Annotated in this window: 94 protein-coding genes, 4 tRNA genes and 11 pseudogenes (2 of these 109 only partly in view); 49 read left to right on the forward strand and 60 right to left on the reverse strand. The window is 68.6% G+C overall.

Going from position 1 to position 115,343, the window contains the following annotated elements; all coding sequences use genetic code 11:
* From L2X99_RS13765 to L2X99_RS13775, 3 genes are all read left to right on the forward strand, one after another.
* Positions 1-1,291: the 3' portion of a YhgE/Pip domain-containing protein gene (locus tag L2X99_RS13765; RefSeq protein ID WP_236135259.1), read on the forward strand. The gene continues 893 nt to the left of window position 1, outside the view; the window shows 1,291 of its 2,184 coding nt (coding positions 894-2,184); its start codon lies off the left edge, out of view; the stop codon is at positions 1,289-1,291.
* Between the two features lie 152 nt (positions 1,292-1,443).
* The gene (locus L2X99_RS13770) at positions 1,444-4,086 is read left to right on the forward strand and encodes a penicillin acylase family protein (protein WP_236135260.1); all 2,643 of its coding nucleotides are present in this window, start codon (positions 1,444-1,446) and stop codon (positions 4,084-4,086) included.
* 9 nt (positions 4,087-4,095) lie between these two features.
* Positions 4,096-4,860 (forward strand): alpha/beta fold hydrolase, encoded by a 765-nt coding sequence (locus tag L2X99_RS13775; RefSeq protein ID WP_236126232.1) that lies wholly within the window; start codon positions 4,096-4,098, stop codon positions 4,858-4,860.
* A gap of 44 nt (positions 4,861-4,904) precedes the next feature.
* Here the strand turns inward: L2X99_RS13775 and L2X99_RS13780 are convergent, their stop codons facing one another.
* The 8 genes and pseudogenes from L2X99_RS13780 to L2X99_RS13815 form a co-directional block, all read right to left on the reverse strand.
* Positions 4,905-5,411: a GxxExxY protein gene (locus L2X99_RS13780; RefSeq protein ID WP_236135261.1), complete on the reverse strand. Its 507-nt coding sequence runs from the start codon at positions 5,409-5,411 to the stop codon at positions 4,905-4,907.
* Positions 5,405-5,875 carry a type IV toxin-antitoxin system AbiEi family antitoxin domain-containing protein gene (locus L2X99_RS13785; protein ID WP_236135262.1) on the reverse strand — a complete coding sequence of 157 codons (471 nt, stop codon included), beginning with the start codon at positions 5,873-5,875 and terminating at the stop codon, positions 5,405-5,407. Before L2X99_RS13785 ends, L2X99_RS13780 begins: the two co-directional genes overlap by 7 nt.
* A 372-nt stretch (positions 5,876-6,247) precedes the next feature.
* Positions 6,248-6,637 carry a monovalent cation/H(+) antiporter subunit G gene (gene mnhG, locus L2X99_RS13790; RefSeq protein ID WP_236126826.1) on the reverse strand — a complete coding sequence of 130 codons (390 nt, stop codon included), beginning with the start codon at positions 6,635-6,637 and terminating at the stop codon, positions 6,248-6,250.
* A complete protein-coding gene (locus L2X99_RS13795) occupies positions 6,634-6,903 on the reverse strand; it encodes a monovalent cation/H+ antiporter complex subunit F (RefSeq protein WP_236135263.1) in 270 nt (89 codons plus the stop codon). The genes mnhG and L2X99_RS13795 overlap by 4 nt, the downstream gene beginning before the upstream one ends.
* Positions 6,900-7,529, reverse strand: coding sequence for a Na+/H+ antiporter subunit E (locus L2X99_RS13800; RefSeq protein ID WP_236126230.1), 630 nt, complete (start codon positions 7,527-7,529; stop codon positions 6,900-6,902). The genes L2X99_RS13795 and L2X99_RS13800 overlap by 4 nt, the downstream gene beginning before the upstream one ends.
* Complete coding sequence (locus L2X99_RS13805; RefSeq protein ID WP_236126229.1) at positions 7,526-9,085, reverse strand: Na+/H+ antiporter subunit D; 1,560 nt, start codon at positions 9,083-9,085, stop codon at positions 7,526-7,528. Before L2X99_RS13805 ends, L2X99_RS13800 begins: the two co-directional genes overlap by 4 nt.
* Positions 9,082-9,713 (reverse strand): annotated as a pseudogene (locus tag L2X99_RS13810) (Na(+)/H(+) antiporter subunit C). Before L2X99_RS13810 ends, L2X99_RS13805 begins: the two are co-directional and overlap by 4 nt.
* Positions 9,713-12,679, reverse strand: coding sequence for a Na+/H+ antiporter subunit A (locus L2X99_RS13815; RefSeq protein WP_236126228.1), 2,967 nt, complete (start codon positions 12,677-12,679; stop codon positions 9,713-9,715). Before L2X99_RS13815 ends, L2X99_RS13810 begins: the two are co-directional and overlap by 1 nt.
* 163 nt (positions 12,680-12,842) lie before the next feature.
* Here L2X99_RS13815 and L2X99_RS13820 point away from each other — a divergent pair, with 163 nt between their 5' ends.
* Positions 12,843-14,330, forward strand: coding sequence for a hypothetical protein (locus L2X99_RS13820; RefSeq protein ID WP_236135264.1), 1,488 nt, complete (start codon positions 12,843-12,845; stop codon positions 14,328-14,330).
* Positions 14,331-14,388: 58 nt separating this feature from the next.
* Here L2X99_RS13820 and L2X99_RS13825 read toward each other — a convergent pair whose 3' ends face one another.
* The gene (locus L2X99_RS13825) at positions 14,389-15,438 is read right to left on the reverse strand and encodes a LacI family DNA-binding transcriptional regulator (protein ID WP_236135265.1); all 1,050 of its coding nucleotides are present in this window, start codon (positions 15,436-15,438) and stop codon (positions 14,389-14,391) included.
* A 58-nt stretch (positions 15,439-15,496) separates the two neighbouring features.
* On the opposite strand from L2X99_RS13825, the gene L2X99_RS13830 reads away from it, so the two are divergent.
* Positions 15,497-16,723 (forward strand): MFS transporter, encoded by a 1,227-nt coding sequence (locus L2X99_RS13830; protein ID WP_236126224.1) that lies wholly within the window; start codon positions 15,497-15,499, stop codon positions 16,721-16,723.
* Between the two features lie 9 nt (positions 16,724-16,732).
* Positions 16,733-17,428 carry an endonuclease NucS gene (gene nucS, locus L2X99_RS13835; protein ID WP_236126223.1) on the forward strand — a complete coding sequence of 232 codons (696 nt, stop codon included), beginning with the start codon at positions 16,733-16,735 and terminating at the stop codon, positions 17,426-17,428.
* Here nucS and L2X99_RS13840 read toward each other — a convergent pair.
* Positions 17,425-18,588, reverse strand: a complete 1,164-nt coding sequence (locus tag L2X99_RS13840) for an AI-2E family transporter (protein WP_236126222.1) — start codon at positions 18,586-18,588, stop codon at positions 17,425-17,427. The two genes, nucS and L2X99_RS13840, sit on opposite strands and share 4 nt — an antisense overlap.
* A 104-nt stretch (positions 18,589-18,692) precedes the next feature.
* On the opposite strand from L2X99_RS13840, the gene L2X99_RS13845 reads away from it, so the two are divergent.
* From L2X99_RS13845 to L2X99_RS13855, 3 genes are all read left to right on the forward strand, one after another.
* Entirely contained in the window at positions 18,693-19,463 is a 771-nt protein-coding gene (locus tag L2X99_RS13845) for an HAD hydrolase-like protein (protein WP_236126221.1), read from the forward strand.
* A gap of 69 nt (positions 19,464-19,532) precedes the next feature.
* The gene (locus L2X99_RS13850) at positions 19,533-19,943 is read left to right on the forward strand and encodes a hypothetical protein (RefSeq protein WP_236126220.1); all 411 of its coding nucleotides are present in this window, start codon (positions 19,533-19,535) and stop codon (positions 19,941-19,943) included.
* Between the two features lie 44 nt (positions 19,944-19,987).
* On the forward strand, positions 19,988-21,310 hold the full coding sequence (locus tag L2X99_RS13855) for a hypothetical protein (RefSeq protein WP_236126219.1): 1,323 nt from the start codon (positions 19,988-19,990) through the stop codon (positions 21,308-21,310).
* Between the two features lie 70 nt (positions 21,311-21,380).
* Here L2X99_RS13855 and L2X99_RS13860 read toward each other — a convergent pair whose 3' ends face one another.
* A complete protein-coding gene (locus L2X99_RS13860) occupies positions 21,381-21,587 on the reverse strand; it encodes a cold-shock protein (RefSeq protein WP_236126218.1) in 207 nt (68 codons plus the stop codon).
* Positions 21,588-22,247: 660 nt separating this feature from the next.
* On the opposite strand from L2X99_RS13860, the gene L2X99_RS13865 reads away from it, so the two are divergent.
* Complete coding sequence (locus tag L2X99_RS13865) at positions 22,248-23,804, forward strand: SLC13 family permease (RefSeq protein WP_236126217.1); 1,557 nt, start codon at positions 22,248-22,250, stop codon at positions 23,802-23,804.
* A 21-nt stretch (positions 23,805-23,825) separates the two neighbouring features.
* Here L2X99_RS13865 and L2X99_RS13870 read toward each other — a convergent pair.
* Both L2X99_RS13870 and L2X99_RS13880 read right to left on the reverse strand, forming a co-directional pair.
* Positions 23,826-25,636: pseudogene (locus L2X99_RS13870) on the reverse strand (SLC13 family permease).
* Between the two features lie 79 nt (positions 25,637-25,715).
* Entirely contained in the window at positions 25,716-26,090 is a 375-nt protein-coding gene (locus tag L2X99_RS13880) for an SHOCT domain-containing protein (protein ID WP_236126216.1), read from the reverse strand.
* Between the two features lie 120 nt (positions 26,091-26,210).
* Here L2X99_RS13880 and L2X99_RS13885 point away from each other — a divergent pair, with 120 nt between their 5' ends.
* Positions 26,211-27,353: a S1C family serine protease gene (locus L2X99_RS13885; protein ID WP_236126215.1), complete on the forward strand. Its 1,143-nt coding sequence runs from the start codon at positions 26,211-26,213 to the stop codon at positions 27,351-27,353.
* Between the two features lie 6 nt (positions 27,354-27,359).
* Here L2X99_RS13885 and L2X99_RS13890 read toward each other — a convergent pair whose 3' ends face one another.
* Positions 27,360-27,830: a VanZ family protein gene (locus L2X99_RS13890; RefSeq protein ID WP_236126214.1), complete on the reverse strand. Its 471-nt coding sequence runs from the start codon at positions 27,828-27,830 to the stop codon at positions 27,360-27,362.
* A gap of 163 nt (positions 27,831-27,993) precedes the next feature.
* On the opposite strand from L2X99_RS13890, the gene L2X99_RS13895 reads away from it, so the two are divergent.
* Positions 27,994-28,173 (forward strand): hypothetical protein, encoded by a 180-nt coding sequence (locus L2X99_RS13895; RefSeq protein WP_236126213.1) that lies wholly within the window; start codon positions 27,994-27,996, stop codon positions 28,171-28,173.
* Positions 28,174-28,277: 104 nt separating this feature from the next.
* On the opposite strand, the gene L2X99_RS13900 is transcribed toward L2X99_RS13895, so the two are convergent.
* Positions 28,278-28,362, reverse strand: a tRNA-Leu gene (locus L2X99_RS13900).
* Positions 28,363-28,607: 245 nt separating this feature from the next.
* Here L2X99_RS13900 and L2X99_RS13905 point away from each other — a divergent pair.
* The 7 genes and pseudogenes from L2X99_RS13905 (at position 28,608) to pknB (ending at position 37,592) form a co-directional block, all read left to right on the forward strand.
* The gene (locus L2X99_RS13905; protein ID WP_236135268.1) at positions 28,608-29,312 is read left to right on the forward strand and encodes an FhaA domain-containing protein; all 705 of its coding nucleotides are present in this window, start codon (positions 28,608-28,610) and stop codon (positions 29,310-29,312) included.
* A gap of 191 nt (positions 29,313-29,503) precedes the next feature.
* A complete protein-coding gene (locus L2X99_RS13910) occupies positions 29,504-29,875 on the forward strand; it encodes an FHA domain-containing protein FhaB/FipA (RefSeq protein ID WP_442923450.1) in 372 nt (123 codons plus the stop codon).
* Between the two features lie 8 nt (positions 29,876-29,883).
* Positions 29,884-31,176 (forward strand): PP2C family protein-serine/threonine phosphatase, encoded by a 1,293-nt coding sequence (locus L2X99_RS13915; protein WP_236135269.1) that lies wholly within the window; start codon positions 29,884-29,886, stop codon positions 31,174-31,176.
* Positions 31,173-32,555, forward strand: a complete 1,383-nt coding sequence (locus L2X99_RS13920) for an FtsW/RodA/SpoVE family cell cycle protein (protein WP_236135270.1) — start codon at positions 31,173-31,175, stop codon at positions 32,553-32,555. The genes L2X99_RS13915 and L2X99_RS13920 overlap by 4 nt, the downstream gene beginning before the upstream one ends.
* The gene (locus L2X99_RS13925; protein WP_236126211.1) at positions 32,552-34,009 is read left to right on the forward strand and encodes a penicillin-binding transpeptidase domain-containing protein; all 1,458 of its coding nucleotides are present in this window, start codon (positions 32,552-32,554) and stop codon (positions 34,007-34,009) included. Before L2X99_RS13920 ends, L2X99_RS13925 begins: the two co-directional genes overlap by 4 nt.
* Entirely contained in the window at positions 34,006-35,739 is a 1,734-nt protein-coding gene (locus L2X99_RS13930) for a serine/threonine-protein kinase (RefSeq protein ID WP_236126210.1), read from the forward strand. The genes L2X99_RS13925 and L2X99_RS13930 overlap by 4 nt, the downstream gene beginning before the upstream one ends.
* A gap of 168 nt (positions 35,740-35,907) precedes the next feature.
* Positions 35,908-37,592 (forward strand): annotated as a pseudogene (gene pknB, locus L2X99_RS13935) (Stk1 family PASTA domain-containing Ser/Thr kinase).
* Positions 37,593-37,681: 89 nt separating this feature from the next.
* Here the strand turns inward: pknB and L2X99_RS13940 are convergent.
* From L2X99_RS13940 to L2X99_RS13950, 3 genes are read right to left on the reverse strand one after another with little or no spacing between them, the layout of a single operon-like run.
* Entirely contained in the window at positions 37,682-38,293 is a 612-nt protein-coding gene (locus tag L2X99_RS13940) for an anthranilate synthase component II (protein WP_236135271.1), read from the reverse strand.
* The gene (locus tag L2X99_RS13945) at positions 38,290-38,445 is read right to left on the reverse strand and encodes a hypothetical protein (protein WP_236126209.1); all 156 of its coding nucleotides are present in this window, start codon (positions 38,443-38,445) and stop codon (positions 38,290-38,292) included. Before L2X99_RS13945 ends, L2X99_RS13940 begins: the two co-directional genes overlap by 4 nt.
* The gene (locus L2X99_RS13950) at positions 38,445-39,218 is read right to left on the reverse strand and encodes a class E sortase (protein WP_236126208.1); all 774 of its coding nucleotides are present in this window, start codon (positions 39,216-39,218) and stop codon (positions 38,445-38,447) included. The genes L2X99_RS13945 and L2X99_RS13950 overlap by 1 nt, the downstream gene beginning before the upstream one ends.
* A gap of 146 nt (positions 39,219-39,364) precedes the next feature.
* On the opposite strand from L2X99_RS13950, the gene L2X99_RS13955 reads away from it, so the two are divergent.
* Positions 39,365-39,604 (forward strand): cell division protein CrgA, encoded by a 240-nt coding sequence (locus L2X99_RS13955; RefSeq protein WP_236126207.1) that lies wholly within the window; start codon positions 39,365-39,367, stop codon positions 39,602-39,604.
* Positions 39,605-39,730: 126 nt separating this feature from the next.
* Here the strand turns inward: L2X99_RS13955 and L2X99_RS13960 are convergent, their stop codons facing one another.
* Positions 39,731-40,618, reverse strand: a complete 888-nt coding sequence (locus L2X99_RS13960) for a rhomboid family intramembrane serine protease (protein WP_236126206.1) — start codon at positions 40,616-40,618, stop codon at positions 39,731-39,733.
* Between the two features lie 18 nt (positions 40,619-40,636).
* Complete coding sequence (locus tag L2X99_RS13965; protein ID WP_236126205.1) at positions 40,637-41,194, reverse strand: peptidylprolyl isomerase; 558 nt, start codon at positions 41,192-41,194, stop codon at positions 40,637-40,639.
* A 106-nt stretch (positions 41,195-41,300) separates the two neighbouring features.
* Between L2X99_RS13965 and L2X99_RS13970 the strand changes: the two genes are divergently transcribed.
* Both L2X99_RS13970 and L2X99_RS13975 read left to right on the forward strand, forming a co-directional pair.
* Positions 41,301-41,795 carry a DNA helicase gene (locus L2X99_RS13970; protein WP_236126204.1) on the forward strand — a complete coding sequence of 165 codons (495 nt, stop codon included), beginning with the start codon at positions 41,301-41,303 and terminating at the stop codon, positions 41,793-41,795.
* A 41-nt stretch (positions 41,796-41,836) separates the two neighbouring features.
* Positions 41,837-42,315, forward strand: a pseudogene (locus L2X99_RS13975) (aminoacyl-tRNA deacylase).
* Positions 42,316-42,443: 128 nt separating this feature from the next.
* Here the strand turns inward: L2X99_RS13975 and L2X99_RS13980 are convergent.
* Positions 42,444-42,866, reverse strand: a complete 423-nt coding sequence (locus tag L2X99_RS13980; RefSeq protein ID WP_236135272.1) for an NUDIX hydrolase — start codon at positions 42,864-42,866, stop codon at positions 42,444-42,446.
* 4 nt (positions 42,867-42,870) lie between these two features.
* Entirely contained in the window at positions 42,871-43,578 is a 708-nt protein-coding gene (locus L2X99_RS13985; RefSeq protein WP_236135273.1) for a 4'-phosphopantetheinyl transferase family protein, read from the reverse strand.
* A 2-nt stretch (positions 43,579-43,580) separates the two neighbouring features.
* On the opposite strand from L2X99_RS13985, the gene L2X99_RS13990 reads away from it, so the two are divergent.
* Both L2X99_RS13990 and L2X99_RS13995 read left to right on the forward strand, forming a co-directional pair.
* Positions 43,581-48,146 (forward strand): non-ribosomal peptide synthetase, encoded by a 4,566-nt coding sequence (locus L2X99_RS13990; RefSeq protein WP_236135274.1) that lies wholly within the window; start codon positions 43,581-43,583, stop codon positions 48,144-48,146.
* 31 nt (positions 48,147-48,177) lie between these two features.
* Positions 48,178-48,636 (forward strand): DUF1801 domain-containing protein, encoded by a 459-nt coding sequence (locus L2X99_RS13995; protein WP_236126201.1) that lies wholly within the window; start codon positions 48,178-48,180, stop codon positions 48,634-48,636.
* A 7-nt stretch (positions 48,637-48,643) separates the two neighbouring features.
* Here the strand turns inward: L2X99_RS13995 and L2X99_RS14000 are convergent, their stop codons facing one another.
* Both L2X99_RS14000 and L2X99_RS14005 read right to left on the reverse strand, forming a co-directional pair.
* Positions 48,644-49,378, reverse strand: coding sequence for an aminotransferase class V-fold PLP-dependent enzyme (locus L2X99_RS14000; protein ID WP_236135275.1), 735 nt, complete (start codon positions 49,376-49,378; stop codon positions 48,644-48,646).
* Between the two features lie 473 nt (positions 49,379-49,851).
* Positions 49,852-50,610 (reverse strand): IclR family transcriptional regulator, encoded by a 759-nt coding sequence (locus L2X99_RS14005; protein ID WP_236126199.1) that lies wholly within the window; start codon positions 50,608-50,610, stop codon positions 49,852-49,854.
* 89 nt (positions 50,611-50,699) lie between these two features.
* On the opposite strand from L2X99_RS14005, the gene L2X99_RS14010 reads away from it, so the two are divergent.
* Genes L2X99_RS14010 through L2X99_RS14020 form a run of 3 tightly spaced genes read left to right on the forward strand, consistent with a single transcriptional unit; the run spans position 50,700 to position 54,300 of the window.
* Entirely contained in the window at positions 50,700-52,154 is a 1,455-nt protein-coding gene (locus tag L2X99_RS14010; protein WP_236135276.1) for a GntP family permease, read from the forward strand.
* 14 nt (positions 52,155-52,168) lie between these two features.
* A complete protein-coding gene (locus L2X99_RS14015) occupies positions 52,169-53,389 on the forward strand; it encodes a CaiB/BaiF CoA transferase family protein (RefSeq protein ID WP_236126196.1) in 1,221 nt (406 codons plus the stop codon).
* Complete coding sequence (locus L2X99_RS14020) at positions 53,386-54,300, forward strand: hydroxymethylglutaryl-CoA lyase (protein ID WP_236126195.1); 915 nt, start codon at positions 53,386-53,388, stop codon at positions 54,298-54,300. Before L2X99_RS14015 ends, L2X99_RS14020 begins: the two co-directional genes overlap by 4 nt.
* Positions 54,301-54,407: 107 nt before the next feature.
* Here L2X99_RS14020 and L2X99_RS14025 read toward each other — a convergent pair whose 3' ends face one another.
* Positions 54,408-54,944, reverse strand: coding sequence for an RBBP9/YdeN family alpha/beta hydrolase (locus L2X99_RS14025; RefSeq protein WP_236126194.1), 537 nt, complete (start codon positions 54,942-54,944; stop codon positions 54,408-54,410).
* A gap of 116 nt (positions 54,945-55,060) precedes the next feature.
* On the opposite strand from L2X99_RS14025, the gene L2X99_RS14030 reads away from it, so the two are divergent.
* The gene (locus tag L2X99_RS14030; protein ID WP_236126193.1) at positions 55,061-56,182 is read left to right on the forward strand and encodes a M24 family metallopeptidase; all 1,122 of its coding nucleotides are present in this window, start codon (positions 55,061-55,063) and stop codon (positions 56,180-56,182) included.
* A 24-nt stretch (positions 56,183-56,206) separates the two neighbouring features.
* Here L2X99_RS14030 and L2X99_RS14035 read toward each other — a convergent pair whose 3' ends face one another.
* The 3 genes from L2X99_RS14035 to L2X99_RS14045 form a co-directional block, all read right to left on the reverse strand.
* A complete protein-coding gene (locus L2X99_RS14035; protein WP_268928518.1) occupies positions 56,207-56,752 on the reverse strand; it encodes a TetR/AcrR family transcriptional regulator in 546 nt (181 codons plus the stop codon).
* A gap of 5 nt (positions 56,753-56,757) precedes the next feature.
* Entirely contained in the window at positions 56,758-57,225 is a 468-nt protein-coding gene (locus L2X99_RS14040; protein WP_236126191.1) for a nuclear transport factor 2 family protein, read from the reverse strand.
* Between the two features lie 186 nt (positions 57,226-57,411).
* Positions 57,412-57,473 (reverse strand) — tRNA-Ala (locus tag L2X99_RS14045).
* Positions 57,474-57,679: 206 nt separating this feature from the next.
* On the opposite strand from L2X99_RS14045, the gene L2X99_RS14050 reads away from it, so the two are divergent.
* Both L2X99_RS14050 and L2X99_RS14055 read left to right on the forward strand, forming a co-directional pair.
* Positions 57,680-58,891, forward strand: coding sequence for a DNA cytosine methyltransferase (locus tag L2X99_RS14050; RefSeq protein WP_236126190.1), 1,212 nt, complete (start codon positions 57,680-57,682; stop codon positions 58,889-58,891).
* The gene (locus L2X99_RS14055) at positions 58,888-59,490 is read left to right on the forward strand and encodes an Eco29kI family restriction endonuclease (protein ID WP_236126189.1); all 603 of its coding nucleotides are present in this window, start codon (positions 58,888-58,890) and stop codon (positions 59,488-59,490) included. Before L2X99_RS14050 ends, L2X99_RS14055 begins: the two co-directional genes overlap by 4 nt.
* 78 nt (positions 59,491-59,568) lie before the next feature.
* Here L2X99_RS14055 and L2X99_RS14060 read toward each other — a convergent pair whose 3' ends face one another.
* The 5 genes from L2X99_RS14060 to L2X99_RS14080 form a co-directional block, all read right to left on the reverse strand.
* The gene (locus L2X99_RS14060) at positions 59,569-60,261 is read right to left on the reverse strand and encodes a hypothetical protein (RefSeq protein ID WP_236126188.1); all 693 of its coding nucleotides are present in this window, start codon (positions 60,259-60,261) and stop codon (positions 59,569-59,571) included.
* Between the two features lie 93 nt (positions 60,262-60,354).
* Positions 60,355-60,708 (reverse strand): hypothetical protein, encoded by a 354-nt coding sequence (locus L2X99_RS14065; RefSeq protein WP_236135277.1) that lies wholly within the window; start codon positions 60,706-60,708, stop codon positions 60,355-60,357.
* A 149-nt stretch (positions 60,709-60,857) separates the two neighbouring features.
* Positions 60,858-61,250: a hypothetical protein gene (locus L2X99_RS14070; RefSeq protein WP_236126186.1), complete on the reverse strand. Its 393-nt coding sequence runs from the start codon at positions 61,248-61,250 to the stop codon at positions 60,858-60,860.
* Positions 61,247-62,149, reverse strand: coding sequence for a hypothetical protein (locus L2X99_RS14075; protein WP_236126185.1), 903 nt, complete (start codon positions 62,147-62,149; stop codon positions 61,247-61,249). Before L2X99_RS14075 ends, L2X99_RS14070 begins: the two co-directional genes overlap by 4 nt.
* Before the next feature lie 45 nt (positions 62,150-62,194).
* Positions 62,195-62,416, reverse strand: a complete 222-nt coding sequence (locus tag L2X99_RS14080; protein ID WP_236135278.1) for a helix-turn-helix domain-containing protein — start codon at positions 62,414-62,416, stop codon at positions 62,195-62,197.
* A gap of 304 nt (positions 62,417-62,720) precedes the next feature.
* Between L2X99_RS14080 and L2X99_RS14085 the strand changes: the two genes are divergently transcribed.
* Positions 62,721-63,836: a site-specific integrase gene (locus L2X99_RS14085; protein ID WP_236135279.1), complete on the forward strand. Its 1,116-nt coding sequence runs from the start codon at positions 62,721-62,723 to the stop codon at positions 63,834-63,836.
* 19 nt (positions 63,837-63,855) lie between these two features.
* Here L2X99_RS14085 and L2X99_RS14090 read toward each other — a convergent pair.
* The 15 genes and pseudogenes from L2X99_RS14090 to dnaA form a co-directional block, all read right to left on the reverse strand.
* Positions 63,856-63,928: transfer RNA gene (locus L2X99_RS14090), tRNA-Ala, on the reverse strand.
* Positions 63,929-63,967: 39 nt separating this feature from the next.
* Positions 63,968-64,041: transfer RNA gene (locus tag L2X99_RS14095), tRNA-Ile, on the reverse strand.
* Between the two features lie 62 nt (positions 64,042-64,103).
* On the reverse strand, positions 64,104-64,901 hold the full coding sequence (locus L2X99_RS14100; protein ID WP_236126182.1) for a DUF4097 family beta strand repeat-containing protein: 798 nt from the start codon (positions 64,899-64,901) through the stop codon (positions 64,104-64,106).
* Entirely contained in the window at positions 64,898-65,602 is a 705-nt protein-coding gene (locus L2X99_RS14105) for a response regulator transcription factor (protein ID WP_236135280.1), read from the reverse strand. The genes L2X99_RS14100 and L2X99_RS14105 overlap by 4 nt, the downstream gene beginning before the upstream one ends.
* A complete protein-coding gene (locus L2X99_RS14110; protein WP_236135281.1) occupies positions 65,590-66,951 on the reverse strand; it encodes a sensor histidine kinase in 1,362 nt (453 codons plus the stop codon). Before L2X99_RS14110 ends, L2X99_RS14105 begins: the two co-directional genes overlap by 13 nt.
* Positions 66,952-67,021: 70 nt before the next feature.
* Entirely contained in the window at positions 67,022-67,636 is a 615-nt protein-coding gene (locus tag L2X99_RS14115; RefSeq protein ID WP_236126181.1) for a TetR/AcrR family transcriptional regulator, read from the reverse strand.
* Positions 67,629-69,194, reverse strand: a complete 1,566-nt coding sequence (locus tag L2X99_RS18410; protein ID WP_329608186.1) for a PEP-utilizing enzyme — start codon at positions 69,192-69,194, stop codon at positions 67,629-67,631. The genes L2X99_RS14115 and L2X99_RS18410 overlap by 8 nt, the downstream gene beginning before the upstream one ends.
* Positions 69,189-70,007, reverse strand: a pseudogene (locus tag L2X99_RS17960) (PEP/pyruvate-binding domain-containing protein); the annotation flags it as partial. The gene L2X99_RS18410 and the pseudogene L2X99_RS17960, both read right to left, overlap by 6 nt.
* A gap of 321 nt (positions 70,008-70,328) precedes the next feature.
* Complete coding sequence (locus tag L2X99_RS14125) at positions 70,329-70,634, reverse strand: DUF3566 domain-containing protein (RefSeq protein ID WP_236126178.1); 306 nt, start codon at positions 70,632-70,634, stop codon at positions 70,329-70,331.
* A complete protein-coding gene (gyrA, locus tag L2X99_RS14130) occupies positions 70,525-73,281 on the reverse strand; it encodes a DNA gyrase subunit A (RefSeq protein WP_236126177.1) in 2,757 nt (918 codons plus the stop codon). The genes L2X99_RS14125 and gyrA overlap by 110 nt, the downstream gene beginning before the upstream one ends.
* A gap of 74 nt (positions 73,282-73,355) precedes the next feature.
* Positions 73,356-75,421: pseudogene (gyrB, locus tag L2X99_RS14135) on the reverse strand (DNA topoisomerase (ATP-hydrolyzing) subunit B).
* A 118-nt stretch (positions 75,422-75,539) separates the two neighbouring features.
* Positions 75,540-76,034 (reverse strand): DUF721 domain-containing protein, encoded by a 495-nt coding sequence (locus L2X99_RS14140; RefSeq protein WP_236135283.1) that lies wholly within the window; start codon positions 76,032-76,034, stop codon positions 75,540-75,542.
* Positions 76,027-77,226 carry a DNA replication/repair protein RecF gene (recF, locus tag L2X99_RS14145; protein ID WP_236126176.1) on the reverse strand — a complete coding sequence of 400 codons (1,200 nt, stop codon included), beginning with the start codon at positions 77,224-77,226 and terminating at the stop codon, positions 76,027-76,029. The genes L2X99_RS14140 and recF overlap by 8 nt, the downstream gene beginning before the upstream one ends.
* A 214-nt stretch (positions 77,227-77,440) precedes the next feature.
* Positions 77,441-78,583, reverse strand: coding sequence for a DNA polymerase III subunit beta (dnaN, locus tag L2X99_RS14150; protein WP_236135284.1), 1,143 nt, complete (start codon positions 78,581-78,583; stop codon positions 77,441-77,443).
* A 456-nt stretch (positions 78,584-79,039) separates the two neighbouring features.
* The gene (dnaA, locus tag L2X99_RS14155) at positions 79,040-80,431 is read right to left on the reverse strand and encodes a chromosomal replication initiator protein DnaA (RefSeq protein WP_236126175.1); all 1,392 of its coding nucleotides are present in this window, start codon (positions 80,429-80,431) and stop codon (positions 79,040-79,042) included.
* Positions 80,432-80,765: 334 nt separating this feature from the next.
* On the opposite strand from dnaA, the gene rpmH reads away from it, so the two are divergent.
* From rpmH to L2X99_RS14205, 10 genes and pseudogenes are all read left to right on the forward strand, one after another.
* Entirely contained in the window at positions 80,766-80,903 is a 138-nt protein-coding gene (rpmH, locus tag L2X99_RS14160) for a 50S ribosomal protein L34 (RefSeq protein ID WP_116241601.1), read from the forward strand.
* 37 nt (positions 80,904-80,940) lie between these two features.
* A complete protein-coding gene (rnpA, locus tag L2X99_RS14165; RefSeq protein WP_268928519.1) occupies positions 80,941-81,285 on the forward strand; it encodes a ribonuclease P protein component in 345 nt (114 codons plus the stop codon).
* Positions 81,282-81,646 (forward strand): annotated as a pseudogene (gene yidD, locus L2X99_RS14170) (membrane protein insertion efficiency factor YidD). Before rnpA ends, yidD begins: the two are co-directional and overlap by 4 nt.
* Positions 81,636-82,714, forward strand: a pseudogene (gene yidC / locus L2X99_RS14175) (membrane protein insertase YidC). Before yidD ends, yidC begins: the two co-directional pseudogenes overlap by 11 nt.
* Positions 82,711-83,202: a Jag family protein gene (locus L2X99_RS14180; RefSeq protein WP_236126173.1), complete on the forward strand. Its 492-nt coding sequence runs from the start codon at positions 82,711-82,713 to the stop codon at positions 83,200-83,202. The pseudogene yidC and the gene L2X99_RS14180 overlap by 4 nt, the downstream one beginning before the upstream one ends.
* A 75-nt stretch (positions 83,203-83,277) precedes the next feature.
* Positions 83,278-83,916 (forward strand): 16S rRNA (guanine(527)-N(7))-methyltransferase RsmG, encoded by a 639-nt coding sequence (gene rsmG / locus L2X99_RS14185; protein WP_236135285.1) that lies wholly within the window; start codon positions 83,278-83,280, stop codon positions 83,914-83,916.
* A 1,028-nt stretch (positions 83,917-84,944) separates the two neighbouring features.
* Entirely contained in the window at positions 84,945-85,142 is a 198-nt protein-coding gene (locus L2X99_RS14190) for a hypothetical protein (RefSeq protein WP_236135286.1), read from the forward strand.
* 2,549 nt (positions 85,143-87,691) lie between these two features.
* Entirely contained in the window at positions 87,692-88,561 is an 870-nt protein-coding gene (locus L2X99_RS14195) for a ParA family protein (RefSeq protein WP_236126172.1), read from the forward strand.
* Positions 88,561-89,577 (forward strand): ParB/RepB/Spo0J family partition protein, encoded by a 1,017-nt coding sequence (locus L2X99_RS14200; protein WP_236126171.1) that lies wholly within the window; start codon positions 88,561-88,563, stop codon positions 89,575-89,577. Before L2X99_RS14195 ends, L2X99_RS14200 begins: the two co-directional genes overlap by 1 nt.
* Positions 89,578-89,812: 235 nt before the next feature.
* Positions 89,813-90,121: a tryptophan synthase subunit alpha gene (locus L2X99_RS14205; RefSeq protein WP_236126170.1), complete on the forward strand. Its 309-nt coding sequence runs from the start codon at positions 89,813-89,815 to the stop codon at positions 90,119-90,121.
* Positions 90,122-90,219: 98 nt separating this feature from the next.
* Here the strand turns inward: L2X99_RS14205 and trxA are convergent, their stop codons facing one another.
* The 4 genes and pseudogenes from trxA to L2X99_RS14225 all read right to left on the reverse strand — a co-directional run.
* The gene (trxA, locus tag L2X99_RS14210) at positions 90,220-90,543 is read right to left on the reverse strand and encodes a thioredoxin (RefSeq protein WP_116241612.1); all 324 of its coding nucleotides are present in this window, start codon (positions 90,541-90,543) and stop codon (positions 90,220-90,222) included.
* Positions 90,544-90,636: 93 nt separating this feature from the next.
* Positions 90,637-91,593, reverse strand: a complete 957-nt coding sequence (gene trxB, locus L2X99_RS14215; RefSeq protein WP_236126169.1) for a thioredoxin-disulfide reductase — start codon at positions 91,591-91,593, stop codon at positions 90,637-90,639.
* A 90-nt stretch (positions 91,594-91,683) separates the two neighbouring features.
* Positions 91,684-93,300, reverse strand: coding sequence for a murein biosynthesis integral membrane protein MurJ (murJ, locus tag L2X99_RS14220; RefSeq protein ID WP_236126168.1), 1,617 nt, complete (start codon positions 93,298-93,300; stop codon positions 91,684-91,686).
* A pseudogene (locus tag L2X99_RS14225) lies at positions 93,297-93,818 on the reverse strand (DUF6049 family protein); the annotation flags it as partial. The gene murJ and the pseudogene L2X99_RS14225, both read right to left, overlap by 4 nt.
* A gap of 1,689 nt (positions 93,819-95,507) precedes the next feature.
* Between L2X99_RS14225 and L2X99_RS14230 the strand changes: the two are divergent.
* Both L2X99_RS14230 and L2X99_RS14235 read left to right on the forward strand, forming a co-directional pair.
* The gene (locus tag L2X99_RS14230) at positions 95,508-97,028 is read left to right on the forward strand and encodes a DUF7059 domain-containing protein (RefSeq protein ID WP_236135287.1); all 1,521 of its coding nucleotides are present in this window, start codon (positions 95,508-95,510) and stop codon (positions 97,026-97,028) included.
* Between the two features lie 123 nt (positions 97,029-97,151).
* Positions 97,152-98,216: an LLM class flavin-dependent oxidoreductase gene (locus tag L2X99_RS14235; RefSeq protein WP_236126167.1), complete on the forward strand. Its 1,065-nt coding sequence runs from the start codon at positions 97,152-97,154 to the stop codon at positions 98,214-98,216.
* A gap of 161 nt (positions 98,217-98,377) precedes the next feature.
* Here L2X99_RS14235 and L2X99_RS14240 read toward each other — a convergent pair whose 3' ends face one another.
* Positions 98,378-100,948 (reverse strand): purple acid phosphatase family protein, encoded by a 2,571-nt coding sequence (locus tag L2X99_RS14240; protein ID WP_236126166.1) that lies wholly within the window; start codon positions 100,946-100,948, stop codon positions 98,378-98,380.
* Positions 100,949-101,111: 163 nt separating this feature from the next.
* On the opposite strand from L2X99_RS14240, the gene L2X99_RS14245 reads away from it, so the two are divergent.
* The 5 genes and pseudogenes from L2X99_RS14245 to L2X99_RS14265 all read left to right on the forward strand — a co-directional run bounded on the left by L2X99_RS14245 (position 101,112) and on the right by L2X99_RS14265 (position 108,227).
* Complete coding sequence (locus tag L2X99_RS14245) at positions 101,112-102,539, forward strand: CCA tRNA nucleotidyltransferase (RefSeq protein ID WP_236126165.1); 1,428 nt, start codon at positions 101,112-101,114, stop codon at positions 102,537-102,539.
* Between the two features lie 130 nt (positions 102,540-102,669).
* Positions 102,670-104,301, forward strand: a complete 1,632-nt coding sequence (locus tag L2X99_RS14250; protein ID WP_442923451.1) for an ABC transporter substrate-binding protein — start codon at positions 102,670-102,672, stop codon at positions 104,299-104,301.
* 79 nt (positions 104,302-104,380) lie between these two features.
* Positions 104,381-105,459: pseudogene (locus L2X99_RS14255) on the forward strand (ABC transporter permease).
* Between the two features lies 1 nt (position 105,460).
* Positions 105,461-106,465 carry an ABC transporter permease gene (locus L2X99_RS14260; protein ID WP_236135288.1) on the forward strand — a complete coding sequence of 335 codons (1,005 nt, stop codon included), beginning with the start codon at positions 105,461-105,463 and terminating at the stop codon, positions 106,463-106,465.
* Positions 106,462-108,227 (forward strand): annotated as a pseudogene (locus L2X99_RS14265) (dipeptide ABC transporter ATP-binding protein). Before L2X99_RS14260 ends, L2X99_RS14265 begins: the two are co-directional and overlap by 4 nt.
* Before the next feature lie 70 nt (positions 108,228-108,297).
* On the opposite strand, the gene L2X99_RS14270 reads toward L2X99_RS14265, so the two are convergent.
* Both L2X99_RS14270 and L2X99_RS14275 read right to left on the reverse strand, forming a co-directional pair.
* On the reverse strand, positions 108,298-108,693 hold the full coding sequence (locus tag L2X99_RS14270) for a PIN domain-containing protein (protein WP_236135289.1): 396 nt from the start codon (positions 108,691-108,693) through the stop codon (positions 108,298-108,300).
* A complete protein-coding gene (locus L2X99_RS14275; protein WP_236126162.1) occupies positions 108,690-109,058 on the reverse strand; it encodes a FitA-like ribbon-helix-helix domain-containing protein in 369 nt (122 codons plus the stop codon). The genes L2X99_RS14270 and L2X99_RS14275 overlap by 4 nt, the downstream gene beginning before the upstream one ends.
* A gap of 88 nt (positions 109,059-109,146) precedes the next feature.
* On the opposite strand from L2X99_RS14275, the gene L2X99_RS14280 reads away from it, so the two are divergent.
* A complete protein-coding gene (locus L2X99_RS14280) occupies positions 109,147-111,177 on the forward strand; it encodes an ATP-dependent helicase (RefSeq protein ID WP_236126161.1) in 2,031 nt (676 codons plus the stop codon).
* Between the two features lie 308 nt (positions 111,178-111,485).
* On the opposite strand, the gene L2X99_RS14285 is transcribed toward L2X99_RS14280, so the two are convergent.
* From L2X99_RS14285 to L2X99_RS14305, 5 genes are all read right to left on the reverse strand, one after another.
* A complete protein-coding gene (locus L2X99_RS14285) occupies positions 111,486-112,508 on the reverse strand; it encodes a hypothetical protein (RefSeq protein WP_236126160.1) in 1,023 nt (340 codons plus the stop codon).
* The gene (locus L2X99_RS14290; RefSeq protein WP_236126159.1) at positions 112,505-112,882 is read right to left on the reverse strand and encodes a PadR family transcriptional regulator; all 378 of its coding nucleotides are present in this window, start codon (positions 112,880-112,882) and stop codon (positions 112,505-112,507) included. Before L2X99_RS14290 ends, L2X99_RS14285 begins: the two co-directional genes overlap by 4 nt.
* A gap of 214 nt (positions 112,883-113,096) precedes the next feature.
* Positions 113,097-114,275, reverse strand: coding sequence for a hypothetical protein (locus L2X99_RS14295; RefSeq protein ID WP_236135290.1), 1,179 nt, complete (start codon positions 114,273-114,275; stop codon positions 113,097-113,099).
* Positions 114,272-115,204 (reverse strand): hypothetical protein, encoded by a 933-nt coding sequence (locus L2X99_RS14300; protein ID WP_236126157.1) that lies wholly within the window; start codon positions 115,202-115,204, stop codon positions 114,272-114,274. Before L2X99_RS14300 ends, L2X99_RS14295 begins: the two co-directional genes overlap by 4 nt.
* 21 nt (positions 115,205-115,225) lie before the next feature.
* Positions 115,226-115,343: the final stretch of an LLM class F420-dependent oxidoreductase gene (locus tag L2X99_RS14305; protein WP_236135291.1), read on the reverse strand. It continues 812 nt past the right edge of the window; only the last 118 of its 930 coding nucleotides appear in the window; its start codon lies off the right edge, out of view — the gene reads right to left on this strand; it ends in the stop codon at positions 115,226-115,228.

A 115,343-nucleotide genomic window follows, 5' to 3' on the forward strand; every position in this document is an offset into this window, starting at 1 on the left:
GCAGTCGGCGAGTTCCGCCGACGCGCTGCGCGCCATCGGCGCGCGCGTGCAGACGCAGATCGACCAGCAGCAGCAAGTGCGTGATGATCTGGTGGAAAGCGTGCGGCCGCTGCTGCCGGAGAGTGCGCTGGATGCCTTCGACTCAGCCGTCTCGCGGATCGATGCCGCGATCGCGCGCGAACAGGCGCTGCAGGTGCGACTGGGCGACGCGGCCACCGGGATCGTCGACGGCAACGCCGACCGGCAGGCCACGCACGCCGAGATCACGAAGCTCATCGCGCAGGCGAAGGCGGCGGTGCAGGATGCCGGCACCGAGTTCAAGACCAGCCTGCAGCCCAAGCTCGACGCACTTGCCGACACACTCGCGTCGATCGGCCGCGACGTCGACTCGATCGGCGACGACCTGTCGGCCGCGGCACGGTCTCTCTCCGGATCGGACTCCCTGGGCAGCTTCCTCACGAAAGGCGAGGGGCTGACCTCGGGCATCTCGACGTCGCTCGCGGAGACCGCCGACCGATTCGACGAGCTCGGCGCCGCGCTGGCGAAGGCGGTCGACAGCGGTGACCTGAGCGACCTTCGGGAGCTGATCGGCTCGAACCCCGAAGCCCTCGCCACGTTCGTGGCCGAGCCGGTCGCACTCGAGCGGGTGCCGGTGTACTCGGTGGTGAGCTTCGGCGCCGCGATGACCCCGCTCTACACGGTGCTGGCGCTGTGGGTCGGCGCGCTGCTGACTGCGGTGGCCATCCGCGTGGATCCGCCTCAGGGCGAGGCATCCGGTCTTCCGCCGCTCTCCCCCGCGCAGACGTATCTCGGCCGGTTCGGGATCTTCGCCATCGTCGGCCTCCTGCAGAGCTCGCTGGTGTGCCTGGGCAGCATCCTGTTCACGCAGGTGCAGCCGCAGCATCCGTTCCTGCTGATCCTCGCGGGCTGGGTGAGCTCTCTGGTCTTCATGCTCATCATCTACACGTTCGTCGTGACGTTCGGAAACGCCGGCAAGGCCCTGGGGGTGCTGCTGCTGGTCATCCAGATCTCCAGTTCGGGCGGCGCCTACCCGCTGCAGGTGCTGCCGCAGTGGTTCCAGAGCATCAGCCCGTGGCTGCCCGCGACGCACGCGGTGAACGCGATGCGCGCGGCGATCGCCGGCATCTACCGGAACGACTTCTGGGTGCAGCTGGGCTGGCTGGCCCTGTTCGCCGTGCCGGCGCTGCTGCTCGGGCTGGTGCTGCGCCTGCCGCTGATCCATGGGAACCAGAAGATGCTGCGCGCGCTGGAGTCGACCAAGCTGATGTGAGCTGCGACAGGCTCAGGGGCCCGTCTGCCTGGGTCGCTGAGCCTGTCGAAGCGATGGTCGGGGATAGGATGCCAGGGCGTGCGTCTTACCCGGGACGTGCACCCTGATCGCGTGAGACTGCGTCTCACGACCCCTCGACCGAGAGACCCCCGATGACGACTGCGAACCCGGCACCCGAACCCCGACTCTCCGTCGGAGCACGCATCGGGCGCATCGCCTTCATCGTCGTGGCCGCGATCCTGGTGATCGCCACCGCGGCCGCGTTCTTCCTGGCGTGGACGGTGCAGCGGTCGTTCCCGCAGACCGACGGCCAGACCTCGCTGCAGGGCCTGCAGTCGAAGGTGCTCGTGCAGCGCGACGACCGCGGCATCCCGACGATCACGGCGAACTCGACCGACGACCTCTTCTTCGCCGAGGGCTACACCCACGCGCAGGACCGCTTCTTCGAGATGGACTTCCGCCGGCACACCACCGCAGGGCGCCTGTCCGAGATGTTCGGCGAGTCCCAGGCCGGCACCGACGCGTTCCTGCGCACCCTGGGCTGGCGCGAGGTGGCCGAGCAGGAGGTCGCGAACCTCGACGAGACCACCCTCGGCTATTACGAGGCGTATGCGAAGGGCGTGAACGCCTACCTGTCCTCGCGCAGCGGCACCGACCTCTCACTCGAGTATGCCGTGCTCGGCATACAGAACCCCGGCTACAAGCCCGAGCCCTGGGAGCCCGCCGATTCGGTGGCCTGGCTGAAGGCGATGGCCTGGGACCTTCGCACGAACATCGAGGACGAGACCGAGCGTGCGCAACTCGCGGCGACCCTCGACCCGGCTGCGGCTGCGCAGACGCTCCAGCAGCTGTACCCGTCGTATCCGTTCGATCGGAACCCGGTGATCGTGCCGACGATCTCGAAGGTGCCGGCCGTCGCCACCACCGCGGACACCGCGGCCTTCACCGGCAGCGAGGGGAAGGATGCCGCGCAGGCGCTGAACTCGGTCGAGTGGCAGCAGGCCGACAGCGTGATCGAGGCTGCGAGCATGCTGCTCGGCGGCGTCGGCGAGGGCATCGGCTCGAACTCCTGGGTCGTCTCGGGCCAGCTCACCGAGACCGGCAAGCCGCTGCTCGCGAACGATCCGCACCTCGGGGCCGCGCTGCCCTCGGTCTGGTACCAGGTGCAGCTGAAGTGTGCGAAGGTCTCGGACGCCTGCCCGTTCGACGTCGGCGGCTACTCGTTCTCGGGACTGCCCGGCATCGTGATCGGGCACAACGCGAAGATCGCGTGGGGCTTCACCAACCTCACCACCGACGTCACCGACCTGTACATCGAGAAGGTCGACGGCGACCAGTACTGGCGTGACGGCAAGCTCGTGCCGATGGAGGTGCGCGAGGAGACCATCAAGGTCGCCGGTGGCAAGGACATCCCGCTCACGATCCGCTCGACGGTGCACGGGCCGATCGTCTCGGGTCTGACGCCCGACTTCACCGGCATCGCCGAGAAGCCCGCGCTGGAGCAGGGCAGGGCGACGGATGCCGGGGCCGTGATCCCCGGTGATGCCGCGGGTGCACCCGCAGAAGGTGACTACGCGGTGAGTCTGCGCTGGACGGCACTGGACGCCGGCACCACCGCGAGCGCGATCTTCGCCCTGTCGAAGGCCCAGGACTTCGACCAGTTCCGCTACGCGGCATCCCTCTTCGACGTGCCGGCGCAGAACCTGATCTACGCCGACCGCGAGGGCAACATCGGCTACCAGGCGCCGGGCCGGCTGCCGATCCGCGGCGCCGGCGACGGCTGGCTGCCGCAGCCGGGCTGGGACAGCGCCTACGACTGGACCGGGTACATCCCGTTCGAGAAGCTGCCGGTGTCGTACAACCCGTCATCCGGGTACATCGTCACCGCGAACAACGCGATCGTGACCGACGACTACGAGTACTTCCTCACCAAGGACTGGGACTACGGCTACCGTGCCGGCCGCATCGCGCACCTGATCGAGCGCAAGGCGGCGGCCGGTCCGCTCACGGCGCAGGACCTGCGCGACATCCAGATGGATGATGAGATGTGGATCGGCAAGCAGCTGGCCATCGCGATGGACGGGGTCGGCGTCGAGGGCAAGGGCCCCAAGGCCGCGGTGCAGCTGCTGCGCACCTGGGACGCGCAGAACACCGCCGACTCGGCCGCCGCCGCGTACGCCAACGTGCTGTGGTCGAACCTCGTGCAGGACATCTTCGCCGAGCGCGAGAAGCCGTTGCCGATCACCGGTCAGGGCCGGCTGTTCACCGTGGTCGGCGCGATGCTCGAGAACCCCGACGACCCGCTCTGGACGAACGGGAAGCTCGGCGTGGACGGCATGGACGAGATGCTCGCCCATGCCGCCGAGCAGGCGTACACCGAACTCGCCGGTCTGCAGGGTGAGTCGATCACGCGCTGGAACTGGGGGAGCCTGCACGCCCTGACACTGCGCAGCGCCACCCTCGGCAAGTCGGGGATCGCCCCGATCGAGATGCTCTTCAACCGCGGCCCGTACACCGTCAGCGGCGGCGCGTCGGTGGTGAACGCGACCGGCTGGATGCTCGGAGAGTCGTATGCGACCACCACCGTGCCGTCGATGCGCATGGTCGTCGACCTGGAGGAGTTCGACCGCTCCAGCTGGATCCACCTCACCGGCGCCAGCGGTCACGCCTTCAACGAGCACTACACCGACCAGACCGAGGACTGGGCGGCGGGTCGTCAGGACCACTGGGTGTTCTCGAGGAAGGCGGTCGCGAAGGCGGCCGTCGACACGCTGGTGCTGACGCCGAAGGGTTAGATTCGCGGTATGCCGGAACGTCTGCTCGCCCCCGAGGGAACGACTGCGACCGTCGCGGAGTTCTCATACGGCGGGGCGGTCCTGGTCGCGGAGGACTTCGGCTCCGGCCGCCGTCCGTTCGTGCTGCTGCACGGGATCGGCATGGGCCGCAGCGTCTACGTCGACCTGGTGGCGCGCCTGCGCGGCCGGGTGATCGGGCTCGACCTGCCGGGGTTCGGAGAGGCGCCGGAGCCCGAGCGCACCCTCACGATGGAACGCCATGCAGACCTCGTCGCCGCGTTCCTGCGCGATCGGGGCATCTCGGATGCTGTGGTGATCGGGCACTCCATGGGCAGTCAGATCGCCGCGGAGGTCGCCGCCCGGCATCCGCCGCTGGTCGCCGGCCTCGTGCTCGCAGGCCCGACCGTCGACAGCGCGGCGCGCAATGTGCTCTCCCAGGCCAGGTACCTGTTCGTCGACCTGTTCGGCGAGAGGCCCGAGGTGCTCTGGCGCGGCGGACGCGAATACCTGCGCGGCGGACCGAACCTGGTGCGCAAGATGCGCGCCACCATCGTGCACGAGCCCGAGAGGGCCTACGCCCGGGTGACCTGCCCGACGCTCGTCATCCGCGGCGAGCGCGATCCTCTCGCACCGGTCTCCTGGTGCCGCCAGATCCTCGACGCGATTCCGGATGCCCGCCTCGTCGAGATCCCGGATCACGGTCACGGCACCCTGATCAGTGATTCGGAGCTCGCCGCGGCCGCGATCACCGCCTTCGCCGGCAGCATCCGCTGAGCAGGTCCGTCGAGCACGAGGTCACACCGGTCGGCGTGCCCGGCTCAGGCGGGACGGCCCGCCACAACTCCGGAGATCACGGCCGCATGGCGCTCGCCACGCGTCCGGCCGGTCAGCCGGCTGCCACTTCTCCGGAGCTGTGGCGCGCGACGGTCACCGAGCAGCGGCCCGAGCACTTCCACGACCTGTTCAACGGCCGCCCGCACATCGCTCGGACTGTCGAAGATGTCGGCAGCAAGCGGTCGGATCGTGACATATCCCATCCGGGCGGCGGCTATGTCGCGAGCACGGTCGGCGATCTGGCGGTCCCACCCTTCATGGAACTCCCTGCTGTCGCACTCGATGATCAGCCAGCCCGCCACGACGAAGTCGACGCGTCCGACGCCTGGCAGCACTACTTGCGTCTCGAATGGCAGTCCCAGCGAGCGCAGGAGAAGTCTCATGAAGGTCTCGGGGCCGGACTCCGCCGACGCGTCGACGAGCGCCATCAGGGCTCGGAATCGCTGCGGAAGACTCCGAAAGATCGCCTCGACCTGCTCGTAGGTCAGCACACGATGGTGCAGCACGCTGTCCAGCGTCGCGATCGCGGCGCGCGGCGTCTGGCAGCGGATCGATTGACGCACTGCGTCCTGCACCGAGACGGCGTGCGCGGTCCCTGCATGCGAGCATTCCCCCAGTGCACCGTCGCTGCGGAGGGGCGACGATGCCGGCTGCGCGACAACTGCGGCGGCACGTGCACATGGAGCTGTGGTTTCTCCAGCACGAAGATGCCGATCATGTGGAGCATGCTGAGACAGGTGATCCGGCCGCCGAGTCGCACAGCCGAGACGATCTCCTCCGCGATCTCCTCGGTGGCATACCATCCACGGCGCAGGCGGATGAGGCTTCCATTGCGCACACCCGCCGTGATCGCGTGGGTGTCGAGACCGGCCTCGCACAGGTCTGCCCGACTGAGCACCCTGATGCGATTCAAGGCGTTCAGGCGCTGAGCGACAGTCTGTTTCGGCGCAGGCATGCAGGCGATCCTCCCAGCCCGCACGGGTCGCGGTCGCCCGGATCCGCCAGTCTGTGGACAGCGGCGCACATTCGGGCGCCTGTGCAAGGCGAGTCTCCCTGCCGCAACTCCGGAGGCACCCCGAGAAATCGGCCGGCCTGCGGCGGGCGCAGATTTCAGCAACAGATCTCCGGAGTTGCGAAGGGCCGGGGGCGCCGGTCGGCAGCACCCGACCGCCGCCGAACCCGGCTTCAACTCCGGTGAACCGTCAGCAGAACCGGCTGGACCCCGCGGACACTGGCCCCCCACTGGAGATCTCCGGAGTTGCGGCGCGGGGAGGCCGCATCCGTCCGGGCCGCACCTGTCCGGGCGGTCCAGGCCGCGCCGGCCCGCTCAGCCGGCGCCGGGCGGGGTGGTCTTCGACTCGGCGTACTCGTCGACCACCAACTCGCGCTCGTCGACCGAGCCGTTGCGATAGGCCTGTCGGCCCACGATGTGCGCCGACAGCGGGGCGGTCGCGAACTGCATGAGCACCACTGGCGCGACGATCACCAGCCCGATCAGGATGCCTCCGACGCTGCGCTGCGACAGCGCGATCGCCAGGCAGATCATCAGCAGCCCCAGCACCTGGGGCTTGGTCGCGGCGTGCAGGCGCGAGGGAACGTTGCGGAAGTGCAGCAGGCCGACCGCCGCCGACAGGCACAGGATCGCGCCGATCAGGATCAGCACCAGCACCACGACGTCGAGCACGGCGTCGGGGATCTCGAGTCCGAACACGTTCATGAGGGGGTGTTGTCCCTTCGCGCCACGAATCGTGCGACCGCGATCGAGCCGAACACGCCGATCATCGCGATCACCAGCAGCACCGGGATGTTGCGGGTGTGCCCGTGGATGGCCATCTCGGCGCCCAGCACGCACATCACCTCGGTCAGCAGCACGTCGCTCGCGACGGCACGGTCGAGGATCGACGGCCCGCGCACGATGCGGACGAGCGTGAGGATGGCGGCGATCCCGAAGATCACCAGGATGACGCCCAGCAGGATGTTCATGAACCGGGCCCTTCGTGACGGTGACGCTTCGACAGGCTCAGCGGCCCGGAATCGTCGGGTCCCTGAGCTCGAAGGGCGTCCGCGCGCAGCGCGCGGTACTGCGCGGGGGTGCCGAGCGCCCGCACGATCCGGCGCTCCCAGCGGAGCACCTCGGCGCGGAACCTCTCGACATCCGCCTTCGTGTGCACGCCGATCACGTGCAGATAGAGGATGCCCCGGTCGCGATCGGCCTCGATCACGAGCGATCCGGGGATCAGCGACGAGGTGACCGACACGTGCGTCATGATCAGGTCGTCTGCATAGCGCAGCGGCACGGCGATGATCGCGGCGCCCGGCTGACGGCGCAGGTCGAACACCTGGATGGTCACGCTCAGCGCGCCCAGGAAGACGGCCCAGAGGAACTGCACGACGAACAGGAAGGCGTACCAGACGTTGATCCGTCCGGAGAGCTCCACGGTCGGCAGCCGGAACACCCGGGTGACGAACACCGCGATCACGACGCCGGTGACGAACGCGAGCGGCGTGAACTGGTGCCACAGCAGCATCCAGAGCAGCACGAGCCAGGCGAGGAAGGGCAGCTGCACCCACACGTCGTGGGCGAGGCTGCGGCGCGTGTCAGGACTCATCCGCCCGCCTCCTCCTCGAGCTGCACCAGGGTCACCGGCTGCAGCAGGCCGGTGCCGATGCGGTCGCACAGAGCGTACAGCGGCCCGGCGAACACCGTCAGGACCAGGGTGACGCCGACCATCCCGCCGGTCGCGACCGTCATGATCGCGGGGATGCGACGGCGCTCCTGCTGCTCGTCGGCAGCCGGCGCCCCGGCCAGGTACTCGACCCGCCCGTCCACCTCTTCGGCCGCGTCGTCGTCCTCGCGCCAGAACGCCAGGTTCCAGGCTCGCATCAGCGCGTACAGCGTGAGCAGCGACGTGAGGATGCCGCCGCCGATCAGCACGTAGAGCAGCGGCGTGCCGACGTCCGCCGCTGCCTGGAACAGGGCGATCTTGCCCAGGAACCCCGAGAACGGCGGCAGGCCGCCGAGGTTGATCGCCGGCACGAAGTAGAGCACGGCGAGCACCGGCGCCGCCTTCATCAGTCCCTTCACGCGCAGGATACTGGTGCTGCCCGCTCTGCGCTCGATGAGGCCGACCGCGAGGAACAGCGTCGTCTGCACGACGATGTGGTGCACGATGTAGTACACCGTCGCGCCCACTCCGGCCTCGGTCGCGATCGCCAGACCGAAGATCATGTAGCCGACGTGACTGACCAGCGTGAACGACAGGATCCTCTTCAGCTCGGCCTGCGCGACGGCGCCGAGAATGCCGATGATCATCGTCGCGAGACCGACGATCAGCAGCAGCGTGTCGATGCTGTTGTGCGCGAACAGCTGCGTCTCGGTGCGGATCAGCGCGTACACGCCGACCTTCGTCAGCAGTCCTGCGAACACCGCGGTCACCGGTGCCGGCGCCGTCGGGTACGAGTCGGGCAGCCAGAACGACACCGGGAAGATGGCCGCCTTGATGCCGAAGGCGATCACCAGCATCAGGTGCAGCACCAGCTGGGTGTCTTGCGGCAGCTGCGCGACCCGCTCGGCGACCTGGGCCATGTTCACCGTGCCGACGGCCCCGTAGATCGCCGCGATCGCGGCGAGGAACAGGATCGACGACACCAGCGAGACGACGATGTACACCGAACCGGTGCGGATGCGGGACTCCGTGCTGCCCAGGGTGATCAGCACGTACGACGCGACCAGCAGGATCTCGAAGCCGACGTAGAGGTTGAACAGGTCGCCGGCGATGAACGCGTTGAAGATGCCGGCGGCGAGGATCAGGTACGACGGGTTGAAGATCGACGTCGGAGTGTCCTCCGCGCCGTCGGCGGCACCCTGACCGATCGAGAACAGCAGCACCGCGAGCAGCACGATCGCCGAGGTGAGCACCAGCAGCGCGGCGAACCGGTCGACGTACAGCACGATGCCGAACGGGATCGGCCAGCCGCCCACCGAGACGGCGACCGGCTTGCCGGTCTGATCGACGACGACCAGCAGGATCGCCGCGATCACCGAGACGGATGCCAGGGTGATGGCCGACACGAGCACCTGCAGGCGCGGGCTGCGGCCGAACACGAGCGTGACCGCCGCGCCGAGCAGCGGCAGGGCGACGAGCAGAGGGACGAGCGCGTTCACGAGCGGTCCCCCTCGTCCGATTTCGGGTCGTTGAGCGGAGGCGACGAAGGAGCCGGAGACGAAACGTCCCCAGCATCCGCGACGCGTTTCGTCTCGCTCGTCCCTCGCTCGCTCAACGACCGGGGTGCGACATCCGGAACGTCCACGGGCGCGTCGTCCTGGATCGCGGGGTTGTCGCGCATGTGCAGCACGGTGATCGGTGCGGTCTGCTCCCCACGAAGTCGGTCGTCGCGTCGTCGTCGGTGTCGGACTCGTCGTCGAAGACCTCCTCCTCCGAGATCGTGCGCTCGCGGATGGCGAGGTCCTCCTCGTCGTCCGGCACGATGTCGGCCTGGCCCAGCTGCCAGGAGCGGTAGATCAGCGCCAGCAGGAAGGCCGAGACGGCGAAGGTGATGACGATCGCGGTCAGGGTGAGCGCCTGCGGCAGCGGATCGCTGAGATCGCCCTCCTCGCCGAAGAACGGCGCCTTGCCCGGCACCCCCATCACGATGAGCAGCAGCAGGTTCACCGCGTTGCCGAGCAGCAGGAACCCGATCAGCACCCGGGTCAGGCTGCGCTCCATCATGGCGTAGACGCCGCAGGCAAACAGCACGGCCATGACGATGATGAGGGTGAGGGACACGTCCATCAGATGCGCGCTCCCCTCTGCTGATGGGTCCCTGTGCCTGTCGAAGGGCCCTGAGCCTGTCGAAGGGCGGCGGTCTGACGGTCCACCTCGGCGCCGAGACTGCGCAGCACGTCGAGCACCAGGCCGATGACCACCAGGTAGACGCCGATGTCGAAGATCGTCGAGCTGACGAACTCCAGGTGGCCCAGCACCGGGACATCCGCCTCCCACACCACGCTCTGCAGCGGCGCGAGGCCGAAGAACAGCGGGACCACGGCGTCGCCGGCGGCGAGGATGAGGCCGGCGCCGAGCAGGCGACCGGCATCCGTCGGGGCGGCGGCGCCCAGCTCCCAGCGTCCGCCGGCGATGTACCGCATGACCAGGGCCATGCCCGCGACCAGGCCGCCGGCGAAGCCGCCGCCGGGGCCGTTGTGCCCGGCGAACAGCAGGTAGATCGACACGACGATGATCGTGTGGAACAGGATGCGCACGATGACCTCGAGCAGGATCGAGCGGTTCTCGGGCTTCTGCTGCTGGCTGCCGATGAGCCACGCACGGTTGCCGCTGCGGTTCTCGGCGGTCTGGAAGCGCGGGCCGTCTGACGTCTCGATGAGCGGCCGGCGGTCACCGCGCCGACGGGACGTCGCCGGCAGCGCGCGGGTGCTGGAGAGCAGGTCGGCCCGGTGCGAGACGAAGACGAGGGATGCCACGCCCGTGGCCGCGAGCACGAGCACGCTGAGCTCGCCCATGGTGTCCCAGCCGCGCAGGTCGACGAGCGCCACGTTGACGACGTTCTTGCCGTGGCCGAGTTCATAGGCGAGGGCGGGGAACGCCGTGGAGATCGGTTCGGCGATCCGTGCCTGAGTGGCGACGATGGCCACCAGGGCCATCGTCGCTCCCGCGCCGACGGCGAGCAGGGCGCGCGGCAGCCGGCCGACCGAGGCGTTGTGCTCGCCCATCCGGGACGGCAGCCGGCGCAGCACCAGGGCGAAGGTCACCATCGTGACGGTCTCGACGAGGATCTGGGTGAGCGCGAGGTCGGGGGCGCCGCTCGTGGCGAACAGCGCGACCATGCCGAGCCCGGTCACCGACACCAGCACGACGCCGGTGTAGCGCTTCTGGGCGCGCACGGCGAACATCCCGGCCGCCGCCATGATCGGCGCGACCACGATCTGCGTGGGGGTGTGCCACGCAGACAGCTGCATCGCCTCGGGGGCGCCGGTCATCACCAGGGCCGTGGCTTCGGCAGCGATGAAGACCACGAAGATCGTGCCGACGTAGATCGGCAGCGAACCGCGCTGAGTGAGGGTGGTGGTCAGCACGGACAGGCGATCGACCCCGCGCATGACCACGTAGTAGACGTCGGCCGCCGTGAACGGCAGCAGTCGCGGCTTCGCGTCCCACCCGGTGCGGCGGGTCAGCAGGAAGGCGCCGATGCCGATCAGGATCGACAGGATCGAGATGCCCAGAGCCGGCTCGAAGCCGTGCCAGAGCGCGAGGTGTCCGGGACCGTGATCGTCGTCGGGCGCCGTGATCGCATATCCGTGCAGCATGATGTCGAGCGCGGGCGCGGCGATGCCGACGCCGATCGTGGCGCCCGCCAGCAGGATCGGTGCGGACAGGAAGCCGACCGGCGGGTCGGGCCACACCGTGTCGGGCATCCGGCCGCCGGTCGAGTCGCGCTTGGTCCAGAACGCGCCCCACAGGAAGCGCGTGCCATATGCCGCTGTCAGCATGGACCCGAGCGTGACTCCGATGAGCGCGACGAGGCCCCACGGCTCGCCCGCCTGCGCGGCATCCAGCAGTGCCGTGAGCGAGGACTCCTTGGCGACGAAGCCGATGGTCGGCGCGATGCCCATCATCGACGCGATCGAGATGAACGCCGCCGTCGCCATCACCGGCGCCTGCCGCCCGACACCGGACAGCTCGCGGATGTCTCGGGTGGAGAGCTGGCGGTCGATCACACCGACGATGAGGAACAGCGCCGACTTGAACAGCGCGTGCCCGATCACGAGAGCGAGGCCGCCGAGCGCGGCGGCCTGCGTGCCGAACCCGATCACGACCGCGAAGAACCCGAGCTGACTGACCGTGCCGAAGGCGAGGATGCGCTTCAGGTCGGTCTCGCGCAGCGCCTGGATGCCGCCGAGCAGCATCGTGAACACCCCGAGCGAGACGACGATCGGCCGCCACGGCACCGTCTGCGCGAAGACCGGGGCGAACAGCGCGATCAGGTAGATGCCCGCCTTGACCATCGCCGCGGCGTGCAGGTAGGCGCTGACCGGGGTCGGCGCCGCCATGGCACCGGGAAGCCAGAAGTGGAACGGGAAGATCGCCGACTTGCTGATCGCGCCGATCAGCAGCATCACGATCGCCGCGTTCACGAGGGCCCCGGAGGGCGGATCGGCCAGCAGCGCGGAGATGCTCGCCGTACCGGCATCCACGGTCAGGAGCACCGCGCCCACGAACATCACGAGGCCGCCCAGCGTCGTGACCAGCAGCGCCTGCAGTGCGGCACGACGGCTGGCCGCACGACGGCGGTAGTGGCCGATGAGCAGGTAGGACAGGATGCTGGTGATCTCCCAGAAGATCACGAGCATGATCAGGTCGTCGGTGAGGACGAGGCCGTACATGGCACCGGCGAAGCCCAACAGTACGCCGGCGAACTGGCCGACCTCTCGCCCCTCGTCGAAGAAGTACCAGCGGCAGTAGAAGAGCACGAGGGCACCGACGCCGGTGACGATCAGCGTCATGACCCAGCTCAGCGGATCCATGCGCAGCGAGAGGTTCAGGCCCAGCTGCGGGATCCAGGGGACGCTCTCGAACGGCGTGGCCGACGGATCGAGCACCTGAGGGGTGAGCACGAGCGCGTGGACGAAGGCGGCAGCGGGAATGAGGGCTCCGACGGCGAACGCCTGGGCTCCCAGCCATCGGATCAGTGCAGGCAGTAGAAGAGAGCCCGCAAGGAACACGGCGAGGAGCAACGTCATAAGCGGCTCCTCACGCTCGTCGGGCCTTCCGGCTCAGGCGGGCAGTACTTTCACAGTGTATCGGGTGGAGAGCCCGGTCGTTGAGCGAGCGAAGCGAGACGAAACGCTCGCAGATCAGCGAGGACGTCTCGCCTCCTCCGATCGCGCATGCCAGAGTGGGAACGTGCGCGGGGGATGGCGTGAGGCGGCGGGCTGGGCGGCCGCGACGGGACTGGCGGTGTTCGTCGCCGCCCAGATGGCGGCATCGGCGCGATCCGAGCTGCTCTTCCGCGACGGCGATTCTCTGGTCGTCGCGCTGTTCGTCCGATCGGTCCTGGAGGGGCAGCCGCAGGACTGGGCGTTCTCCAGCGTGCTCTTCATGCCCGAGGCCGCATGTTTCGCCCTGCTTCGCCTCGTGCTCCCCTGGTTGAGCGTCGATGCGCTGTTCGCCGTGAACGCGGTCGTGAATCTCGTGGCCCTGTACGGCGCGCTGCGCCTCACCGCCGGCCGTCGCAGTGAAGGACGATCGCCGGTGACGTGGTCACTCGCCGCGTTCGTGGCCTTCGGCCTGCTGGTCGTGCTCGAGACCTCCCCGTCGCGCGACGCGCTGGAGCCGGCGTCGCTGCTGCTGACGACGACGTACTACTCCGCCACGGTCGTGTCCGTGATCGCGGTCGTCGGTCTGGTCCGGCGACACGTAGAGGGCGGATGGGCCGGCATCCCGTACGTCCTCGCTCTGGTCGCCGTCGTGTCGACTCTGTCGAATCCGCTGTTCGCGGCGTGGGCCACCGTGCCGCTCGGTCTGCTCCTCGGGCTCGCCGTGCTGCGACGCCGGCCGCACGCGCCGGCGCCGCTGCTCGCGCTGCTGACCGGAACCGCGGTGGGACTCCTCGCTCGTATTCCCTTCTCGGCATGGATCGCCAACACCGGTGCGGGATACGCCCAGCCGTCGCAGTGGACCCAGTCCCTGCAGTACTACGCATCCCTCGCCGGTGAGCGGCTCACCGCACCCGGCGGCGTCGCCTCGGCTCTGATCACGGTCGCGCTGCTCGCCTTCTGTCTGCGACGCACGATGCGCTGCACCGGCGGAGCGCGTTTCGTGGGCACGGCCGGATGGGTGATCCCGGTGCTCGTCGTCATCGGGGCGGTCGCCCTCGGCACGCATGCGGCCCGCTATCTGCAGCCCGTCGCGTTCGCGCCGGTGCTCTCGCTCGTGGCCCTCCCCCGCAGCATCCGGATGCCGCGGGTCGCCGCGCGCATGGCGATCGCCGCATCCGCCGTCGTCGTGCTCGTGCTGAGTGTCGTCTCGGCGCCCCGCCTGGCGGCGTCGGCGTCCGCCGACGACCGCGACCTGCGCTGCGTGACCGCCTGGATCGATGCGTCGGATCGCACCGGTGCCGGGCAGTTCTGGACCGTTCGATTGCCGAAACTGCACCTGAACGATCCGGCGCAGCTGGTGCAGGTGGACCATACGCTGCGCGGATACGCGTGGCTGGTGAACCGCGCCGACTTCGCCGTCGGGCAGGTCACCTTCCTCGTCGAGGACGCCCAGAGTCAGACGTGGGAGCTGCCCGCGCCAGGCGCCGCACCGGATGCCGTGATCCCCTGCGGCCGCTACACGATCCTCGACTACGCCCGGCATCCGCTGCCGCTGGGTCCGCCGCGCTCCTGACTCCTCCCGTGGCGGGGCCAGGGACGGGACGGACGTGGTCAGGGAGGGCGGGTCGGACTCAGGCGTGCGGAGCCGCGGTGGTCGAACCGGGGCGGAACCGGCAGGTCAGATGCACCGTCTCCCCCGGCTCGCCGTCCAGCATCCGCACGATCTGCTCGCCGGCGGCGCGGCCCTTGCGCACCGCGGGCTGCACCGCCGTCGTCAGCCGGTAGTCGCCCAGCCCGTCCACCGCGATGCCGTCGAAGCCGGCCACGCTGACGTCCTCGGGCACGCGCAGCCCCAGCTCCTCGGCGGCGCGGATCACGCCGACCGCGAGCAGATCGCTCTGCGCGATGACCGCCGTCGGCCGGTTCTCCGGGTCGGAGAGCAGCTCGCGTCCGGCGATCATCCCCTCGTCGATCAGGCTTCCCGCCGCGCTGATCGCCGGCGCGCCGGGGTACACCTCACGCGCACCTGCCAGCCGGTCCACGGTGACGTCGACCGTCGCCGCGGCGATCTGCTCCGGCGTCACGAGGCCGCGCCGCCGCTCGGCGTCCAGTGCGAGCGTCACGAGCGCGACGCGCTCATGCCCCAGTTGGAGGACGTGCCGGGCGACCTCCGCGGTGGCCTCCCGGTTGTCGAGGGTGATCCGGGGACCCCTCCCCGCGTCGCCCTCGATGACGACGACCGGCAGCCCCCGTCCGCGCACGATCTCGAGCGCCTCGCGCGTGCGCGCCGAGCATCCGATCAGCACGACCGCATCGACCGGTGCCTCGGTGACGGGGTGCGCGCCCTCGCCGTCCGGGTCGTCGCGCAGCAGCAGCAGGCCCGCACTGGCCTCGGTCAGTGCGTCGGTCAGCCCGTCCATCATCGCGGTCGTGACGGGATCGAGGAACGCATGCCGCAGGTGCCCGCCCAGCACGACGGCGACGATCCCGCTCCGTCCCCGTCGCAGCGACGCCGCGCGCGGGTCGGGTCCGGCGTACCCGAGTTCGGATGCTGCGGCGAGCACCTTCTCGCGGGTGCCCTCGGCCACGTTCACCTTGCCGCTGAAGACGACCGACGCCGTCGACGTCGACACGCCGGCGGCGTGCGCCACGTCGGCGAGAGTCGGACGGCGGTCGTTCATACTCCCGAGCATAACCCGCGGGTTCACAACCTTCGAATCGATTCGATACGATGGCGGGATGGACCCCGCCCTGACCCGTTCGCAGTTCGTGCGCTGGCGCGCCGCGATCTTCGCCATCTTCCTCGCCAGCGGACTGTCGATCGCGACCTGGGCGTCCCGGGTGCCCGACATCAAGGTCGCGCTCGAGATCGACAAGGCGCAGGTCGGCGCCCTGCTGCTCGCCGCCGGGGTCGCCTCGATCATCGGCATCTCCACGAGTCCCGCGATGATGGCGCGCACCGGCGCGCGGCGGGGGATGCTGGTGATGATGCTGATCTTCGGCGTCGGCGTGGCCCTCATCGGCCTCGGCACGAACGTCTTCGGATCGGTCCCGATGGTCATCGCCGGTCTCGCCATGTTCGGCTACGGCAACGGCAACCTCGACGTGATGATGAACGTCGAAGCGACCGCGATCGAGCAGCAGATGGGCAAGACGATCCTGCCGGTGTTCCACGCCTTCTTCAGCCTCGGCACCGTGCTCGGCGCGGGTGCGGGCGCCCTGGCGGTGGCGATCGGCGCCGATGTCGCCGCGCACGCGACCACCATGGCCGTGATCATCGTCGTCGCCGCCGTGGTCTGCTATCTCAACGTCCCCGCCCGCGAGGCCGCCCTCGATCCGGAGCCGCAGGAGAGGCCGCACTGGCGCGAGCGGATGCATGTCGCCCTGTCGGCCTGGCGCGAGCCGCGCACCTACGCGCTCGGCGTCGTCATGCTGGGCATGTCCTTCGCCGAAGGAGGCGCGAACGACTGGCTCGCGCTGGGCACCGCCGAGGACCACGGCGCCGGTCCCGCCGCGGGTGCGGCCGCCCTCGCGGTGTTCTCGGTGGCGATGACCGTGGTGCGCCTGTTCGGCGGGCCGCTGGTCGACCGCTTCGGCAGGGTCGCCGTGCTGCGCATCCTCGCGGTCACGGCTGCCGGCGGCATCCTGCTGTTCATCCTCGCCCCGAACACCCCGCTGGTGTTCGTCGCGGCCGCACTGTGGGGGATCGGCGCCTCGCTCGGCTTCCCGCTGGGGATGTCGGCCGCGGCCGACGACCCGGCGAAGGCGGCCGCGCGGGTGAGCGCCTGCGCGACGATCGGCTACGTCGCGTTCCTCGGCGGGCCGCCGGTGCTCGGCGTCATCAGCGAGCACGTCGGCCTGCTCAACACGCTGTACATCCTCGTGGTGCTCGCCGCGCTGTCCGGCCTGTTCTCCGGAGCGGCGCGTCCGCTCCGCCAGGACGAGATGGCCACCGCGAAGAAGTAGGCTCGACGGGTGCGTCTCGTCATCGCCCGCTGCGCCGTGGACTACTCCGGCCGCCTCAACGCCCACCTGCCCCCGGCCACCCGCGTGCTGATGCACAAGGGCGACGGCAGCCTGCTCGTGCACTCCGACGGCGGCAGCTACAAGCCGTTGAACTGGATGAGCCCGCCGTGCTCGCTCACCACGGAGGCCCCCGGTGAGGACGAGGCCTCCGCCGGCGTCGTCGAGGTCTGGCGCGTCACGCACAAGAAGACCGGCGATGCGCTGCGCGTGCAGATCTACGAGGTCCTGCACGACTCGGCTCACGATCTGGGCATCGATCCCGGTCTGCGGAAGGACGGCGTCGAGGCCGACCTGCAGCGGCTGCTGGCCGAGCAGGTCGACCTGATCAGCGAGGGCGCCACGCTGGTGCGCCGCGAGTTCCCGACGGCGATCGGCCCCGTCGATCTCATGGTGCGGGATGCCGGGGGAGCGGCCATCGCGGTCGAGGTGAAGCGCCGCGGCGACATCGACGGCGTCGAACAGCTCACCCGCTACCTCGAGCTGCTCGGCCGCGATCCGCACCTCGCTCCGGTGCAGGGCGTGTTCGCCGCGCAGGAGATCAAGCCGCAGGCCCGCGTGCTCGCCGAGGACCGCGGCATCCGCTGCCTCGTCCTCGACTATGAAGGCATGAAGGGCACCGAGTCGGGCGCTCCGCGCCTGTTCTAGCCGACGTCCGGCGCGATCGTCTTCGCGTCCTGCGCGGGGATCGTCACCTGACGGATGATGATCAGCACCGATGCCGTGATCGGGATGGCGACCAGTGCGCCGAGCAGGCCCATCAGGGCCGCTCCGGTCATCGCGCCGATGATCACCAGCACGCCCGGCACTGCCACTGCCTTGCCCATCACGCGCGGCGTGACGAAGTACGCCTCGATCTGGATGTAGGCGAAGTAGCCGATCAGGAAGATCACCGCGGGCCAGGGTCCGATGAACAGCGCGGCCACGGTCCCCACCACCAGGAAGATCATCGAGCCGACCATCGGCACCAGCGTGATGAAGAACGCGCCGATCGCGAGCAGGACCGCGATGTTCGATCCGATCAGCAGCTGAAGAACGAACACGACGGCGGCATTGATCGACGACAGCGTCAGCCCGCCCGCGACGAATCCGCCCACGGATGCCGTGATCTGATCGGTGAGACTCGAGAAGGTCGCCCGTCGGTACTGCGGCACCAGCATCGCCAAGGACCTCTTCATGGTCTCGAGAGACGCGATGAAGTACAGCGTCAGCACCACCACGAGCACGGTGCTGGAGATGCTCGCGACGACGCCGCCGGCGGCCTTGAGCACGCCTCCCGAGATCGCGAGGAAGGACGACAGGTTGGCGATGGATGCCAGTCCGTCGGCGATGACGGACTCGAGATCCACCCCCAGGGCGTTCTCGATGCTCTGGTACCAGTCGGTCGTCTGCGCGTGCGCGAGCCATTCCGGCGCGGTCTCGACGATGTGCACGAACTGCCGCACCATGGCCGGCACGATGAGCAGCACGATCGCCACGACGACGGCGAGCACCGCGACGGCGACGGTCACGATCGCCCAGGGCCTCTTCATGCCGACGCGCTGCAGCTGCCGCACGGCGGGGTCGAGGCCCAGTGCCAGGAACAGCGCGAGGAACAGAGACATCAGCACGGACGACAGCGAGACGAACACGAGGGCGAGTGCGATCGCGAGCAGCACGCCGATCGCGACGAGGAAGCCCGAGCGCAGGGGAGCGGCGGGCAGGATGCGCCGGGGCCGGCTGCCCTCCACGCCCCGCGGCGCGCGCGCCGGGGCGACCTGTCCCGTCGCCGTTCCGGCCGCGTCCTCGCCGCCCTCGTCGCTGCTCACCCCTGCACCGTAGCGCCGCGCGGAACGCCGTGTCCGCGGGACTCGCCCTGCACGGATGAGATGAGCCCGACGGCTCGTCTCACGCGCCGCCATAGGCTGGACGCATGCCCGACGCTTCGACAGGCTCAGCGACCCATCCACCCGCAGCGACCCACACTTCGACAGGCTCAGCGACCCATCCACCCGCAGCGACACATGCCGGCTCCGCGCCCCACAGGCCCTTCACCTGCATCCTCTGGGACGTCGACGGCGTGATCGCCGACGCGTCCGCCGGCATCCTGCCCCGGCTGCGCGAGGTCTTCACCTCGTACGGGATGCAGCCCCCGGCCGCCGAGGAGCTGTCGCGCTGGATCGGGCCGCCGATGTACGAGTCGTTCCAGCGGTCCGGCATGGATCTGGAGCGGTCGCTCGAGGCCGTCGGCCGCTACCGCGAGCTCGCGGCGCGCGACGGGTATGCGGCCTCGGTCGCGATCTACCCCGGCATCCCCGAGGTGCTGCGCGCCGTGCGGGATGCCGGCATCCCGCAGTCCACGGCCAGCTCGAAGCCCGAGAACCAGGTGCTCGCGATCCTGGAGCACTACGAGCTGATGGATCCGTTCACGGTCGTCGCCGGCTCGCTGCCCGACCCGCGCACGGGTGGCAACGAGGACAAGGCGACCGTCATCGGTCGCGCCCTGGAGCTGCTCGGGGCCGCCGGTGCCGACGTCTCCCGGCCGGTGCTCGTCGGAGACCGCGTGCACGATCTCGAGGGCGCCGCGCAGTACGGCATTCCGGTGATCTTCGCGGAGTGGGGTTTCGGCGACGCCGCAGAGGGCCGGGAGGCGATCATGCAGGTCGAGAGCGCGTCCGACCTGAGACGGGCTCTGCTCGGCTGACAGCAGGGTACTGTACCGTGATCTAGGCGTGTCGCGGTTCGTCGTGCGATCAGAAGAGAAGGAGCAGCTGTGGCTGAGGTGCCATCCACCCGCAAGGTGCAGATCACTGTTCCCGTCGCCGACACCAGCGTGATCGAATGGCTCGATCTGCAGTACTCCTCGTCCGAGTCGGTACGGCGGCTGATCCGCGAGGCGATCGCCCGCGAGGGCTTCGTCGACGTGGCGAACCGTCCGGTGCGTCCGCCGGCCAGTCCTGCATACGTCGCGCAGGACTTCCCCGCCGACGACGCGGTGCCCGACACCGCCGATCCTGACGACGTCGTCCCCGCCACCGAGGCGGCACCCGCCGCTCCCGGAGCGGCATCCGCGCCCGAGGCGGCACCCGCCGAGACGCGCCGGTCCTCGGCGCAGACCCGGCGCTCGCGCTCGTCCAGCGACGCGGCGGCCTCGGCCACGATCGACGACCTGCTCGGCTTGTAACGACTTCCCCATTCACCCGACGACTCGGAACGAAAGGCCCCTCCATGAGTTCGGACATCATCAACCTGACCGGCGGCATCGACGTCGGCAACGGCTACGTCAAGGGCATGATCCTCAACACCGACACCGGTGTGCGGGACCGCATCGACCTGCCCAGCGCGATCGTGGCGACCCCACGGCAGTCGCCGAAGGTGCCCCTCGAGGACGCCGAGGCCGCGCAGACCATGAACGACTCCGAGGAGGACTTCTACAACCGTCTCGACGCGTCGTTCTCGTCGCCGCTGGTCTCGGACAGCGACCGGCGCATCTTCGGGCGCTCGGCCCTGAGCGTGCGCGGCTCGGTGTTCAGCGAGTTCGAGGTGCACGACGGTCACGCCAGCAAGGCCGACCAGCAGCTGAGCAAGATCCTCGTGCTGGGCGTGTACGCCGCCAAGGCGCTGCGCGACTACGTGCGCGAGCACGATGCGCTCCCCGACCACGAGCTGCGCGTCAAGGTGCGCACCGGTCTGGCCCTGCCGATCAGCGAGTTCGTCGCCCGGCGCTACGGCTACGCCGGCGAGTTCATCGGCTCGAAGGGATCGGCCGTGCACCTCGTCACGATCAAGAACTTCAACACGCCGGTCAGCATCCGCCTGGAGTTCGTCGACGTGCAGGTGGTCGCCGAGGGCGCCTCGGCGCAGTACGCGATCTCGGACAAGGGCGAGCCCCTGGCCGACGCCCTGCTCGCCGACCTGCGCTCGCGCGAGGCCGACATGCTCCCGGGCGTGACCGGCGCCGACCTGGTCGCCGCGCAGAACACCATCGGCATCGACGTCGGCGAGGGCACGGTGAACTTCCCCGTGTTCACGAACGGCCGGTTCAACGCCGAGGCCGCGTCCACGCTCGACATGGGCTACGGCACGATCCTCGAGAACGCACTCGACCGTCAGGACGAGGCCGACCTGCGCTTCACCAGCCGCAAGCAGCTCGCCGACTTCCTGCAGAGCACCCCCTCGGTGCTGCAGCGCAATCGTCACCAGCGCGCCGTGGTCCTGGTCGAGCCCGACGTGAAGCACCTCGTCGAGCAGATCCGCCGCTCGTTCAGCGAGACCCTCAGCCAGTCCGGTGAGTCCACCGAGGTCGTGTACGTCTACGGCGGCGGCTCCGGTCCCATCAAGGACGAGCTCTACCCCGAGCTGATCAACGCCGCCGGTGACGTGCCCGTGCTGTACCTCGACGCCCGGTACTCGCGTCACCTCAACCGTGAGGGTCTGTTCCTCGCCGCGCGCGCGGCCGAGGAGGCCGCCGAGGCGGCTGCGGCCGCGGTCAAGACCGCGTCCGAGAGCGGCCGCCGCGCCGGCCGGAGCACCGCGAAGGCCTCTGCCTGATCCGCATCCGAATGCGCGAGAACCCCGCCGGGCTGCCGATGGCTGCCCGGCGGGGTTCTCGGTTACCGCCTCAGAGGGGCCGGATGTTCTCCGCCTGCAGGCCCTTGGGACCCTGCGCGATGTCGAACTCGACCCGCTGGTTCTCTTCGAGAGTGCGGTAGCCGGAAGACTCGATTGCGGAGTAGTGCGCGAACACGTCGGCGCCACCCTCATCAGGGGAGATGAAGCCGAAGCCCTTCTCCGAGTTGAACCACTTGACCGTGCCCTGGGTGCTCATGTACTGCCGTTCTGCTTGTTGCGAAGCCGACGCGGGCTGCACCGACTGCTGCTAACGCTAGCCGAGACGGGGTACAGGTGGGGAGACCCGATTCGAAGGTGACGAAAATGTTGCATCCGCGCACTTGACGGATGCTGCTTCTTCGCACCGCTCGGGCAAAGTGATGGCCCTCACCGCGGGGGGAGCGATGAGGGCCGAAGACGACCGGAGGGTGCGTCAGATCCAGCGTACAGCCTCTGTCCCCCTTTCGGGGACATTTCGTCCCCGAAAGGGGGACAAAACGGGCGATCGGTGGCATCATAGTTGCACGACCTTCTCCGTCGATCCAGTGGGGACTGGGACGCAGAGCAGATCGTAGGGATTCCCGCACTCGTTTCTGGGGGAACGGGGCCATCTTCTGGGGAGATGGGAGGCACCTTCTGGGGAAGGTGACGAGGCACAGGAATCCGGGAGGCGGGAGCAGCCGGGGGAGGGCCCGACACAACCGCAGACACAACGAAGGCCGGGAGAGCACCTCCCGGCCTTCGATGTCTCTCGGGCGCGTCGTCTCCGGCGATACCCTGATCGGGTGGGCACAAGAACAGCAGCACAGCGAAGTCCGTTCGTGCCCGCAGGCCACCGGAGGCTGATCTCCAGAGACCAGCCGGAAGGATCCGTCCCGTGGACCCGCTGATCACCACCTTCGTCGTGCTGGGGGCGGCGATCGTCGTCTTCATCACGAACCGCCTGCCGGCGCCACTCGTGGCGCTGCTGGTCGCCCTCGCGCTTTACGTGACCGGGGCGGTGACCTTCGAGCAGACCATCGCCGGGTTCGGTGATCCGATCGTGGTGTACCTGGCCGGACTGTTCGTGGTGAGTGAGTCGCTCGAGGCCACCGGGGTCACGGCATGGGCAGGGCAGCAGCTGACGAGGCGGGTCGGCGATCGCAGGTCGGCGGTGCTGATCGCCCTCATGCTGCTCTCGGCGCTGCTGACCGCGCTGATCAGCGTGAACGGGGCGGTGGCCGCGCTGGTGCCGGTGGCCGTCGCGCTGGCCGCGCGTATCAAGCAGCCGCCGTCCCAGATGCTGATGACGGTGGCCTTCGCCGCGCACGCGGGCTCGCTGCTCACGATGCTGGGCACGCCGATCAACGTGCTGGTCTCCGAGCTGTCGATGAACGCCGGCGATCGGGCGTTCGGCTTCTTCGAGTTCGCCATCGTCGGTGTGCCGCTGCTGGTCGGCGTCGTCATCATCTGCTCGCTGCTCGGCCCGAAGCTGCTGCCGCACCGGACCCCCGCCAACGCCCCGTCGGATCTGAGCGACTACGCGGCGACGATCGCCGCGCAATACGGACTGGACCCGAAGGTGGCCCTCGCGGGCGCGGAGTACGGCCTCGCCGAGATCGTGATCCCGCCGCGTTCTCCGTTCATCGGCGACCACGTCTTCCCCGGCATGCGGATGGAATCGGCGAACCTGATGATCGAGGCGGTGCAGCGCGGCGGCTCGCACATCGAGGCCACCGATCTGCGGGCCGGTGACGTGCTGGTCGTGCGCGGCGCGTGGGACGAGCTCGGCCGCGGTGCGACGCAGCGCGGCGTCGTCAGCGTCGAGGACCCCGACCGGCTGCGCCGCAGCACGGTCGCGTGGAACCCGCGTGCGACGATCGCGGTGTCGGTCCTCGCCGCGATGTGCGTGCTGCTCGCCACCGGTCTGGTGCCGCCCGCCATCGTGGTGATGGGCGCCGGTGCACTGCTGATCGGCCTGCGAGTGATCACGGTCGGGCAGGCGCAGCGCTCGATCTCGCTGACCACGCTGGTGGTGGTCGCCGGGATGATCCCGCTGTCCACCGCGATCCAGACCAGCGGCGCCGCCGACCTGATCTCGGACACCCTGCTGTCGTGGTTCGGGCAGGGTTCGCCGACGGTGCTGCTGGCCGGCATCGTGGTGGTCGTGATGGTGCTCGGACAGTTCATCAGCAACCTCGCCACGGTTCTGATCGTCGCGCCGATCGCGATCGCCGTCGCGGAGTCGGCGCAGGTGTCGCCGCTGCCGATGATGATGGCGATCACGGTCGCGGGTGCGGCATCCTTCCTCACCCCCGTCGCGACGCCGGGCAACCTGATGGTGCAGGAGCCAGGCGGCTACCGTTTCGGGGACTACTGGAGGCTCGGCCTGCCGTGCCTGTTGCTGTTCGCCGTCGTCGCGATCTTCGTGGTGCCGCTGATCTGGCCGTTCTGAGCCGCCTCCGCAGGGGCTCCCTCAGAGCGGCAGCAGCAGCGGCACGAGCAGCATGCTCACCACCAGTGCGATGAGCGTGAACGGCGTGCCGATCCTGACGAAGTCCGCGAAACGGTAGCGGCCGGGCTCGACGACGAGGGTGTTCACCGGCGACGACACCGGCGTCATGAACGCCGACGATGCGGCGAGCGCCACCATCATCGCGAACGGATACGGCGAGGCGTCCAGGTGCACGGCTGTGGAGATCGCGATCGGCGCCATGAGCACGGCCGTCGCGGTGTTCGACACGAACAGGCCGATCACGGCGGTCAGCAGGAAGACGGCGCCGAGCAGCACCGTCGGCCCGGCACCGCCGAGGGCCGCGAGCAGACCGTCGACGACCAGGTCGACGCCGCCGGTGCGCTGCAGCGCGAGGGCGAACGGCAGCATGCCGACGATCAGCAGCAGGGTGGGCCAGTGGATGGCACGGTACGCGCTGACCATGTCGACGCAGCGGAAGATCCCCATCAGCAGGCAGGCGATCAGTGCCGCGATGACGTTCGGCACGATGCCGGTGACCATGAGCACGACCATCACGAGCACGCTGGCGATCGCGAAGATCGCCTGATTGGCTGCGGGGGCGACCTCGGCCGACTCGGCGGGGAGATCGAGCAGGATGTAGTCGCGACGGAAGCGGCCGAGCGCCTTCACCGCGTCCCATGAGCCGGTGACGAGCATGGTGTCTCCCGCCGCGAGCCGCACATCGGCGAAGTCGCTCTCGACGGTGCGGCCGCCGTGCCGCACGCCGACGACCCGCAGCCCGTGCGCGGCGTCGAACCGCAGCATCCGCACGCTCCTGCCGATGGCCGCGGAGTCCGGGGCGACGAGAGCCTCGGCCATACCGACCTGGCGGGAGTAGTCCTCGAAGAATCCCTCGGTCATCGGCTGCGGCTCCAGGCGCAGCCGGCGCAGGTCGGATGCCGGGAATCCGGCATCCGTGAACAGCATGTCGCCCTTGGCGACCACGACGTCCTCGGCGGTCAGGTGCACGGTCCGCCGGAACAGGCGGGAGCGCTCGATCATCATCACCCGCGCGCGACCGCCGTCCTGCAGGTCGAGGTCTGCCAGCCGGCTGCCGATCAGCGGTGAGCGGGCTGCGACGCGGAAGCGGTGGGTCCGGGCATCCACTCGGTAGTCGGCGATCAGGCTGCCGAAGGTGCGTCGCGAGTCCTCCGTCGCACCGGCCTCGCCGGCGAGGAAGCGGCGGGCGATGAGCATGTAGCCGATGCCGAGCGCCAGGATCACCAGCCCGAACGGCGTGATCGTGAAGAATCCGAAGCCCGTCAGGCCGGCGCGCTGCAGCTCGGCGTCGATCACCAGGTTCGGAGTGGTGGCGATGAGCGTCAGCATGCCGCTGATGAGGCCGGCGAAGCTCAGCGGCATCATCAGCATGCGGGTGGGGATGCCGGTGCGCGTGGCGATGCTCACCGCGACCGGGATGAAGATCGCCACGACGCCCGTCGAGCTCATCACCGCGCCGAGCAGAGCGACCGACAGCATGAGCAGCACGATCAGGCGGGCTGCGCTCGCCCCGCGGTGCGGGCGAGCCAGTCGCCGAGCCGGTACGTGACGCCGGTGCGCGAGAGCCCCTCGCCGACGACGAAGAGCGCCGCGATCAGCACGACGTTCGGATCGGCGAACCCGGCGAGCGTCTCGGGCACCGTGAGGATGCCGGTGAGCGGCAGCGCCACGATCATGATGACCGCGACGACATCCATGCGTGGCCGCCCGATCGCGAACATCGCCACGGCTGCGACGAGCAGCACCAGCACGATCGCGAGGTCGGTGGTCATCGGTGGTCTCTCACATCACTCGTCGTGCAGGGGTCGACCTGCCGGCGCCGGATGCCCGGACGACGGCAGATCGCGGGGGTCAGGCCAGGGCCTTGGCCTTCAGCTTCTCGTACTCCTCGGTGGTGATGGTGCCCGCGGCGAGCAGCTTCGCGGCGTCCGCGATCTCGTCGGAGGCGCTCTTGCCTGCGGCCTGGCGGATGTAGGCGTCGGTGGCCTGCTGCGCCTGTCGCGCCTGCGCGGCGCTGCGCTCGGCCATGCCCCTGCCTCGCGCGATCAGGTAGACCAGCGCGGTGAGCCACGGCACGAAGATCAGGAAGATGATCCATACCGCCTTCCATCCGCCGCCCAGCTCGCGGTCGCGGAACAGGTCGCCGAAGATCGAGAACAGCACCATCAGATAGGCGACGAAGATGAAGATCTCGAAGAAGAACCAGAGCAGCTGCCAGAAGTCCATGACGTGCCTTTCGTCGGTTGAAGTCGTCGATTCGAACGTTAGTGGTTTCCTGCCGCGATGTGGGGTGCGCGCGGGCGATCCGGTCCATAATCGAGCCAGAAGAGGCGGAACGGGGCCATCATGAGCGACGTCGAGTCGGGTTCGATCGAAGCGGATGCTGAGGGGCCGGATGCCGCGTCCGTCCAGACGCCGTGGTGGCGGCGCCCCTGGGCTCTGGCCACCGGTGCGGGCATCGCCGTGATCGCGCTCGGCATCGGCGGCGGGCTCATCGGCTCCGGCATCCTGAACGGGTCGCGAGGTGCAGGTGCCTGCGATGCGATCTCGGTCTCGGAGCGCGCACTTCCTTCGGTGGTCACGGTGTGGGCGACCGGGCAGCGCGGAAGCGGCAACGGCAGCGGCGCCGTCATCGACGCGGACGGATTGATCGTCACCAACGACCACGTGATCGCGCCCGCCGTCACCGGCACGCGTGTCACCGGATCGCTCGCCGTGACGCTCGCCGACGGCGAGCGCCTCGACGCCGAGCTGGTCGGGCGCGACCCGCAGACCGACCTCGCTGTACTGCGCGTCTCGCGCGACGGCGGCCTTCCCGAGATCGCGTTCGGCGACTCCGCGCAGGTGCGCACCGGACAGCCCGTGGTGGCGCTCGGCGCGCCCCTCGGCCAGTCGAACACCGTCACCTCGGGCATCATCAGCGCGCTGAACCGCTCGCTGACGCTGCCCACCGGCGACGGGGGAGTCACGGTGATCACGGGCGCGCTGCAGACGGATGCGGCGATCAACCCCGGCAACTCCGGCGGCGCGCTGGTCGACTGCGACGGCCGCCTGATCGGCGTGAACACCGCCATCTCGACCGTGCCCGACAGCGAAGGCGGCGGATCGGGCGGCAGCATCGGGATCGGCTTCGCGGTGCCGTCGGACACCGTGCAGGCGATCACGGACGAGCTGGTCGCCAGTGGTCGCGTCGACCATCCGTCGTTCGGCATCGAGGTCAGCACGCTGACGCCGTCGGCCGCCGCGCAGTTCGGCGTGCCGCCCGGGCTCGTGATCACCTCGGTGGTCGAGGGCGGCTCGGCCGACCAGGGCGGGCTGCAGGTGGGCGACCTGATCACACGGATCGGTTCGCAGTCCGCGCCGACGGCCGCGCACCTCGCCGCCGTGACCGTGCGCGCGGCGCCGGGTGACGAGGTCGAGGTGACGTTCCTGCGCAGGGAGAAGACCCGGACGGCGACGCTCACGCTGCAGCCGAATCCGGCATCCTGAGCGGGGTCACCGGGATCGCCGGACGCGCCGCGCGCGGGTGAGGCCGTCGCGCAGCAGGCGGACCAGGCCGGCGACGATCGCCCCGGCGAGGGCACCCGCCGTGTTCCACAGCACGTCGCCGAGGTCGGGGACGCGCCCCGGGATGCGGGCCTGGATCGTCTCGACGCCGAAGGAGAGCGCGAACGCGATCAGCGGGGCGAGGATCCACCACCGTCTGCTCAGCAGCAGTGCGAGCGCGGCGCCGAGCGGAACGAACAGCAGGGCGTTGAGCGTGCCCTCGATCTGCAGGAAGGTCATCGGTTCGACGACCGGACCGGCCCAGACGTGTGCCAGATGCATGAATGCTCCTCGTGCGGGCGCCACGATCCTGCGCGGCGCGACGGTGAGTGCGAGGACTCCGGCGAGCGCCAGCATCGTCACGAAGACGCGCGGCGCGACGGACGACGGCGGCGAGGGCGTCGGAATCGGAGAGGTCATGCCCCCACTCCACCCGATCGGATGTTGCGTGAGCGTATGCGTTCGCACCGCTGCGCCCGACCACGAGCAGCGAGCCGGCGGCTTGTACGCCTCTTGCGGTGCACGGGTCAACCCCTTGGGGAAGCGAAGAGCCTCGGCCGAGAGTGGTGGCGGAGGTAGAACCATGAGCGATCCCACGAACCCCACGCCGCCGTCACCCGGTCCGGACCCGATGTACCCGCCGACTCCGGAGGAGCCGACCGCGCCGCATCCCGACGAGCCCCTGCGTCCCGGCCCCGACGAGCCGCTGCGTCCCGGCCCCGACGAGCCGCCTCTTCCGGGGGCACCGGAGCCCATCATCTGAGGCTCGCGCGTACGCGCGGAGGTGCCACCGCTGCACACCGGAACGGCCTCGGGCGAATAAATGAGTAGGGCCCCGGGTCTTCGACCTGGGGCCCTACTCATTCGGTGCGCGAGGGGGACTTGAACCCCCACGCCCTTGCAGGCACTGGCACCTGAAGCCAGCGCGTCTACCTATTCCGCCACTCGCGCATGTCGGTCCGCGGACGAACCAACCTCCCAAGGCTATCACGCGATTCCAGCACGTCTGAACACGCAGCATCCGCCGCTCGAGAACAGGAGGAACGCCGGGAACAGGACGAGATCTCGGCAGGCATCCTGTTCTCGCTGAACGGCCTGTTCCCGCGCGCTCATCCGCGCCACGACCACGGGCAGAGGCGTTCACTCAGCCGGGCTGGCTACGATGTCCCTACCGGTCAGCCATGCCTAAGGAGCCCAGTGGGACTACTTGACAGCTTCGAGAAGGGTCTCGAGCGCGCCGTCAACGGTGCGTTCGCGAAGACCTTCCGCAGCGGCGTCCAGCCGGTCGAGATCGCCTCGGCCCTGCGCCGCGAGGCCGACACCAGGGCCGCGGTCGTCAGTCGCGACCGCATCATCGCGCCCAACGAGTACGTCGTGCGCCTCGCCGCCGACGACGCGCAGCGGATGCAGGCGCTCGGGGGCGCTCTCACCGACGAGCTGCTCGCGCTGATGACCTCGCACGCCTCCGCACAGGGCTACAGCTTCGCCGGCGTGCTCACCATCCGGCTCGAGGCCGACGAGAAGCTCGGCACCGGCACCGTGCACGTCGACTCCGGGTCGGTGCAGGGCAACCTCTCCTGGCAGGGCGTGGTCGAGGTCGGCGGACGCCGCCACCCGCTCACCAAGGCCCGCACCGTCATCGGCCGCGGCAGCGACGCCGACGTCACGATCTCGGATGCCGGTTCCAGTCGACGCCACGCGGAGATCCTGTGGGACGGCGAGCGCGCACTGCTGCGCGACCTCGGCTCCACGAACGGCACCAAGATCGACGGGCAGAAGATCCGCGAGGCGGCGCTGCCGCCCGAGACGACGTTCATGATCGGACGCACCGACCTCACGTTCCGCGTCATCCCCGTCTCCGGCCGCGACGACGCCACGCGCGCGATGGGCACGCTGTCGTGAGCGCCCTTCGACAGGCTCAGGGACCCACTGAGGCACAGGCCCAAGGATCCGGCGAGGCGATCCGATGAGCGAACTGGTCCTCCTGCTGCTGCGCATCGCGTTCCTGGTGCTGCTGTGGTTCTTCGTCTTCGGCGTCATCTACTCCCTGCGCGCCGACCTGTTCGGTGTGCGCGTGCGCAAGCTTCCGGCCGGTGAGGCCGCCGCATCCGCCACTCCCGCTCCCGTCGGCGCCCGCGAAGGGACGCTCCACGGGTCCCGCCACCACCTCCACGGCCACCAAGCTCGTCATCACCTCCGGCCCGAAGGCCGGTCTCGAGGTGCCCCTCGGCACCGAGCCGCTGAGCATCGGGCGCTCCAGCGAGTCGGGCCTGGTCATCCGAGACGACTACACGTCCAGCCATCACGCGCGCCTCGTGCCGCGCGGCGGCACCTGGACCATCCAGGACCTCGAGTCCACCAACGGCACCTTCCTGAACGGCCAGCGCCTCGCCGGACCGCCCGTCCCGATCTCGATCGGCACCCCCATCAAGGTGGGCGCCACGACCTTCGAGCTGCGAGCCTGACCCCGGACATGGTCTTCGAGGGCTCGAGCGCAGCGATCTCCCACACCGGGAAGGTCCGCTCAAACAACCAGGACTCCGGATACTCCGGAGCCAACCTGTTCGTCGTGGCCGACGGCATGGGCGGCCACGCCGGCGGAGACGTCGCCTCGAGCATCGCCATCCACCGCATCGAAGGCCTCGACCACGCGTACGAGAACACCGACGACGCGCAGGCCGAGCTGCAGGCCGCGGCGACCACGGCGGCCGCCGATCTGGTGCGCGCCTCCAAGGACCGCCCCGAGCTCGCCGGTCTCGGCACCACCCTCAGCGCGATCATCATGGTCGACGACTACGCCGTCATCGGCCACATCGGCGACTCGCGCATCTACCTGTTCCGCGACGACGAGCTCACCCAGATCTCCGCCGACCACACGTTCGTGCAGCGCCTGGTCGACTCCGGCCGAATCACGCCCGAAGAAGCGCGCTACCACCCCCGCCGCTCGGTGCTCATGCGCGTGCTCAGCGACATGGACATCGACCCCGAGCTGGACATGTTCGTCATGCCCACGCATCCGGGCGACCGCTGGCTGATCTGCTCGGACGGCCTCTCCGGCGTCGTCGACGAGCTGCACATCACGAAGGCCATGCGCCTGGGCCTGGCGCCCGGCCGCACCTCCGACATCCTGCTCAAGCAGGCGCTCGACGGCGGCGCCCCCGACAACGTGACCATCGTGATGGTCGACGTCGGCGGCGCGCATCCGCTGTCCTCCGGCACACCGACCGTCGTCGGTTCCGCCGCCAACCCGCAGGGCGTCATCGTGCCCGCGGCGCGGTCGTCGCTGACCGGATGGCTGCACCCGGTGCGCCAGGCAGCCAACGAGCCGAGCCACTTCGAGCCCGCCGCCGACTACCTCGAGGAGCTCATCGAAGAGGATCGCCGTCGCGCCCGCCGCCGCCGGTTCGGCTGGATCGCCGCGCTCATCGCCGCCCTGGCCCTGCTCGCCGGCGCCGCCGTGGTCTCGTACAACTGGACCCAGACGCGCTACTTCGTGGGAGCCGACGAGGACAGCGTCGTGATCTACCGCGGCGTGCAGCAGAGCATCGGTCCGATCACGCTCTCCACCGAGATCGAGGACACCCGGATCCTGCTCGCCGACCTGCCGCCGTACCAGCGCTCGGCCGTGGAGCGCACCATCAACGCCCGGTCGCTGTCGGATGCCGAGGCGATCGTGAACCGGCTGCGCGTCAGCGCCGAGGACGTCACCGGCGAGACCCCCTCGCCGACGCCGGCCCCGACTCCCAGTGGGGAGCCGACACCATGACCTCAGTCTCCGCCGACACCACCGTCGTCAAGGCGCTGAACAAGATCCGCCAGCCGCAGAAGCAGCGCAACCGCGAGTTCTGGCTGCTGCTGTTCGCCTGCGCGATCTCGGGCTTCGCGCTCACCCTGGTGCAGCTCGGCGCGCTGGACCGCATCGACCCGATGATCCTCGTGATCGGCGGCGGCCTCGCCGTGCTGGTGTTCGCCCTGCACATCGTGCTGCGGGTCGTGGCATCCGACGCCGACCCGTTCGTGCTGCCCATCGCGACCCTGCTCACCGGACTCGGCATCGCGATGATCTACCGTCTCGACATCGCCGAGAAGCTCATCGGCTGGGACGCGTACTCCAACAAGCAGCTGGTCTGGACGGCGATCTCGATCGCCCTCGCGATCGCCCTGGTGATCGCGCTGCGCAACTACCGCGTGCTCTACCGGTACACCTACATCTTCGGCCTGGCCGGCATCGTGCTGCTGATCCTGCCGTTCATCCCCGGCCTCCGCATCCCCGACGCCAACGCCCAGGTCTGGGTCTCGCTCGGCGGCCTGTTCTCGTTCCAGCCCGGTGAGCTCGCCAAGATCTGCCTGGCGATCTTCTTCGCCGGCTACCTGGTGCGCACCCGCGAGAGTCTCGCCTCGGTGGGCAAGAGGTTCCTCGGCATCACCTGGCCGCGCATGCGCGACCTCGGTCCCGTGATCGTGGTGTGGGCGGTGTCGCTCGGCATCATCGTCATCCAGCGCGACCTCGGCACCGGAATGCTGATCTTCGGCATGTTCATCGCCATGCTCTACGTCGCCACCGGCAAGACCAGCTGGGTGCTGATCGGCCTGGCCGGGGTCGCGATCGGCGTGTTCCTCGCCGCGCAGGTGCTGTCGTACGTGCAGGGGCGCTTCGCGGCCTGGCTGCACGCGTTCGACCCCGCGCTGATCGAGAGCCGGGGCGGCAGCTACCAGCTCGTGCAGGGCATCTTCGGCCTCGCGCACGGTGGCCTGATCGGCACCGGCTGGGGCCAGGGCCGCCCCGACATCACCCCGCTCGCGCACAGCGACTTCATCATCCCCAGCCTCGGCGAGGAGCTCGGCATCGTCGGCCTGTTCGCCATCCTCAGCCTGTACATGGTGTTCGTCAGCCGCGGCATCCGGATCGGACTCGCCGGGCAGGACGACTTCGGCAAGCTGCTCGCGATCGGACTGTCGTTCACGGTCGCCCTGCAGGTGTTCATCATGGTCGGCGGTGTCACCCGCGTCATCCCGCTGACCGGTCTCACGACGCCGTTCCTCGCCGCGGGCGGCTCGTCGCTGGTCGCGAACTGGCTCATCGTCGCACTGCTGCTGCGCATCAGCGACGGCGTGCGCCGCCAGCCCCGGGTGGTGATCGGATGACCAAGGAACTGCGCCGTCTCTCGATCGTGATGCTCGCGATGTTCCTCGCGCTGTTCGTGGCGACCAGCTGGATCCAGGTGGTCGAGGCCGACACCCTCGCTCAGAACCAGGAGAACACCCGCACCCGCCTGGACAGCTACGAGATCCAGCGCGGCTCGATCATCGCCGACGGCGCGGCCATCGCCTCGTCGACGCCGACCGACGACAAGTACCGCTATCAGCGCGTCTACACGGATGCTCCGATGTGGGCCCCGGTGACCGGCTTCTTCAATCCGGCCCTCGGCTCGGCGACCGCCATCGAGAAGGAGCTGAACACCGAGCTGTCCGGCACCGGATCGAGCGCGTTCTTCGCCGAGGTCGAGCGCATCTTCTCGGGCCAGCCGCAGCAGGGCTTCAGCGTCGAGCTGAGCCTGGACGCGAAGGCGCAGAAGGCCGCCTGGGACGCGATGCAGGGCCTGCAGGGCGCGGTCGTCGCGATCGAGCCCAAGACCGGCCGCATCCTCGCCATGGTCTCGACGCCCAGCTTCGACACGAACACGCTCGCGGTCCACGACGCGGACGCCGCGAACGCGGCCTACAAGGCACTCGACGACGACCCCTCGAATCCGCTGTACAACCGCGGGATCGGCGGCGACCTGAATCCGCCGGGATCCACGTTCAAGGTCGTGGTCGCCGCGGCCGCCGTGAACGGCGGCGACTACACGATGCAGTCCACGCTCCCCAACCCGGCCCGCTACACGCTCCCCGGCACCAAGATCGTGATCTCGAACGCCTGGGGCGGCACGTGCGGCGCCGGCAAGGAGGTCACGATCGCCGAGGCGATCCGGCTCAGCTGCAACATCCCGATGGCGGAGCTCGCCGTGGAGCTCGGCGACAAGCGCATCCGCGAGACGGCGGAGAGCTTCGGCTTCAACAGCAGCTTCGAGACACCCATGAAATCGACCCCGTCGAGCTATCCGAAGGGACTCAGCGACGATCTGACCGCGCAGAGCGGGTACGGTCAGGGCCCGGTCACCGCGACCCCGCTGCAGATGGCGATGGTGTCGGCGGGTCTGGGCAACAAGGGCGTGGTGATGAACCCGCGGATGGTGGATGCTGTGATCGGCGACGACTTCGCCGTGCACCGCGAGTATGAGAACACCGAGTACGGCAAGGCCGTCGACGAGGAGACGGCGGCGGCCGTGACGGCGGCGATGGTCGCCAGCGTCAAGGACGGCGCCGCGCAGAATGCAAGAATAGACGGAGTCGATGTGGCCGGTAAGACGGGCACGGCGCAGAACGGCGATTCCAAGCCGTACACACTGTGGTTCACGGGTTTCGCTCCTGCGGAGAATCCTGAGGTAGCGGTTGCAGTCGTCGTGGAAGACGGCGGTGGTAAGGGTCAGTCCGGATCCGGCGATGCGATCGCCGCTCCGATTGCGAAGAAGGTCATAGAGGCGGTGCTGGGCAGATGAGGCCGACGCAGGGTGTGTCGTTCGGTGGTCGCTACGAGCTGCAGTCGCGGATCGCGATCGGCGGCATGGGCGAAGTGTGGGAGGCGACGGATCACGTCATCGGACGCACCGTCGCCATCAAGATCCTCAAAGACGAGTACATGGGCGATCCGGGCTTCCTCGAGCGCTTCCGCGCCGAGGCCCGCCACGCCGCGCTCGTCAACCACGAGGGCATCGCGAGCGTGTTCGACTACGGCGAGGAGAACGGCTCGGCCTACCTCGTCATGGAGCTGGTGCCCGGCGAGGCGCTCTCGACCGTGCTCGAGCGCGACGGCGAACTGAGCGCCGACAAGACGCTCGACATCGTCGCGCAGACCGCGTCGGCGCTGCAGGCCGCGCACGCCGCGGGCCTGGTGCACCGCGACATCAAGCCCGGAAACCTGCTGATCACGCCCGACGGGCGAGTCAAGATCACCGACTTCGGCATCGCGCGCATCGCCGACCAGGTGCCGCTGACCGCCACCGGTCAGGTGATGGGCACGGTGCAGTACCTGTCGCCCGAGCAGGCCTCCGGGCACCCGGCGTCCCCGGCGACGGACATCTACTCGCTCGGCATCGTCGCGTACGAGTGCCTGGCGGGCAAGCGCCCGTTCACCGGCGAGTCGCAGGTGGCGATCGCGATGGCGCAGATCAACGAGCAGCCCCCGCCGCTGCCGGCGACCGTGCCGCAGCCGGTGCAGAACCTCGTGATGGCGATGATCGCCAAGAAGCCGGCCGACCGTCCCTCCTCCGCTGCCACGGTGGCCCGCGCTGCGCAGGCGCTCCGACGCGGCGACCTCAACTCCGCGGCGATCGCGGTGCCCGCCATCGCAGCCGGCGTGGCCGCAGCCGGCCTCGACGACGCGACGCGCATCCTCGGCGTGGACGACTCCACCAGCATCCTGCCGACCACCGCCCCGCTGCCCGCGGAAGAGGCGGCGGCGGAGGCCGAGAAGGAGAAGAAGAAGCGCAGTCCGTGGACGTGGCCGCTGATCGCGCTCATCGTGCTGCTGCTGCTGGTGCTGGGCGTGACCCTGTTCTCGCTGTTCAACAACGGCAACGGGACGCCGGCACCGACCGAGAGCACTCCGACCTCGGCGGCACCCTCGCCGGAGAAGACCACCGAGACGCCCACGCCGTCGGCGCCCACGCGCGCCGACGTGCCCGGCGGCCTGGTCGGCCTCAGCTGCGACGCCGCCACCGCGAAGGTGAAGGAAGCCGGACTCGAGGCCAACTGCACCACCGGAAACACCCCGGCCGCCTCGCAGGATCAGGTCGGCACCGTGCAGAGCGTGAACCCGACGGGAACCGTTCCGCTCGACACGATCATCACCCTCACGCTGTTCAAGGACATGGTCGCCATCGGCCAGCCGTCGGCGCCGACGTTCTCCGGCACGTTCACCGAGGGCCAGCCCGCCACCGTCAACTGGGCCTTCAGCTGCCCCTCCGGCACGGGCGGCAACACCGCTTTCGACGTCACCATCACGAACGCCACGTTCGACGACGGATCGACGAAGAGGACCTTCGGCGGCGATGTCCTGTCGGCTCAGATCACGCCGATCGCCGGCTCCGCCGACAAGACCGTCTCGGCCACGCTCATCGCCTATTGCGACAACCGTCCCTCTGACGCATCTCCGGCGGGCCAGTCCGACCCGATTCAGCCGGCTGCCGTCGACGGCAGCGGAGACAGTGGCGACGGCACCGACGGTTAGGGCAGCGTTCCCGGCCGCCCGCCCGTCGCGGGCTAACCTGGATCCGACGTCACCGAGGTCAACATCACGAATTCCGATATCGCCACAGAGGGGAAGCAGCCCGTGCCAGCAGAGCCGCGAATCCTCGCCGATCGCTACCGCGTCGATGAACTCATCGGACGCGGCGGCATGGCGAAGGTCTACCGCGGGTACGACCTGACTCTGGGCCGCCAGGTGGCCATCAAGATCCTCGATCCCGAGTTGGCCAGGGACGCCGCGTTCCGCACCCGGTTCCGGCTCGAGGCGCAGGCGGCATCGCGTATGTCGCACCCGTCGATCGTGCGCGTCTTCGATGCCGGCGACCCTTCGACAGGCTCAGGGCAGGCCCAGGCAGGCCCAGGGCAGGCCCAGGCAGGCTCAGGGCAGGCCGCCGCGTCGGATGCCGCGGGCGAACCGCCCTACATCGTCATGGAGCTGGTGCACGGCACCCTGCTGAAGGACATCATCGCGGCGGGCCCCGTGCCGCCCGAGGTCGCCGTGCGCTACACGGACGGCATCCTCGAGGCGCTGGACTACTCGCACCGCGCCGGCGTCGTGCACCGCGACATCAAGCCCGGCAACGTGATGATCACCGACAGCGGCGCCGTGAAGGTGATGGACTTCGGCATCGCACGCGCGGTGTCCGACTCGTCGTCGACGGTCGCCGAGACCACCCAGATCATCGGCACCGCCGCGTACTTCTCCCCGAGCAGGCGAAGGGCGAGCCGGTCGACGCCCGCACCGACCTGTACTCCACCGGGGTGGTCCTGTACGAGCTGCTCACGGGGCGTCAGCCGTTCCGCGGCGACTCCCCGGTCGCCGTCGCCTACCAGCACGTCAGCGAGACGCCGGTGCCGCCCACCGAGGTGAACGAGCAGGTGCCGGCCGGTCTCGATCCGATCGTGCTGCGCGCGATGGCGAAGGACCCCTACCAGCGGTACCCGGATGCCGCGAGCTTCCGCAAGGCGCTCGACAGCGCCGTCGCCGGTCGCGCGCCGAGCAAGAAGGAGATCGGCGCCCTCACCAGCGAGCTGTACGGCCCGAACCCGCGTCAGGCGCAGGAGACCGCCCGTTCGCTGCGGCAGCTGAGCACCGACACCACCATGACGCGCACCCAGTCCGGTCCGCCGGTGGCGTGGATCTGGGCCGGAGTGGCCCTGCTCGCGGTGCTGCTGATCTCGGTGCTGTTCTGGGTGATCAGCATGAGCATGCGGCCGGCCGAGGTGCCCAGCACCTCGCGCACCGTGCCGAACCTGATCGATCAGAGCGCGGAGTCCGCGCAGAGCCAGCTCGAGGGTCTCGACCTGTTCGCCGAGGTCGTCAAGGAGTCCAACTCGGAGTACGAGGAGGATCATGTCTTCCGCACCGACCCCGAGGCCGGGCAGACCCTGAACAAGGGCGAGACGGTGACGATCTACGTCTCCACCGGTGCCGAGCTGGTCACCGTCCCTGTGCTGGAGGGGCTCTCTCAGGATGCCGCTCAGGAGGCGATCGAGGGGGCGGGCCTCGTGTTCGGCGAGGTGCGGCAGCAGAACGATCCGACCGCGAAGGCCGGCACCGTGCTGCAGGCGAGCCAGGAGGCCGACGCCGAGGTGGCCCCGAAGACCGTGATCGACCTGGTCGTCGCGAGCGGCGTGATGACGGTCGACAACGTCAGCGGCTGGACCGTGGACGCTGCGACCGCGCGGCTCGAGGAGGTCGGGATGGTGCCGAAGCCCGTCGGGGACGGCGGCTGCGCGGCATCCGATCCGCCCACCGTCACGACGATGTCGGTGGCCCCTGGCGACGTGCCGATCGGCACGACGATCGAGCTGAAGTACTGCAGCGGCCAGTAACGCATTCCCCGCTCGTTGAGCGAGCGAAGCGGGACGAAACGCATCACGTGACCCGAGAGCGTTTCGTCTCAGTCGCTGCGCTCCCTCGCTCAACGAGCGGAAAGCGACTCCAGCCAGTTGCCCAGCAGCCGGTGACCGTTCTCGGTGAGGATGCTCTCGGGGTGGAACTGCACCCCGACGATCGGCAGGCTCTCGTGCGCGAGCGCCATCACGGTGCCGTTCTCCGTCCGCGCGGTGACCCTGATCTCGGGCGGCAGGTCCGCCTCGTCCAGCGCGAGCGAGTGGTAGCGCCCGGCGTCGAAGGGCGAGGGGATGCCGGTGAACAGCCCGGTCCCCTCGTGCTGCACGCGCGACACCATGCCGTGCATGAGCTCGGGGGCGGCGACGACCGGCGCGCCGTAGGCGGCGCCGATCGCCTGGTGCCCGAGGCACACGCCGAGCAGCGGCATCCGTGTCTCGGCGGCGAGCCGGACGACGTCGACGGATGCTCCGGCGTCGGCCGGCTCACCGGGTCCGGGCGATATGAGCACTCCGTCGTACGAGCGCAGATGCTTCGACAGGCTCAGCGACCCGGCTTCCGTCGACGCGTCGACGGCATCCGCCTCGGTCATCGTCACCTCGGCACCGAGCTCGCGCAGGTAGCCGATGAGCGTATGCACGAAACTGTCGTGGTTGTCCACGACGAGAACGCGCGCGGTCATCCGAGGTCGACCTCACCGGGTGTGATGAGCGGGCTGACCCAGGGGAACACGTAGAAGAACAGGCCGTAGAGCACCGCGGCGATGACCACGAGCAGGATGAGCAGCCGAACCCACCAGGGTCCGGGCAGCAGGCGCCACAGGGCGGCGTACATCAGCGGGCTCCTTCGGCGGACGGGGTGGCGACGTCGACGGGTGCTAGGGATGCCGGCGGTCCCTCCGCGCGGGGCTGGAAGCCCTCGAACACGCCGTAGGCCACGATCCGCTCGGCCAGGGAGTACAGCGGCGAACAGGCCGTCAGGGTGATGTACCGCTCGCCGGTCTGCAGCGCGGGCATCTGCGGCACATCGAGCAGCACATCGGTCTGCGTGGGCTTGACGTACTCGAGCGTGCGGAAGCGGTACGTGTACCAGCCGTCACGGGTCTCGACGACGATCGCATCGTTCAGCTTCAGCTTGTCGAGCTTGTTGAACGGCTTGCCCCAGGTGGTGCGGTGGCCGGCGAGGGCGAGGTTGCCCACCTCGCCGGGCATCTTCGAGTCGGTGTACAGCCCGATCCCGATCTTGTCGAGCGTGCGGGCGCGGCTGGTGCCACCGGCCATGTTCACGTCGTAGTCGTCGCCGAACCGAGGGATGTGCATGTTCGCGAAGATCTCGGCGTCGGCCGGATGCGGCTGCACGGGCGGCGGCACGATGTCCGTGCCGTCGGGACCCTCCGTGGGCTGCGGAGGGTCGGGGACCGGCATCCGATCCCACTGCTGTGAGAGTGCCGCGCCCTTGGCGTTGTTCTGCGCGCCGATGATGATGTCGCCCACCCACATCTGCCATACCACGAACAGCAGCACCAGCACACCGGCGGTGAGCAGCAGCTCGCCGAGCACGCTCGCGAACGTCGCGCGCGAGCGACGTCGGGAAGGTGCGGCGGCCATGATCGGATTCTATTCGCCGCTCCCTCACTCCAGACTGCACGCCCGCGCCGAGACGGGGGCGCAGCACCCGCGTCTCGGCGCGGGCGTGCAGTTTCGGGGTAGCAAGGCGCGTGAAAGCGCGGGGAACGCGCGGGTAGACTGTCTCCATGGCACGTTCCCGCAACCCCGAAGAGCCCGCCGTCGAGCGCGCCGAGGGCGATGACGCCCCCAACGCCGTCTGGTTCAAGCCCGTCATGGTCGGCTTCATGCTGCTCGGCCTGGCGTGGATCCTGGTCTACTACATCTCCGGGCAGGCCTGGCCGATCCCGGGGCTCGGTGCCTGGAACCTCGCCATCGGTCTGGGCATCGCCCTGATCGGCTTCCTCATGACCACGCGCTGGCGCTGACCGGCATCCGCTCCGCTGACGAAGAAACCCCCTCCTCGGAGGGGGTTTCTTCGTAGATGCGAGATGGGGAATCACAGGCGTGTAATTCTCCCCACAGTGTGGATAGACCTGTGGATAACTTCGCGATCAGCCGAAGACGCCGGCCGTGAGCAGTGCCGGCGGAACGAACGCGACGATCGCGAGCAGCCCGACGACCACGGCCGAGAGCAGGCCGATCTGCAGGCCACGCTGCTTCGCGCGCTTGGTGCGAGTGAATATGTAGGCGACCAGCGCGCCGACGATCGCTCCGCCGAGATGCGCCTGCCAGGAGATCCCTCCGGCGAAGAATCCGTACGCGAAGTTGATCACCAGGATCACGAGGATGCCGGTGACGTTCGCGCCGAGGTGCCGTCCGACGATCAGCAGCGCCGCCATCAGGCCGAAGATCGCACCGGATGCGCCGACCGTGGCCTGAAGCGGATCGAGGCATGCGACCATGACCGAGCCGCCGAGGCCGCTGATCAGGTAGAGCGTCAGGTAGCGCCAGCGCCCCAGCATCGGCTCGAGCGAGCGTCCGATCATCCACAGCGCCAGCATGTTCAGTGCCAGATGCACGAAGCCGCCGTGCACGAGCAGCACGGTCAGCAGCCGCCAGGGCTCGAAGGGTGCGTTGAAGAGGTTCGGGTAGAGGTACGGCGCGAAGAATGCCAGCGTGTTCGAGATCTGCGTCCCGACCCCGGGGATCATCGCCACCAGACTGACGAGGCTCGTCACCGCCATGATCGCGTAGGTGACGATCGGCTTGCCGTCGGCCGCCGACGACATGCCCCACTGCCGGCGCGCGCGGCGCTGGGCGGGTGACTCGGCCTTGCGCTGCTCCTTCAGGCACTCCGGGCAGATGACGCCGACGGGACCCTGGGTCTGGCACTCCGGGCAGATCGTGCGAAGGCAGCGCTGGCAGAGCACGAAGCTCTGCCGATCCGGATGCCGGTAGCAGAAGTTCTCACGGTTGGCCGTGAACTCGGGCGTCGACATCCGGATCGGAGGGCGCGATCAGGCGGCGACGATGTCGACGGACTGCAGCACGACCGGCTCGACCGGGCGGTCGCCGGCGGCGGTCGGCACGGCGGCGATGGCGTCGACGACGGCCTTGGAGGCGTCGTCGGCGACCTCACCGAAGATGGTGTGCTTGCCCTGCAGCCACGGCGTCGGGTCGGTGGTGATGAAGAACTGCGAGCCGTTGGTGCCCTCGGCCTGGCCGGTGATGGCGTTGCGGCGCAGGCCGGCGTTCGCCATGGCGAGGATGTAGGGAGCGTTGAAGTTCAGCTCCATGTTGATCTCGTCGTTGAAGGTGTAGCCGGGGCCGCCGACGCCCTGACCGAGCGGGTCGCCGCCCTGGATCATGAAGTTCGGGATGATGCGGTGGAAGATGACGTCCTTGTACAGCGGGCCCTCGCCGGGCTTGCCGGTGGCCGGGTCGGTCCACTCGCCGGTGCCGTCGGCGAGGCCGACGAAGTTCTTGACGGTGTTCGGGGCGTGGTCGCCGAACAGGTTGATGACGATGTCACCGTGGTTGGTGTGCAGGGTTGCGACGTGCGAAGCGTGAGGCATGCCCTCCATTCTCGCAGAGGATGCTTTGAATGCGGCCGGTTCTGTGCCGCCGCGGGAATGCATCTGGCAGGATGGGGACACCGAACTCCGATCGACGGGAGAGAACGTGAACGTCAGCCGCAAGCGCAAGAAGGAACTGCGCAAGCTTCAGGAAGACGCGGGCAGGCTCTGGGAGTCGCAGCAGGTGCTCGTCGGTCAGGCGGCCGATGTGGCCCGTGAGGCCGGCCGTCAGCTCGGCAACTTCAACCGCGAGCAGGTCGCGCCCGTGGTGCAGGACACCTACAACCGCAAGGTCGCTCCGGTGGTCGACCAGGGCGTGCGCTACGGCAGGCACGTGGTCGACGACAAGGTCGTGCCGATCGTGGGCGGCGTCGTGGGCACCGCGCTGTCGGCGTGGGATGTCGCCAACGCCAAGCGTCAGGGTGCCGCGCGCCGCGCCGTCGTCGTCCCGGAGAAGAGCGGGCCCGGCCTCGGCCGCGTCATCGCCATCATCCTCGGCGTCGCCGCTGCGGTCGGCGTGCTCGCCGCCGCCTGGCAGGCGCTGCGCGCCGACGACGAGCTCTGGGTCGCCGACGACCCGCTGTCGCCGCCGAACGCGTGACCACCCCTTCGGTCCCTGAGCCGGCCGAAGGGCACTCCCGGGTGCGTGACGCCGCAGCCGCCCGCGGACTCGAGATCGAGATCCGCGAGCGCCCCGCGGCGAACAGCCTGCACGAAGCGGCCGAGATCCTCGGCATCCCGGCATCCGGCATCGTGAAGACGCTGGTCGTCAAACGCCCTTCGACAAGCTCAGGGGCCCAAGGCGAGTACATGTTCGCGCTCATCCCCGGGGCCGCTCGATCTCGTGGCCGAAGCTTCGCGCGATCGTCGGCGTGAACAGGCTGCGCCTGCCCGAGGCCGAACTGGCTCTGGCCGCCACCGGATACGAGCGCGGCACGATCACCCCGGTCGGCAGCACCACCGACTGGCCGGTGTACGCCGACGAGACCATCGTCGGGCAGCGCGTGGCGATGGGCGCCGGTGCGCACGGCTACAGCCTGTTCGTCGACGCCGACGACCTCATCGCCGCGTACGGCGCGACCGTCGCCGACATCTCGGAGCCGGAGATGCCCCGGGGCTGACCTCACGCTCGGCCGCGAGCCGCCCGTCCGCGCGCGAGCCGCCCGTCCGCGCGCGAACCACCCGTTCTGCGCGTGGGTCTCACGCAGAAGTGGGTGGCTCACGCAGCGGGGCTCACCCGCCCGGATGCTCAGCGGATGCCGGCCATCCGCAGCGCGATGTCGACCAGCTTCACCCGGTGCAGCCCCTCCGCCTGTGCCGGAGTGAACCATCCCGCCCGGTCGGTGGAGCCGTTCTCCTCGAAGCGCAGCTTGCCGCGGACGACCTCTCCCCGGTAGACGATCCGCAGGGTGTGCAGCGGCTCCTCGGCCGGCGTGATGCGCCGAGTCGCGGGAATGACGCGGGAGTGGATGCCGAGCAGTTCGCGCACGGCGATCGTGTAGCCCGTCTCCTCACGGACCTCGCGGCGCACCGCGTCCTCCGGATCCTCGCCGTCCTCGAGGCCGCCGCCGGGCATGGTCCATGCGATGCGCCGGCCCTCGGTCCAGCGGGCGAGCAGGATCTGATCGCGGTCGTCGGTGACGACCGCATAGGCGGCAACGCGCAGATCCATCTGTTCACAGTATCGGGGCTGCCGGTGCGGCGGCCGCAACACAGGTGACCCAGCCGTGGCGATCCGTGAACCACTCCAGACGGTGCTGGGCCAGCGCTTCGGCGATCCGCCACTGCCCGGCGGTCAGTCCGTGCCCTGTCGTCTTCGCGATGGCCTCGAACGCCGTCCATTCCATGAGTGGAGTGGAATCGGACGGGCACGCGAGGGCCACCTCGTCCCAGCCGTCGAGCCGCCGCGCCGCCGCGACGAGTGCGGGGTCGGCGACTCGGTGCTCGGATTCGATGTCGATGCCGATCGATCTCGCACCGATGGCGATCACCACGGTGTCGCCGCTGCTGGAGGTGCTCATCGACAGTCTTCTGCCGGCGGTGTTCGTGATCCACGGCCTTCCGTGGTCGGCGATGCCGCAGCGCGGGCACCACGATGCGATCTCGACGACTTCGGGAGCGCAGCGCAGCACGACCGACGCGGCCAGCCGGCGCAGCACGCGTCGACTGCCGAACGCACCGCGCAGCATGTCGCTCGATCGGCGCTCAGCGACGAGACGCTCACTCCGCGTCAACCATCCGCGCCGCACCGCCTCGTCCATCTGCACTCCGGTCAGCGGAGCGACCGTGATATGCCAGAGGGCGACGGCCGGGAGATTCCCCCGGTCAGCTGCGTGCACCGTGTGCAGCAGCCTTCCGAGGCCGTCATCACCGGACCGCTGCATCGGTGTCCCCTCACGCCGCTACGCTCGAATCCTGTAAGGTTAGCCGCACTCGCCGGGGGCAGGGGCATGCCGGCGGGTTGCGGAAGAGTCCGGTGCTCGAGATTTCGCGACACCGGCACCTGTTGGGGGAGGGTGGATCAGATGTCCGATGCCGTTTCGCCGCGCATCGAGTCATGACCGGTGAGCAGGCGGTCGACGCCGAACCGGAGGTACTCGGCCACCCCGACGAGCGGTCGGGGATGACGCGGAACCAGTTCCTCATCTGGCTGGGGCAGCAGGCTGCGGCCGATCGGCCGGTGTTCAATGAGATGAGCGTCTTCCTCATCCCTGCCGAACTCGACGTGGATCGTTTCCATCGCGCGTTCGCACACATGCTCGAAGACGTCGATGCACTCCGCACGATCGTGACATCCACTCGCGGTCGTCCTCACGCCGAGATCGTCGACCAGTTGCGCTACGAATCACCCCTGCTCGATCTGTCCCATACGGACGACCCGGATGAAGCGCTGAATTCCTGGGCACTCGACGAAGTCGACTCGCCGATCGACCTCGCAGTCCGATCGTTCGAGTCCACTCTCATCAAGCTCGCCCCTGACCGATTCGCGTGGGCGTTGCTGTGCCACCAGATCCTCACCGATGCGACGTCGATGAGCATCGTGTTCCAGCGTGTCAGCGACTGGTATCTGCGCCTCTCCGGGGCGGCCGTACCGCCGAGCGAGGACGGTCCGGGATTCGCAGACTTCGTGGAACGGCTGGCCGAGGACGCCACGAGCCCACGGTTCCGCAGGCGTGAGGAGTACTGGACCGAGAAGCTCGCCATCTCCCCGGATCCGATCCAGTTCTACGGTGGGCGACGCTCATCGGCGCTCATCGGTACTCGACGGCGCCGCGTCGATCACCGTCTCGGTCCCCAAGCGACCGCCGCAGTCCGAGAGTTCGCCAATGACGAGGGCATCAGTTCGCTGTCGGAGCACCTTTCCACGTACAGCGTCTTCTGTGCGGCGCTCATTCTCTATCTGCACAAACTCAGTGGCCACCGTCGCATCGCGATCGGCACCCCCTGGCACAACCGTCCGCGAGCGTTCGCCGCGACGGTCGGACTCTTCATGGAGCAGAACCCCTTCGCCATCGACGTCGACCCGCACGACACTCTCCGAACGCTGATCAAGAAGGTGCAGTCCGAGGCGATCAGCGTGATGCGGCACATGCCGTACGCCGCAGGCAACCCCGGTGGACGTGCCTACGACGTGACGCTGAACTATGTGAAGGTCCTCCTGGGGCGGTTCGCGGGCACGCCCGTCGATCATCATTGGTACCGACCGAGCTTCGGCGACGGCAGCCTTCAGATGCAGGTGCACGACGAGGCTGGTCACGAGGATCTCATGCTCTCGTTCGACCTCAGCGTCGACGTGTTCGACTCAGCGGATCACCAAGCGGTCATCGACCATTACCTGATCTGCCTCGAAGCGCTGATCAGCGATCCGGACGACGAAGTGGGATCCGTGTCGCTCGTCACCTCCGCCGAGCGCGAACAGCTCGTGCTGTGGAACGGCGAGGGGCGAGAAGCTCCTCCCGCGGCGACCCTGCTCGATCTCATCGAATCCCAGGCCGCCAGGCGACCGGATGCCGTGGCCGTCTCGTGCGGAGCCGAGCGACTCACCTACCGTGAACTTCTGGAAAGCAGTCGCCGCGTCGCCGGGAGACTGAGCGCCGCCGGTGCCGGACCGGGCGATTTGGTCGGCGTCTTCCTGAACAGGTCCACCGATCTGCTGGTCGCCCTGCTCGCGGTCCTCGGCGCCGGTGCAGCCTACGTGCCGCTCGACCCCGCCTTCCCGCAGGATCGGCTCGACCACATGCTGGCCGATTCTCAAGCTCGGGTGCTGCTGACCGAGTCGGGTCTGGCGCGCGGCGTCGGCGACGACCGGCTCACGGTCGTGCACCTCGACGACGCAGAGGACGGTATCCCCATCAACGCCGGTGGAACCCGTCCAGGGCCGGATGACCGCGCCTACGTGCTGTACACCTCGGGTTCGACGGGGCGTCCGAAGGGAGTCGAGGTTCCCCATCGTGCGCTGCTGAATCTCCTCTGCGCGATGGCCGAGGTGCCGGGTTGCAGCGAGGACGACACACTGCTCGCCGTGACGACACTGTCCTTCGACATCGCCGGTCTGGAGCTGTTCCTGCCGCTCATCGTCGGTGCTCGCGTGGAGATCGCCAGTCGGGAGGTCGCGGCGGATGCCCGCAGACTGCGGGCGCTGCTGGAGAGCGGCGCGTTCACGATCCTGCAGGCGACGCCCACGACCTGGAGAATGCTGCTGGATGCAGGCTGGTCCGGCACACCCCGCTTGAAGGCGCTCGTCGGCGGCGAAGCGCTCCCCGGAGACATCGTCCGTCCGGTACTGGAGCGCACGTCGTCGCTGTGGAACATGTACGGTCCCACGGAGACCACGATCTGGTCATCCGTCGAGAGAATCACCTCCGAAGCGGACGAGATCACCGTGGGGCGGCCGATCGCCAACACCGGATTCCACATCGTCGACGATCAGTTGAAGCTGGTGCCGATCGGCGTCGCGGGGGAACTGCTCATCACCGGTGACGGGCTCGCGCTCGGTTATCTCGGCAATCCCGGGCTGACCGACCGCAGGTTCGTGGATCTCATCGTGCCCGGCTCAGCTCCGATTCGCGCGTATCGCACCGGGGATCTCGCGCGATTCCGACCGGACGGACGGGTCGTGCACCTCGGCAGGCTCGACCACCAGATGAAGGTTCGCGGGTTCCGCATCGAGCCCGGCGAGATCGAAAGCAACTTGTCCGCTCACCCGTCTGTCCGTCAGGCAACGGTGTCGGCGCATGACACTCAGACGGCGCACGCCCGGCTGGTCGCCTACTTCGTGCCCGCAGAAGGCGGCACACCGAGTGCAGCTGAGCTGCGCGCCCACCTGCGGGCCGCGGTGCCGGACTACATGGTTCCGCAGCAGTTCGTTCCGCTCGCGGAGTTCCCGCTCACACCGAACGGCAAGATCGACCGGGAGCGGCTTCCGACTCCGGAAGCGGAGAGCGGCAGGATGACGGATCCATGGCAGCCGCGAACGGCCATCGAGGCTCGCGTGGCTGCGGCATTCGCCGCGGTGCTCGGTCTGTCCGCCGTCAGCGGCGATGACGACTTCTTCGAACTCGGTGGGCAATCCGTGCTCGCATTGCGCCTCGTCTCGATCCTCGGCGAGGAGTTCGGTGTCGAGGTGCCGCTGCAGACACTCTTCGAGGCGTCCACAGTGGAGAGTCTGAGCGACCGGATCAGTGCTCTCACGTCCCTGACCCCGGAGCTTCAGACGGTGGCACTAGGAGGGATCGATGTCGAGCAGCAGCTCGCCACGATCTGGCTGTCGGTGCTGGGAACGGCACCGCTCGCCGAGGGTCGGAGGGGTGCCGATCTGACCGACGATCAGGTGAATATGCTGCTGCTTCGTGTGCGGGAGCGCTTCGGCGTCGCCGCCGAGGGTCTCTCCGCAGTGGCCTTCCGGGAGGACCCGACGGTGCAGGGTCTCGCGAGCGCACTGCGAAACGCTCTGAATCCACCGCAAGCGCTACTCGTGCCGCTCCAGCCGAAGGGCGATCGACCACCTCTGTTCCTCATCCATGCCGGTGGCGGGTACGTCTTCTTCTATCGCGCGCTGGCGGCGCGGCTGGGGCCCGACCAGCCGGTGCATGCCATCCGCGCTGCCACGCGCCGGGACAGCAGAGTCCACAGGTTCGATCGCACGACGAGCATCGAGGAGCTCGCAACGCGGTACATCGATGAGATCAAGACCGTCCAGCCCGTGGGTCCCTACCGCCTCGGCGGAGCCTGCTTCGGCGGAGTCGTGGCGTTCGAGATGGCACAGCAACTGGTCGCCCGTGGTGAGGAGGTCGAGGCTCCGGTCCTCCTCTTCGATGCCTACCTCGGCAAGGTGCCCGACGAGGACTGGCGGGACTATGCTTCGCGCACGTTCGCCACCGTGGCGGAACGGCTCGGGGCGGACCGGGATGCTGGCCCGGCGCAGATCATGCGCCTGGTGATGGCGCGGATCGTGAGTCGCCCAGGGGACGTGCTCAAGCTGGGTCCGCTCGCCGCGCGATCGCTCGTCCGCCGCACACGCGCACTCGGGCGTCATCGCAAGTCGGTGCAATGGCTCTTCGACGCATGGCCGAGCGATCTGAACCGGTCCGATGAGCAGAAGCAGCTGGACACGATGAGAGAGTTCCTCGACCGCTCCATCCGGCTGGTGTCCGACTACGACCCTTCCGAATACCCGGGCTCGGCTGTGCTGCTCCAGGCGGCCGACGGCCTCGACCTCGAGCCGATGTGGCGCCCGTGGATCGGCGACGAGCTGAGCATCCACACGACGCCGGGCGAGCATCTCGACATGATGGAGGAGCCGTGGGTCGAGAGGACTGCGGATCTTGTCCGCAGCGCACTCGGCATCAGCGAAACGCAGGCGGCGGTCAGCGCATCGCCTTCGCGATGGGGGAATCCCATCGCGAAGGAGAGATCAGGAATCGAGAAGCGGCGCGCCGAGGCGCAGCCGTAACGTGGGGGCACACCCCACGAGAGGAAACACCATGGACACCGCCACCGAGACCACCGCCAACTTCACCGACGCCGAGCGCGCCGCGATGAAGGCTCGCACCAAGGAGGCGCGCACGGCGCGCAGCCGGTCGAAGAAGTCGCCGGAAGAGGTGTACGCCGAGGGCCTCGCGGAGGTGCAGGAGAAGATCGCCGGGCTCCCCGAGGAAGACCGGATGCTGGGCGAGGACGTACTCCGGCTCGTCACCGAGCACGCGCCGCAGCTGGTGCCGCGCACCTACTACGGCATGCCGGCCTGGGCGAACGCCGCGGGCAAGGTGGTGTGCTTCTTCAAGCCGAAGTCGAAGTTCAAAGTGCGCTACGCGACCTTCGAGTTCGACACCGCCGCCGCTCTCGACGACGGCAACGTGTGGCCGGTCTCGTTCGCGGTCACCCGGCTCGAGGATGCCGACCGGGAGTTCCTCGCAGCGCTCATCCGCCGCGCGGCGTCCTGAGCCGGACTCAGTCCGCCTGGACGCCGATACTGTCCAGGGCGTCGGCGAGGCGGGCGACCGCCCCGTCGACGTCGCCGAGTTTGTCGAGACCGAACAGTCCGATGCGGAAGGTCGAGAAGTCCTCGGGCTCGCCGCAGTGCAGCGGTACGCCGGCCGCCACCTGCACACCGGCCTCGCGCAGGCGGGCACCCGTGCGCAGTCCCGGGTCATCGGCGTGCACGACGACGACACTGGGCGCCGCCCAGTCGGATGCCGCGACAGACGGCAGCCCGCGGGCGGCGAGCAGCTCGCGCACCCTGCTGCCCAGTTCGATCTGCGCATCGCGGACGGCCGCGAAGCCGCGATCGCGCGTCTCGATCATCTGCGTCAGGTTGTGCACGATCGAATCGGTCGGCATCGTCGCGTGGTACGCGGCACGGCCGTCGACGTAGGCGTCGGCGATCGCCAGCCAGGTGCGCAGGTCGAGGGCGAAGCTGCTCGACTCCGTCGCCTCCACCGCCTCGCGGGCCGCGGCGCTGAGCATGACGTAGCCGGTGCCCGGCGTACCGCTCCAGCCCTTCTGCGGGGCGCTGATCAGCACATCGACGCCGAGGTCCTGCATGTCGACCCACATCGCTCCGGAGGCGATGCAGTCGAGCACGAGCAGCCCGCCGACCTCGTGCACGGCCGCGGCGAGCGCCCGCACGTAGTCGTCCGTGAGCATGATGCCGGCCGCGGTCTCGACGTGCGGCGCGAAGACCACCTCGGGGCGCCGGGCGCGGATGACCTCGACGACCTCGTCGACAGGTGCCGGACTCCAGGCAGCTCGATGCTCGTCGGACTCGGGCCGCGCGAGGCAGACCGTGACATCGGTGGCGAACTCCCGGCATCCAGGATCTGCGACCAGCGGTACGAGAACAGGCCGTTGCGCACCACCAGGGCGCGGCGTCCCGCCGCGAGGTGCCGGGCCACCGACTCCATCGCATAGGTGCCGCCGCCGTTCACGATCGCGACGCTGTGCGCGTTGTACGCCTCGCGCAGGATGCCGAGGGTCTGCTGCATCGCGTCGATGAAGCGCTGCGACATGTGATTCAGGGAGCGGTCGGTGAAGACCACCGAGTACTCCAGCAGACCGTCCGGATCGATGTCAGCGCGGGGAAGACTCATGCCCCCAGCTTGGCACGCCGGTCCGTGCGTCGTCGGATCTCCTGCACGAGCAGCCGTCTCGCGCCCGATCTATGCGGGATGACGGCCGCCCAGCGCGGCCGTGAGCAGCTCGCCGGCCTCGACGACGGCATCCACCAGCCCCTCGCAGCGCTCCCAGGGCATCCGCAGCGTCGGGCCCATCAGCGTGACGGCGCCGACCAGCACGGAGTGCGAGTCGAACACGGGAGCGGCCAGGCCCGAGGTCGCCTCGAGCCGCTCGCCGACGGTGATCGCGTAGCCGGCGGCACGCGTCTCGGCGACGGCACGCCGCAGTTCGCGGGGGTCGGTGATCGTCGCGTCCGTGAGGGCGGGCAGCGGCTTCGACGTGATCTCGTCGAGCAGGTCGTCGCGCCAGGCGAGGATGACCCGGCCCGAGCTGCCCACGTGCAGCGGCTGGATGCGGCCGACGTACATCTCGCTGCGCAGGGCGTGACGCGTCTCGGCCAGGCCGGTGCACACCCGCGCCCCCTCCTCGGCGCGGAAGAAGCAGGCGGTCTCGCCGGTCTCGTCGCGCAGTGCGTTCAGGCGCGGTGCGAGCAGCTCGGTGAAGTCGCGGCTGCGGGCCGCCGGCCCGGCCCAGAACGCCATCCTCGCGCCGATGCGGAAGTCGTCGCCGGTGCGATCGAGGAATCCGTGCTGCACGAGGTTCCCCAGCAGACGGTGCGTCGTCGACGTCGGCAGCCCCGTGATCACGCGGATCTCGGCTGCGGTGCGCGTCGGTGCGGTGAGGGTGAAGGCGTCCAGGATCGCGGCGATCTTCCCCAGGACCAGGAGCGGCTGTTCTGCCATGCACTGATCCTATGGCGCCAACCGCTCTTCTCGAATTGTGAGAAACGACTTACTATGTGAGAACTGATTCCTCGAAGGGGAGGCTTCTCATGCCCGACTGGTACACCATGGGCGTCGTCGCGCTCGTCATCATCGCCGTCGTGCTCGCCATCGTCAGGTTCCGCATCAACCCCGTGATCGCTCTCGCCGTCGGCGCCGCCGGCATCGGGCTGCTCACCGGCCTCGGCCCGGTCGACACCGTGAAGACGATGACCACCGGCTTCGGCGAGGTCATGATGGATGCCGGACTCCTGATCGCCTGGGGCGTGCTGATCGGCGCGATGCTCAACGAGATGGGGGCGATCACCCGGCTGGTGGACACGCTGCTGCGCACCTTCGGCCCCAAGGGCATCCCGTACGCGCTCGGACTGTCCTTCGCCACTTATCTGCAGACGATCTTCATCGACGTCATGATCGTCATGGCCGCCCCGCTGGCCCGGCGCATCGCGCCGCGCCTCGGCAAGGCGGGCACCGGCATCATCGCGGCGACCTTTGCGATCAGCCTGGAGACGGGCATCGTGCTGATGGTTCCGGGTTTCGCCGCCGTCGCGCTCGCGGGCCTTCTGGGCGTGCCGCTCGGCATCATGATGCTCGGCGGATTCGCAATCGTCGTGCCCACCGTCATCCTCGCGATCATCGTGATGACCGTGCTGTTCCGGGCGGGCTTCTGGAACCCCGCACGCGACGAGGAGGAGACCATCCAGGACGAGCCCGCCGAGCAGGAGCCCGCCCTGGTGCGCGCCTCCGCGTCGGAGGACGGCGTCGAGCTGGACTCCACCCGCACCGGCACGCTGCGCACCGCTATCGGGGGAACGCCGAACCGGCATTCCTCCGGCGCGGCAGCCGTCGAGGCCCACGAGCCCCCGCTGCTGCTGCTTTTCGGCCCGATGCTCTCTGCACTCGCCCTCATCGCCGCCCAGGCGGTGCTCACCGTGATGGGAATCGAGAACCCCGTGATGCAGTTCCTCGGCGACCCGGTGATCGCCCTGCTGCTCGCCGTCATCGCGACCGGACTCGTCGGGCGCGCAGCCGTCGGCATCAAGCGGATCGAGAAGGCGCTGGTCAAGGGCTTCCAGGACGGCGGCCAGATCTTCGTGCTCACCGGCATCGGCGGGTCGCTCGCCGCGGTGATCGCGAAGGGCGACCTCGGTGAGGTGCTGAAGGGCTACTTCCAGGCGACCACTTGGGCACCGATCCTCGTGGTCTGGGTGATGGCCGCTCTGCTGCACATCGCGGTGGGGTCGGTCACGCTGTCGGCCATCACCGCCGCGGGCATCATCGCGCCGGCCGCGGCGAGCCTCGGGCTGAACCCGCTGATCATCGCCCTGGCCGCCGGCGCGGGTGCGCTGTTCTGCATCCACGTCACATCGAACACGTTCTGGCTGCTCAAGCTCTTCCTCGGCCAATCGGTGCGGGGTGCGCTGAAGACGGTGACGGTCGGCGTCTCGGTGGCGTCGGTCATCGCCCTCGGCATGACCCTGATCCTGTCCGTCTTCGTGCACTGAGAGGAGTGCTTCCCGTGACCACGTCACCCCTGCACGGCATCCGTGTGATCGAGCTCGGCAACTACATCGCCGCGCCGACCACCGGGCGCCTGCTCGCCGACTTCGGCGCCGACGTCATCAAGATCGAGCGTCCGCGCACCGGCGACGAGCTGCGTCGCTGGCGCCTCTACGCCGGCGACACATCGATGCTGTACCGCACCACGAACCGCGGCAAGCGCTCGCTCGTGGTGGATCTGCGCAGCGACGAGGGACGCGCGATCGTGCTGGACCTCATCCGCGGGGCCGACGTGCTGCTGGAGAACTTCCGCCCCGGCACGCTGGACCGATGGGGGCTGGACGCCGACACGCTCCAGCAGGCGAACCCGCGGCTGATCGTCGCCCGGATCTCGGCGTTCGGGCAGACCGGTCCCCTGTCCGCAAGGCCGGGGTTCGCGGCCGTCGCGGAGGCGTACGGCGGCTTCCGCGAACTGGTCGGCGAACCCGGGCGGCCGCCGAGCCGCACCGGAGTGTCGATCGGCGACACCATCGCAGGGATCTACGCCGCGTTCGGCGTGATGATGTCGCTCTTCGAACGGGAGCGAGGAGAAGAGGACGTCGCCCTGCCGCTGGATCGCCGCACGATCGACGTCGCCCTCAACGAGACGATGCTCTCGGTGACGGAATCGCTCATCCCGGAGTGGGAGGCGTACGGCATCCGGCGCGAACGCACCGGCGGGCGCATGCAGGGCATCGCACCCTCGAACGCGTACCTGTGCGGCGACGGGAAGAGCATCGTGGTCGCCGGCAACGGCGATGCGATCTTCCAGCGCTACATGACCCTGATCGGGCGGCCCGACCTGGCATCCGATCCCGCCCTGCAGTCGAACGAGGGACGCTGGGAGGCGCGCGACGTGCTCGACGACGCCATCGGCGCGTGGACCGCGCAGCGCACCAGCGCCGCGGCGCTGCAGACGCTGGACGAGGCCGGCGTGCCGGCCGGCCCGATCTACACCGCCGAGGACGTCAGCGCCGACGAGCAGTATGCCGCTCGCGGAATGATCCAGCGCTTCGACGTGCACGACGGCGAAGAGCTGCGCAAGGACGTGGGTTTTCCGGGAATCGTCCCGGTGATCGGCGGCGTGTCGCGGCCCATCACCGCGCTCGGCCCCGACCTGGGGCAGCACACCGCAGAGATCCTCGCCGAGCTCGGCTGGCACCACGGCCGGATCGACGACTACGAGATGAGGATGCGATGAGCGTGCAGTACCGGGATGTCACGCTGCGGGACGGCCTGCAGCTGGCGGGTAAGAACCTCCCGACCGAGCGGAAGATCGCGCTGGTGCGGGAGCTGTTCTCGCTCGGCGTCGAGCACCTCGAGGTCGGCTCCATGGCCCGGCCCGATCTCGTGCCCACCATGGCAGACACCCTCGACGTGGTCGCGGGGCTGGACGTCGCCGATCGCGAGCGGGTCTGGATCTGGACCGCGACCCCGCGTCACGTCGAGCGCGCCGCGGCCGCCGGCGTGCGCGGGTTCCAGTACTGCTTCTCGGCATCCGACAGTCACAACCGGGCGAACATCGGCCGCGACACCGAGGCCTCCCTCGCGGCGATGCCCGACGCGATCGCCGCAGCATCCGCAGTGGGCGGGCGCGTGCAGCTGTGCATCGCGACCTCGTTCACGTGCCCGTTCGAAGGGGTGGTGCCGATCGACCGGTTCCAGGCGATCCTCGACGACCCCCGCACGGAGGGGGCCGTCGACGTCGTGGTGTGCGACACCCTCGGACAGGCGGACCCCGGAGAGGTGCACCGTCGTGTCGCGCTCGCCAACGAGCGCCGCCCCGAGCTCGGCATCGTCTACCACGGCCACGACACCTGGGGGCTGGGCGTGGCCAACGCCGCCGCCGCGGTGGAGGCCGGAGCGGATGTCGTCGACGGCGCGCTGGGCGGGCTGGGCGGATGCCCGTTCGCTCCCGGCGCCTCCGGGAACACCGCGCTGGAGGATCTCGTGTTCGCGTTCCGTCCGGACTGGCTCGACGTCGGCGCCTTCGAGACCCTGGTGCGGCTCGGCGAGGAGATCACCGGGTCGGTCGGCGAGCCGAACCGGTCTCGCGCCCGCGCAGGGGCGCGCAGCGAGGCGCATGCGTTCCCCTGGGTGCTGCCGGCCTGACGCCCGGGTCGGCGGGGACTCGAGGTGCGCCTCATCCACAGCGGCGGCACGATCGACGCCTGAACCGCTCAGCGCTGCCACCCGTCCTGCGGGCGGCGGCTGGGCGTCTACGGGATCAGACGGTCGACCAGCTCGAAAGTGTCGTACTGCTGGTTCCAATCGCCGAAGTGGCCATCATCACGGACGATCTGCGTGCCGCCGAGACGATCGAACATCAGCCGCCCCTGATTCGCGTCGCATCCGTACGGGTCGACGACCGAGTTGATGAAGTACAGGTCACCGGCATTCGCGCGGATGCGCTCCCAGTCGTAGGAGTCCTGCAGCACCGGCTCCTCGGACTCGTTCACCTTCGTGGCGTACCCGGCGACCAGAATCGTCTGGGCCACCGGCGTCTCGAGATGCTCCGTCAGCGCGAGCAGCAGCGCGGCACCGCCGGAGTGCCCGATCAGCACGGTCTCGGCGTCGAAGTCGTGCGCGGCGAGCACGGTCGGCAGGAACTCCGCGATCGGATCGACGTTGATGCGGGGATACGACGGCCGTTCCACCCGGTAGCCGCGGTCCGTCAGCCGGCCGTCGAGCCAGGGGTACCAGGCCACATCCGGACGTCCCCCGGTGCCGTGGAAGATGATCGCGCTCCTGCTCATCGGATGATGATAGCGGCGCGATCGTGCGCGGGACCCCTCGGCCGCGTCAGGCTGCCCCGTCCAGGGCCTCCGGAATCGGCATCGACCACTCCGCCGGCGCAACGTAGCGTGGTGGCGTGAGCACTCCGTTCCCCGCCTCCGTGTACGCCGCCCGCCTCGACCGCGCCCGCGCTCTGACCGCCGAGGCCGGTCTCGACGCGATCGTCGTCGGTCCCGGTCCCGACCTGTCGTACCTGGCCGGCGTCGAGGGAGACACGATCGAACGGCTCACCGCACTGGTGATCCCGGCGACGGGGGAGCCGACCGTCGTCGTGCCGCGCATGGAGCTCGCGAAGGTGCGCGACACCGCCGTCGGCGCACTCGGGCTCGCCGTGGCCGACTGGGTCGACGGCGAGGATCCCTATGCACTCGTGACCGCCGCGATGGGCGGGACGGTCACCCGCTTCGGCGTCGCGGATGCGCTGCCTGCCCTGCACGTTGTCCCGCTGACCACGCGCTTGGACGCCAGGCCCGAGCTCGCGACCCCTGTGCTGCGGGAGAGCCGCATGATCAAGGACGCGGCGGAGGTGGCGGAGCTGCGTCGTGCCGGCGATGCGATCGACGCCGTGCACCGCCGGGTGCCCGGATGGCTGCGCGCCGGCCGCACGGAGCGCGAGGTCGCCGCGGACATCGCCGCAGCGATCGTCGAGGAGGGGCACCGCACCGTCGAGTTCGTGATCGTCGCGTCGGGTCCGAACGGCGCGGATCCGCACCACGAGGTGTCGGACCGGGTGATCGAGGACGGCGACATCGTGGTGGTGGACATCGGCGGCGCGGTACCCGCCGGGTACAACTCCGACAGCACCCGCACGTATGCGGTCGGCACACCGGATGCCGAGGCTGCGCGCCTGATCGCCGTGCTCGTGCGCGCCCAGCAGGCCGCCGTCGATGCGGTGCGGCCCGGCGTCACGGCCGAGCAGGTGGATGCCGCCGCGCGCGACGTGCTCGCCGCTGAAGGTCTCGGCGACGCGTTCCTGCACCGGACCGGACACGGGATCGGCGTCACGACGCACGAGGAGCCGTACATCGCGCCGGGCAACGCGCTGCCGCTGCGCGAGGGCATGGCTTTCAGCATCGAGCCCGGGATCTACTTCCCGGGCGAATGGGGTGCCCGCATCGAGGACATCGTCGTCGTCACCGCCGACGGCTGCGCGAACCTCAACAACACCCCGCACGTGCTGACGCCCGCCGTCTCGTGAGCCACCGGGGAGAACGAGTTCTTCTCAGCATCCTGCGTCTCGCCTGGCCCCCGCCAGTACGAGAGTGAACACATCCGGTGAATCGAGGGCACGTGCGATGACGAGGCCGCCCTGGACCGCGGCGACGACTCGGACTGCCCGGTCGCGCGAGTCGCTCAGTCCCGATTCCTGAAGCGCCGCCGTGAGCGACTCGATCCATTGACCGAAGTACCGTCTGATCGCCACGGCGAAACGGTCGCGCTCCCGCCCGATCGCGAACATGCCCTGAAGGCACACCCGCTGGCCCGAGTGGAAGTAGGAATCGACCTCATCGAACATCGACTCGACGCCCCCGGACGTCCCGTCGCGGAGTGGGGCGAAGATGCGCTCGTGGAACCAGCGGTCGACGTCATCGAGCACGGCCTCCGCCATCGCCTCCTTGCCCCCGGGGAAGAAGTTGTACAGGCTTCCACGGCCCAGCCCCGTCGCTGACTCGAGGACCGCCATGCTGGCCCCTTCGTACCCGTGATCCCGGAACGCTTCCGCAAGCAGCGGGATGGTGCCTTCGCGCGACGTGGCAGCCTTGCGCATGCCGGTCAGAGCCCCAGCTCGGTCAGCCCCGGGTGGCTGTCCGGGCGAGGACCCAGCGGCCAGTGGAACAGGCGGTCGGAGTCGAGGATCGGGACGTCATTGATCGAGGCCAGCCGTCTGCGCATCAGCCCGTTCTCGTCGAACTCCCAGTTCTCGTTCCCGAACGAGCGGAACCACTGCCCGTCCGCGTCATGGGACTCGTACACGAACCGCACAGCGATGCGGTCGCCTCCGAACGCCCAGACCTCTTTGATGAGCCGGTAGTCGAGTTCCCGCTCCCACTTCTCCGTCAAGAACGCGACGATCTCGTGCCTTCCGGTGACGAATCTGTCTCGATTGCGCCACGCACTGTCGTCCGTGTACGCCAGTGAGACCCGTTCGGGATCACGCGTGTTCCAGGCGTCCTCCGCCGCTCGCGCCTTGACCGCAGCGCCTTCCGACGTGAACGGGGGAAGCGGGGGTCGCTGGCGCATCGGAACTCCTGAGAAGACACGGCCCATTTTGACCGATCGTTACAAGCATCTTGATGTACTGATCGGTAAAACGCAACCGTGACGACGCGCGAGTCAACCGGATGCCGCCATGAAGGCCCGTCCGCACAGCGCTTCCACGAACAACGCCCGGCAGCTGCGCGAAGCAGCGACCGGGCGTGATCTCCGTGGAGCCTAGGAGATTCGAACTCCTGACATCCTGCTTGCAAAGCAGGCGCTACGGCTCATCCCGAGGCCCGGGATCCCGCTGAATCATGGGGATCCTGGGCCTCGGTCATCCGGCCCTGTTGGGTGTAGTTGTGGCACGAATGGCCCCTTAGTGGCACGAGTATGGCACGCCCGAATGACGATCTACAGCCTCAACTAAGGAGCGGCCAATCGAGTGCCCTGCTGTATGTCGGCGCTGGTAGGCTCCTCCGACTCGTAGTATCGGTGTATGCGTAGCGTCGAGTTGTTTGCCGGTGGAGGTGGCTTGGCTCTCGGAACCCACCTCGCCGGGTTCTCTACCGAGATCGTGGCGGAATGGGACCGCTGGAGTTGCGACACTCTCAGGGAGAATCAGTCAGCAGGGCATCCGCTCGCTCAAGGAATGGACGTTCGCGAAGGCGATGTCCGAGGTATCGACTGGAGCGGCGTGGAGGACGGCGTCGCGCTCGTGAGCGGAGGCCCGCCTTGCCAGCCGTTCAGCGGTGGCGGCAAAGGACGAGCGGCTGATGACCCCCGAGACATGTTCCCGGCAACGGCAGAGGTCATCCGAACGCTACGCCCGCGCGCCTTCATCATCGAGAACGTCAGAGGTCTGACGCGTAGCGCCTTCTCGGACTACTACTCCTACATCCAACTCCGTCTCGCGCATCCGGAACTCGCCCCACGCTCGGGTGAGTCCTGGTCCGAACATCTGGCACGCCTCCAAGCCGAGCACACATCGGTGCGGTCCGATCTCCAGTACAACGTGTTGCCCACGCTCGTCAACGCGGCGAACTACGGAGTCCCGCAGCAGCGCTGGCGAGTGTTCTTCGTCGGGTTCCGATCTGACGTCGATGCCGAATGGTCATTCCCTGAACCGACCCATTCGGCGAGCGCGCTGCGGTACGAGCAAGACGTCACCGGTGAGTACTGGGACCGGCACAAGGTCGCGCACAAGTACCGAGTCAGCCCCCTCGCGCGAGCGGGCTCCGCATCCCAGCCAGCGGAAGCCCCGACCGACCGACCGTGGCGAACCGTGCGAGATGCTATCGGGGACCTCCCGTCACCGACTGAGAACGGTAGCCGACGGTTTCTCAACCATGTTCTCCAGCCCGGTGCTCGGTCGTACCCTGGACACACGGGATCGAGTCTCGACGCCCCGTCCAAGGCTCTAAAGGCCGGTGTGCATGGTGTTCCGGGTGGGGAGAACATGTTGCGCCGCGCGGACGGAAGTGTCCGCTACTTCACGGTTCGCGAAGCGGCACGTCTGCAGACCTTCCCGGACAGGTATCGGCTTCACGGACCCTGGAGCGAAGCCATGCGTCAACTCGGCAATGCGGTGCCGGTCATGCTCGCTCAGACCGTTGCGGCGTCAGTACACGAGCACCTCGCCCTCGCAGATCTGCGTGCAACGCTGCGTGCTCGGAAGAGTCCCGCCGATCACCAGCGGGCGTGGGCATGACCGACCCGTACAATCCGCTCGCTATGGAAAGCCTCGCGCACAGCATCGTCACGCGCATGTTGGAAACGGATCCAACACCACTCGACAACGTGCCGCGCTTCACCGGTGCAGGTGTCTACGCGATTTACTACCGAGGTCAACACTCGGCCTATTCATTGCTCAGAGATGCCAACCAAGACAGGTTTTCCGTACCCATCTACGTCGGCAAGGCTGTCCCTAAGGGCGGCCGTCGAGGGATCGATGTCGCCGCCAGCACGGTGACCAGGGCGCTCGCTGATCGCATCAGAGAGCACGGAAATAGCATCCGCGCCGCATCGAACCTGGACATCGCGGATTTCACGGTCCGCTGGCTGGTGGTCGAGGACATTTGGATTCCTCTGGGCGAATCTGCTCTGATCCGCGAGCATCGCCCGGTGTGGAACGCGCTGGTTGACGGGTTCGGGAATCACGACCCCGGCAGGGGTCGCATCAACGGTGTTCGTTCGCGATGGGACACACTCCACTCTGGTCGTGCATGGGCCAGGAACTACCCGGCGCGGTCGGAGAGCATTAGCGGCATTGAGCAAGATGTCGCAGAGTACCTCCGGTCCCGGCTATAGCCTCGGGGATAGGACCGTGGAACCTGAACGATCGAGCGCCCCGGAACGCTCAGAGACGGGGCGCCCGATCGCGGGACGCTACGACCGCACAGCGAACTGGTCGGCCTCGACTTCGCGAGACGCCATGATGTCGAACCGGCGCGCCTCCTCCGCAAGCCCCGGGATCTCCGCCGCCTGAGCCTCTCGGTACCCCTCCGGATCGACGCGGTACAGGTCGGTCCATGCCCCGGTGGTGACCTGACCGGCGATCGCCTCGGTCATCACTCGCGCCCATGCGGCGGGGAGGGCGATCTCCTGCTCCGCCTGGATGCGCTCGGCGGCGGGCTCGTGGCCAATCTCCCCGAGCCGGTCGAACGCGAAGGCCTGGATCTCGGCCACGATGTCGTCGTGGTGCGTCGAATCCTTGACCCCTGGCATCGTCGGAAGCCAGTCGAGGAGAGAGATGATCGTTCGCAGATCCGCCGAGGCGAGGATCTGCTCCGGGCGACGGCCACGGTCCAGGTCCGCCTGGATCCGCTCGCGCCGGTGAAGGGCGACCTGGATCTCGTCGGCAGTGCTCGGGCTGAGCGCATCGAGGATCTCGTCCCGGCTGGGTCCGCTGATCGCGGGGACGGCGGGGATCTGCGCGGCAAGATCCCCGTTCGCTTTCTCTCGCATGGATCGGCGGCGGTCGTTGAGCGCGCCGGGTGCGAGTGTGCGGTCCTGGTGGGTGATCGCGGCTCGGCTTGCCTCCTGGTGGCGGGCGAACTGGGCGGGGTGGGTGGTGGTCATGATGAAGTCCGATCTGTGGATGAGGGTGTGGATAGGTGGATAGATCTATGGGAGTCGGTGGGATCTCGTCCTCCAGACGTTCGTATATCCATCTCAGACGCTCTCTGCTCGCGTCTGCCGAGCGTTCTCGCCGTCCAGAGCGTCCTGGAGGGCCTCGGCGTCCTGCTCCGGTAGATCGCCGTCTAGGGCGTCGGCTTCGCGGACCTTGCCGAGCCATGAGCCGAGAACTGCCGCGACCTCAGCGATACCACTGTCGGGCTGAGGCTGGTAGAGGCCGAGGAGGCGGGCGCGGTGATCCATGATCCGGAGCATCCGATCGATCGCCCCGAGATGCCCACTCGTGATCTGCCGAGCGATCGACCGCTGGAGGAGATCCAGTCTCTCCAGTTCGATCTCTCGCAGTTGGAGAGCCGCCTCCCGGGGGATCGCCTTGAGTGCGCGATCCACGGCCTTGCGTGAGGCGCTCCGGTGCGCATATCCGAGTTCGCGGGCGATGCGTTCGTAGGAGTAGCCGAGGAGGCGCAGATCCAGCGCCTTCGCCTCCCGCTCCCGAGCCGTCGCGGCGATCTGCGTTCGGGTCTTGCCTTTGGTCGTGGTCATGCTCGTACCTCCGATGTGTCCTGATCCATGCGGGTCCCGATCTCCGGCTCGTAGAGAGTCATGAGAGCGACGAGGAGGTCGCGGAGGTCCCGGGCCTCGGCTCGGTTCGCCGCCGCCTCCGCTGAGAGGGCTCCGACGTACCGGCGCACGGCGTCAGAGATCCACTCCTGCGAGTAGTCCATTGCCTTCTTGAAGCCGCGCAGGGCGTATGCGCGATCGTCTTTCGCCTTCCGGAGGCCGACCCGCTCCGGGTGGTCGAGGGTGCGGCGGATCTGGGTGAGGAGAGCATCTCTCGCGTGGGTGGCTGTCGTCGCGGCTCGGGATGCGGCGCGCTGTTGGGCGATCTCCTCGCGGGCTTGGCTGAACTCCCGCATCTGTCGCTTCGTCATGATGCTTCCCTCCGGTCGATGTCGAGGTCGTGCTTGTCCGCGTAGGCGCGGGCGCGCTGGCTGAGGTCCCAGTAGTTGCCGTCGAGTGGTTCGCCGTTATGCCGGCGTCGTTCGACCTCGGCCCAGAGGTCGCGGATCTCCTCGTCTGCCTTCTCGACGGTGAGGGGGTCGGCGTTCTCGGTGCCAGTGCCGGTCATGGCTCGGAGGTCGCGAACCCAGAGGATTTGCGCGCGGCTAGCGCGGCGCGGAACTCTGCGGCCTGCTCCTCGCTTCGTTGAGGGGAGGTCACTTGTCAGTCCGATGGCTGCTGATCCGTCGCTGGCGAGATGGTTTGTCTGCTCGTCGCTGGAGACGGCGTGGCCGATCTTCTGGGAGTCGCCCGACTGGTCGGGCTTTGCCCCGGCCATACCGGAGGGATCGGCCTTTAGAGATCTGGAGAGATCTGTTCTTCTGATCGTGCTCAGATCTTGAGCACCTGGGTGTTCAGATTCTGACCACCGGGTGCGCAGGTCTTGAGCACCGAGCGCGGATGCGGGCTCCTCGGGCGGGGTGATGTCGTGCTCGAAGGCGTGCTGGGTGCTCAGATCTTGAGCACCGGGGAGACGCTCGGTGAGGGCGATCCGGTAGACGTGCGCGCGGTTGCGGCGGCTCTCCTTGATCTCCAGGACGCGGGCGCGGCGGAGAGCCTCGATCGTCGCGCTCGCCGTATTCCTGCTCCCGATCCCGGAGAGGCGGGCGATGCGTGCAATGCTCGCGCCGGTGGTGATTCCGGTTCTCCAGTCGGCGCAGGTGTAGAGCGCGGCGTAGACGGCGATGCCGTTGGGTCCGATGCCGAGGGCGGCGGCCTGATCCTGGAGCCAGGTGGGCACCTTCGCGTAGCCGGTCTCGTTCTTCGTCATCGTGCGCTCCCGTCGCTGGTGGGTGTCGTCGGTGCTGGAGGGGTGTCAGGCGTCTACGCCGAGGAGTGCTCGGAGCCGGGGGACGGGCACCAGGATCCTCTTGCCGATATGCAGTGCTGGAATCTCTCCGCGCTTCACGGCTTCGTCGGCGCTCCAGGAGTGGATGCCGAGGATCTCGGCGGCTTCCTTGACAGAGCAGGTGGCGCGCCCGTCGAGGTCCTCGATCGTGAGGGTAGGTCGCTCGGGTGCCGTGGTCGTGTTGGACATGTGCGGGACTCCGTTTCGGTCGATGATGTCGGGCGTCGTTCGATCAGTCTAGGCTGTGTTGGCGACACGATTTACCGTCTGACCAGGTACTTTGTTCCCATCATGAGAACTAAGTAGAGCCCACGGTGAGATCTGGAGTGAACGCAGGAAAGATCAGATCAGGCGCAGAAACCAGGCGCTCAAACGGAAGGCAGACCCCATGACCACGACCGCCAGAAAAGGTTCCAGAATCGACTTCGGATCCGTCCGGAAACTGCCCTCCGGGCGGTGGCAAGCCCGCTACCTCGACCCGGCAGGCAGGCCCATGACCGGCCCCCGAACGTTCGACACGAAGCGGGAGGCGCTCGATCACCTCGCCGCCGTCCGCTCCGACCGGATGCGCGGAACCTACATCGATCATCGCGCCGGACTCGTCCCCTTCGGCCCCTACGCCGCCGACTGGATCGCCCACGGAGGACGCCGAGGATCCCTCGCGCCCAAGACTCGGGACCTTCACGAGTCCACGCTCGCCGGTCCCCTCGCCCCGCTCCAGCAGATGCCGATCGCCTCGATCACGCCCGCTCAGGTGCGTGCCTGGTACACCAAGGCAGGGCGAGCCCTCGCGGTATCCGCGAAGCGCCAGGGCGGCGACGGAGCATCTCGGCTCCGACAGGCGTACAGCCTCCTCCGGGCGATCATGGCGACCGCAGTCCGTGACGGGATGATCCCCGCGAACCCCTGCCAGATCGACCGAGCCGGATCGGTGAAGCACGCGGAGCGCCCCTACATGAGCGCGGAGGACCTCGGGCGGATCGTCGCGGCGATGCCGACGACGTGGCACCTGCCGATCCGGGTGATGTTCGGCGCGCATCTTCGACTCGGAGAACTCCTGGCACTCCAGCGCCGCGACTACGCGGGAGGCGTGCTCGTCATCGAGCGGCAGATTGTCCGCGTTGGCGGCGAGGAGATCGAGAGCGGCACCAAGACCGGCAACGTCCGGAAGGTCGATCTCCCGCCGAGCATCGCCGCTGACCTGGAGGCTTACCTCTCGACGGCTCCCGGATTCGGGAAGGCTCCGATGTTCCCCGGTGCGGACGGTGAGCGGTTCACTGGCGGGGCGATCGGTCAGGCATGGCGGAAGGCGGCTCGGAAGGTCGGTCTGTCAGAGTTCCGCCTCCATGATCTCCGCCACGCGAGCCTCACCCTGGCCGCTCAGGCGGGCGCGACGACCCGCGAACTCATGGCGCGAGCCGGGCACTCGACCGCTCGCGCGGCTCTGCTCTACCAGCACGCGGCGGAGGAGCGCTCCGGGGCGATCGCGGCGGGCATGGATGCCCTCTCCGGAGGCTCGATCGGGACGGCTACTGGCACGACCATGGCACGAACGGCCCTCGAAGCCACGAGAAAGTCCCCTGCTCAGAAGACCGAAAATGCCATCTGATCAGGGGACTTCAATGATGTGGAGCCTAGGAGATTCGAACTCCTGACATCCTGCTTGCAAAGCAGGCGCTCTACCAACTGAGCTAAGGCCCCGAGCGGGAGGATTCCCGCGGGTGATCCGCGAGCGGAGTGTGGGGCTACCAGGACTTGAACCTGGGACCTCTTCATTATCAGTGAAGCGCTCTAACCGCCTGAGCTATAGCCCCGTCAACCTCCAGAACTTTACCGGAACATCCGCGAAAATCCGAATCGAGTCAGGTCCGTCCGATCAGTCGCCGGCGCGCAGGTTCGCGGTGCCCGCCGAAACCGATGCGTCGATGCGGTTCGACGAGCTCGAGGACTCCTGCAGGTCGCTGTTCAGCGTGCCCGCGGACACGTCCCGGCGGATGCTGTAGACGTCGTCCGGAACCGTCAGCGTGAGCTGACCGGCCGACACGTCCAGCGACACCTCGCGCGGCACCGCGGACAGCTCGGCGGTCAGTCGTCCCGCCGAGACCGTGAACTCGGCGTCGCGGACATCCGCGAGCGCGATGTCGGCACGGCCGGCGTTGACGTCAGCGTCCAGGCTCCGAGCCGAACCGTTCAGGTTCAGCGCGCCGGCGTCGACCGTGGCATCCAGCTCGCCGAACTCGCCGTCGACATGCAGCGCGCCCGCCTGCACGTCGAAGTCCGCATCCATGCCGCTGAGCGACTCGGGCAACAGCAGGGTGACGGTCTCGCTCTCGTGCAGCCAGTCCGGCAGGAACCAGTTCCAGCCCCGGTCGGGACTGCGCACCTTCAGCTCGTCGCCGTCACGGTACACCCGCCAGCCGTCGAGATCTCCGCCGTCGCTCTCGAGCCGCGCCTGCGCGCCGTCGTAGAACTCGACCCGGACGTCGGCGGCGTCGACCGAGAGGTCGAGATCTGTCACTCCGGTGACTGCGGTCGACGTCGAGGTCGGCCCCGTCGACAGCTGGTTCGCTCCCGCGAACGCTGCGGCCGCCGCGCTGCCGGCGATCGCCACGCCGCCGACCACCGCTGTGACCACGGTGATCGCGCCGATCCCCGCCTTCATGGTCGTATTCATCGGATGCCTCCTGTCTGGGGCGCGGTGCCGTGCTGGCCGGCTGCGCCCGGTGAACCCTGGTTCTCGATGTGGGCGAGCGCCGCGAGCACCCGGCGGTTACCGGACTCGTCGGGCTCGAACCCGAGCTTCTGGAAGATCGAGGTGATGTGCTTCTCGACACTCGCCTCGCTGAGGAACAGCACCGCCGCGATCGCCTGGTTGGACTTGCCCTCCGCGACCAGGGCGAGCACGGTGCGCTCGCGGTCGGTGAGCCGCAGCATCCGCTCGTCGCGGTTGCGCCGTGTGAGCAGCTGCGCGACCACCTCGGGGTCGAGCACCGTGGCGCCGTCCGCGATGCGCTGCACCGTCTCGACGAAGTCCGCGACATCCGCCACGCGATCCTTGAGCAGATAGCCGAGCGGGCCGCCCTGGGCGGCGATGAGGTCGGACGCGTAGCGCTCCTCGACGTACTGCGACAGCACGAGCAGGGGGAGCTGCGGATGCGTGGTGCGCAGGCCGAGTGCCGCGCGGATGCCCTCGTCGGTGAACGTCGGCGGCAGCCGCACGTCGAGGATGCAGAGCTGCGGATCCTTCTCGGCGACGCTGTCGGTCAGCTCGGCGGTGTCCGGAAGTGCGGCGACCACCTCGTGTCCGGCGTCCTCGAGGAGGCGCACCAGGCCCTCGCGCAGCAGCACGGAGTCCTCGCAGATCAGGACGCGCATGGCACCGTCACCTCCAGTGCGGTCGGACCGCCGATGGGGCTGTCCAGCCGGAACGTGCCGCCGGCGGCGAGCACCCGGTTCGAGATGCCGTCGAGGCCGCCACCGGGCTGCACCTGCGCGCCGCCCATGCCGTTGTCCTCGACCCGCGCCCAGAGCACGCCACCCTCGCGGGTGCGCACCACGACGCGGCATTCGCTGGCCCGGGAGTGCTTGGCCGCGTTGGTCAGCGACTCCGCGATGGCGAAGTAGACCGCGGCCTCGGCATCGCGGCATCCGCGCTTCGACGGGCTCAGCGACCCGATGTTCTGGGTTCCTGAGCTTGTCGAAGGATCGAGCCGTACGTCGAGCTGCACGGGGATGTGCGACCGGCTCGCCAGCGCCGAGAGCGCCGCGTCGAGCCCGCGATCGTCGAGCACGGAGGCGTGAATGCCGCGCGCCAGCTGGCGCAGCTCGGTGATCGCGGCCTTGGTCGAGGTGTGCGCCTCGTCGATGAGCGCCTTCGCGGCGGCGGGGTCGCTGTCGATCTTCTGCTGCGCCAGGCCCAGCGTCATCCCGACCGAGACCAGGCGCGGCTGGACACCGTCATGCAGATCGCGTTCGATGCGCGTGCGCTCCACGTCGGCGGCGCGAACCGCGCCCTCGCGCTGCGCGCTGGTGGTGCGCACCTGCTGGGTGAGCTCGGCCTCGCGGCTCGGCACGATGAGCGCGCGGGTCAGCACGCGGTGCAGCAGCGCCAGCCCGATGATCATGGCAGCGCAGGCGAGTGCGCCGAGAATGCCGGCCAGGGGAGCCCAGGTCGCACGGATGCCGCCGCCCCAGGCGCCCTGGACGGTCTCGGCTCCGGTCAGCGGCGCGAAGGCGATCATGGCCCAGACGATTCCGCTCCAGAACAGGCGCAGCACGATCGCTCCGGCGATGCAGGCGAGGGTGAAGTTCACCAGTGCCCGCCACATACGGCCGTCGACGGCCTGCCGGCCGAGGGCGCGGAGCCACCCGCCGAAACCCGGGCCGGTCTGCGGGCGCCACTGCAGGCGAGACACCCCGAGCCCGTACAGGCCGTCGGCGCGCGCGACCTCGAACCAGCCGACGCCGAACAGCGCGTACACGAGACCGACGAGAAGGACGAGGCCGATGCCGAAGACGAGCAGCGTCGCCAGTCCCGCAGTGAGAAGACTGGTGAGAGCGGCGAGGACGCCGGCGCCGACGACGCCGAGGCCTGCGAGCTGCAGGATCGTCAGGGCGATGCGCAGTGGCGGCTTGGGTCGCTCCGCGACCGGTGCGGCGAGGGCCGGTCCGGCGGACGGGGCCGGGGGAGCCGGCGGCGGAGGAGGAGTCGGATTCGTGGTCATGGCATCCACGCTACGCAGGCGCGTGTTTCCGCGATACGGAGGAACCCCTACAGTCCGTTTCGGGTTTTCCCTACCCCTCGCTCACCTGCGAGCGTTTCGTCTCACTCGCTGCGCTCCCTCGCTCAACGACCACGGTTCCCCCTCGGAACAGCGGCATCAGCACCGAGTCCACGATCTCCTCGACGTCGACTTCCTGGATCCGCCGGAACACCAGCCGATCCCGCAGCAGCGCCTGCCCGATGTCCAGCCGCAGATCCGTCACCGCGTCGGCGGAGATCTCCCCGCGCTGCACCCCACGAAGCACGACCTCGCGCGTCATCCTTCGTCCCATTCCCTGAGACAGCTCGCCCGGATCGACCAGCGCCTCCGACAGCACTCCTCGCATCGCCTCTCCCAAGGGTCCCGACAGCAGTTCCGCCGTCCGCCCCAGCAGCGCGCATAGATCCTCGCGCAGCGAACCTGTGTCCGGCACTCCCTCGCCGTCGCGCATCAGCGCATAGGCCGTGTCCCGCACCAGTTCCGGTTTCGAGCCCCACCGCCGGTAAAGCGACGCCTTGCCGGCGCCGGCCCGCTCCGCCACTCCCTCCATGGTCAGCCCTGCGTATCCGACCTCGCCGAGTTCCGCGAGCACGGCCGCGTGGATCGCCCCGACCAGCGCTTCACCGCGCCGCCGCGTCTCACCCACGGGTCACCCGCCCGGTTCCGCCGTCGACGGTCACCCGCTCGCCGTCAGCCAGCACCGAGGTCCCGTCCCCCGTCCCCATCACCGCGGGCAGCCCGTACTCCCGGGCGACGATGGCGGCGTGCGAGGCGATCGATCCGGTGTCGACCACGACGGCCGAGGCGCGCAGGAAGAGCGGCGTCCAGGCGGGATTCGTGTACGGGCAGACCAGCACGTCCCCCTGCTGCAGCCGGGGGAAGTCGGCGACGTCGCGGATGACGCGCACCGGTCCGGTCGCGCTCCCGCCTCCGGCGGGGGCGCCGGTCACCAGGGCGTCCTCATCGTCATCGCGCCGGAACACGTCACGCACGTCGACCACCGGGATGCCGGCGAGTTCTGCGCGCCGCGCGGCGCGTGCCACGACCAGTCCGCGCAGCCGCTCGACGCTCTCCTCGCTCATCGTCGCGACGTCGGGGATGCCGGCGACTTCATCCCAGCGCAGATGGAAGACGTCGAACTGTTCGTCGAGCGCCCCGGCATCCTGCATCCGCCGGCCGATCTCGAGCAGCGCGCGACGCAGCGCCGGCAGCGACGCGGTGAAGAAGAAGTGACTGTCCTCGCGGTAGGCGACGCCGGCCTGCGCCGCGCGCACCCAGTGCCGCGCAGCGGCCTGCAGCACCTTCGGGCGAAGCAGCGGATGCCGCAGCAGCTGCCGCAACGCGATCTCGGAGCGTGAACGGCGGTCATCCTGCGGCGGGCTGTCGACGAGCCCGGCCACCATGCCGACGATCACCTCGGGGGATTCCGCGAGCGTGGGCGGGCTGACCAGCAGCGGCGACGCCGTCTCCTTGCGCCCGAAGTCGTGCCGGAAGGCACCCAGCGCCGCGGCGAAGCCGGGGAACCGATCCAGCTCGGCGACGACCTCGTCGGGCGTCTTCGCCGCGAAGAGCTCACGCAGCGCCGCATCCGCCCGGACCATGCCGGCCATCTCGGCCAGCGCGCGTTCGGATGCCGCGGTGCGCGTCGGCGCCCCGCCGGTGAGCTCGGCGAGCAGTTCGCGTCGGCCGAGCAGCGCGGTGACGATGCCGAGGCGGATGACGGCGATCGCCGTACCCGGAAGGTAGTCGATGCGCATGTCGCGGCTGAGCTCCATCAGGCTGATGGCGCGGTCGGGCACCTGCAGCAGGTCCCTCCAGCGGAGGTCGGCCAGGGGGAGGGCGTCGAGTTCGTCGGCTTCGCTCAGCAGCTGTGCCAGCCGCGGGTCGTGCGTGGCGTCCTCGGGGTGGAAGTGCAGTGCCTTGCGGATGACCTTGAACGGGGTCAGCAGCACCCCCGGACCCGGACGCATGTGCGGCGGCACGAATCCTGTGACAACCCCGGCCTCCTCCACCAGGAAGTCGGTGAACGCTCCGCGGATGCCGTAGTACACGGTGATCTGCCGCATCATGTCGGCCGGCCCCCGGCCGAGCCAGGTCGTGACATCCATGGGATAGGGCCGCACCGGCAGGTACTCGCTGAAGATCATGCTCTGCACGCGCTCGCGCCGATTCAGCTTCCGCGGTTCGGGTGGCAGGGCGGTCATCGGACGCGCCTGCAGGATGTGCGCCGTGCCGTCGGCGATGGCCCACTCCATGTCCTGCGGGCCGCCGAAGTGCGTCACGGCCGCGCGCGCGTAACCGGCAAGGGCGGCGAGCCGGCTCGCGCTGAGCAGGCGGACGCCGGATTGCGCAGGGGTGTCGTGCCGGATGCCGCCGTCGGCATCCGGCCTGATCGCGACGTCGGCGCGCCCCGCGGTCCACTTCTGCAGCACGCCGTCCTGGTCGAGCTCGTAGTGCTCAGGCGTCACCATGCCCGAGACCACCGCCTCGCCGAGGCCGGCCGCGGCGTCGACGATGATGCGGTCGCGCCGGCCCGTCACCGGATCGGCCGAGAACATCACGCCTGCGACGTCCGCGTCGACCAGCAGCTGCACGACGACGGCGATCCGCACCCCGTCGGGGTCGACGCGCCGCTCACGCCGGTACGAGACCGCGCGATCGGTCCACAGCGATGCCCAGCACCGGCGCATCGCATCGAGCACGGCGTCGACTCCGACCACATTCAGATAGGTGTCCTGCTGCCCTGCGAAGGCCGCGCCCGGCAGGTCCTCCGCTGTCGCGCTCGACCGCACGGCGACCGCCGCGTCCGGCCCGAGCCTGCGATAGGCATCGGCAACGGCGGGCCTCAGATCCTGCGGGATGGGCGCCCCCTCCAGCATCCGTCGCAGCTCCGCGGGCTCCGCGTCGGCGACTCGTTCCGCCAGCCCGACCGCTTGCGCCGCGGCCGCATACGCGTCGGTCGTGACGACGAACCCGCTCGGCACGGGCAGCCCCGCGCGCCGCATCTCCCCGAGGTTCGCGCCCTTCCCCCGACCGTCGCCATCTCCCGTGCCTCGTCCAGTCCGACCACCATAAGAAACGTCACGTTCCTTACGTTACGCCCCGTTGTTCCACTCCCACCACCCCGCCGGCGAGCACCTCACCACGTTTCGTCTCCGCTCCTTCGTCGCTCCGCTCAACGACCGAGATGGTCAGCGCGGTTCCCAGAAACACGAGCGGGCGGGGAGGGAACCTCCCCGCCCGCGCCCCGGAATTCAAACTCCCCGACGAAAGAAGGGCGGATGCCGCAGCATCCGCCCTTCTTCGACCCTTCGACAGGCTCAGGGACCAAGTATTGCTCAGTTCGACATGAAGCCGACGAGCAGTCCGCCGGTCACCTTCACCGCCACGTTGTAGATCCCCGCCACGACAGCTCCCAGCACCGTGAACACGATCAGGTTCAGGATCGAGACGACCGCCGCGAACGCCATGACCTGCGGCAGTCCGATCAGCTCGGTCAGGTTGACCTGCCCGTCGGTGAAGCCGGAGAGGAACTCATCGGCCTGCGAGATGACGTTGGTCGACTGCAGCACCAGGTAGATGAGGAAGAACGACACCATCGTGACCACGGCGAGCGCCACGGCGCCGAGGAACGACAGCTTCACAGCCGACCAGAAGTCGACGTAGACCAGACGCAGCCTGACCTGCTTGCCGCCGGTCTTGCGCGTGGACTTCTTCGCGAGCTTGTCGGCTACTGTGCTCATGCGTCTTGGCTCTCTTCGGGGTCGGGGTCTCAGGGGCCTCGGAGTCGGATTCCGCGTCGTCCTCTTCTGCCAGTCCGCGTTCGGTGTTGCGGGCGATGGCGAGGATCCGATCGTCGTCGGTGGTGCGGGCGAACAGCACACCCATGGTGTCGCGGCCCTTGGCGGGCACCTCGGCCACGGCAGAGCGTACCACCTTGCCGCTGGACAGAACCACCAAGACCTCGTCGTCCTCTGAGACGATCAGACCACCCGCGAGGACGCCCCGATCATCGTTGAGCTTGGCCACCTTGATGCCGGTTCCGCCGCGGCCCTGCACCCGGTATTCCTCGATCTTGGTGCGCTTGGCGTAGCCGCCGTCGGTGACGGTGAACACGTAGGAGTTCTCGTCGACGACGGATGCCGAGAGCAGGCCGTCGTCCTCCTTGAACTTCATGCCGCGCACACCCTCGGTGGCGCGGCCCATCGGGCGCAGCGCTTCGTCGGTGGCGTTGAACCGCACCGACATGCCCTTGCGGCTGATGAGCAGGATGTCGTCGGAGCTGTCCACGAGCATCGCGCTGACGAGCTCGTCGCCCTCGCGCAGGCGGATCGCGATCACGCCGCCCTGACGGTTGGTGTCGTAGTCGGTGAGGCGCGTCTTCTTCACTGTTCCGCCGACGGTCGCGAGAGCCAGGTACTCCTTGGCCTCGTAGTCGCGGATGTCGAGGATCTGCGCGATGCTCTCGTCGGGCTGCAGCGCGAGCAGGTTCGCGACGTGCTGGCCCTTCGCGTCGCGACCGGCCTCGGGGATCTCGTAGGTCTTGGTGCGGTAGACCCGGCCCTTGTCGGTGAAGAAAAGCAGCCAGTGGTGCGTCGTCGTGACGAAGAAGTGCTCGACCACGTCATCCGCGCGCAGCTGCGCGCCCTTCACACCCTTGCCGCCGCGGTGCTGCGAACGGTAGTTGTCGCTGCGGGTGCGCTTGACGTATCCCTCGCGGGTGACGGTGACGACCATCTCCTCTTCGGGGATGAGGTCCTCCATCGACATGTCGCCGTCGAAGCCGTGCAGGATGTGCGTGCGGCGCTCGTCGCCGAAGCGGTCGACGATCTCGGTGAGCTCCTCGCGGATGATCGCGCGCTGACGAGCCGGCGTGGCGAGGATGTCGTTGTAGTCCGCGATCCGGGCCTCGAGCTCGGTCGCCTCGTCGATGATCTTCTGACGCTCCATCGCGGCGAGGCGACGCAGCTGCATCGCGAGGATGGCATCCGCCTGGTCGTTGTCGATCTCGAGCAGCTTCTTCAGACCCTCGCGGGCCTCGTCGACCGTGGGCGATCGGCGGATCAGCGCGATGACCTCGTCGAGCGCGTCCAGCGCCTTGAGGTAGCCGCGCAGGATGTGCATCCGCTCCTCGGCCTTGCGGAGCCGGAACTTCGTGCGGCGCACGATGACGTCGAGCTGGTGGTCGATCCAGTTCGTGATGAACCCGTCGAGCGCGAGGGTGCGAGGCACGCCGTCGACGATCGCCAGCATGTTCGCGCCGAAGTTCTCCTGCAGCGACGTGTGCTTGTACAGATTGTTCAGCACGACCTTCGCAACCGCATCGCGCTTGAGCACGACGACGAGCCGCTGGCCGGTGCGGTCGGAGGACTCGTCGCGGATGTCGGCGATGCCGGAGATCTTGCCGTCACGAGTGAGGTCGCCGATCTTGACCGCGAGGTTGTCGGGGTTGACCTGGTACGGCAGTTCGGTGATCACCAGGCAGGTGCGGCCCTGGATCTCCTCGACCTCGACCACTGCGCGCATCGTGATGGAGCCGCGACCGGTGCGGTACGCCTCCTGGATGCCCTTGGTGCCGAGGATCTGCGCGCCCGTCGGGAAGTCCGGACCCGGTACACGACGGATGAGACCCTCGAGCAGCTCCTCGCGCGGGAGATCGGAGTTGTCCAGCGCCCACAGCGCCGCTTCGGAGACCTCGCGCAGGTTGTGCGGCGGGATGTTGGTCGCCATGCCGACCGCGATGCCGACCGAACCGTTGACCAGCAGGTTGGGGAAGCGCGCCGGCAGGACGTCGGGCTCCTGCGTCTGGCCGTCGTAGTTGTCCGAGAAGTCGACGGTCTCCTCTTCGATGTCGCGCACCATCTCGAGCGCGAGCGGAGCCATCTTGGTCTCGGTGTACCTGGGGGCTGCCGCGCCCATGTTGCCGGGGGAGCCGAAGTTGCCCTGGCCGAGGGCGAGCGGGTAGCGCAGCGACCACGGCTGCACGAGACGCACCAGGGCGTCGTAGATCGCGGAGTCGCCGTGCGGGTGGTACTGTCCCATGACCTCGCCCACGACGCGGGCGCACTTCGAGAACGACTTGTCGGGGCGGAAGCCGCCGTCGTACATGCCGTAGATCACACGGCGGTGCACGGGCTTGAGCCCGTCGCGCACGTCGGGCAGGGCGCGCCCGACGATGACGGCCATGGCGTAGTCGAGGTACGACTTCTGCATCTCGGTCTGCAGGTCGACCTGCTCGATCCGGCCGTGGTCGTGCAGGTCGGCCGGGTCGGGGCGTTCTTCGTCAGTCATGAGTTTCTTTTCCTGGTTGCTGAGCTTGTCGAAGCATCCGGGCCCCTTCGACACGCTCAGGGACCCAGCCGAATTCAGATGTCGAGGAAGCGGACGTCCTTGGCGTTGCGCTGGATGAACGTGCGCCGGGACTCGACGTCCTCACCCATCAGCACACTGAAGATCTCGTCGGCCGCCGCCGCGTCGTCGATGGTGACCTGCTTCAGAGTGCGAGTCGTGTGGTCCATCGTGGTCTCCCACAGCTCCTTCGGGTTCATCTCACCGAGACCCTTGTAGCGCTGGATACCGGCATCCTTCGGAATCCGCTTGCCGTTCGCCAGTCCGTCCTTCAGCAGCGCGTCACGCTCCGCGTCGGAGTACACGTACTCGTGGGGGAGTTGGTCCACTTCAACCGGTACAGCGGCGGCATCGCCAGGTACACGAAACCGGCCTCGATGAGCCCGCGCATGTAGCGGAACAGGAGCGTCAGCAGCAGTGTGGCGATGTGCTGACCGTCGACATCGGCATCCGCCATCAGCACGATCTTGTGATAGCGGGCCTTCTCGATGTCGAAGTCCTCGCCGATGCCGGTGCCGAAGGCCTGGATCATCGCCTGGACCTCTTTGTTGCCCAGTGCCTTGTCGAGGCGCGCCCGCTCGACGTTGAGGATCTTGCCGCGCAGCGCCAGGATCGCCTGGGTGTGCGGGTCTCGGCCCTGCACGGCCGAGCCGCCGGCCGAGTCGCCCTCCACGAGGAAGATCTCGCTGATCGACGGGTCCTTGCTGGTGCAGTCCTTGAGCTTGTCGGGCATCGCGGCCGACTCGAAGACGCTCTTGCGGCGTGCGGTCTCGCGGGCCTTGCGGGCCGCAAGACGCGCGGTCGCGGCGTCGATCGCCTTGCGCACCACGTTCTTCGCCTGCACGGGGTTGCGCTCGAACCAATCGCCGAGCTGATCGTTCACGATCTTCTGCACGAACGCCTTGGCCTCGGTGTTCCCGAGCTTGGTCTTGGTCTGGCCCTCGAACTGCGGCTCGGAGAGCTTGACCGAGATGACCGCAGTCAGCCCCTCGCGCACGTCGTCGCCGGAGAGGTTGTCGTCCTTCTCCTTGAGCAGGTTGTTCGCCCTCGCGTACTTGTTGACCAGCGTGGTCAGCGCCGCGCGGAAGCCCTCCTCGTGCGTGCCGCCCTCGTGCGTGTTGATCACGTTCGCGTAGGTGAACACGTTCTCGGTGTACGAGGTGGTCCACTGCATCGCGATCTCGACCGACATCTTGCGGACGGTGTCCTCGGAGGCGAAATCGATGACCTCGTCGTTGACCACCTCGGCGTGACGCACCTTGTTCAGGTACTCGACGTAGTCGACCAGGCCGCGCTCGTAGTGGAAGTCATCGCTGCGCTGCTTCGAGACGGTCGCACCGTCCACCTCGACCTCCTCGGCCGCGGACGGACGCTCGTCGAGCAGCCTGATGCGCAGGCCCTTGTTCAGGAACGCCATCTGCTGGAAGCGGGTGCGCAGGGTGTCGTAGTCGAACTCGACGGTCTCCTGGAAGATCGAGGCATCCGGCCAGAACGTGATCGTCGTTCCGGTCTCGCTGGTCTCCTCGCCCTTCTCGAGCTCCTGCTGCGGCACGCCGCCGTCGGCGAAGAGGTGCCGCCAGACGTGGCCCTTCTGCTTGACCTCGACTTCGAATCGCGTCGACAGCGCGTTCACGACCGACGAGCCGACGCCGTGCAGACCGCCCGAGACGGCGTAGGCGCCGCCGCCGAACTTGCCGCCGGCGTGCAGGATGGTCAGCACGACCTCGACGGTGGACTTGGTGGGGTCGGAGGAGTGCGGGTCGACCGGGATGCCGCGGCCGTTGTCGACCACGCGCACGCCGCCGTCGGCGAGCAGAGTCACTGTGATGGTGTCGGCGTAGCCGGCCATCGCCTCGTCGACGGAGTTGTCGACGATCTCCTGAACCAGGTGGTGCAGACCGCGCGGGCCGGTCGAGCCGATGTACATGCCGGGCCGCTTGCGCACGGCCTCGAGACCCTCGAGGATCTGGATGGAGTCCGCTCCGTACTCGCCGGGCACCTGCTCGGCGGCACCTGATCCACCTCCCGGGGTCCCTGAGCTGTTCGAAGGGTCGTTCGCGTCTTCAGGGAGTTCAGGCGTCATCAGAGGGCAATCTCCAGATCGATATCTCGAGCTTCCATTCTAGCGGTTTTCCACGGTCGAATGGGCCTCAGAGGCCGTGTGTGGCGTTCTGAGCGCGTCGAGGTAGCTTCGTGGTGCCCTACCCGTACGTGTCCCGTGGACCCCGTCCAGGGACAGTCCGCGGTCCCCACTTCCAACTCGGAACGTCGGGTCCGATGAACCGGACGTCCACGACCCCGGCATCCGGATAGCGGTTGCCGATCTCCGTCATGATCACGGCACGCATGTACTGCAGATTCTTGGCCCACGCCGTGGAATCGCACTTCACCGTGAGCATGCCGTGCTGCAGCGACACCGGCTCGGAGTGCTTCGCGGTCTCGCCGCCGACCAGCTCGGCCCACTGCCGCACGAGATCCTCGGCGGCGAGCGTCTTCTCCCAGCCCGAGTCGCGGCTGAGCTTGTCGAGCACAGCGCCCAGTGCCCCGGGGTCGCGCCCCGGTGTGAACGGTGCATTGTCATCGTCGTCGCGGATGCGCTTCTTGCGCTTCCAGTTCTTGGAACTCGGCTTCAGTCCGCGCAGCCGCAGATAGGTGGCAACAGTCTCCGGCGTCTCGGGGGTCTCGCGATCAGTCATCGTTCTGGGTCCCTGGGCTCGTCGAAGGGTCCCGGTCATCCGTGATCGTGCCGGCCTCGATGCGCACGACATGGCGGTGCAGCACCTCCGGGATGTCGGACTCCACCGCGGCGGTGACGACGACCTGCTCATATCCGGCCGTGATCTCCGCCAGCCGTCGGCGACGATCCGCATCGAGCTCGGCGAACACGTCGTCCAGGATCAGCACCGGATCGCCGGCCGGCGACTCCGCTCGCAGCAGCTCGGCCGACGCCAGTCGCAGCGCGAGGGCCACCGACCACGATTCGCCGTGCGAGGCGTATCCCTTCACCGGAAGATCGCGCACGCGCAGCACGAGGTCATCGCGATGCGGGCCGACCAGCGTGATCCCGCGCTCCAGCTCGCTCGCCCGCCTGGCCTGCAGTGCTGTGCGGAACAGCTCTGCGATCTCACCGCGCTGATCGGTCTCGGTCCCTGAACCTGCCGAAGGGTCCTGCCCCTCTTCCGGATCGCCGCCGCGCACGGACAGCGCCCATTCCAGCTCCGGTCTGTGATCCGCGCCCGCGATCGTCGCGTACGCCTCGGCGAGCGGATGCTGCAGGTCGGCGGCCAGCCGGATGCGGGCGTCGATGATCTCCGATCCGAGCGCGACGAGCTTGTCGTCCCAGATATCGAGTGTGCTCAGCCCCTCGCCGCAGACGCCACGGGCCCGCGCCGACTTCAGCAGCGCGGTGCGCTGCCGAAGCACCCGGTCGTAGTCGGCCAGGACCCCGGCCATCCGCGGAGTGCGCTGGATCAGCAGCTGATCCGCGAACCGGCGCCGCGACGACGGATCTCCGCGGACGATCTGCAAATCCTCCGGCGCGAACAGCACCACGTGTGCATAGCGGGGGAGCTCATTGGTCTTCGAGGGCGAGCCGTTGATGCGCGCCTTGTTGGAACCCTGCCGGTTCAGCTGCACCTCGACGAGCACCTTGCGCTGCGCGTGCCCGAGGCGTGCACGGATGACGGCGAACTCCTGACCGTCGCGGACCATCGGTGCGTCGGAAGAGACCCGATGCGAGCCGAGAGTCGCAAGGAACACGATGGCCTCGGCGAGATTCGTCTTGCCCTGACCGTTGCGGCCGACGAGCACGTTGGGGCCGGAGTGCAGGGTGAGATCCGCGGTCGCGTAATTGCGGAAGTCGACCAGGTTCAGGTGCTCCACAATCACTGGGACAGCTTATCTTTCGTGTCTGACATCGGTCGGGGGCGCGGACGGCTCAGCCCTCGGTCGTTGAGCGAGCGGAGCGAGACGAAACGGTCTCAGTGCACCGGAGAGTTCCACCTCAGCGGGCCTCCCGAAGAAGACCGGTGTCAGTCGCCGCCGGGCCGATCGTCACGCACGACGATCCGGGCTGCGGATCCCGGAATCGCCGGCGGCAGGATCAGCGCAGCAGCAGGTTCGGCTGCAGCAGGTACTTGAACGAGTCCAGGCCGGCCTGGTCGACCGAGGTCTGGCTGGTGACAAGCACCGGGCTGAGCTTGTTGGCGTTGTCGGACGAGGTGAACGTGACCCGCACGAACTCGCTCTTCACGGCGCCCAGTGCCTCGAGCAGGTACTGCGGGTTGAGGCCGAGAGTGACCTCTTCGCCGCCGTTGAGGTGCGCGTCGACCGACTCGGATGCCCGCGCCTGTTCGCTGCCCGACGCATCCATGGTCACCGTAGATGCCGCGAAGGTGAAGCGCAGCGGAGCGGAGCGGTCGAGCACCAGGGCGACGCGGCGCACGGCCTCGATGAGGTCGGCGGTGTTGATCACCGCGTAGTGGTCGGTCTGCTCGGGGAACAGCCGGCGGACGGGCGGGAAATTGCCCTTGATCAGCAGCGACGTGACGGTCTTGTTGCCCGCGGTGAACGCGATGATCTCACGATCGCCGGCTCCCGAGAACGCGACCTCGATGTTGCCGGCGTGTGCGAATGTCTTGCCGACCTCGGTCAGGGTGCGAGCGGGCACCAGCGCGGTCTGGTCTGCTCCCTCGCCGTCCCACGGCACATCGCGCAGCGAGACGCGGTAGCGGTCGGTGGCGACCAGGCTGAGAGTCGTACCGGACACCTCGAGCTGCACACCGGTGAGCACCGGGGTGACGTCATCGCGCGATGCGGCGAAGCCCACCTGAGCGATCGCGGTGCCGAAGTCCTCGGCCGGGACGACGCCGGTCGAGCCGGAGACCTCGGGGATGGACGGATACTCCTCTACCGGCATGGCAGCGAGGGTGAAGCGCGCGGAGCCGCAGGTGACGGCGATCCCGCCGTCTTCCTCGACAGCGATCTCGATCGGTGCGTTCGGCAGCCGGCTGGCGATGTCGGACAGCAGACGGCCGTGCACGAGGATCGTGCCGGGGTCGTCGACGGTCGCCTCGATGGTGGTGCGAGCGGACGCCTCGTAGTCGAATGCCGACAGGGTCAGACCCTGATCGCCCGCCTCGATGAGCACTCCGGCCAGGATCGGCTGCGGGTTGCGCTGCGGCAGCAGTTTGACGACGAAGGACACTGCTTCGCTGAACACATCGCGGTTGACCTGAAACTTCACGGCCGCTCCTTGTCGTTGCCGAACCCGACAGATGCGTCAGGCGATCCCATGCTAGTCGTAAGCCGCAAGCGGTCCGCACCTCGGACCCGATCCCCTTTCCACACCTCTGTGGTCATCGGAGTCCCTGAATCTTCCAGAGATCTCTTAACGGTGTTAACAACTGTGGATTCTGTGGATAAGTCGGTGGAAACCTGACGGGAGTAAGAAACTACAGCGATGTCACATGTGGAATCCCTGGGGAATCCGCGGGATTCGGGCGTGTGACTCACACGGTTGTAGTTCGGAGTTATCCACAGCATGCCGTGTCCGGCATCCGATCATCCCGATTCGAGATGAGTTTCTCCACAAGTTATCCACAGGTGCAGAACTGCGTAGTGAACAGCACGGCGAAGGCCGACGTCAACCCGACCATTCGGGGGACATCGGCCTTCGGACTGTGTCGGGCGGAGCGTCGCGTCAGCGGCGACCGAGCTGCGTGGTGATCTCCGTGACCTGGTTGTAGATCGAGCGGCGCTCCTTCATGAGCTCGCTGATCTTCTTGCACGCGTACATGACGGTGGTGTGATCACGGTTGCCGAACAGCTGACCGATCTTGGGCAGCGACAGGTTCGTGCGCTCGCGGCACAGGTACATCGCGATCTGCCGGGCCGTCGCGATCTGCTGCGACCGGCTCGAGCCGTACAGGTCGTCGACGGTCAGCTTGAAGTACTGCGCCGTCGCCGTGATGATGTCGGTCGGCGAGATGATGTTGTCCTCGGCCTGATCGACGATGTCGCGCAGCACGGTCTGCGCGAGCGCGATGTCGAGGGTCGAGCGGTTCAGGCTCGCGAACGCCGAGACGCGGATGAGGGCGCCCTCGAGCTCGCGGATGTTGGATGAGACGACGGTGGCGATGTACTCGAGCACCTCGTCGGGGATGTGCAGGGCATCGCTCTGCGCCTTCTTGCGCAGGATCGCGATGCGGGTCTCGAGGTCGGGCGCCTGCACGTCGGTGATCAGACCCCACTCGAAGCGGCTGCGCATCCGGTCCTCGAAGCCGGTGAGATGCTTCGGTGCGACATCGCTGGTGATCACCACCTGCTTGTTGTGGTCGTGCAGGGTGTTGAAGGTGTGGAAGAACGCCTCCTGCGTCTCGGCACGACCCTGCAGGAACTGGATGTCGTCGATCAGAAGGATGTCGACCTCGCGATAGCGCGCCTGGAAGGCAGCGCCGCGGTTGTTGGCGATCGAGTTGATGAAGTCGTTGGTGAACTCCTCACTCGACACGTATCGCACCTTCACCCCGGTGTAGAGGGACTGCGCGTAGTCGCCGATCGCGTGCAGCAGGTGCGTCTTGCCCAGGCCCGAGTCGCCGTAGATGAAGAGCGGGTTGTACGCCTTCGCCGGCGCCTCGGCCACGGCGACCGCGGCGGCGTGCGCGAAACGGTTGGACTGACCGATCACGAAGTTGTCGAAGGTGTACTTGGGGTTCAGGCGGGATTCGTGCCGGGTGGGGATCGGCTGCTCGCGCGGGGAGTCCGGGCGCGATGGCTCCGGGCTGCTGAAGTCGGGGACCTCGACCGGTGCGGTGGGCTGGTCGGCGAGCTCGTGGTTCACGACCACCCGGTAGGAGGTCACCTCGTCGCCGATGACGCCGAGCGCCTCCATGATCGGTATCCGCAGGCGCTTGTTGATCTGCGCGGCGGTGAGATCGTTCGGCACGTCCAGATAGAGAGTGCCGCTCATGACGCCGGCCGGTACGGCCAGACTGAGGAATCCGTGCAGCTGCGGGGTCACTCGTTCGTCGTCGGTCAGGCGGTCCAGCAGCTCCGACCAGATCGGGACGTCGGATGTTGCTGCAGTGGACATGGGGCTCCGGCCGTTCATGGAGGGTCGCCGAGCTCGGATTCCCCCTGTGGATAACTTCGGATGCCACGGTAGTCACCGACGCGCGGAACGGCAAGCCGCCCAGGGAAAACCGCGGGTGTGTCGGAGATCGCGCACGGGGGAAAGGTTGTGGATAATAGCTGTGCGCTACGACAGGGAAGAGCTGCTCGCAACCGGATGCCGGCGAGAGCGGTGTTCGGTCGTGATTTGCCCTGCGCGGCGGCAGGTCGTACCCTTAATCGGTTGACTTATGCCCTCGAGGCAGTACCCCCGTCTCCGGTCCTTCTTCCGGTGACAACGATCCCGGAGTGATTCCATGAGCAAGCGCACCTTCCAGCCCAACAACCGCCGTCGCGCCAAGAAGCACGGCTTCCGCGCCCGCATGCGCACCCGCGCCGGCCGCGCCATTCTCTCGGCCCGTCGCTCGAAGGGCCGCGTCGAGCTCTCGGCGTAACCCCTTCTCCCGCCGGCCTCGTGCTCGCTACGACTCTGTGCTCGCTCGCCCCAATCGTCTGACCGACGGCGCCGACTACCGACAGGTGGTCCGGCGCGGGCAGCGGTGCGGGGGTCCGCGCCTGATCGTGTCGCTGCTCCCGCGCAGCGAGGAGCGAGCACCCCGGTTCGGGTTCATCATCAGCAAGCAGGTAGGGACCGCTGTGGTTCGCAATACCGTCCGTCGGCGCCTCAAGGCGATCTGCGCGGACCTGCTGAGCACGATTCCCGAGGGCACGGATGTCGTCATCCGTGCCCTTCCTGCATCCGCCACCGCCGACTTCGCAGATCTCCGCGCCGACGTGGGCCGGTGCATCCGCCGGCTCAGCCCGGTGACGCGATGAGTGCCCTGCCCCAGTACGCCTACGGGACCGCGACGCTGCACCCGAAGGATCTGCTGCGCGGCATCCCGGCCGTCCCGCGCAACCTCGTGCTCGGCTTCCTGGTGGCGTACCGCAAGCTGATCTCCCCGCTGTACGGGGACGTCTGCAGGTATTACCCGTCCTGTTCCGCTTACGCTGTAGGAGCGGTGCAGCAGCACGGCGCCGTCAAGGGAGTCTGCTCTCCGCCTGGCGCATCCTGCGGTGCAATCCCTGGAGCGAGGGCGGCGTCGATGACGTCCGTCCGCACGCTCACTTCCGATACGACCTGACTCCGCACGGATTCGTCGTACCCGCTCGAAAGGAAATGAACAGTGGGTCCTGACCTTCTGCTCGCAGCCAGCACGCCGACTCCTGAGCCCTCCGGCGGAGGCTTCGACCTGATCGGCACCATCATGTGGCCGTTCAAGTGGCTCATCGAGGCGATCCTCGTCGGATGGCATTGGCTGTTCACCGCCTTCGGGATGGAAGCGGCATCCGGCCTGACCTGGGTGCTCTCCATCATCGGCCTGGTCGTCGTGATCCGACTGGCGGTCTTCCCGCTGTTCGTGAAGCAGATCAAGAGCCAGCGCAAGATGATGGAAATCGCTCCTGAGATGAAGAAGATCCAGGAGAAGTACAAGGGCAAGCGCGATCAGCTCTCCCGCGAGGCCATGAGCCGCGAGACCATGGCGCTGTACAAGAAGCACGGCACGACGCCGATGTCGTCCTGCCTGCCGCTGCTGGTGCAGATGCCGTTCCTGCTCGCGATGTTCTACACACTGAGCGACGTCGCCAAGCACGCCGTGGTCGGTGCCGGTGGCGTGGGCCTGCTGAATGCCCAGCTCACCCAGCAGTTCTACGACGCGACGCTGTTCGGTGTCGCGCCGCTGCACGTCAGCCTGAAGGACGCCGTCGCCACCAAGCCCGAGGGCTGGCAGGTGACGGTCACCATCCTCGTCGTGCTGGTGATCCTGATGATCGGATCGCAGTTCTTCACCCAGCTGCAGCTGATCTCGAAGAACATGTCGCCCGAGGCCAAGACGGGTCAGGCGTACCAGATGCAGCGGATCATGCTCTACATCCTGCCCCTGGGCTTCATCTTCTCGGGTGTGTTCTTCCCCTCGGTGTGGTCATCTACTGGTTCATCTCCAACCTGTGGACCATGGGTCAGCAGTTCCTCGTCATCCGCGAGATGCCGACGCCAGGATCGGATGCGGCCAAGGCGCGTGAGGAGCGTCTGGCGCGCAGGGGCAAGGCCATCAACTCGCAGGGCAAGATCGTGCCGCTTGCGGCGTATGAGGCCGAGCAGCAGAAGATGCTCGAGGACGCGGAGCGTCTCAAGGCGCAGCAGCCCAAGCGCGAGCAGCCGATGAGCAAGAAGCGTGCCAAGAAGAAGGGCGGCAACTCGTGAGCGGAGACCTGAAGCACCACACCGAGTCCACCGTCGAGCAGCTGGAGCACGAGGGCGACATCGCCGCGGACTTCATCGAGGAGCTGCTGGACATCGCTGACATCGACGGCGATCTGACCCTCGACGTGCGTCAGGGGCGTGCATATGTGTCGGTCGAGGCGGAGGGGAACGGCCTGGCAGTTCTCTCTGCGCCGGACACCGTGCAGGCGCTGCAGGAGCTCACGCGGCTCGCGGTGCAGAGCAGGACCGGCGCGTTCTCGCGGATGATCCTCGACATCGGCGGCTCGCGCGACACGCGTCGCCGGCAGCTCGAATCGCTGGTGGATGCTGCCGTGGCGAAGCTCGACGAGGGCGCGTCGCAGGCGTCCCTGCCTGCGATGTCGAGCTACGAGCGCAAGCTCGTGCACGACATCGTCGCCGAACGCGGACTCATCTCGGAGTCGTACGGCGAGAGTAACGACCGTCACACGGTGATCCGCCGGGGTTGATCGCCCCTGCTGCACCGGGTCATTGAGCGAGCGAAGGCCTCCGGTCCGGTCATTGAGCGAGCGAAGCGAGACGAAATGCCCCCTACTCCTGACACACAGCTCGAGCCGGAGCCGTCCGCCGCGGCGGAACTCTTCGGCGACCGCCTCGAGCTGGCTCGCCAGTTCACAGAAAACCTTGCTGATCAGGGAGAATTGCGTGGACTGATCGGTCCGCTGGAGTTGCCGAGGCTGTGGACGCGGCACGTGCTGAACAGCGCGATCGCTGCCCCGTTGTTCTCCGGATCTGTGGCGGATGTTGGGTCCGGTGCCGGCCTGCCGGGCATCGTTCTCGCGATCGCGCGGCCCGATGTGCAGTGGACGCTCATCGAGCCGATGGAGCGCCGCACCGACTGGCTGAGCGAGCAGGTCGAGGCTCTGGGACTGGACAACGTGACGGTGATGCGGGCGCGGGGCGAGGACGTCGGCATCGAGTTCGACATGGTCACCGCGCGAGCGGTGAGTGCGCTGCGTACCCTGATTCCTGTCGTCGCACCCCTGGTCCGGGATGGCGGTGAGATCGTCCTGCTCAAGGGCCAGGGCGCCCCGGCTGAGATCGAGGCGGCGCAGAAGGCGCTGCGCAAGTACAAGGTGACCGATGTGCGCGTCGAGGTGCTCGGCGAGGGCGTGCTGACGGAGACCACGCGCGTCGTGCGGGGAGTGGTGCGGGCTTCATAGACAGCGTGCCAGGTGGAGTTGCCGCCTGTGGTCGTTGAGCGCAGCGACGCAGGAGCGGAGTCGAAACGCCTTCAGTGACCTCGGAGTCTTCGCAGGGTTTGAGGCCGATGGATCCGGCATCGCGAGACCCGTCCGCACCGCAGGCGCTGTTGATCTCGTGCTGGAGTCAGTCGGGCAGGCGACAATCGAGACGAGCCTCGCGGTGACGAAGCCGTTCACCGGACGCATCGTGGTGTTCGGCGGTTGGCGATGAAGTCGTCGGCGGTCACTCAGGGATTGCCGGGGCATAGGGGGGACACCCTGTGGACAAGCCCGGTGGGCACGAATGTGAAGGCCGTGTACCGCTGCCAGCAGTTCGCGACTCTCGCCGTCACCGTCGATCTGGGGTCTCGCCTCGTCCGCCTGAGGACCGCGTGCTGTCCGGTCGTGTGCGGTGCAGGTCACGCGTTCTGGATGTCAGGGTCTCATTCCTGAGCATCTGGAGACTGTCGCCCGTTGGCTCAGCGGTGGCATGTTTCACGTGAAACGCTCGAGCTTTCCGCCTCCTGACGGGCGAAGGGCCGTCGGCGACGACCTCGGTTCTCGCGGTCGGCTCGCGAGCACCGAGCACGCCTTCCGGCCGGGTGCAGCGCAGTTCACACCCTCCTACCGCTGGCAATCGCACCATCTGGACATCTGCAGTCGGCGTCCGCACGGCGTCTTGGTCCTGGCAGGTTTCACGTGAAACGCACTGGGGGAGCCCAGGCATCCGAGATGTGGCGAGGCCCAGCGTTGGCCGTGAACTCGGATGCGTGAACTGTGTGTTGACCACCACCGGATGAGGCGCTTGCGCGTACTGCGGGGACCCCGTTCTCACCGATCGTCTCCGGTCCTATTGTCACCGTCTTGAAGACAGCGAACGTTCTACGGCCGGGTCGGCGCAGGGTTCCCACGCGGGTGGGTCCCCTGCAGTTCGGATGTGTGCTGCGCTCTGACCATCAGCGGGCGCTGAAGTACTTACGCACACTGCGGGGAACATGCCCTCACCGATGACCTCGGCCCTTGTTTTCGCAGTGTTCGGAAGCGTGAGTGCTGTTCCGTCGGGGTGCGGCGCAGGTCTCTCCCGCTTCATCGATGCGGATCTCGCCGTGGATACCGTCACGCCGGTGCTGGTAAGCAGCGACGCGGTGTTTCACGTGAAACACCCGGGTATCCTTGGCAGTTCGGTTGTGTGGGCTGTGCGCTGATCATCACCGGACCGCAAAGTGCTTGCGTGTACTGCGGGGGAGAGCGCTCTCACCGATGACCTCGGGTGATGCTTTCGCAGTCTTGAAGAAGGTCCGGTAGAGCGCGGCGCAGGGGGTTCACCCGTCCTATCGATGCAGATTTCGCCGGCTGGACAGTGTCATCCCGGCGCTGGTCGGCGATACGTTGTTTCACGTGAAACGCCCCGACAGTCCGGTTGCTTCGGCTGTGTGCTGAGCCATGACCGGCCCACAATGCCCGCGCGTACTGGGGGAACCACGCTCTCACCGATGGCGACGGGTCCTGCTTTCGCAGTCTTGGAGCACCGCGCAGGGTTCCGCCCGGCTTACCGATGCGTCTATCGCCAGCTGGACAGTGTCATCCCGGCGCTGGTCGGCAGCGATGCGGTGTTTCACGTGAAATGCTCCCCGGCAATTCGGTTGTGTGAGCTGCGCGCTGACCATCACCGGTCGGTGAAGTGCTTACGCGTACCGCGGGGAACACGCCATCACCGAAGCCCTCACGTCCTGCTTTCCCAGTCCTAGGAACGTGAGTGCTCTTTGGGGTGCGGATCTCGCCACCCGGACAGCGTCACACCTGCGCTGGTCACCAACGATGCGGTGTCTCACGTGGAGCGCCCGGGCGTTCCACGGCAGTTCGGATGTGTCAGCCGCGCGCTGACTATGACCGGGGGCTGGCGTGCTTGCGCGTGCCGGGGAGGATCAGGCTCTTACGGACGACCTCGGGTCCTGCTTTCAGCGTCTTGAAGACAGTGAATACCGACCGCGCTGGGTGGACCCCGTCACACCGGCGCTGGCGACGAGCGATGCAGAGTTTCACGTGAAACACCCGGACGGTCCCGGGCAGTTCGAACGTGGCAGCTGGGTGCTGACCACCAGCGGGCCGTGAAGCGTTTACGCGTGCTGAGGGGAACACGCGCCCTCACCGATGACCTCGCGTCCTCCTTTCACCGTCTGCTGGCAGCCAGCGGTGGGTGTTTCACGTGAAACACGTAGGTGGGCCCCAGGTGTCTGCCTGCTGCGATGTCCGGGGATCGGTCGCGGACTCTGGTGTGTGGGCGATGGACCGACCGTCACCTGGCGATTCTGTCGCTGGGGTTCGCGACCGATGGTGCAGGGCTCACGCTCATTGGCGATCAACGCGCTGCCATCACCTACGTGCTCGAATCTGTCGCCGAAGTGCGCGAGCGCCCGCGTGGCGAATGCGGCGAGGGTCTCGCCCGGGGCTCACCAGTTGGAACGTCTCCAACTTGCCGTTGGAGGTTCAGTGATGCAGTGTTTCACGTGAAACGATCGTGGTTGCCGTGCTGGCTCGTTCGGCTGTCTTGATGTGGATGGTGGTGACGACTGGCGGCACAGCGCACGGAGAGGCGTGCAGGAGTACGCGCGCCGCGCGATCCGCAGCCTCGCGCTCCGCCGAGACGCCCGGAGCGCGGCCCGGCAACCGCACTGTTCGCGGTGGACGGTGGCGATGGGCGGATGCACATCTGGCGAGGGTCGTAGGGATCGATCCGCGGTCTCGCGTGCCGGGCGAAGGCGTGGATGGGCAGCTCGGCCCGAATGGAAGCATGTCGAGCGAGGGGGCGGGCAGGTGCACGCTCCGCCTTCCACAATGGTCGTGTTCGCGGGAAAGGCGGAGTCAGAGAAGGACTGACTGGGCTCTGAGGTGAACTGTAGTCGCGGGTGGCCTGCCGTCGCCGCCCGCCGAGCATCTCGCGTGGAGCACAGATCGGGTGCACTGCAGGCGCGCCGGATCAGACGCGTGGGCCCGGCAAAGTACGTCCACGGGCTGCGCGCCGGGCAGAACTCGTCCTCCATGGTCACGACGAAGGGCTGCGAACCTGTCAAACGTCAGTGATCCGCGATGCTCGACGATCACGACGATCAGTTCGAAGCACCCCGGAAGCTGACCCCGGGGGATCGTCCGGGGTCTGTGCAGGCGCACGCTGAATGAGTGGGCCCGAACAACGACTTGCGGGGGAGGGGCAGACGCGCGTCGCTCAGAGGCAGTGCCCTGTTCGCAGACCGCGCTTCGGGCGCGGCATGCTGTGCCATGGTCGACGGCGACGCATGTTCCCCTTCGCGCATCCCCGGAGCTATCGCGAGGGTCGACGCGCTCATGGACACTCCGGTCTGTTTCACGTGAAACATGGGCACAGCAGGAGTGAGTTTCCCCGGGCCGAACCACGACACCGGACTGCTGTCGTGCCACCGTGCGCACGCGCGCTGACCGCGAATCATGATCATGGCGGCCTGTGCCCGGCATCAGCTCAGGACACGGGACTACGCCGGCGCCACCGCGGATCCAGGCGAGCCGATCCGAGCGAGGAAGCAAGGGGGATGGTCCAGGTACGACCGCGCCCGCCGCCGGCAACTCCCCGAACCCTCGGAATCACGCTCGACCTGAACAAACCGGTGAGCCCGTCGTCCATCGGAGCAGGACAGTCGATTAGAGTGGAACACGGTCCCGGAAGGAGTCGATGTTTCACGTGAAACAGTCCGAACAGGCATCGCCGAACGACGATTTCGCGATGGATACTCCTCTTGCTCGAGAACTCGCAGACCTCTCCTCCCGCCGACGGGCGCTGGAGAACGTCACGGTCGAGTTCACCGGGAAGACCCGCGTCTTCACGGTCTCGAACCAGAAAGGCGGTGTCGGCAAGACGACGACCACGGTGAATGTCGCCTCGGCACTCGCATCCCTCGGTGCGCACGTACTCGTGATCGACCTCGATCCGCAGGGGAACGCCTCGACCGCCCTCAGCATTCCGCACTCGGCTGATGTCCCCAGTGTGTACGACGTGCTGATCAACGGCACGCCGCTGGCCGACGTCGTGCAGGTCAGTCCGGAGCATCCGAACCTCCGCTGCGCGCCGAGCACGATCCATCTGGCCGGAGCCGAGATCGAGCTCGTCGCTCAGGTCGCTCGGGAGTTCCGGCTGCGCCGGGCCCTGGAGGTCTACCTCGCGTCGCATCCGACCGACATCGTGATCATCGACTGCCCTCCGTCACTGGGGCTGCTCACCATCAACGCCTTCACCGCGGCATCCGAGGTGTTCATCCCGATCCAGAGCGAGTACTACGCGCTCGAGGGGCTCAGCCAGCTGCTCGGCAGCATCCAGATGATCCAGCAGCACCTGAATCCCGAACTCCACCTCTCCACGATCCTGCTCACGATGTTCGACGGACGCACCCGTCTTGCGCAGCAGGTCGCCGACGAGGTGCGCAATCACTTTCCGGAACAGGTGCTCCGCACCGTGATCCCGCGTTCGGTCCGAGTATCCGAGGCCCCGAGCTTCGGACAGTCCGTGATCGCTTACGATGGGACGTCGGCCGGAGCGATCGCGTATCAGGAGGCGGCTGTCGAGATCGCGTCACGGACGCAGGGTGAGGAGAACTGATGGCGAAGCGCACAGGTCTGGGTCGGGGTATCGGAGCTCTCATCCCGACGGCCGATCAGGCCGAACGACCGGTGGATGTGTTCTTCCCCGGTGGTTCCAGGACGACCGACGTCATCGTCGACATCTCGAAGCCGACTGCCGAGTCGACACCCGCAGAGCCGGCCGGCGTGACGTCGGATGCACAGGATGCCTCTGATCTGACATCCGTGCCGGGTGTGCGCCTCATCCAGGTGAACCCTCTCGAGATCGTGCCCAACCCTCGGCAGCCGCGCACGCACTTCAACGAGGACGACCTCGCCGAACTCGTGCACAGCGTCAAGGAGTTCGGCGTGCTGCAGCCCGTCGTCGTCCGGCGCAACAGCGAGGGCGAGTACGAGCTGATCATGGGGGAGCGGCGCACTCGCGCCGCCCGGGAGGCCGGTCTGGAGTCGATCCCGGCCATCCTGCGCGAGACAGCAGATGAGGACCTGCTGCGCGACGCCCTGCTCGAGAACCTGCACCGGTCACAGCTGAACCCGCTCGAAGAGGCCTCGGCGTATCAGCAGCTGCTCGAGGACTTCGGCATCACCCAGGATCAGCTGGCCACCCGCATCGGACGCTCCCGTCCGCAGATCAGCAACACCATCCGCCTGCTGAAGCTGCCCGTCCCTGTTCAGCAGCGCGTCGCTGCCGGCGTGCTCTCCGCCGGGCACGCGCGCGCCATCCTCTCGCTCGAGGATCCGGAGAGGATGCAGCGACTGGCCGACAAGGTGGTCAACGAGGATCTCTCGGTGCGCGCCACCGAGCAGGCCGCCAAGACCATGCCCGAGAGCGCCGGAAAGGCGCCGAAGCCGCAGCCGGGGGCGCGACGCGCCTACCTCGACGAAGTGTCGGGGAAGCTCGGCGACCGCTTGAACACGCGCGTGCAGATCTCGCTCGGAGCAAGAAAAGGCCAGGTCAAGATCGATTTCGCTTCGATCCAGGATCTGAACAGGATCCTTGGGGAGTTGGGCGAAGAGGAGTACGGGGCGCGCTGACGTCGCTCAGTCTGAGTCGGGGGTTGCGGGCGGAGAGGTTCCCTGCGCTCGCAGAGAGGGACCCTCCGCTGGCTGGAGCGGGCAAGCCCGCTCCAGCCAGCGGCCCCTCCCTATGCTCGCTCCGGGAACCTCTCCGCCCGCTCATGCTTCTGGGAGAGCGCGTCCGCGCTGAGGGTGACGTATTGGGGATGGGGCACGGGGGACCCTCGGGCCCCTCGGCGTTTAGGCTTGAGGGGTGGATCTTCCCTTTCCCCGCCGAGCGAGTCTCGAGGTGCTGCGCGCCGAGGCCGCCGATGAGCGCTCCGTGCTCGTGCACGAGCGGTTGCGGTTCGGTGAGGACCCCTGGGAATTCATGAGCGAGCTGCCCACGACGGACGAACTCGTCGTCCTGCTGCTGCGCAGCGACTGGGTCGATGCGCACGGCGGCAGCATCCGAGACCGGGACTGGAACGATGGCGTGCTGCGCCGCATCGCCCTGGAGTACCCCGACCTGTCGACGACCGTCTGGCAGATGCTGACGCCCCATTCCACTTCGGGAATATAGACCGAAGGCCCGCCCCGCGCGAACGGGACGGGCCTTCCGTCGACCGGCTCAGGCCTTCGACCGGCTCAGGCCTTCGACAGGCTCAGGCACCCAGCGGATCAGCCGATGAACGCGGCCAGGTCCTGCTCGAGAGCGAACTTCGGCTTGGCGCCGATGATCGTCGTCTTCACCTCGCCGCCCTGGAACACCTTCATCGCCGGGATCGACGTGATCTGGTACTTCATCGCCAGCTCGGGGTTCTCATCGACGTTCAGCTTGAGGATGGTGATCTTCTCGGGGTTCTCGGACTGGATCTCGTCGAGCACCGGCGCGACCATCCGACACGGACCGCACCACGCGGCCCAGAAGTCGACGAGCACGGGGCCATCGGCCTGAAGCACGTCCTGCTCCCAGGTCGCCTGGCTGGTTGCCTTGGCAGTCATGGATTCTCCTTGATTCTCGAAAGTCATTCTTGAAAGTCTTCGTGTGCTGCTCATCAGATCACAACACCGGAGGACGGTGCGGTGTTCCCGGGCTCAGACCGCGACGGGCTCCGCCACCGGGGCACCGTCGGCGAGGTCGGCGAGGAAGTGCTCGGCATCCAGCGCCGCGACGGTGCCGGTGCCGGCCGCGGTGATCGCCTGCCGGTAGGTCGGGTCGATCACGTCACCGGCGGCGAACACGCCGCGCTGCGACGTGCGCGACGACCGCCCGTCGACCCAGATCGTGCCCTCGGAGGTCAGGTCGAGCTTGCCGTGCACCAGGTGCGTGCGCGGGTCGTTGCCGATCGCGATGAACAGGCCGTCCAGCGGAAGCTCGCTGACGGTGCCGTCGACCGTGGAGCGCAGGCGCACGCCCGTGGTCTCGAGATCGCCGAGGATCTCCTCGACCTCGCTGTTCCACACGAACTCGATCTTCTCGTTCGCGAACGCGCGCTCCTGCATGATCTTGGATGCCCGCAGGGTGTCCTTGCGGTGGATGACGTAGACCTTCGAGGCGAAGCGCGTGAGGAAGGTCGCCTCCTCCATCGCCGAGTCGCCGCCGCCGACCACGGCGATCGTGCGCTCGCGGAAGAAGAAGCCGTCGCAGGTCGCGCACCAGGAGACGCCGTGACCGGAGAGCCGCTCCTCGCCCTCGATGCCCAGCTTGCGATAAGCGGAGCCGGTCGCATAGATCACCGAGGATGCCTCGTGCTCGGCGCCGCTGCCCAGGACGACCTTCTTGACCGGTCCGTCGAGCTCGAGGGCGACCACGTCGTCGTAGAGCACCTCGGTGCCGAACTTCTCGGCCTGCGCCTGCAGCTTGGCCATCAGCTCGGGGCCCTGAATGCCCTCCGGGAAGCCGGGGAAGTTCTCCACCTCAGTGGTGTTCATCAGCTCTCCGCCGACCTCGACCGAACTCGCGATGAGCAGCGGCTCGAGGTTCGCGCGCGCCGCGTAGATGGCGGCGGTGAACCCGGCGGGACCGGAGCCGATGATGATGACCTGACGCATGTGATCTCCCTTGTGACCGCGAACAGCGCAGTCGCCTATCAGAACCAATGGTAACCGCGCGACATTCCCGCCCCCGGCAGGCGACGAGGGTCAGCGCCCGGGCAGGAACCGCTTCACGATGCCGCCGGCGACCTGCAGCTCCGGTGCGCGCAGCAGAGCCAGTCCGGCGACGTACACGATCACGACCACGACGGCGATGATGCCCGACCCGATGACGCCCAGGATCTTGTCGGCTGTGGTCCATCCGCCGGCCCCGCCGAGCAGCAGGAACACTCCCCATCCGGCGGCGGCGGCGGGCACCGCCGCGAGGAGGAACCGGCCGAGCGCGGCCATCCAGCGTCCTGTTCCGAGCGTTCCCAGCCGACGGCGCAGCAGCACCGTGGCCACGATCGTCTGCGCGGTTCCGGCGAGCGACTGGCCCACCGCCACGGCTGCGGCCAGCAGGGTGATCGGCAGCACGCCGGATGCCGACATCCACCAGGCGACGGTGGCAGTGAGTGCGATCAGCACGCACTGCAGCAGCGTGAAGAAGAACGGCGTCCTGGTGTCGCCGTACGCGTAGAAGGTGCGCTGCACGATGAAGAGCACCGCCAGCGGCAGCAGACCCACGAGATAGCAGACGAGCACGACGGCAGCATCCACCGCATCCGACGACGAGTTCGTGAACACGCGGGATGCCGGCACCGCGGCGGCCACGACGGCCGCCAGCGCTCCGGTCAGGAAGAACCCCAGAGTGCGGATGCTGCGCGAGATGTCGGCACGCACCTCTTCGTCGCGACCGGCATGCGCGTGCTCGGACAGCTGGGTGAAGTACGGGGTGCCGATCGAGTGCACGATGATCGAGTACGGCAGCATGAAGATCAGCCAGGCGTTGTTCATCACCGTCACGGCAGCGCCCTCGCCGGAGGCCTCGTTGGCCACCCAGTTCTGGTAGAAGCCGGCGGCCATGCTGGAGAGCGCCATGAGCAGCGTCCAGCTGGCGACGCGTCCGACGTTGCCCAGTCCGACCCCGCGCCAGCGGAAGTCGACTCTGAGGGCGAGCCCGGTCTTCCGCCAGAACAGCAGCAGGATGGCCGCCTGCACGGCGATGCCGGCCGTCGCCGTGCCGCCGAGCCAGGCCACCATGTCGGGCGTCCAGTCGGAGAGGTTCACCAGGTTCTCGCCGAAGACGGCGCCGACAGCTAAGAAGCCGGCGATCGACACGATGTTGTTGGCCACCGGTGCCCAGGTGAACGGCCCGAAGATGCGGCGCGCGTTGAGCGTCTCGCCGACGAGGGCGTACAGACCGTAGAACAGGATCTGCGGCAGGCACCAGTACGCGAACGCGGTCGCGAGCGCGAGCTGTTCGACGTTGTCGGCGCGCACCTGCAGGGACACCAGCCAGGGTGCAGCGAGCATGGCGACGCCGGTCGCCCCCACCAGCACCACCGTGCCCAGCGTGAACAGCTTCGAGATGAAGGCGTTGCCGCCGTCGGACTGCGTGCTCGCCCGCACGATCTGCGGCACGATCACCGCGGTGAGCACACCCACCGAGATGAGGTTGAACACGCTGTTGGGCAGCTGGTTGGCGACGGCGAACGCGTCGGCCGCGGCGGACGCGTTCGATCCGATGACGCCGACGAGCACGATCGTGCGCACCAGCCCGGTGACGCGCGAGATCAGCGTCCCGGCCCCGAGGATGGCGCTGGCGCGGCCGAGACTGCTCACTCCGACTCCTTCTCGGATGCCGGTCCTGAGGCATCCGCGTCCGCGGCAGCCGCATCCGTGACATCCGTGTCATCCACGTCGTTCCGTGCGCGCCGGCGGCGCAGCACGGTGCGCAGGATGCCGATGCCGAGCAGCAGCGCGATGACGCCGCCGAGCACGCCGAGGCCGATGCCCTCCCAGTCGGCCCGGACGGTGACCGTGGCGGATGCCGGGGAGCCGATCGGCACCCCGGTCGGACTGGTCAGCCCGAATCGCACCTCGACCTCACCGCTGCCGACGCGGGCCTCGACCGGAACCGTGACCCGCGTGTTGCTGGCGGCGTCCGCGGCGACCGTGGTCCGCTCCTGCACGCTGAGACGCGGATCGGAGGGCTGCGTGTAGAGGGTGACGTTCACCGGCCAGGGCAGCTCGTTGCGGACCCACACCGGAAGAGGTGCGGCCGAGGTGAACAGCTGCACCGGCCGGGGGTCCTGGATGCCCACGGAGTCGAGCGTGTCGACCGTGTCGGAGCGGTGCTCGCTGACCCGCTGGGGAAGGCCTTGTCGCTGATCCCGACGCCGATGACGCGCAGAAGCCGGTTGCGCTCCGGGGCGAGCAGCAGGAGCGGCTGCTCGAGAATGGACGAGAAGGCCCGCAGACGCGTCTCATCGTCGAGCATCGACTGGAGCGAGGTCGCACGCCCCCCATCGGGCTGCGCGGTGCTCTGGACCGTGACGGCGGCCGCACCCCGCAGGCCGGCGAGTCCTGACGGCGACGTGGCGACGGCACCGAGCGCCGTCCGCAGGTCGTCGGCGGTGCGCTTCTCGGACCTGTCCAGCCCGATCAGGAGGGGACGGCCGGGTGCGGCGGCCGCGGCGAAGAACAGGTGGCCGGCCGCGGCGGCGATCTGCCCGTCGCGGGCGGTGGGATCGGCCGCCACCACTGCGGCGGAGAGCCGCCGTGAGACATCGTCGTCGGTGACCAGCACAGCGTGTCCGCCGGTGGTCGCGCGGGCTCCCGATGCGCCCTTGAGCGCGCTGGCGGGCAGCACCGTGGTCACGTCGTCGCCGAGGTATCGGCTGAAAGTGGCGAGGTCGTCGCCGGTCACGTCGCTCCGCGGCCAGAGGATGCCCGGTGCCGCGCGACGCATATCGGTGAGAGTCGAGTTGTCGGGCAGAGTCGGTGCGGCCTGCGCCGATGTCGGCGTGGGGGTCGGCGTCGGCTCGGCCGTGGCGAAGTCCGCGGTCCGGATCAGGCCGGTCAGGTCAGCGGGTGCGAGCAGGGCGCTCAGATCGGCGTGCGCCTGCGTTGCGGCATCCGCATCGCCGAACTGCAGCGCGAACCGGTCGTTCGGCAGAGCCTCGAAGCGGGTGAGCCAGTCCGTTGCGCTCGCCGGCGCCGACGACCCGAGCACGCGGATCGCGGCCGGGATCGACGGATCGACCGCGAGGATCGCGCCCGTGCCGGCCACTCCGTCGAGTTGAGCGGTGAGGGCGCCCTCGGGTGCGGTGAGGTCGGCGAGCTCGTCCGCGGTGAGCAGGCTGCCGTTCTTCGGCGTGGCCGTGATCGGCACGAGTACGCTCACATCGGCGGGCTTCGCCGTCTGGATGACGACGACCGACCCGGAGGACAGGTCCCACGCGGTCGGATCATCGCCGGAGCCGGTCGTGCCGCTGAACGTCGCTCGCAGCGGATACACTCCCGGCGCGAGCCCGGTGAGCATCGTCGCCGGCACCAGGACGCTCGTGACGTCGGTCTCGCCCGCGGGCACCGGATCGGCGGGCTGGCTGGCGATCGTCTCGAACAGTCCCGTCGCCGTACCGTCGTCGAGCCATGAGTCCAGCGTCGTGCCGTCGGTCAGGGCCGTGCGGTCGATGGCGAGCGTCAGCATGCCGTCGGCGAGGGTGTCGTCGGTGTCGTTGTGCACCGCCACATCGGCGGTGAGTGGCGCCTCGGGAAGGATCGCGCCGGACGGAGCGACCTCCAGCGTGACGGTCGGTTCGGGCTCGTCCGCCGCCGCCGACGCGGGGGCCGCGGCAGGGAAGGTCAGCAGGGATGCGACGATCGCGACCGCACCGAGTCGCCCGATCAGCCGCCGTGCGCGCGCGCGGAGGCCGGGAGTGGGGAGGTCGCGGTCATAGGATCTTTCTCGAACGCCGCCGGGCGCCCGTGAGTGTGCTGCCCCGATTCTAGGGCGGCCCGATTCGGGAACACTGAAGGCGCGTAGAGTGACGGCCGTGCATCTCGCTCCTCGCCCCGATCCGCAGCTCGCCCGCGCGCTCGCCGCCGACCTGGATGCGGCCGACTTCCGCTCCGACCCGCTGCGGCTGCTGTGGGGCTCCGAGGCCGATGACGCACTCGCCCGCGGACTGCGTGAGCCGATCCTGCGTGCGCTCGGCGACACGGATACGCCGCTGGCGACGCTCGGCCGCCTGTTCGTGCTCGGGATGCCGCAGCCGGCGGTCGCCGTGGAGCGGGCGCTGCCGCGGCTGGGCCTCTCAGGGCTGGCCTCACTCGTGCTGGCGGTCGTCGACTTCGACGAGGTTCGCCCGAAGGCGCTGCTGCGACCGCAGCCCTTCGTCGACACCGATGGAGTGGGTGAATGGTGGATCGCGAGCGACCTCGACGAGGTGGCGCTCGGCTCCGCGCTGCCGGCCGATCACGTGCTGGGGGTGGGTGGCGCGTCGCGAACTCTCGCCGAGCTCGTCATCCCGGCACAGGTCGAGCGGGCCCTCGATCTCGGCACCGGATGCGGCATCCAGGCGCTGCTCGTCGCGCGGCACGCCGGACGAGTGATCGCGACCGACATATCCGAGCGTGCACTCGCGTTCGGCGAGTTGAACGCGCTGCTGAACGGCGTCGCGAACATCGAGTTCCGGCTGGGCAGCATGTTCGAGCCGGTCGAGGGGGAGGCGTTCGACCTCATCGTGTCGAACCCGCCCTTCGTGATCACTCCGCGCGCGCAGGGCGTCCCGGAGTACGAGTACCGCGACGGCGGCCTCGTCGGCGACGCCCTCGTCGAGCGATTCCTGCGCACCGCACCCGCTCACCTCGCGCCCGGCGGCATCGCGCAGCTGCTCGGCAACTGGGAGTCCCGTGACCTCAGCGGGCTGGAGCGCGTGGATTCCTGGGTGCCGGACGACCTGGACGCCTGGGTCATCGAGCGCGAGTCGCTCTCGCCGCTCGCGTACGCCGAGCTCTGGATCCGCGACGGGGGAACCCTGCCGAGGGACGGCGGGTTCACCCCGCTGCTGTCCGCGTGGCTGGACGACTTCGCAGAGCGCGGGGTGACGGCGATCGGCTTCGGATACGTGCTGCTGCGGCGACCCGACTCGGTCCCTGAGCGTGTCGAAGGGCCGCTGCGCCGCTTCGAGAGCCTGTCCCAGCCGCTCGCCAACACCGGACGGGCGCTCGAGGCGGGCCTCGCGGCGCACGACCTGCTGCAGGAAGGGACGCCCGACCGGCTGGTCGTCGCATCGGACGTCACCGAGGCTCGGCACCTCATGCCCGGCGACGACGATCCGACCGTGATCGAGCTGCACCAGGGCGGCGGCTTCGGCCGAGTGGTGTCGGTGGATCCCGCGCTCGCCGGATTCGTCGGCGCCTGCGACGGCGAGCTCACGGTCGGGCAGATCGTCGCCGCGCTCGCGGACCTGTTCGACGTGCCGCTCGCCGATCTCTGGGCCGATCTCGAGCCCCGCATCCGTCGCCTGGTGCGCGACGGCTTCCTGCTGCCTTCCGGGGAGTAACCAGAGAACCTCCCGCGAAACGGCACGCCCGCGCCGAAACGTGGTGCTAATACCGCAGTCTCGGCGCGGGCTTGCTGTTTCGAGCGGGGAATAGCCCGCGGCATCCATGCGTTCGCATGCATCGTGAAGGCTTTCGGATTCCTCTCCTTCGGGCATTACGGCGATGTGCCCGGTTCGACGACGCGCACCGCGGGCGACATGCTCCGCCAGACCATCGAGCTCGCCGAGGGCGCCGACGAGATCGGCGTGAACGGCGCGTACGTGCGCGTGCACCACTGGGCGCGGCAGGCCGCCTCGCCCATGCCGCTGCTCACCGCGATGGCGGACCGCACCAAGCGCATCGAGGTGGGCACCGGCGTCATCGACATGCGCTACGAGAATCCGTTCCAGTTCGCGGAGGAGGCCGCGGCGCTCGACTTCATCGCCGACGGGCGGATCGCCCTCGGCGTGAGCCGCGGGTCACCCGAGACCGCGCTGCGCGGTTACGAGACCTTCGGCTACCACGACGGCGAGGATGCCGAGCGTGGCAGCGTCATGGCGCGGGAGAAGTTCGAGCTGTTCCTGCGTGCGATCGACGGTGAGCGCATCGCCCCCGGCGACCCGCGGATGGTCGGACCGGGCCAGTACCTGCACGTCGAGCCGCACTCGCCGACCCTGCGCGACCACATCTGGTGGGGCTCGGGCTCCCGGGCGACGGCGGAGAGCACCGGGCGCATGGGCCTGAACATGATGAGCTCGACGCTCGTGACCGAGGCGACCGGTCAGCCCTTCCACGAGCTGCAGCGCGAGCAGATCGACATCTTCCGCGCCGCCTACCGGGAAGCAGGGCACACCGGCAGCCCCCGCGTCTCGGTGAGCCGCAGCGTGTTCCCGCTCATCAACGACATGGACCGCGCGTACTTCGGCCTGCGCTCCGAGGAGAGCGACGACCAGATCGGAATCATCGATGGGCTGCGCTCGACGTTCGGCAAGACCTATGCCGCCGAGCCCGATGCGCTGATCGAGCAGCTGAAGCGCGACGAGGCCGTCATGGCCGCGGATACGCTCATGCTGACGATCCCGAACCAGCTCGGACCCGCGTACAACCTGCACGTGCTGCAGGCGTTCGCCGAGCACGTGGCCCCGGCGCTCGGCTGGAAGCCGAACACCGAGGGCCCCGTGCAGGGCGACGCCGTCGCCGGCAGCTGAGAGCGTTTCGTCTCGCTTCGCTCGCTCAACGACCGGAAGGTGGTCTCCCGGGTCGTTGAGCGAGGAGCGCAGCGACGAGCGCCGTGCTGAGCGAGCGCAGCGAGTCGAAGTGACGAAACGGCCTCAGCCGAACCGAAGACGTTTCGTCTCGCTTCGCTCGCTCAACGACCGGAAGGAGTGGCGCCCTTACGGCGTCGCAGCGCGACCAGGCCGAGGCCGAGCGCGAGCAGCACGGCGGCCGTGATCACATGCGGCATGCTGTCGGCGCCGGTCGTCGCCAGGGCGGATGCACCGGACCCGGAAGCATCCGGCTCATCCGACCCGTCGCCCGGAGCGGCGGGCGAACCGGCATCCGGATCGGTGCCGGGGCCGGGGGTCTCGGCGGCGGCGACCGTGATCGCCGCCGTCACCTCGGATCCGTCGGCGCGGATCGCGGCGAGCGTGTGCTCGCCGGCGGGGGTGGATGCCGGGATCGTGACGGAGGCCGTCACCGAGCCCTGCGCGTCGGCCGCGGCCGTGCCCACACGCACCGGCTCGGAGCGCAGCTCGAAGTCGAGCTCCTCTCCAGCAGTGAACCCGGTGCCCTCGATCTGCACCGTGCCTCCGGCACGCACCTCGGCCGCGTTCAGCGAGATCGCCGCAGGCTCCTTCTGCGCCGGCGGCGTCATGCCCGCTTCAGTGACCCACTTCTCGCCGTCGTCGTACTTGGTGACGGTGAACTCGTCGTACACGTCGCCGACGTTCTTGTCGGTGGTCGCGCCGGCGACCTTCTCGGCCAGGTACGAGCGGTAGACCAGCTGGTCCTTCGAGACGTCGATCACCTGGTAGGTGGTGACGTTCTGGCCGCGCAGCACCTGGGTGGCGCCGTTCAGGGTCCACACGTTCTTCTCGGCGGACTCGAGGTCGTAGTGCTTGGCGCCAGAGTTCGACACCATGTACACCGGGCCGGTGGTCAGGCCCGGTGTGTCCGTGGCATCCGTGTTCTTGAAGCCGCGGGCGTAGGTGTGGTCGTGGCCCATCATCACCAGGTCGATGTCGTGCTTCTGGAACACCGGCACCCACTCGTCACGCAGCACCGGCTCGTCGCGACCGGCCGAGGTCGAGTACACCGGCTGGTGGAAGGTGACGACGTTCCACTTCGACGGGCTGTCGCCCAGGATGTGGTCGAGCCAGGCCGCCTGGAAGCGGGTCCACAGCCGGGCGACGTCCTTCTGCGGGCACTCCGCGGCCGTGCACGCCGGCAGGTTGCCCGGGGTGAGGAAGGTCGTGTCGCGCGTCGCGTTCAGGGTGATGAAGCGCACGCCCTGATAGTCGGTGTAGTACGCGGTCTCCTTCGCGAACTCGCTCCAGTGCTCGAAGTAGGCGCGGTATTGGCGCGCCACGTCGGTGTCGCCCTGCGCGAGGTTCGCCAGCTCGCCGACGGTGCCGGTGGCCGGGTTGTTGTGCGGGTACTCGAGGTTCGCCTTCCAGGCGGTGAGCATCTTGTCGCCGGAGTACTCGTGGTTGCCCGGTGCGGCCATCACGTTGGTGGTCGTCGCGGCATCCTTCATGCCCGTGAACCAGTTGATCCACTCCGTCTCATTCGACGACGTGTTGATCAGGTCACCGGCGTGCACCGAGCCGATCGAGCGCGGCGCGTTCGCCTCGGCCTGCTTCACGACCGAGGGCCAGGTGCTGTCCAGGCCGATCTGCGCGTCGCCGTAGTACACGAACTGGAAGTCGGTCGCCTTCGGGTCGGCCGTACGGAACTCGTGCCACGGGCTCCAGCCGTTCTCCACGCCGACCCGGTACCGGTAGGCGGTGGCGGGGGAGAGGCCGTCGACGGTGGCCGAGAAGTGCTGCAGCGGGTTGCCGTTCACGACACCTGCGGAGTACCCGTCGACGGTGCGCACGTCTCCGCCGGACACCGGGGCGATCTGCACCTGTCCGGTGGTCTGCGACGGGTCGCCGGCCTGCCACGAGAACGACTGCGAGGTCTCGGGCGTCTCGGTCGGCGTGAGGATGACCCGCGACGGCGGCGCCGCGACCGGAGCGGTGCCGGCAGGGATCAGCGCGAGCTCGGCCATGTCGAAGTAGATGTCCGAGCTCGACGCGCGGTCCTGGTACAGCGCGACCGCGACGGTGTTCTCGCCGTCGCGCAGCACGTCGCCCTTCGCGGTGAAGGTGCTGGTGAGCGGATCGCCGTTGCTGTCACCGGCGTACTCGAGGTTGGTGGTCTCGGTGATGCGCCCGTCGACGTAGGACGCGACCTTCGTGCCGTTCACCCAGACCACGAGGGCGTCGTCGTAGGTCACCGACCCCTTCAGCGACGCGACCTGCTCGGCCACACCGGCATCCAGCGAGAACTCCGAGCGGAAGAAGTACGTCGGCACGGTGGTCTTCGTGTCGCCGATGTAATGGGTGAGCAGCGTGCGCGGCTGATGCGGTCCGACCTTGCCGAGGGCACCGTTCTTCGCGCCGAAGGAGCCCTGCGCGCTCTTCCAGGTGCTGTCGTCGTAGTCGGCCGTGGTCCAGACGCGCAGGTTCGCGTCGCCCCGTGCCGGGTCGGTGTTGTCGTCGAGGTAGCGCCAGCTGCTGTCGGTGGTGATCAGCGGCGCGGTCGGCACCTCGGGTGCGGACGCAGCGGATGCTGCCGAGGCGGCCACCGGTGCGACGAGCAGGCTGCCGAGAACGGTGACGAGCGCAGCGGCGGCAACGGATCTGCGGCGCCGCGCGACGGGTCGGATGTGCATGTCGATCCTTCGGTCGTAATGAGTGCGTGCCGGGGTGCACGCGCCCCTCCACCCAACTGATCCGTGATGGCCCGGAGGTGACCGGGAGAAGACTTCGGCGTGAACGCCTCGGCATCCGTCCTGCGGGGACGGGCGAGTCATCGGCCCCGGTACCCTGGAACCCATGCTCAACATGGCCGAGGGCCTGTCCCGACTCGGCGCGCTCGCCGCGCATCCGGTCGTCCGCACCCTCGCGACCTCGTTCGCCGACGCGGGCTTCGAACTCGCTGTCGTCGGGGGCCCGGTGCGCGACGCGCTCCTCGGCCGTCCGACGCACGACCTCGACTTCACGACGAACGCCAGACCCGACGACATCCTGCGGATCGTCACGCCGATCTCGACCGCCCAGTGGGACATCGGTCGCGCATTCGGCACGATCGGTGCGCGCGTGCAGGGCGAACAGGTCGAGATCACCACCTACCGCGCCGACGCCTACGACGGCACCACGCGCAAGCCCGTCGTCGAGTTCGGCGACGACATCGCCGGCGACCTGCTTCGTCGCGACTTCACCGTCAACGCGATGGCGCTCCGCGTGCCGGAGGTGAAGCTGATCGATCCGACATCCGGCGTCGAGGACCTCGTCGCCGGCGCCCTGCGCACCCCGATCGATCCTGCGGTCAGTTTCGGCGACGACCCGCTGCGGATGCTGCGCGCTGCGCGCTTCAGCGCCCAGCTCGAGTTCGGCATCGAGCACGACACCCTCGCGGCGATCGAGGAGTTGCGCGGCACCCTCGGGATCGTCAGCCCGGAGCGCATCCAGGGAGAGCTGATCCGGCTGCTGCAGACCGACGATCCCGTGCGCGGCATCCGGGTGCTGGTCGACACCGGACTCATCGAACTGTTCCTGCCCGAGGTGCCCGCGCTGCGCCTCGAGGTCGATGAGCACCATCACCACAAGGACGTCTACGAGCACTCTCTCACCGTGCTGCGCCAGGCGATCGCGCTGGAGAAGCAGCGTCACCCCGGCGCGGCGCCCGACGTGCCGCTGCGCATCGCCGCTCTGCTGCACGACATCGGCAAGCCCCGCACCCGCCGGCTCGAGCCCGGCGGCGGCGTGACCTTCCACCACCATGACGCGGTCGGCTCGCGCATGGCGCGCAAGCGCCTGCAGGCACTGCGCTTCGACGGCGACACGACCGACGCCGTCGCGAAGCTCATCGAGCTGCACCTGCGCTTCTTCGGCTACGCCGAGGGCGCCTGGACCGACAGCGCCGTGCGCCGCTATGTGCGGGATGCCGGCGATCTGCTCGAGCGGCTGCACATCCTCACCCGCGCCGACGTGACCACCCGCAACAAGCGCAAGGCCGCCCGGCTCGCGGGCGCGTACGACGACATCGAGAGGCGCATCGACCTGCTGCGCGAGCAGGAGGAGCTCGACAGCATCCGTCCCGAGCTCGACGGCAATCAGATCCAGCAGATCCTCGGCATCCCGCCCGGGCGGGAGGTCGGTGAGGCGTACCGCTTCCTGCTCGACCTGCGGCTCGACGAGGGGGTCGTCGGCCCCGATGCCGCGGAGCAGCGCCTGCGGGAGTGGTGGGCAGCGCGGGGCTGAATCGTGTCGGTCTCGTCACGATACCTACCGATCGGTTGGGTATCTCGGCGACCGTGATTCAGTGTGAACCCGAACCCGCGCACGTCGACGTGCGCGGGCACCCGAACACCACAGGGGCAGGAGCATGTCAATGAAGACCACCAGGGGCCGCATCGGTCTGGCCGTCGGAGCGATAGGAATCGCCGCGCTCGTCCTCTCGGGCTGCGCGACCAGTTCGAACGACGACGGCGACAAGGGCGGGGACTCCGCGGGCGGGGACATCATCGTCGGCACCACCGACAAGATCGTCTCGCTCGACCCGGCCGGTTCGTACGACAACGGCTCGTTCGCCGTGATGAACCAGATCTACCCGTTCCTGCTGAACAGCAAGTACGGCACCGCCGAGGTCAGCCCCGACATCGCCGAGTCGGCCGAGTTCACCTCGCCGACCGAGTACACCGTCAAGCTCAAGTCGGGTCTGAAGTTCGCCAACGGCAACGACCTCACCTCGAGTGACGTCAAGTTCACGTTCGACCGCATGGTGAAGATCGCCGACCCGAACGGCCCGTCCTCGCTGCTGAACAACCTCGCCTCGGTCGAGGCCCCCGACGACACCACCGTCGTCTTCACGCTCAAGAACGGCAACGACCAGATCTGGCCGCTGATCCTCTCCAGCCCGGCCGGCCCGATCGTCGACGAGGACGTCTTCTCGCCCGACGCGGTCACCCCCGACGACGACATCGTCAAGGGCGAGGCGTTCGCCGGTCAGTACGTGATCGACTCGTACAAGGTGAACGAGCTGGTCTCGTACAAGCCGAACCCCGACTACAAGGGCAGCCTGGGCGCGGCCGAGAACACGAGTGTGCAGGCGAAGTACTACGCCGACGCCTCGAACCTGAAGCTCGCGATCGGCAACGGCGACATCGACGTGGCGTTCCGCAGCCTGTCGGCCACCGACGTCGAGGACCTCGGCAAGCAGAAGGACAAGGTGCAGGTCGTCGACGGCCCCGGCGGCGAGATCCGCTACATCGTGTTCAACATCGACACGATGCCGTTCGGCGCGAAGACCCCCGAGGCCGACCCGGCCAAGTCGCTCGCCGTGCGTCAGGCGATGGCCGATCTGATCGACCGCGCGGCGGTCGCGAAGGACGTCTACAAGGACACCTTCAGCCCGCTGTACTCCTACGTGCCCGAGGGCATGCCCGGCGCCACCACGCCGCTGAAGGACATGTACGGCGACGGCAACGGCGGACCCGACGCCGACAAGGCGGCCAAGGCGCTGTCGGATGCCGGTGTGCAGACCCCCGTCACCCTGAACCTGCAGTACAACGGCGACCACTACGGTCCGTCGTCGGGTGACGAGTACGCCGCGTACAAGACTCAGCTCGAGAAGGGCGGCCTGTTCAAGGTCAACCTGCAGCAGACCGAGTGGGTGCAGTACTCCAAGGACCGCACCGCCGACGTGTACCCGATGTACCAGCTGGGCTGGTTCCCGGACTACTCCGACGCCGACAACTACCTGTCGCCGTTCTTCATGACCGAGAACTTCCTCGCGAACCACTACGACAACAAGGCCGTGAACGACGCCATCGTCAAGGAGCAGACCGAGACCGACTCGGCGAAGCGCCTCGACCAGATCGGTCAGATCCAGGAGGCGGTGGCGAAGGACCTGTCCACGCTGCCGATCCTGCAGGGCAAGCAGGTCGCGATCGTGGGCAAGGACGTGAAGGGCACCACCCTGGATGCCTCGTTCAAGTTCCGCTACGCGCCGCTGACGAAGTAACGCGTTCTGCACCCGGGGATGCTGCGCTCGCAGCATCCCCGGGTCGCACTCGCCCGAAGAACGCAAGAAGAGGTACCCCATGGCCGTCGATGCCGTCGATGCCCTCATGCCCGTCCAGCCCCGCAGCCGCTCCAAAGGCGGAGGACTGTGGCGCTACATCCTGATCCGCCTGCTGCTGATCATCCCCACCGTCCTGATCCTGGTGACGACGGTCTTCTTCCTGATGCGGATCACCGGTGATCCCATCACCGCGGCCCTCGGCGGACGCCTGCCGCCCGAGCAGCTCGCGCAGCGCGTGCACGAGGCCGGCTTCGACCGGCCGCTGATCGTGCAGTACCTGGAGTACCTCGGCGGCATCCTGCGCGGTGACTTCGGCACGACCCTCACCGACCGCCGCCCGGTCACCGAGATCCTGCTGCAGTACGGATCGGCCACGCTCGAACTGGCGCTGTACGCGCTCATCGTCGCGCTGCTGATCAGCATCCCGCTGGGGCTGATCGCCGCCTACCGCCGCGACCGCTGGCAGGACGCGACCCTGCGGGTCATGGCGATCCTCGCCTACGCGACCCCGATCTTCTTCGCCGGTCTGCTGCTCAAGCTCGTCTTCGCGGTGTGGCTGGACTGGCTGCCGGTGTCGGGCGCGGCAACACGCGCACCGAGCTGCTGATGGCGGGCATCGACACGCCCACCGGCATCTATCTGCTCGACGCCATCCGGCTCGGCAACGGTGCGGCGATCGGCGACGTGCTGCAGCACGCGATCCTGCCCGCCATCGCGCTGGGCCTGCTGACCGCCGGCGTGTTCCTGCGCCTGATCCGCACCAACGTCATCGGCACCCTCGGGCAGCAGTACGTGACATCCGGGCGGTCCAGCGGCGTCAGCGAGTACCGTCTGCTCACCAAGCACGCGTACCGGCCCGCACTCATCCCGATCATCACCGTGATGGGCATGCAGATCGCGATGCTGCTCGCCGGCGCCGTGCTCACCGAGAGCACCTTCGAGTGGAAGGGCATCGGGTTCATGCTCGCCGAATACCTGAAGGCGCGCGACTTCGTCGCGGTGCAGGGCATCGTCGTGATGATCGCCGTGGTCGTCGCCGTCACGAACTTCATCGTCGACATGGTCGCCGCGATGATCGACCCGAGGGTGAGGTACTGACATGTCCTGGGTCCCTGAGCCTGTCGAAGACCTCCCCACCCCGAAGACGGAGGCGCTCGCCGCTGTCCCGCCGCGCAAGAAGCGCTGGACCGAGCGGCTTCCGGTGGTCTCGCACCTGCGGCAGAGCGTCGGCCTGCAGCGCGGGATGCTGGTGACCGGTCTGGTCATCACCGGTGTGTTCATCCTGGTCGCGCTCCTGGCGCCGGTGCTGGCGCCGTACGGCTGGGCGCAGCAGCAGACCGACGCCGGCGTCTCGTTCGGCACTCGCCAGCCGCCGAACGCCGTCAATCTGCTGGGCACCACGGTCTCGGGCTTCGACGTGCTGTCGCGCGTGATCTGGGGCGCGCAGACCGCGCTGCTCGTGATCATCGCGGCGATCATCTGCTCGATCTTCGTCGGCATCGCGCTCGGGCTGCTGGCCGGCTACTTCGGCGGATGGCTCGACCGTCTGCTCGTGGTGCTCGCCGACGCGATCTACGCGTTCCCGTCGCTGCTGCTCGCGATCGTCATGTCGATCGTGATCAGCCACGGCCAGTCCAGTCTGCTGGGCGGCGTCATGGCGACCGCGATCGCGATCACCGTGGTGTTCGTGCCGCAGTACTTCCGGGTCGTCCGCGCCGAGGTGGTGCGCGTCCGCGCCGAGCCGTTCGTCGACTCGGCGAAGGTGATCGGGGTGCCGACCCACCGCATCCTGCTGCGGCACGTGCTGCGCAACTCGGTGCGCACGCTGCCGGTGCTGATCACCCTGAACGCATCCGAGGCGCTGCTGACCCTCGCCGGTCTCGGCTTCCTGGGCTTCGGCATCGAGGCCACGGCCGCGGCCGAATGGGGCTATGACCTGAACCGGGCGATGGGGGATGTGACCAGCGGCATCTGGTGGACCAGCGTGTTCCCCGGGCTCGCGATCGTGCTGGTGGTGCTGGGCATCACGCTGGTCGGCGAGAGCCTGAACGACCTGAGCGATCCGCGACTGCGCACCCGCCGTCGCGCAGGAGGTGCGAAGTGACGGATGTTGCGGAGATCCGCGATCTGCGGGTCGTGTTCGCCACCGACGGCGACCCCGTGGAGGCCGTGCGGGGCATCTCGCTGAGCGCGAGCTCCGGCGAGGTGCTCGCGATCGTCGGCGAGTCGGGGTCGGGCAAGACCGTCACGGCGAACACGCTGCTGGGTCTGCTGCCCGAGACGGCGACCACCTCGGGCGCCGTGATCGTGCGGGGCCGCGAGGGTGGTGAGACCGACATCGTGCACGCCTCGCAGGCGAAGCTGCGCGCGATGCGCGGGCGCGACGCCGCGATGGTGTTCCAGGAGCCGTCGACCGCGCTGAACCCGGTGTACAACGTGGGGTGGCAGATCGCCGAGGGCATCCGCGCGCACACGAAGCTGTCGAAGAAGGATGCCAGGGACCGCGCGATCGACATCATGCGGCGCGTCGGCATCCCCTCTCCCGAGAAGCGCGTGGACGACTACCCGCATCAGTTCTCGGGCGGACAGAAGCAGCGCATCGTCATCGCGATGGCGCTGGTGCTGAACGCCGGGCTGATCATCGCCGACGAGCCGACCACCGCGCTGGACGTCACGGTGCAGGCCGAGATCCTCGATCTGCTGCGCACCTGCCGCGACGAGTTCGGTGCGACGATCGTGCTGATCACGCACAACATGGGCGTGGTGGCCGATCTCGCCGACCGAGTGATCGTGATGTACCAGGGTGACATCGTCGAAGAGGCGCCGGTGCAGGAGCTGTTCGCGAACCCGCGCGAGGAGTACACGAAGAAGCTGCTCGCCGCCGTCCCCCATGTGGGACAGGGCAAGTCCAGTCTGGTCGCCACCTCGGTCGTTGAGCGAGCGGTGGTCGTTGAGCGAGCCGGAGGCGAGTCGAAACGCAGAGACGAAACGCAGGATGCTGTGCGGGATGCGGCCCCGCATGTGGCACCCCCCGTCCCCGAGGGCAGCCTGATCGTGGCATCCGGTGCCGAGATCGGATACCCGGGCCGCTTCGGCCGGGGTGCGGTCATGGCGGTGAAGGGCGTGGACTTCCACGTCGCCCCCGGCGAGGTCGTGGGCCTGGTGGGCGAGTCCGGCTCGGGCAAGACCACGATCGGGCGCGCCGTCGTGGGCCTGACCACAGTGCTCGGCGGGTCGCTGACCGTGCTCGGGCACGAGATGAACGGGGTCAAGACCCGCTCGCTCACCCCACTGCGTCCGCAGATCGGGTTCGTGTTCCAGGACCCGGCGACCAGCTTCAACCCGCTGCTGACGATCGCCGAGTGCGTCGCCGAGCCGCTGGTCGTGCACGGCCGGGCATCCAGCCTGTCGGCCGCCCGCCCGAGGGTGAATGAGCTGCTCGACGCGGTGCGGCTGCCGACCAACTTCGGCGATCGGTACCCGCACGAGCTGTCCGGGGTCAGCGCCAGCGCGCGTCGCTGGCGCGCGCCCTGGCGCTCGACCCGAAGCTGCTGATCGCCGACGAGCCGACCAGCGCGCTGGATGTCTCGGTGCAGGCCACGGTGCTCGAGCTGTTCACGCAGCTGCAGGCGGAGCTGGGCTTCGCGTCGCTGTTCATCAGCCACGACCTGGCCGTGATCGACGCGGTGTCGGATCGGATCATCGTGCTGCAGCAGGGCGAGATCAAGGAGCAGGGCACGACCGCCCAGGTGCTCGGCGATCCCCGCGACCCGTACACCCGCGAGCTGCTCGCCGCGCTGCCCGTGCCCGACCCCGTGGCTCAGGCCGAGCGCCGCGCGCAGTGGGAGAAGGTGCGGCGGCGGTAGGCCTGTTTCCCCGCTCGTTGAGCGAGCGACGAAGGAGCGAGACGAAACGCATCATCCCCGGGTCATCGCCCTATCTCTGCAATCGCGGTACGACGATCTCCACTTCGTCGGCGACGAGTTCGAAGTCCTTTGGATTGAGGGTGACCAGCCGGGCACCCAGCGCGTATGCGTGGCCGGCGAGGAGGAGGTCACGACTGCGCGCGTGCGCTGGTCGCCGGGGTGAGACGATCGCCGAAAGGCGACCGGCGCCCTCGGCTGCCCTCCTGTCGAATGGCAGCCAGTCCGGCGAGAACAGGGCCTCGGCGCGGGTGATGTGTTCGAGGCGCAGACGTCGCGTGCGCGGGTCGGCCGCACTCTCGACACTGAATCTCAACTCCGTGAGGGTAATGGCGCTGAGGAAGGCACGATCGTCGGGGAGCCGGAGATCGTCGATGCGGATCAGCGCGTTGGTGTCGAGGAGCATCATCGGCCGTGCTCCTTCCGCAGCTGTTGGTACTGCTCTTCCGCTGCCTCCCACGGATCGCGGAAGGGGTTGCCATCGTAGGGGCGGGCGTCGATCTCATCCGCCCACTCCTTGGCCACACGGAGCTGTTCTTCAGTGCGCGGGTTCGCGTCGAGCCATGCCCTGATCTCCGCACCTGTACGCCCCCATCGCTGGGGTGCGAGTTCGTGCTCGAGCACGTTCTCCAGCCCGCTTCGGTCGTCCTCTGCGACGAGTCGGGTCAGCGCTTCCCGCGCCTCAGCCTCCATGGAGCGTCCATTGCGCTTCGCGCGCTGCTTCAGCTTCTCGACGACGTCGTCGGCGAGGCTGCGGATCGTTATCGCGGCCATGATCTGCCTCCTGATCCCGATGCTATCACTCTGCCAGCATCCGCGGTCGGGCGAGTCGATGTCCGAGCCTCCGCGTACCGTCGCCAGCGTGACGGACACCACTGTTGTGAATGACAGCGACGCGCTCGCAGGGCTCGACGCCGCCCAGCTGCAGGCGGTCGAGCACGGCGACGGGCCGCTGCTGATCGCGGCCGGCGCCGGTACCGGCAAGACGCGGGTGCTCACCTCGCGGGTGGCTCGGCTGCTGCAGGCGGGCGTCGCACCAGAGCGCATCCTGCTGCTGACGTTCACCAGGCGCGCTGCGGCCTCGATGGTCTCTCGCGCGGCCGCACAGTGCGGCGATGCACAGGCGGCGCAGCGGATCGCGGGCGGCACGTTCCATGCGGTGGCGCACCGGATCATCGCCGAGCATGCCCAGCACCTGGGTCTGGCGGATGTCACCGTGCTCGATCCCGACGACGTGATCGACCTGCTCGACCTGCTGCGGTCGGAGTTCCAGCTGGACGGCACGGATAAGCGCCTGCCGACCACCCGGACGATCGCCGACATCGGCTCGCGAGCGATCAACACCGGTACGCCGGCGCGCACCGTGATCGAGGAGCAGTTCCCGTGGGCATTGGAACACGCGGATCCGATACTCGCGCTGCTGCGGCACTACAGCGCCCGCAAGCGTGAGCGCGGACTGCTCGATCTCGACGACCTCCTCATCGCCTGGAGAGCGCTGGTGCGCGACCCCGACGTCGGTGCGCGGCTGCGCGCACGGTGGGACTGGGTGCTCGTCGACGAGTACCAGGACGTCAACAGCCTGCAGGTCGACATCGTGCGGGGGCTCGCCCCCGACGGGCGTGGTCTCACGGTGGTCGGCGACGACGCGCAGGCGATCTACGGATTCCGGGGCGCGAGCGCCGGACACCTGCTCGACCTGGCGGCCGCCTTCCCCGACGCCACGCTCGTGCGTCTGGAGCGCAACTTCCGCTCCACTCAGCCGATCCTCGACCTCGCGAACGAGGTGCGCCCGGGCGAGCTCGGGCTGCGTCTGCGTGCAGACCGGCCGGATGCCGGCATCCGACCGTCCCTCATCGTGTGCCGCAATGCGGACGACGAGGCGCGCACCGTCGCCGATCGGATCCTCGAGGCACACGTCGACGGCATGCCCCTGCGGGAGCAGGCGGTGCTGATGCGCACCGGCTCGCACAGCGCACAGCTCGAGGTCGAGCTGAAGGTGCGCGACATCCCGTTCCGCAAGTTCGGCGGCATCGGCTACCTCGAGACCTCGCACGTGCGCGACCTGCTGGCCGGGTTCCGAGTGGTGCTCAACCCCGCTGACGAGGTGTCGTGGTACCGGCTGCTGACACGACATCGCGCGATCGGCAAGGCCTCCGCGCGGGGGCTGGCGGCGATCCTCGCCGACGGCGGCATCGACCGGGCTCCGGATGCCGTCGCGGCGGCGCCGGCGAAGGCGCGCACCGGACTCGCGTCGACGCTCTCGCTGCTGGGCGCGGTGGATGCCACGACGACGGTGCCCGAAGTGGTCGAGGCCTGCCGGGCGGCGGTCGATCCCCTGCTGAGGGCGCACTACCCGGACTGGCAGCGTCGGGTGACCGACGTCGACGGCATCGCCGAGGCGGCGGCCCGGCAGTCGGACCTGCGCACCTTCGTCAGCGAGCAGGCGATCGACCCGATCGACGTCGCGGGCGACTGGGCCAAGAAGCCGCACCTCGACGAGGACTGGGTGACGCTGTCGACCATTCACTCGGCCAAGGGCCTCGAGTTCGGCTCCGTGCATGTGCTCCGTGCGAGCGACGGGGCGATGCCGTCCGACATGGCCCTGTCGTCGCCTTCCGGGCTGATCGAGGAGCAGAGGCTGTTCTACGTCGGGCTCACCCGGGCTCGCGACACCCTTGACGTGTACGCGCCGGCGCGGCTGCCCACGCATCCGACGTCCTTCCTCGCGCGGCATGTGATCGCCAAGCCGAGCCGGTTCCTCACCGCCGAGGCCCGTGCGCTGATGGACACCGTCGACACGGCGACCGGAGAGGTGCGGGACGGCGAGCCGGTGCTCGCCGCGCCTGTCGGTGCGCGTGTGCGGCTGGACGAGTTCGACGACCTGTTCGCCTGAGCTGACTCGGTCGCCCCGCGAGCGATGGTCGTTGAGCGAGCGAAGCGAGACGAAACGCAGAGACGAAACGCAGAGACGAAACGCAGAGACGAAACGCAGAGACGAAACGCAGAGACGAAACGCAGAGACGAACGGGTTGAGGCTCCCGGGGAGCATTGCGGCGTTTCGGCTACAGCTCGTTCCTCGCTCCGCTCAACGACTCGATGGGGCGGGCCCGTCCTCTTCGGGAGGGTCCGTGGAGACGGCGGCATCCCCCCGCAGCGCCGCCTCCACGAGATGGGTGATGTCGATCGACACGATCCGCTCGCTCACGGCGCCGGCGTCTCGGGTGCGGCGGTCGGAAGCAGCGTCGCCGATGGTGTCCGCGTCGGCTCCGGCGCAGGGAGGCGCTGCGGGGCGCGAGCGAACGGCGGCACCGGCTGGGTCGCCCGATCCGGATCGACCTGGCCGGTCGTATCGTCGACGGGTGCATTGCTGAGCGGGTAGGTGTTCCAGATCGGACTGCCCTGCAGATCCTGCAGGGGGACGGTCACCGTGCCGTCGCCGCGGTCGTCCCAGCCCTCCGTCATGTCGCGGCTCTGCTCGCCGTAGAGATTCACCGGTGTGCCCCGATCCGTGTACAGCTGCACCTGCTCGATGGGGTCGCCGTTCTCGTCGTACGCGAACAGGTTGCCCACCTGGACTCCGTCGAGCAGCAGCCCTGGCGGGGTCGATCCGCCGTCGCCCTCGTAGACGTAGTGAGGTGTGATCACGTAGCCGATCGCACCGGGAAGTGCGAGAACCGCGAGCACGCTGATCACCGTGCGCACCGGGCGCAGCCACCGCCACGGCAGCCACCGGCCACGACCCCACTGCACGCTGATCAGGACGAGAACGCCGAGGTATGCGATCCGCAGCAGATCCCATGAACGGGCATCCCACGGCCAGAGCATCCACGCCGTGAGCGCGTAGAGCCCGAGGCCGCGAAGCACCCACCAGACCGGACGCAGTGCCACGAGCAGGTCGAGCAGCCATGCCCCGAACGGGGAGCGGCGGATACCGACGGCGATGCCGGCTCTCCAGTCCGCGAAGCGGACATGCCACGGAACTCGCGGCACCGCGGCATCCGTCCGCTCCGGCAGACCGGCGGCCGCGCGCAGCTCGCGGGCGTATTCGGCCGGATCGTCGAGGTCGATGACGCCGCCGTTGTCGGCGGCCTGATCGGTGAGGTCGCCGACGAGCCCGCCTGCGAGTTCCTCGACGTCGTCCTCGGGCAGGTCCGCGAGCTCGGCACGGACGGCGGCGGCGAAGGCGCGGATGCGCTCCGCCGGCGAGGTGGTGAGGTCGTTCATCGCTGCGCTCCTGCTTCGGGTCGGGGCCGGAAGATGGCCGTGTCCTGTGTCTTGGCGTGCGGATGCAGCAGCCCTGACATCGCCACCGCGAACTGCACCCAGGTGTCGGTCTGCTCGTCGAGCATCCGCGTGCCCTGCGGGTTGATCGCGTAGTACTTGCGGTGCGGTCCGCCGTCGGACGGGACGACGTAGCTCGACAGCGCGCCGGCCGAGTACAGCCGTCGCAGCGTGCCGTACACCGAAGCGTCGCCGACGTCGCCGATGCCGGCGTCGCGCAGGCGGCGCACGATGTCGTAGCCGTATCCGTCCTCGTCGCGCACCACGGCGAGGACGGCGAGATCGAGCACGCCCTTCAGCAGCTGCGTCGTGTCCATCGAGCCTCCTTCGGCACCGACCGGTGCGTTGTCGTGCACACTACCACGCTATGCGCGGTAGTACGCAAGGCGCACTGACCGCCTGCCCCGCGAGCGATGGTCGTTGAGCGAGCGAAGCGAGACGAAACGCAGAGACGAAACGCAGAGACGAAACGCGCCGAGACTCCCGAGGAACGTCACCGCGTTTCGTCTCCGGCTCGTTCCTCGCCTCCGCTCAACGAGCGGCGGGATGGATCGCGCCCCGCGCGAGGCTCAGCGGAAGAACAGCGCCAGGCCGCCGAACAGCTGGGGCAGGATCCAGACGCTGGCGATGATCACGATCGCGATGACCGTCACCCAGGGCACGCCGCCGGCGCAGCCGTCGCCCCTGCGGGGCGACGCCGGGCGGAGGAGCGAGCATGCCGACCGGCGGCGCGAACGGAAGGGCCGCCGGCGCGGGGACGCCGACCGGCGTCGGTGCGGCCGCGACCGCCGGTGCCGCCGTCAGGTGATCGTCGCGCCAGCGCGCCCACTGGTCGAACTTGGTCAGCAGGGCGCCCACCGTGCCGAACAGCCACGCCCAGGTCGGCGCGTCGACCGTCGACACCGGACGCTGCATGTAGAGGAACAGCCAGTCGTCGACGATCTCCACGTCGAGCTGCGCCGCGTGGTCGATGAACCGCGCCATGATGTCGGGCGTGAACAGGTACAGCGCGTCGCGCTCGTAGCCCTGCGGGCAGTACAGCGTGAAGTACCGGTCGAAATCGCCCTCGAGTGAGAGCCGCTGATCCTTCGAGAACGATGCCGGCAGGTTGCTGCCCAGCGCATTGTTGCCGAGCGCGTCCAAGACGATGTTGGGCAGCGGAACGTCGAGCTTGACCGCGATGTAGCCCCAGTGGTGCGTGGTGGAGTTCTTGCCCGAGCCGGTCGTGTACTGGTAGTTGCCGAACTCGACGAATCTGGGCTGGTGGCCGCGCAGCGCGAGCTCGGTGCGCCGGCTGCGTCCGTTCTGGAAGATCATTCCGGGCAGCGGGGGATCGTCGACGCGCCCGACGAACTCCATGCCGTTCGAGGCGGCGAACCGGGCCAGCCGATACGCCTGGATGCCGCCGTTCCGCAGATTCACGATGAGGATGACGATCACCACGACGAAGACGGCGCCGATGAGCAGGAACGGCAGCAGACCCGCCAGTCCGAAGCGCAGGTCGCCTGAGAACACGCCCACCGCGATCGGCACGAGGACCAGCGGGATCACCGTGACGGCCATGATCGCGAACACGAGGACGACGATGATCGTCGACGCCGTCGAGCCTCCTGCCCTGCCCCGGGCACGCTGCTCTCGGCGGAAGGCGCGCACCGCTTGCATGTCCACCGGGTCGGTGAGCGGACGGGCGTCGAAGGTGGCGCCGATCATCGGTTCACACCGTCGCCGTCCCAGGTGAGGTCGGCGTCCTCGGCGACGATGAACGCCTCGAGGGCGGGGTCGGCGACGAGCGCGGCGATCAGCGCCGCAGATCCGGCGACGACGGTCGAGTCGAAGTCGATCTCGCTGACCATCACCCAGGAGCGGTCCCCGGGCCAGAGCAGGTTCGGATGCTGCGCGGTGGCCCCCTCGGTCCAGGGCGCGTCCGTGACCCACGCCGGGTCGGTGAACACCGAGGCACCGGCCGCGAAGGTCACGTAGTCCCGGCCGGGCAGCTGCAGTCGCGGAGCCTTCGAGATCTCGTCGGAGAGGATGCCCGGCTGCCAGGTCGGCTTGCGGAACGGATTGTTGAACGGATCGCGGACGCTCTGACGCAGCATCTGCTCGTGCGCAGGGTCGCCGCCGAACTCGAGAACAGCACGTGACGGCGACTCACCGAGAAGGCCGACCAGGCCGCCCCAGCCCTCCCAGATCGCCGCGACCCCGGCATCCGGCGTCGTGGTGTGCGCAGCGAGGTGCCGGGCGATCGCGGCGAACAGGGCGGGGTCGATCATGCCCTCGTCGGGCGAGGTGAACTCCCGGCCGTCGGGCGCGACCCGCACGTTCCAGTCCTCCTCGGGTGGGGTGCGCACGATCCGCTGCCACTGTGCGAGCGGATGCAGCACGGTGCCGAACGCGGTGGCCGTCTCCGCCCAGGTAGTGTCGCGGTCGATGAAGCGTCCGATCAGAGCATCCTGCTCGGCACCCGGCATCCGAGACCATTCCTCGATCGTCGGAACCGCGCGATCGGGAAGGGATCGCACCTGCGCGGGATGCAGGATGCGGGCGTAGGCGTCGTAGCCGTGCGGCACGACGCCGAGGTCGTCATCGAGACGGTCGCGCAGCCAGTCTCCGACGCGGGGGTCGCCGATCCACTCCATGGGCTCCACGGTACCCGGGCGCTACGCGCGTGCCAGAGGCAGCACCTCGGATCCCAGATAGTCGACGTGCTCGGTGTCGCCCAGATCCATGACCTGGAAGTGGATGCGGTCGATGCCGAGAGCGCGCAGACCCTCGACG

The organism is Microbacterium sp. KUDC0406, from assembly GCF_021582875.1.
In the GTDB taxonomy this organism is placed as follows: domain Bacteria; phylum Actinomycetota; class Actinomycetes; order Actinomycetales; family Microbacteriaceae; genus Microbacterium.

Excerpts from the sequence above, each read along its gene's own strand:
- L2X99_RS13770 (WP_236135260.1), top strand. The coding sequence starts at position 1,444 with ATGACGACTGCGAACCCGGCACCCGAACCCCGACTCTCCGTCGGAGCA.
- L2X99_RS14060 (WP_236126188.1), bottom strand. The coding sequence starts at position 60,261 with ATGACCACCACCCACCCCGCCCAGTTCGCCCGCCACCAGGAGGCAAGC.
- L2X99_RS13830 (WP_236126224.1), top strand. The coding sequence starts at position 15,497 with ATGGACCCCGCCCTGACCCGTTCGCAGTTCGTGCGCTGGCGCGCCGCG.
- L2X99_RS14245 (WP_236126165.1), top strand. The coding sequence starts at position 101,112 with ATGCTCAACATGGCCGAGGGCCTGTCCCGACTCGGCGCGCTCGCCGCG.
- L2X99_RS14050 (WP_236126190.1), top strand. The coding sequence starts at position 57,680 with ATGCGTAGCGTCGAGTTGTTTGCCGGTGGAGGTGGCTTGGCTCTCGGA.
- L2X99_RS14250 (WP_442923451.1), top strand. The coding sequence starts at position 102,670 with ATGAAGACCACCAGGGGCCGCATCGGTCTGGCCGTCGGAGCGATAGGA.
- L2X99_RS13995 (WP_236126201.1), top strand. The coding sequence starts at position 48,178 with ATGGACACCGCCACCGAGACCACCGCCAACTTCACCGACGCCGAGCGC.
- L2X99_RS14190 (WP_236135286.1), top strand. The coding sequence starts at position 84,945 with ATGACCTCGGCCCTTGTTTTCGCAGTGTTCGGAAGCGTGAGTGCTGTT.
- L2X99_RS14025 (WP_236126194.1), bottom strand. The coding sequence starts at position 54,944 with ATGAGCAGGAGCGCGATCATCTTCCACGGCACCGGGGGACGTCCGGAT.
- L2X99_RS13775 (WP_236126232.1), top strand. The coding sequence starts at position 4,096 with ATGCCGGAACGTCTGCTCGCCCCCGAGGGAACGACTGCGACCGTCGCG.
- L2X99_RS14085 (WP_236135279.1), top strand. The coding sequence starts at position 62,721 with ATGACCGGCCCCCGAACGTTCGACACGAAGCGGGAGGCGCTCGATCAC.
- trxA (WP_116241612.1), bottom strand. The coding sequence starts at position 90,543 with ATGACTGCCAAGGCAACCAGCCAGGCGACCTGGGAGCAGGACGTGCTT.
- trxB (WP_236126169.1), bottom strand. The coding sequence starts at position 91,593 with ATGCGTCAGGTCATCATCATCGGCTCCGGTCCCGCCGGGTTCACCGCC.
- rsmG (WP_236135285.1), top strand. The coding sequence starts at position 83,278 with ATGCCCCCTACTCCTGACACACAGCTCGAGCCGGAGCCGTCCGCCGCG.
- L2X99_RS14080 (WP_236135278.1), bottom strand. The coding sequence starts at position 62,416 with ATGTCCAACACGACCACGGCACCCGAGCGACCTACCCTCACGATCGAG.
- L2X99_RS14270 (WP_236135289.1), bottom strand. The coding sequence starts at position 108,693 with ATGATGCTCCTCGACACCAACGCGCTGATCCGCATCGACGATCTCCGG.
- rpmH (WP_116241601.1), top strand. The coding sequence starts at position 80,766 with ATGAGCAAGCGCACCTTCCAGCCCAACAACCGCCGTCGCGCCAAGAAG.
- L2X99_RS13890 (WP_236126214.1), bottom strand. The coding sequence starts at position 27,830 with ATGACCTCTCCGATTCCGACGCCCTCGCCGCCGTCGTCCGTCGCGCCG.
- L2X99_RS13980 (WP_236135272.1), bottom strand. The coding sequence starts at position 42,866 with ATGGATCTGCGCGTTGCCGCCTATGCGGTCGTCACCGACGACCGCGAT.
- L2X99_RS13940 (WP_236135271.1), bottom strand. The coding sequence starts at position 38,293 with ATGACCGCGCGCGTTCTCGTCGTGGACAACCACGACAGTTTCGTGCAT.
- L2X99_RS13860 (WP_236126218.1), bottom strand. The coding sequence starts at position 21,587 with ATGAGCACCCAGGGCACGGTCAAGTGGTTCAACTCGGAGAAGGGCTTC.
- L2X99_RS13795 (WP_236135263.1), bottom strand. The coding sequence starts at position 6,903 with ATGAACATCCTGCTGGGCGTCATCCTGGTGATCTTCGGGATCGCCGCC.
- L2X99_RS13855 (WP_236126219.1), top strand. The coding sequence starts at position 19,988 with ATGAGTTCGGACATCATCAACCTGACCGGCGGCATCGACGTCGGCAAC.
- L2X99_RS14020 (WP_236126195.1), top strand. The coding sequence starts at position 53,386 with ATGAGCGTGCAGTACCGGGATGTCACGCTGCGGGACGGCCTGCAGCTG.
- L2X99_RS13960 (WP_236126206.1), bottom strand. The coding sequence starts at position 40,618 with ATGTCGACGCCCGAGTTCACGGCCAACCGTGAGAACTTCTGCTACCGG.
- L2X99_RS14100 (WP_236126182.1), bottom strand. The coding sequence starts at position 64,901 with ATGAATACGACCATGAAGGCGGGGATCGGCGCGATCACCGTGGTCACA.
- mnhG (WP_236126826.1), bottom strand. The coding sequence starts at position 6,637 with ATGAACGTGTTCGGACTCGAGATCCCCGACGCCGTGCTCGACGTCGTG.
- L2X99_RS14260 (WP_236135288.1), top strand. The coding sequence starts at position 105,461 with ATGTCCTGGGTCCCTGAGCCTGTCGAAGACCTCCCCACCCCGAAGACG.
- L2X99_RS14275 (WP_236126162.1), bottom strand. The coding sequence starts at position 109,058 with ATGGCCGCGATAACGATCCGCAGCCTCGCCGACGACGTCGTCGAGAAG.
- L2X99_RS13985 (WP_236135273.1), bottom strand. The coding sequence starts at position 43,578 with ATGCAGCGGTCCGGTGATGACGGCCTCGGAAGGCTGCTGCACACGGTG.
- L2X99_RS14010 (WP_236135276.1), top strand. The coding sequence starts at position 50,700 with ATGCCCGACTGGTACACCATGGGCGTCGTCGCGCTCGTCATCATCGCC.
- L2X99_RS14240 (WP_236126166.1), bottom strand. The coding sequence starts at position 100,948 with ATGCACATCCGACCCGTCGCGCGGCGCCGCAGATCCGTTGCCGCCGCT.
- L2X99_RS13920 (WP_236135270.1), top strand. The coding sequence starts at position 31,173 with ATGACCTCAGTCTCCGCCGACACCACCGTCGTCAAGGCGCTGAACAAG.
- L2X99_RS14195 (WP_236126172.1), top strand. The coding sequence starts at position 87,692 with ATGGATACTCCTCTTGCTCGAGAACTCGCAGACCTCTCCTCCCGCCGA.
- L2X99_RS13965 (WP_236126205.1), bottom strand. The coding sequence starts at position 41,194 with ATGCCTCACGCTTCGCACGTCGCAACCCTGCACACCAACCACGGTGAC.
- L2X99_RS14070 (WP_236126186.1), bottom strand. The coding sequence starts at position 61,250 with ATGACGAAGCGACAGATGCGGGAGTTCAGCCAAGCCCGCGAGGAGATC.
- L2X99_RS14200 (WP_236126171.1), top strand. The coding sequence starts at position 88,561 with ATGGCGAAGCGCACAGGTCTGGGTCGGGGTATCGGAGCTCTCATCCCG.
- L2X99_RS13950 (WP_236126208.1), bottom strand. The coding sequence starts at position 39,218 with ATGGCCGCCGCACCTTCCCGACGTCGCTCGCGCGCGACGTTCGCGAGC.
- L2X99_RS14035 (WP_268928518.1), bottom strand. The coding sequence starts at position 56,752 with ATGCGCAAGGCTGCCACGTCGCGCGAAGGCACCATCCCGCTGCTTGCG.
- L2X99_RS13785 (WP_236135262.1), bottom strand. The coding sequence starts at position 5,875 with ATGCCTGCGCCGAAACAGACTGTCGCTCAGCGCCTGAACGCCTTGAAT.
- L2X99_RS14290 (WP_236126159.1), bottom strand. The coding sequence starts at position 112,882 with ATGGACACGACGCAGCTGCTGAAGGGCGTGCTCGATCTCGCCGTCCTC.
- gyrA (WP_236126177.1), bottom strand. The coding sequence starts at position 73,281 with ATGACTGACGAAGAACGCCCCGACCCGGCCGACCTGCACGACCACGGC.
- L2X99_RS13895 (WP_236126213.1), top strand. The coding sequence starts at position 27,994 with ATGAGCGATCCCACGAACCCCACGCCGCCGTCACCCGGTCCGGACCCG.
- L2X99_RS13885 (WP_236126215.1), top strand. The coding sequence starts at position 26,211 with ATGAGCGACGTCGAGTCGGGTTCGATCGAAGCGGATGCTGAGGGGCCG.
- L2X99_RS14075 (WP_236126185.1), bottom strand. The coding sequence starts at position 62,149 with ATGACGAAGAACGAGACCGGCTACGCGAAGGTGCCCACCTGGCTCCAG.
- L2X99_RS13945 (WP_236126209.1), bottom strand. The coding sequence starts at position 38,445 with ATGTACGCCGCCCTGTGGCGCCTGCTGCCCGGACCCTGGTGGGTTCGG.
- dnaA (WP_236126175.1), bottom strand. The coding sequence starts at position 80,431 with ATGTCCACTGCAGCAACATCCGACGTCCCGATCTGGTCGGAGCTGCTG.
- L2X99_RS14005 (WP_236126199.1), bottom strand. The coding sequence starts at position 50,610 with ATGGCAGAACAGCCGCTCCTGGTCCTGGGGAAGATCGCCGCGATCCTG.
- L2X99_RS14300 (WP_236126157.1), bottom strand. The coding sequence starts at position 115,204 with ATGGAGTGGATCGGCGACCCCCGCGTCGGAGACTGGCTGCGCGACCGT.
- L2X99_RS14040 (WP_236126191.1), bottom strand. The coding sequence starts at position 57,225 with ATGCGCCAGCGACCCCCGCTTCCCCCGTTCACGTCGGAAGGCGCTGCG.
- L2X99_RS13800 (WP_236126230.1), bottom strand. The coding sequence starts at position 7,529 with ATGAGTCCTGACACGCGCCGCAGCCTCGCCCACGACGTGTGGGTGCAG.
- L2X99_RS14140 (WP_236135283.1), bottom strand. The coding sequence starts at position 76,034 with ATGACTGATCGCGAGACCCCCGAGACGCCGGAGACTGTTGCCACCTAT.
- L2X99_RS13915 (WP_236135269.1), top strand. The coding sequence starts at position 29,884 with ATGGTCTTCGAGGGCTCGAGCGCAGCGATCTCCCACACCGGGAAGGTC.
- L2X99_RS14295 (WP_236135290.1), bottom strand. The coding sequence starts at position 114,275 with ATGATCGGCGCCACCTTCGACGCCCGTCCGCTCACCGACCCGGTGGAC.
- L2X99_RS18410 (WP_329608186.1), bottom strand. The coding sequence starts at position 69,194 with ATGACCGCCCTGCCACCCGAACCGCGGAAGCTGAATCGGCGCGAGCGC.
- L2X99_RS13955 (WP_236126207.1), top strand. The coding sequence starts at position 39,365 with ATGGCACGTTCCCGCAACCCCGAAGAGCCCGCCGTCGAGCGCGCCGAG.
- L2X99_RS14055 (WP_236126189.1), top strand. The coding sequence starts at position 58,888 with ATGACCGACCCGTACAATCCGCTCGCTATGGAAAGCCTCGCGCACAGC.
- L2X99_RS13930 (WP_236126210.1), top strand. The coding sequence starts at position 34,006 with ATGAGGCCGACGCAGGGTGTGTCGTTCGGTGGTCGCTACGAGCTGCAG.
- L2X99_RS13845 (WP_236126221.1), top strand. The coding sequence starts at position 18,693 with ATGCCCGACGCTTCGACAGGCTCAGCGACCCATCCACCCGCAGCGACC.
- L2X99_RS13880 (WP_236126216.1), bottom strand. The coding sequence starts at position 26,090 with ATGGACTTCTGGCAGCTGCTCTGGTTCTTCTTCGAGATCTTCATCTTC.
- L2X99_RS14105 (WP_236135280.1), bottom strand. The coding sequence starts at position 65,602 with ATGCGCGTCCTGATCTGCGAGGACTCCGTGCTGCTGCGCGAGGGCCTG.
- L2X99_RS13925 (WP_236126211.1), top strand. The coding sequence starts at position 32,552 with ATGACCAAGGAACTGCGCCGTCTCTCGATCGTGATGCTCGCGATGTTC.
- L2X99_RS13815 (WP_236126228.1), bottom strand. The coding sequence starts at position 12,679 with ATGACGTTGCTCCTCGCCGTGTTCCTTGCGGGCTCTCTTCTACTGCCT.
- L2X99_RS14110 (WP_236135281.1), bottom strand. The coding sequence starts at position 66,951 with ATGACCACGAATCCGACTCCTCCTCCGCCGCCGGCTCCCCCGGCCCCG.
- L2X99_RS14285 (WP_236126160.1), bottom strand. The coding sequence starts at position 112,508 with ATGAACGACCTCACCACCTCGCCGGCGGAGCGCATCCGCGCCTTCGCC.
- L2X99_RS13825 (WP_236135265.1), bottom strand. The coding sequence starts at position 15,438 with ATGAACGACCGCCGTCCGACTCTCGCCGACGTGGCGCACGCCGCCGGC.